Origin of the sequence: Noviherbaspirillum humi (assembly GCF_900188095.1) — a bacterium.
GTDB lineage: Bacteria > Pseudomonadota > Gammaproteobacteria > Burkholderiales > Burkholderiaceae_D > Noviherbaspirillum > Noviherbaspirillum humi.
Window position 1 is genome coordinate 447493 of the sequence record NZ_FZOT01000001.1, and the last position, 111882, is coordinate 559374.

Annotated in this window: 109 protein-coding genes, 1 tRNA gene and 1 riboswitch (1 of these 111 only partly in view); of the genes, 63 read left to right on the forward strand and 47 right to left on the reverse strand. The window is 64.9% G+C overall.

The features are described from left to right. Positions 1 to 178 precede the first annotated feature (178 nt). From CHB88_RS02170 to metF, 4 genes are all read left to right on the forward strand, one after another. Positions 179 to 1069, forward strand: a complete 891-nt coding sequence (locus CHB88_RS02170; protein WP_089397873.1) for a M14 family zinc carboxypeptidase — start codon at positions 179 to 181, stop codon at positions 1067 to 1069. A 46-nt stretch (positions 1070 to 1115) separates the two neighbouring features. Next, a riboswitch (S-adenosyl-L-homocysteine riboswitch) is annotated at positions 1116 to 1201 on the forward strand. Between the two features lie 26 nt (positions 1202 to 1227). Further along, positions 1228 to 2649, forward strand: a complete 1422-nt coding sequence (gene ahcY, locus CHB88_RS02175; RefSeq protein WP_425436044.1) for an adenosylhomocysteinase — start codon at positions 1228 to 1230, stop codon at positions 2647 to 2649. A 116-nt stretch (positions 2650 to 2765) separates the two neighbouring features. Further along, the gene (locus CHB88_RS02180; RefSeq protein WP_089397633.1) at positions 2766 to 3107 is read left to right on the forward strand and encodes a phage holin family protein; all 342 of its coding nucleotides are present in this window, start codon (positions 2766 to 2768) and stop codon (positions 3105 to 3107) included. A gap of 1 nt (position 3108) precedes the next feature. After that, a complete protein-coding gene (gene metF, locus CHB88_RS02185; protein WP_089397634.1) occupies positions 3109 to 3960 on the forward strand; it encodes a methylenetetrahydrofolate reductase [NAD(P)H] in 852 nt (283 codons plus the stop codon). An 11-nt stretch (positions 3961 to 3971) separates the two neighbouring features. Here the strand turns inward: metF and CHB88_RS02190 are convergent, their stop codons facing one another. After that, positions 3972 to 4589: a 5-formyltetrahydrofolate cyclo-ligase gene (locus CHB88_RS02190; RefSeq protein ID WP_281254969.1), complete on the reverse strand. Its 618-nt coding sequence runs from the start codon at positions 4587 to 4589 to the stop codon at positions 3972 to 3974. A gap of 56 nt (positions 4590 to 4645) precedes the next feature. Here CHB88_RS02190 and CHB88_RS02195 point away from each other — a divergent pair, with 56 nt between their 5' ends. From CHB88_RS02195 to CHB88_RS02210, 4 genes are all read left to right on the forward strand, one after another. Beyond that, positions 4646 to 6604, forward strand: coding sequence for a lytic transglycosylase domain-containing protein (locus CHB88_RS02195; protein WP_089397635.1), 1959 nt, complete (start codon positions 4646 to 4648; stop codon positions 6602 to 6604). Between the two features lie 36 nt (positions 6605 to 6640). Further along, the gene (locus CHB88_RS02200; protein ID WP_089397636.1) at positions 6641 to 7573 is read left to right on the forward strand and encodes a complex I NDUFA9 subunit family protein; all 933 of its coding nucleotides are present in this window, start codon (positions 6641 to 6643) and stop codon (positions 7571 to 7573) included. A gap of 112 nt (positions 7574 to 7685) precedes the next feature. Further along, a complete protein-coding gene (locus tag CHB88_RS02205) occupies positions 7686 to 8399 on the forward strand; it encodes a glutathione S-transferase family protein (RefSeq protein WP_089397637.1) in 714 nt (237 codons plus the stop codon). Between the two features lie 31 nt (positions 8400 to 8430). After that, positions 8431 to 9612, forward strand: coding sequence for a multifunctional CCA addition/repair protein (locus tag CHB88_RS02210; protein ID WP_089397638.1), 1182 nt, complete (start codon positions 8431 to 8433; stop codon positions 9610 to 9612). Positions 9613 to 9626: 14 nt separating this feature from the next. On the opposite strand, the gene CHB88_RS02215 is transcribed toward CHB88_RS02210, so the two are convergent. After that, positions 9627 to 10763, reverse strand: a complete 1137-nt coding sequence (locus CHB88_RS02215; RefSeq protein ID WP_245844655.1) for an ABC transporter substrate-binding protein — start codon at positions 10761 to 10763, stop codon at positions 9627 to 9629. Positions 10764 to 10973: 210 nt separating this feature from the next. Between CHB88_RS02215 and CHB88_RS02220 the strand changes: the two genes are divergently transcribed. Next, entirely contained in the window at positions 10974 to 11663 is a 690-nt protein-coding gene (locus CHB88_RS02220) for a GNAT family N-acetyltransferase (protein WP_176442287.1), read from the forward strand. Positions 11664 to 11669: 6 nt separating this feature from the next. Here CHB88_RS02220 and CHB88_RS02225 read toward each other — a convergent pair whose 3' ends face one another. Continuing rightward, positions 11670 to 12161: an Lrp/AsnC family transcriptional regulator gene (locus tag CHB88_RS02225; RefSeq protein WP_089397641.1), complete on the reverse strand. Its 492-nt coding sequence runs from the start codon at positions 12159 to 12161 to the stop codon at positions 11670 to 11672. 134 nt (positions 12162 to 12295) lie between these two features. Between CHB88_RS02225 and hppD the strand changes: the two genes are divergently transcribed. From hppD to CHB88_RS02240, 3 genes are all read left to right on the forward strand, one after another. Beyond that, positions 12296 to 13411: a 4-hydroxyphenylpyruvate dioxygenase gene (gene hppD, locus CHB88_RS02230; protein ID WP_089397642.1), complete on the forward strand. Its 1116-nt coding sequence runs from the start codon at positions 12296 to 12298 to the stop codon at positions 13409 to 13411. 25 nt (positions 13412 to 13436) lie between these two features. After that, positions 13437 to 14327, forward strand: coding sequence for a phenylalanine 4-monooxygenase (gene phhA / locus CHB88_RS02235; RefSeq protein ID WP_089397643.1), 891 nt, complete (start codon positions 13437 to 13439; stop codon positions 14325 to 14327). A gap of 179 nt (positions 14328 to 14506) precedes the next feature. Beyond that, entirely contained in the window at positions 14507 to 18115 is a 3609-nt protein-coding gene (locus CHB88_RS02240; RefSeq protein ID WP_089397644.1) for an indolepyruvate ferredoxin oxidoreductase family protein, read from the forward strand. 106 nt (positions 18116 to 18221) lie between these two features. Here the strand turns inward: CHB88_RS02240 and CHB88_RS02245 are convergent, their stop codons facing one another. After that, positions 18222 to 19403 (reverse strand): chromate transporter, encoded by a 1182-nt coding sequence (locus CHB88_RS02245; protein ID WP_089397645.1) that lies wholly within the window; start codon positions 19401 to 19403, stop codon positions 18222 to 18224. Continuing rightward, entirely contained in the window at positions 19400 to 20389 is a 990-nt protein-coding gene (locus CHB88_RS02250) for a chromate resistance protein ChrB domain-containing protein (protein ID WP_089397646.1), read from the reverse strand. Before CHB88_RS02250 ends, CHB88_RS02245 begins: the two co-directional genes overlap by 4 nt. A 197-nt stretch (positions 20390 to 20586) precedes the next feature. Between CHB88_RS02250 and CHB88_RS02255 the strand changes: the two genes are divergently transcribed. Continuing rightward, entirely contained in the window at positions 20587 to 21384 is a 798-nt protein-coding gene (locus CHB88_RS02255) for a DUF72 domain-containing protein (protein WP_089397647.1), read from the forward strand. On the opposite strand, the gene CHB88_RS02260 is transcribed toward CHB88_RS02255, so the two are convergent. The 4 genes from CHB88_RS02260 to CHB88_RS02275 form a co-directional block, all read right to left on the reverse strand. Beyond that, positions 21360 to 21785 carry a VOC family protein gene (locus CHB88_RS02260; RefSeq protein ID WP_089397648.1) on the reverse strand — a complete coding sequence of 142 codons (426 nt, stop codon included), beginning with the start codon at positions 21783 to 21785 and terminating at the stop codon, positions 21360 to 21362. The genes CHB88_RS02255 and CHB88_RS02260 overlap by 25 nt on opposite strands. Positions 21786 to 21792: 7 nt before the next feature. Next, on the reverse strand, positions 21793 to 22533 hold the full coding sequence (gene queC, locus CHB88_RS02265) for a 7-cyano-7-deazaguanine synthase QueC (protein WP_089397649.1): 741 nt from the start codon (positions 22531 to 22533) through the stop codon (positions 21793 to 21795). 221 nt (positions 22534 to 22754) lie between these two features. Next, positions 22755 to 23519, reverse strand: coding sequence for a DUF3108 domain-containing protein (locus CHB88_RS02270; RefSeq protein WP_089397650.1), 765 nt, complete (start codon positions 23517 to 23519; stop codon positions 22755 to 22757). Between the two features lie 17 nt (positions 23520 to 23536). Further along, positions 23537 to 24673 (reverse strand): DUF3108 domain-containing protein, encoded by a 1137-nt coding sequence (locus CHB88_RS02275; RefSeq protein WP_245844658.1) that lies wholly within the window; start codon positions 24671 to 24673, stop codon positions 23537 to 23539. Between the two features lie 204 nt (positions 24674 to 24877). Between CHB88_RS02275 and CHB88_RS25000 the strand changes: the two genes are divergently transcribed. The 4 genes from CHB88_RS25000 to CHB88_RS02295 all read left to right on the forward strand — a co-directional run bounded on the left by CHB88_RS25000 (position 24878) and on the right by CHB88_RS02295 (position 32444). After that, positions 24878 to 25651, forward strand: coding sequence for a PhaM family polyhydroxyalkanoate granule multifunctional regulatory protein (locus CHB88_RS25000; protein ID WP_176442288.1), 774 nt, complete (start codon positions 24878 to 24880; stop codon positions 25649 to 25651). Positions 25652 to 25984: 333 nt separating this feature from the next. Next, positions 25985 to 28777 (forward strand): type VI secretion system Vgr family protein, encoded by a 2793-nt coding sequence (locus CHB88_RS02285; protein ID WP_089397651.1) that lies wholly within the window; start codon positions 25985 to 25987, stop codon positions 28775 to 28777. Continuing rightward, positions 28774 to 30939: a T6SS effector phospholipase Tle3 domain-containing protein gene (locus CHB88_RS02290; protein WP_089397652.1), complete on the forward strand. Its 2166-nt coding sequence runs from the start codon at positions 28774 to 28776 to the stop codon at positions 30937 to 30939. The genes CHB88_RS02285 and CHB88_RS02290 overlap by 4 nt, the downstream gene beginning before the upstream one ends. After that, positions 30939 to 32444, forward strand: coding sequence for a virulence factor (locus tag CHB88_RS02295; protein WP_245844660.1), 1506 nt, complete (start codon positions 30939 to 30941; stop codon positions 32442 to 32444). Before CHB88_RS02290 ends, CHB88_RS02295 begins: the two co-directional genes overlap by 1 nt. On the opposite strand, the gene CHB88_RS02300 is transcribed toward CHB88_RS02295, so the two are convergent. From CHB88_RS02300 to CHB88_RS02335, 8 genes are read right to left on the reverse strand one after another with little or no spacing between them, the layout of a single operon-like run. Continuing rightward, entirely contained in the window at positions 32441 to 32872 is a 432-nt protein-coding gene (locus tag CHB88_RS02300) for a nuclear transport factor 2 family protein (protein WP_089397654.1), read from the reverse strand. The two genes, CHB88_RS02295 and CHB88_RS02300, sit on opposite strands and share 4 nt — an antisense overlap. Continuing rightward, a complete protein-coding gene (locus tag CHB88_RS02305; protein WP_089397655.1) occupies positions 32869 to 33636 on the reverse strand; it encodes an SDR family NAD(P)-dependent oxidoreductase in 768 nt (255 codons plus the stop codon). The genes CHB88_RS02300 and CHB88_RS02305 overlap by 4 nt, the downstream gene beginning before the upstream one ends. Next, the gene (locus tag CHB88_RS02310; RefSeq protein ID WP_089397656.1) at positions 33633 to 34175 is read right to left on the reverse strand and encodes a DUF3833 domain-containing protein; all 543 of its coding nucleotides are present in this window, start codon (positions 34173 to 34175) and stop codon (positions 33633 to 33635) included. Before CHB88_RS02310 ends, CHB88_RS02305 begins: the two co-directional genes overlap by 4 nt. A 25-nt stretch (positions 34176 to 34200) precedes the next feature. Further along, positions 34201 to 35427 (reverse strand): MFS transporter, encoded by a 1227-nt coding sequence (locus CHB88_RS02315; RefSeq protein ID WP_089397657.1) that lies wholly within the window; start codon positions 35425 to 35427, stop codon positions 34201 to 34203. Then, positions 35424 to 35987 carry a chalcone isomerase family protein gene (locus CHB88_RS02320; RefSeq protein ID WP_245844663.1) on the reverse strand — a complete coding sequence of 188 codons (564 nt, stop codon included), beginning with the start codon at positions 35985 to 35987 and terminating at the stop codon, positions 35424 to 35426. The genes CHB88_RS02315 and CHB88_RS02320 overlap by 4 nt, the downstream gene beginning before the upstream one ends. Further along, entirely contained in the window at positions 35984 to 37198 is a 1215-nt protein-coding gene (locus CHB88_RS02325; RefSeq protein WP_089397659.1) for an SAM-dependent methyltransferase, read from the reverse strand. The genes CHB88_RS02320 and CHB88_RS02325 overlap by 4 nt, the downstream gene beginning before the upstream one ends. A gap of 9 nt (positions 37199 to 37207) precedes the next feature. Beyond that, entirely contained in the window at positions 37208 to 37996 is a 789-nt protein-coding gene (locus CHB88_RS02330; protein ID WP_089397660.1) for a DUF1365 domain-containing protein, read from the reverse strand. A 10-nt stretch (positions 37997 to 38006) separates the two neighbouring features. After that, the gene (locus CHB88_RS02335; RefSeq protein ID WP_089397661.1) at positions 38007 to 39311 is read right to left on the reverse strand and encodes an NAD(P)/FAD-dependent oxidoreductase; all 1305 of its coding nucleotides are present in this window, start codon (positions 39309 to 39311) and stop codon (positions 38007 to 38009) included. A gap of 421 nt (positions 39312 to 39732) precedes the next feature. Between CHB88_RS02335 and CHB88_RS02340 the strand changes: the two genes are divergently transcribed. The 3 genes from CHB88_RS02340 to CHB88_RS02350 all read left to right on the forward strand — a co-directional run bounded on the left by CHB88_RS02340 (position 39733) and on the right by CHB88_RS02350 (position 42179). After that, positions 39733 to 40587, forward strand: coding sequence for a ferritin family protein (locus CHB88_RS02340; protein WP_089397662.1), 855 nt, complete (start codon positions 39733 to 39735; stop codon positions 40585 to 40587). A 90-nt stretch (positions 40588 to 40677) separates the two neighbouring features. Beyond that, positions 40678 to 41157 carry a D-glycero-beta-D-manno-heptose 1-phosphate adenylyltransferase gene (rfaE2, locus tag CHB88_RS02345; RefSeq protein WP_089397876.1) on the forward strand — a complete coding sequence of 160 codons (480 nt, stop codon included), beginning with the start codon at positions 40678 to 40680 and terminating at the stop codon, positions 41155 to 41157. After that, positions 41154 to 42179: an asparaginase gene (locus CHB88_RS02350; protein ID WP_089397663.1), complete on the forward strand. Its 1026-nt coding sequence runs from the start codon at positions 41154 to 41156 to the stop codon at positions 42177 to 42179. Before rfaE2 ends, CHB88_RS02350 begins: the two co-directional genes overlap by 4 nt. Before the next feature lie 15 nt (positions 42180 to 42194). Here the strand turns inward: CHB88_RS02350 and CHB88_RS02355 are convergent, their stop codons facing one another. Continuing rightward, complete coding sequence (locus CHB88_RS02355) at positions 42195 to 42677, reverse strand: copper chaperone PCu(A)C (RefSeq protein ID WP_089397664.1); 483 nt, start codon at positions 42675 to 42677, stop codon at positions 42195 to 42197. 203 nt (positions 42678 to 42880) lie between these two features. On the opposite strand from CHB88_RS02355, the gene CHB88_RS02360 reads away from it, so the two are divergent. Further along, positions 42881 to 43261 (forward strand): DUF411 domain-containing protein, encoded by a 381-nt coding sequence (locus CHB88_RS02360; protein ID WP_342745474.1) that lies wholly within the window; start codon positions 42881 to 42883, stop codon positions 43259 to 43261. 43 nt (positions 43262 to 43304) lie between these two features. Next, entirely contained in the window at positions 43305 to 43508 is a 204-nt protein-coding gene (locus tag CHB88_RS02365) for a heavy-metal-associated domain-containing protein (RefSeq protein ID WP_089397666.1), read from the forward strand. 8 nt (positions 43509 to 43516) lie between these two features. Here the strand turns inward: CHB88_RS02365 and trmL are convergent, their stop codons facing one another. Beyond that, positions 43517 to 43987 carry a tRNA (uridine(34)/cytosine(34)/5-carboxymethylaminomethyluridine(34)-2'-O)-methyltransferase TrmL gene (gene trmL, locus CHB88_RS02370; protein WP_089397667.1) on the reverse strand — a complete coding sequence of 157 codons (471 nt, stop codon included), beginning with the start codon at positions 43985 to 43987 and terminating at the stop codon, positions 43517 to 43519. 10 nt (positions 43988 to 43997) lie between these two features. Continuing rightward, positions 43998 to 44762, reverse strand: coding sequence for a ComFC family protein (locus CHB88_RS02375; RefSeq protein WP_089397877.1), 765 nt, complete (start codon positions 44760 to 44762; stop codon positions 43998 to 44000). Between the two features lie 64 nt (positions 44763 to 44826). Between CHB88_RS02375 and CHB88_RS02380 the strand changes: the two genes are divergently transcribed. The 8 genes from CHB88_RS02380 to CHB88_RS02410 all read left to right on the forward strand — a co-directional run bounded on the left by CHB88_RS02380 (position 44827) and on the right by CHB88_RS02410 (position 51033). Beyond that, positions 44827 to 45774: a methyltransferase domain-containing protein gene (locus tag CHB88_RS02380; protein ID WP_245844665.1), complete on the forward strand. Its 948-nt coding sequence runs from the start codon at positions 44827 to 44829 to the stop codon at positions 45772 to 45774. 179 nt (positions 45775 to 45953) lie between these two features. Then, entirely contained in the window at positions 45954 to 46424 is a 471-nt protein-coding gene (locus tag CHB88_RS02385) for a DUF2244 domain-containing protein (protein ID WP_342745476.1), read from the forward strand. A 7-nt stretch (positions 46425 to 46431) separates the two neighbouring features. Then, positions 46432 to 47592, forward strand: a complete 1161-nt coding sequence (gene coxB, locus CHB88_RS02390) for a cytochrome c oxidase subunit II (protein ID WP_089397668.1) — start codon at positions 46432 to 46434, stop codon at positions 47590 to 47592. 17 nt (positions 47593 to 47609) lie between these two features. Next, complete coding sequence (gene ctaD, locus CHB88_RS02395; RefSeq protein ID WP_089397669.1) at positions 47610 to 49205, forward strand: cytochrome c oxidase subunit I; 1596 nt, start codon at positions 47610 to 47612, stop codon at positions 49203 to 49205. Between the two features lie 31 nt (positions 49206 to 49236). Beyond that, on the forward strand, positions 49237 to 49350 hold the full coding sequence (locus tag CHB88_RS25380) for a cytochrome oxidase small assembly protein (RefSeq protein ID WP_425436045.1): 114 nt from the start codon (positions 49237 to 49239) through the stop codon (positions 49348 to 49350). A 1-nt stretch (position 49351) separates the two neighbouring features. Then, the gene (locus tag CHB88_RS02400; RefSeq protein WP_089397670.1) at positions 49352 to 49912 is read left to right on the forward strand and encodes a cytochrome c oxidase assembly protein; all 561 of its coding nucleotides are present in this window, start codon (positions 49352 to 49354) and stop codon (positions 49910 to 49912) included. Between the two features lie 3 nt (positions 49913 to 49915). Beyond that, positions 49916 to 50131 (forward strand): DUF2970 domain-containing protein, encoded by a 216-nt coding sequence (locus CHB88_RS02405; protein WP_089397671.1) that lies wholly within the window; start codon positions 49916 to 49918, stop codon positions 50129 to 50131. A 44-nt stretch (positions 50132 to 50175) separates the two neighbouring features. Further along, positions 50176 to 51033, forward strand: a complete 858-nt coding sequence (locus CHB88_RS02410) for a cytochrome c oxidase subunit 3 (protein ID WP_089397880.1) — start codon at positions 50176 to 50178, stop codon at positions 51031 to 51033. A 100-nt stretch (positions 51034 to 51133) separates the two neighbouring features. Here the strand turns inward: CHB88_RS02410 and CHB88_RS02415 are convergent, their stop codons facing one another. Further along, entirely contained in the window at positions 51134 to 51334 is a 201-nt protein-coding gene (locus CHB88_RS02415) for a twin transmembrane helix small protein (protein ID WP_089397881.1), read from the reverse strand. 64 nt (positions 51335 to 51398) lie between these two features. On the opposite strand from CHB88_RS02415, the gene CHB88_RS02420 reads away from it, so the two are divergent. From CHB88_RS02420 to CHB88_RS02440, 5 genes are read left to right on the forward strand one after another with little or no spacing between them, the layout of a single operon-like run. After that, positions 51399 to 52136 (forward strand): SURF1 family protein, encoded by a 738-nt coding sequence (locus tag CHB88_RS02420; RefSeq protein WP_089397672.1) that lies wholly within the window; start codon positions 51399 to 51401, stop codon positions 52134 to 52136. Between the two features lie 13 nt (positions 52137 to 52149). Then, on the forward strand, positions 52150 to 52701 hold the full coding sequence (locus CHB88_RS02425; RefSeq protein WP_089397882.1) for an SCO family protein: 552 nt from the start codon (positions 52150 to 52152) through the stop codon (positions 52699 to 52701). Positions 52702 to 52708: 7 nt separating this feature from the next. Beyond that, positions 52709 to 53857 carry a COX15/CtaA family protein gene (locus CHB88_RS02430; protein ID WP_089397673.1) on the forward strand — a complete coding sequence of 383 codons (1149 nt, stop codon included), beginning with the start codon at positions 52709 to 52711 and terminating at the stop codon, positions 53855 to 53857. Continuing rightward, positions 53854 to 54738: a heme o synthase gene (gene cyoE, locus CHB88_RS02435; protein WP_089397674.1), complete on the forward strand. Its 885-nt coding sequence runs from the start codon at positions 53854 to 53856 to the stop codon at positions 54736 to 54738. The genes CHB88_RS02430 and cyoE overlap by 4 nt, the downstream gene beginning before the upstream one ends. 2 nt (positions 54739 to 54740) lie before the next feature. Further along, on the forward strand, positions 54741 to 55376 hold the full coding sequence (locus CHB88_RS02440) for an SCO family protein (protein ID WP_089397675.1): 636 nt from the start codon (positions 54741 to 54743) through the stop codon (positions 55374 to 55376). Positions 55377 to 55480: 104 nt separating this feature from the next. Here the strand turns inward: CHB88_RS02440 and rpoH are convergent, their stop codons facing one another. The 4 genes from rpoH to ftsY all read right to left on the reverse strand — a co-directional run bounded on the left by rpoH (position 55481) and on the right by ftsY (position 59501). Further along, positions 55481 to 56380: an RNA polymerase sigma factor RpoH gene (gene rpoH / locus CHB88_RS02445; protein WP_089397676.1), complete on the reverse strand. Its 900-nt coding sequence runs from the start codon at positions 56378 to 56380 to the stop codon at positions 55481 to 55483. Positions 56381 to 56619: 239 nt separating this feature from the next. Further along, complete coding sequence (ftsX, locus tag CHB88_RS02450) at positions 56620 to 57537, reverse strand: permease-like cell division protein FtsX (RefSeq protein ID WP_089397677.1); 918 nt, start codon at positions 57535 to 57537, stop codon at positions 56620 to 56622. Further along, positions 57534 to 58211 (reverse strand): cell division ATP-binding protein FtsE, encoded by a 678-nt coding sequence (locus CHB88_RS02455; protein WP_089397678.1) that lies wholly within the window; start codon positions 58209 to 58211, stop codon positions 57534 to 57536. The genes ftsX and CHB88_RS02455 overlap by 4 nt, the downstream gene beginning before the upstream one ends. Positions 58212 to 58223: 12 nt before the next feature. Beyond that, entirely contained in the window at positions 58224 to 59501 is a 1278-nt protein-coding gene (gene ftsY, locus CHB88_RS02460) for a signal recognition particle-docking protein FtsY (protein ID WP_089397679.1), read from the reverse strand. Positions 59502 to 59598: 97 nt separating this feature from the next. On the opposite strand from ftsY, the gene CHB88_RS02465 reads away from it, so the two are divergent. From CHB88_RS02465 to CHB88_RS02485, 5 genes are read left to right on the forward strand one after another with little or no spacing between them, the layout of a single operon-like run. Then, the gene (locus CHB88_RS02465; protein WP_089397680.1) at positions 59599 to 60966 is read left to right on the forward strand and encodes a M16 family metallopeptidase; all 1368 of its coding nucleotides are present in this window, start codon (positions 59599 to 59601) and stop codon (positions 60964 to 60966) included. Between the two features lie 34 nt (positions 60967 to 61000). Then, positions 61001 to 62320: a M16 family metallopeptidase gene (locus tag CHB88_RS02470; protein ID WP_089397681.1), complete on the forward strand. Its 1320-nt coding sequence runs from the start codon at positions 61001 to 61003 to the stop codon at positions 62318 to 62320. Continuing rightward, on the forward strand, positions 62317 to 62991 hold the full coding sequence (rsmD, locus tag CHB88_RS02475; protein ID WP_089397682.1) for a 16S rRNA (guanine(966)-N(2))-methyltransferase RsmD: 675 nt from the start codon (positions 62317 to 62319) through the stop codon (positions 62989 to 62991). The genes CHB88_RS02470 and rsmD overlap by 4 nt, the downstream gene beginning before the upstream one ends. 25 nt (positions 62992 to 63016) lie before the next feature. Beyond that, positions 63017 to 63514 (forward strand): pantetheine-phosphate adenylyltransferase, encoded by a 498-nt coding sequence (coaD, locus tag CHB88_RS02480; RefSeq protein ID WP_089397683.1) that lies wholly within the window; start codon positions 63017 to 63019, stop codon positions 63512 to 63514. A gap of 31 nt (positions 63515 to 63545) precedes the next feature. Further along, the gene (locus CHB88_RS02485) at positions 63546 to 63824 is read left to right on the forward strand and encodes a YfhL family 4Fe-4S dicluster ferredoxin (protein ID WP_089397684.1); all 279 of its coding nucleotides are present in this window, start codon (positions 63546 to 63548) and stop codon (positions 63822 to 63824) included. Here CHB88_RS02485 and CHB88_RS02490 read toward each other — a convergent pair whose 3' ends face one another. Together CHB88_RS02490 and CHB88_RS02495 are read right to left on the reverse strand one after the other, a co-directional pair. Continuing rightward, entirely contained in the window at positions 63825 to 64967 is a 1143-nt protein-coding gene (locus tag CHB88_RS02490; RefSeq protein ID WP_089397685.1) for a GGDEF domain-containing protein, read from the reverse strand. Between the two features lie 125 nt (positions 64968 to 65092). Beyond that, positions 65093 to 65947: an MOSC domain-containing protein gene (locus CHB88_RS02495; protein ID WP_089397686.1), complete on the reverse strand. Its 855-nt coding sequence runs from the start codon at positions 65945 to 65947 to the stop codon at positions 65093 to 65095. Between the two features lie 371 nt (positions 65948 to 66318). Between CHB88_RS02495 and ahpC the strand changes: the two genes are divergently transcribed. Both ahpC and ahpF read left to right on the forward strand, forming a co-directional pair. After that, the gene (ahpC, locus tag CHB88_RS02500) at positions 66319 to 66882 is read left to right on the forward strand and encodes an alkyl hydroperoxide reductase subunit C (RefSeq protein ID WP_089397687.1); all 564 of its coding nucleotides are present in this window, start codon (positions 66319 to 66321) and stop codon (positions 66880 to 66882) included. A 185-nt stretch (positions 66883 to 67067) separates the two neighbouring features. After that, positions 67068 to 68642 carry an alkyl hydroperoxide reductase subunit F gene (gene ahpF / locus CHB88_RS02505; RefSeq protein WP_089397688.1) on the forward strand — a complete coding sequence of 525 codons (1575 nt, stop codon included), beginning with the start codon at positions 67068 to 67070 and terminating at the stop codon, positions 68640 to 68642. 72 nt (positions 68643 to 68714) lie between these two features. Here ahpF and CHB88_RS02510 read toward each other — a convergent pair whose 3' ends face one another. Both CHB88_RS02510 and CHB88_RS02515 read right to left on the reverse strand, forming a co-directional pair. Then, positions 68715 to 70976, reverse strand: a complete 2262-nt coding sequence (locus CHB88_RS02510) for a TonB-dependent receptor (RefSeq protein WP_245844669.1) — start codon at positions 70974 to 70976, stop codon at positions 68715 to 68717. 150 nt (positions 70977 to 71126) lie between these two features. Next, positions 71127 to 72107, reverse strand: a complete 981-nt coding sequence (locus CHB88_RS02515) for a tripartite tricarboxylate transporter substrate binding protein (protein WP_089397690.1) — start codon at positions 72105 to 72107, stop codon at positions 71127 to 71129. A 178-nt stretch (positions 72108 to 72285) separates the two neighbouring features. Here CHB88_RS02515 and CHB88_RS02520 point away from each other — a divergent pair, with 178 nt between their 5' ends. The 5 genes from CHB88_RS02520 to CHB88_RS02540 all read left to right on the forward strand — a co-directional run bounded on the left by CHB88_RS02520 (position 72286) and on the right by CHB88_RS02540 (position 76415). Then, entirely contained in the window at positions 72286 to 73059 is a 774-nt protein-coding gene (locus tag CHB88_RS02520) for an SDR family oxidoreductase (protein WP_089397691.1), read from the forward strand. Between the two features lie 22 nt (positions 73060 to 73081). Beyond that, the gene (locus CHB88_RS02525) at positions 73082 to 73942 is read left to right on the forward strand and encodes a MipA/OmpV family protein (protein ID WP_245844672.1); all 861 of its coding nucleotides are present in this window, start codon (positions 73082 to 73084) and stop codon (positions 73940 to 73942) included. Positions 73943 to 74128: 186 nt separating this feature from the next. Continuing rightward, positions 74129 to 74338 (forward strand): hypothetical protein, encoded by a 210-nt coding sequence (locus CHB88_RS02530; protein WP_089397692.1) that lies wholly within the window; start codon positions 74129 to 74131, stop codon positions 74336 to 74338. Between the two features lie 190 nt (positions 74339 to 74528). Beyond that, positions 74529 to 75554 carry a hypothetical protein gene (locus CHB88_RS24135; protein ID WP_143131102.1) on the forward strand — a complete coding sequence of 342 codons (1026 nt, stop codon included), beginning with the start codon at positions 74529 to 74531 and terminating at the stop codon, positions 75552 to 75554. Between the two features lie 129 nt (positions 75555 to 75683). Continuing rightward, on the forward strand, positions 75684 to 76415 hold the full coding sequence (locus CHB88_RS02540) for a hypothetical protein (protein WP_143131103.1): 732 nt from the start codon (positions 75684 to 75686) through the stop codon (positions 76413 to 76415). Positions 76416 to 76546: 131 nt separating this feature from the next. Here CHB88_RS02540 and CHB88_RS25005 read toward each other — a convergent pair whose 3' ends face one another. The 10 genes from CHB88_RS25005 to CHB88_RS02585 form a co-directional block, all read right to left on the reverse strand. Beyond that, a complete protein-coding gene (locus CHB88_RS25005; protein ID WP_176442289.1) occupies positions 76547 to 76702 on the reverse strand; it encodes a hypothetical protein in 156 nt (51 codons plus the stop codon). A 208-nt stretch (positions 76703 to 76910) separates the two neighbouring features. Beyond that, complete coding sequence (ychF, locus tag CHB88_RS02545) at positions 76911 to 78002, reverse strand: redox-regulated ATPase YchF (RefSeq protein WP_089397695.1); 1092 nt, start codon at positions 78000 to 78002, stop codon at positions 76911 to 76913. Between the two features lie 176 nt (positions 78003 to 78178). Beyond that, complete coding sequence (locus CHB88_RS02550) at positions 78179 to 79282, reverse strand: patatin-like phospholipase family protein (protein WP_089397696.1); 1104 nt, start codon at positions 79280 to 79282, stop codon at positions 78179 to 78181. Between the two features lie 16 nt (positions 79283 to 79298). Then, entirely contained in the window at positions 79299 to 79874 is a 576-nt protein-coding gene (gene pth, locus CHB88_RS02555; RefSeq protein ID WP_089397697.1) for an aminoacyl-tRNA hydrolase, read from the reverse strand. A 152-nt stretch (positions 79875 to 80026) separates the two neighbouring features. Further along, the gene (locus CHB88_RS02560) at positions 80027 to 80629 is read right to left on the reverse strand and encodes a 50S ribosomal protein L25/general stress protein Ctc (RefSeq protein WP_089397698.1); all 603 of its coding nucleotides are present in this window, start codon (positions 80627 to 80629) and stop codon (positions 80027 to 80029) included. A gap of 99 nt (positions 80630 to 80728) precedes the next feature. Continuing rightward, positions 80729 to 81679, reverse strand: coding sequence for a ribose-phosphate pyrophosphokinase (locus CHB88_RS02565; protein ID WP_089397699.1), 951 nt, complete (start codon positions 81677 to 81679; stop codon positions 80729 to 80731). 105 nt (positions 81680 to 81784) lie between these two features. Beyond that, a tRNA-Gln gene (locus tag CHB88_RS02570) sits at positions 81785 to 81861 on the reverse strand. A gap of 46 nt (positions 81862 to 81907) precedes the next feature. Then, a complete protein-coding gene (ispE, locus tag CHB88_RS02575; RefSeq protein ID WP_089397700.1) occupies positions 81908 to 82819 on the reverse strand; it encodes a 4-(cytidine 5'-diphospho)-2-C-methyl-D-erythritol kinase in 912 nt (303 codons plus the stop codon). Between the two features lie 16 nt (positions 82820 to 82835). Then, positions 82836 to 83477, reverse strand: a complete 642-nt coding sequence (locus tag CHB88_RS02580) for an outer membrane lipoprotein LolB (protein ID WP_245844675.1) — start codon at positions 83475 to 83477, stop codon at positions 82836 to 82838. After that, positions 83474 to 85285 carry a tetratricopeptide repeat protein gene (locus CHB88_RS02585; RefSeq protein WP_089397701.1) on the reverse strand — a complete coding sequence of 604 codons (1812 nt, stop codon included), beginning with the start codon at positions 85283 to 85285 and terminating at the stop codon, positions 83474 to 83476. Before CHB88_RS02585 ends, CHB88_RS02580 begins: the two co-directional genes overlap by 4 nt. 123 nt (positions 85286 to 85408) lie before the next feature. On the opposite strand from CHB88_RS02585, the gene mutM reads away from it, so the two are divergent. Genes mutM through mutY form a run of 3 tightly spaced genes read left to right on the forward strand, consistent with a single transcriptional unit; the run spans position 85409 to position 89356 of the window. Further along, entirely contained in the window at positions 85409 to 86230 is an 822-nt protein-coding gene (gene mutM / locus CHB88_RS02590) for a bifunctional DNA-formamidopyrimidine glycosylase/DNA-(apurinic or apyrimidinic site) lyase (protein WP_089397702.1), read from the forward strand. Between the two features lie 49 nt (positions 86231 to 86279). Beyond that, on the forward strand, positions 86280 to 88217 hold the full coding sequence (locus tag CHB88_RS02595; protein WP_176442290.1) for a dynamin family protein: 1938 nt from the start codon (positions 86280 to 86282) through the stop codon (positions 88215 to 88217). Then, a complete protein-coding gene (mutY, locus tag CHB88_RS02600; RefSeq protein WP_089397703.1) occupies positions 88217 to 89356 on the forward strand; it encodes an A/G-specific adenine glycosylase in 1140 nt (379 codons plus the stop codon). The genes CHB88_RS02595 and mutY overlap by 1 nt, the downstream gene beginning before the upstream one ends. Here mutY and CHB88_RS02605 read toward each other — a convergent pair. The 8 genes from CHB88_RS02605 to ilvA all read right to left on the reverse strand — a co-directional run bounded on the left by CHB88_RS02605 (position 89353) and on the right by ilvA (position 97290). After that, positions 89353 to 90462 (reverse strand): GGDEF domain-containing protein, encoded by a 1110-nt coding sequence (locus tag CHB88_RS02605; protein WP_245844677.1) that lies wholly within the window; start codon positions 90460 to 90462, stop codon positions 89353 to 89355. The genes mutY and CHB88_RS02605 overlap by 4 nt on opposite strands. A gap of 196 nt (positions 90463 to 90658) precedes the next feature. Then, a complete protein-coding gene (locus tag CHB88_RS02610; RefSeq protein ID WP_089397705.1) occupies positions 90659 to 91285 on the reverse strand; it encodes an LON peptidase substrate-binding domain-containing protein in 627 nt (208 codons plus the stop codon). A gap of 17 nt (positions 91286 to 91302) precedes the next feature. Further along, positions 91303 to 92163 (reverse strand): RNase adapter RapZ, encoded by an 861-nt coding sequence (rapZ, locus tag CHB88_RS02615; protein ID WP_089397886.1) that lies wholly within the window; start codon positions 92161 to 92163, stop codon positions 91303 to 91305. Between the two features lie 69 nt (positions 92164 to 92232). Continuing rightward, on the reverse strand, positions 92233 to 93171 hold the full coding sequence (gene hprK, locus CHB88_RS02620) for an HPr(Ser) kinase/phosphatase (protein ID WP_089397706.1): 939 nt from the start codon (positions 93169 to 93171) through the stop codon (positions 92233 to 92235). A 15-nt stretch (positions 93172 to 93186) separates the two neighbouring features. Beyond that, positions 93187 to 93654 carry a PTS sugar transporter subunit IIA gene (locus tag CHB88_RS02625; protein WP_089397707.1) on the reverse strand — a complete coding sequence of 156 codons (468 nt, stop codon included), beginning with the start codon at positions 93652 to 93654 and terminating at the stop codon, positions 93187 to 93189. A gap of 273 nt (positions 93655 to 93927) precedes the next feature. Then, a complete protein-coding gene (queF, locus tag CHB88_RS02630; protein ID WP_089397708.1) occupies positions 93928 to 94767 on the reverse strand; it encodes an NADPH-dependent 7-cyano-7-deazaguanine reductase QueF in 840 nt (279 codons plus the stop codon). A gap of 140 nt (positions 94768 to 94907) precedes the next feature. Beyond that, positions 94908 to 95636: a queuosine precursor transporter gene (locus CHB88_RS02635; RefSeq protein ID WP_089397709.1), complete on the reverse strand. Its 729-nt coding sequence runs from the start codon at positions 95634 to 95636 to the stop codon at positions 94908 to 94910. 130 nt (positions 95637 to 95766) lie between these two features. Then, positions 95767 to 97290: a threonine ammonia-lyase, biosynthetic gene (gene ilvA / locus CHB88_RS02640; RefSeq protein ID WP_089397710.1), complete on the reverse strand. Its 1524-nt coding sequence runs from the start codon at positions 97288 to 97290 to the stop codon at positions 95767 to 95769. A gap of 105 nt (positions 97291 to 97395) precedes the next feature. On the opposite strand from ilvA, the gene CHB88_RS02645 reads away from it, so the two are divergent. From CHB88_RS02645 to nudB, 13 genes are all read left to right on the forward strand, one after another. Next, positions 97396 to 97884, forward strand: coding sequence for a YqaA family protein (locus tag CHB88_RS02645; RefSeq protein WP_089397711.1), 489 nt, complete (start codon positions 97396 to 97398; stop codon positions 97882 to 97884). An 85-nt stretch (positions 97885 to 97969) separates the two neighbouring features. Next, complete coding sequence (locus CHB88_RS02650; protein WP_089397712.1) at positions 97970 to 101968, forward strand: DUF3683 domain-containing protein; 3999 nt, start codon at positions 97970 to 97972, stop codon at positions 101966 to 101968. Between the two features lie 3 nt (positions 101969 to 101971). Then, positions 101972 to 102400, forward strand: a complete 429-nt coding sequence (locus CHB88_RS02655) for an HIT family protein (protein WP_089397713.1) — start codon at positions 101972 to 101974, stop codon at positions 102398 to 102400. A gap of 85 nt (positions 102401 to 102485) precedes the next feature. Continuing rightward, positions 102486 to 102917, forward strand: coding sequence for a gamma-butyrobetaine hydroxylase family protein (locus tag CHB88_RS02660; RefSeq protein ID WP_089397714.1), 432 nt, complete (start codon positions 102486 to 102488; stop codon positions 102915 to 102917). 124 nt (positions 102918 to 103041) lie between these two features. Continuing rightward, positions 103042 to 103776 carry a bifunctional demethylmenaquinone methyltransferase/2-methoxy-6-polyprenyl-1,4-benzoquinol methylase UbiE gene (gene ubiE, locus CHB88_RS02665; protein ID WP_089397715.1) on the forward strand — a complete coding sequence of 245 codons (735 nt, stop codon included), beginning with the start codon at positions 103042 to 103044 and terminating at the stop codon, positions 103774 to 103776. Positions 103777 to 103840: 64 nt separating this feature from the next. Further along, on the forward strand, positions 103841 to 104779 hold the full coding sequence (locus tag CHB88_RS02670; RefSeq protein ID WP_089397716.1) for a Tim44 domain-containing protein: 939 nt from the start codon (positions 103841 to 103843) through the stop codon (positions 104777 to 104779). 80 nt (positions 104780 to 104859) lie between these two features. After that, complete coding sequence (locus CHB88_RS02675; RefSeq protein WP_089397717.1) at positions 104860 to 105441, forward strand: ubiquinone biosynthesis accessory factor UbiJ; 582 nt, start codon at positions 104860 to 104862, stop codon at positions 105439 to 105441. Further along, positions 105442 to 107016, forward strand: coding sequence for a ubiquinone biosynthesis regulatory protein kinase UbiB (gene ubiB, locus CHB88_RS02680; protein WP_089397718.1), 1575 nt, complete (start codon positions 105442 to 105444; stop codon positions 107014 to 107016). Between the two features lie 97 nt (positions 107017 to 107113). Continuing rightward, on the forward strand, positions 107114 to 108541 hold the full coding sequence (locus CHB88_RS02685; protein WP_089397719.1) for a high affinity choline transporter 1: 1428 nt from the start codon (positions 107114 to 107116) through the stop codon (positions 108539 to 108541). 126 nt (positions 108542 to 108667) lie between these two features. Further along, complete coding sequence (locus CHB88_RS02690; protein ID WP_089397720.1) at positions 108668 to 108946, forward strand: FmdB family zinc ribbon protein; 279 nt, start codon at positions 108668 to 108670, stop codon at positions 108944 to 108946. A gap of 54 nt (positions 108947 to 109000) precedes the next feature. Further along, on the forward strand, positions 109001 to 109645 hold the full coding sequence (locus tag CHB88_RS02695; protein WP_089397721.1) for a DUF502 domain-containing protein: 645 nt from the start codon (positions 109001 to 109003) through the stop codon (positions 109643 to 109645). 70 nt (positions 109646 to 109715) lie between these two features. Next, positions 109716 to 111521, forward strand: a complete 1806-nt coding sequence (gene aspS, locus CHB88_RS02700; RefSeq protein ID WP_089397722.1) for an aspartate--tRNA ligase — start codon at positions 109716 to 109718, stop codon at positions 111519 to 111521. A 145-nt stretch (positions 111522 to 111666) separates the two neighbouring features. After that, positions 111667 to 111882, forward strand: the 5' end (the start) of a protein-coding gene (gene nudB, locus CHB88_RS02705) for a dihydroneopterin triphosphate diphosphatase (RefSeq protein WP_089397723.1). Its footprint extends 351 nt past the window's final position; only the first 216 of its 567 coding nucleotides appear in the window; the start codon lies at positions 111667 to 111669; its stop codon lies off the right edge, out of view.

The window sequence follows — 111882 nt, forward strand, 5'->3', positions numbered from 1 at the left end:
GTTTTTTGTTGTTGGCCTACAAAAGGCTTTTCTTTTTTGCATTGTCCGCAGGCAGCAGGCCGCAGGCCTTCCGTACAATGACCGCCAGCCGGCTGGCATTGCCGCCGGCAATTCCCGTCACTATTCACATCCTGCGGTGCAAACTCTTTCGTCCTGTCGGCCCTGGTTGCCGCTGCTCATGCTTGCCGTCGCCTGCACCGTCCAGGCGGCACCGGCTGCGCCTGCGCAGCCGGCGGTCGCCGAATGGTGCCGCAAGCTGACGCCGCGGCTGCCGACCGTCTCCGAGGCAACCTGCCAGGCGAGCCGCCTCGCGCCCACCGGCTCCCGTTCCGTCCAGGGGGTGCCCATCCTGGCAAGGCGCGTGGCGGCTGCCGGCAAGCCGGGCCGGGACGGCCCGCTGCGGGTGCTGCTGGTCGGCGGCATCCATGGCGATGAATTGACCGCCTCGGCCGTGGTTTTCCAGTGGATGCAATGGCTACAGCAGCCGCCGGCGCCGCAGTTTCAGTGGAATATCGTGCCGGTGCTTAATCCCGACGGCATGCTGGCCGCCAAGCCGCAGCGCATGAACGCCAATGGCGTCGAGCTGAACCGCAACTTCCCCACGCCGAACTGGGACAAGGAAGCGCCGCGCTACTGGTCGCGCGTTACCGGCAGCGACCCGCGCCGCTTTCCCGGCAAGACGCCCCTGTCGGAGCCGGAAAGCCGCTGGCTGAACGAGGAAATCATGCGCTTCAAGCCGCATGTGATCGTGTCGGTGCATGCGCCGTTCGGCGTGCTCGATTTCGACGGTCCGGCCAAGGCGCCGAACCGCTTCGGCCGGCTGCTGTTCAACCGTGTCGGCGTCTATCCCGGCTCTCTCGGCAACTATGGCGGGGTGCACAAGAACGTGCCGGTGGTCACCATCGAACTGGCCAATGCGCAGGCCATGCCGACGCAGGAAGAGGCGCGCCGCATCTGGCTCGACATGCTGGCCTGGATCGAGCGCAATATCCGTCCCCAGGCCGCGCTGCAGAAGGCGCAGAGCGGCTTGCCGGAAGCGCCTGCGCTGGCGCTTGCCGGCCGCAACTGAGCGCCGCCGGCCGCTTGATGCGGCCCGATCTCGGGTATAATTCCGGACTTCCAAGGAGCGTTGCAGCATGCCGTTTTTCAACGGCATGTCAGGCTTGGACCTCGCATCATTCGCAAACCGCGCTCACGTTACTTTTTTTCTAACGAAAGGAGGGCGTGATGAGCGCCGTTATCTCTCAGAACAATTCCCAGCAAGATTTCTTCGTTGCCGATCTCAGTCTCGCCGACTGGGGCCGCAAGGAAATCCGCATCGCCGAAACCGAGATGCCCGGCCTGATGGCCATCCGCGAGGAATTCGCCGCCGCCCAACCGCTCAAGGGCGCGCGCATCACCGGTTCGCTGCACATGACCATCCAGACCGCGGTGCTAATCCAGACGCTGGAAGCCCTCGGCGCCAAGGTGCGCTGGGCCTCGTGCAACATCTACTCCACCCAGGACCATGCCGCCGCCGCCATCGCCGCCAGCGGCACGCCGGTATTCGCCTTCAAGGGCGAGAACCTGGACGAGTACTGGGACTTCACCCACCGCATCTTCGAGTGGCCGAACGGCGAATACTCGAACATGATCCTCGACGACGGCGGCGACGCCACGCTGCTGCTGCACCTCGGCAGCCGCGCCGAGAAGGATGCCAGCGTGCTGAACAATCCGGATTCGGAAGAGGCGGTCTGCCTGTTCAACGCCATCAAGAAGAAGCTGGCGGCGGATCCGGCCTGGTACTCCACCCGTCTGGCGCAGATCAAGGGCGTGACCGAGGAAACCACCACCGGCGTGCATCGCCTGTACCAGATGCACAAGGAAGGCAAGCTGGCCTTCCCGGCGATCAACGTCAACGACTCGGTCACCAAGTCCAAGTTCGACAACCTGTACGGCTGCCGCGAATCGCTGGTGGACGGCATCAAGCGCGCCACCGACGTCATGGTGGCCGGCAAGATCGCCGTGGTGTGCGGCTACGGCGACGTGGGCAAGGGTTCGGCCCAGGCGCTGCGCGCGCTCTCGGCCCAGGTGTGGGTCACCGAGATCGATCCGATCTGCGCGCTGCAGGCGGCCATGGAAGGCTACCGCGTGGTGACCATGGAGTATGCCGCCGAGCATGGCGACATCTTCGTCACCGCCACCGGCAACTACCATGTGATCACCCATGAGCACATGAAGAAGATGAAGGACCAGGCCATCGTCTGCAACATCGGCCACTTCGACAACGAGATCGAAGTCGCCGCGCTGCGCCAGTACGCCTGGGAGAACATCAAGCCGCAGGTCGATCATGTCATTTTCCCGGACGGCAAGCGCATCATCCTGCTGGCCGAAGGGCGCCTGGTGAACCTCGGCTGCGGCACCGGCCATCCTTCCTACGTGATGAGCTCCTCCTTCGCCAACCAGACCATCGCCCAGATCGAGCTGTTCACCAACACCGCCGCCTATCCGGTCGGCGTGTACACGCTGCCCAAGCATCTGGACGAGAAGGTGGCGCGCTTGCAGCTGAAGAAGCTGAACGCGCAGCTGACCGAGCTGACCGCGGAGCAGGCCGCCTACATCGGCGTCTCCCAGGCCGGCCCGTACAAGCCCGACCACTACCGCTACTAAGCAGGAGACCGGGCTGCCGCCGACCGGCGTCAGCCCGATGACCGATTGCGCCGACGCCCGGAAGCCAGCGCTGCCAGGCGCGGGCCGATGGATGATGGATTGCCCGAGGAGGCAGCATGCGCTTGCTCATCACCTGGCTGATCAACGCCTTCGCCCTGTTCGCCCTGCCGTACCTGATGACCTCCATCCGGGTGGAGAGCTTCGCCAGCGCGCTCATCGCGGCGCTGGTGCTGGGACTGGTGAATACGCTGATCCGGCCGATCCTGGTGCTGCTCACCCTGCCGGTGACGGTGCTGACCCTGGGGCTGTTCATCCTGATCATCAACGGCCTGATGTTCTGGCTGGTGGCCAACATGCTGTCCGGCTTCCAGGTCGCCAGCTTCTGGTCCGCGGTCGGCGGCGCGCTGCTCTACAGCCTGATTTCCTGGGCATTGTCGGCGCTGATACTGAAAGACTGACATGACACGCAATACCTACAGCTTCGAATTCTTTCCGCCCAAGACACCCGAGGGCGCGGAAAAGCTGCGCGCCGCCCGCGCGCGCCTCGTGGCGCTGAACCCCCAATATTTTTCGGTGACCTTCGGCGCCGGCGGCTCCACCCAGCAGGGCACGCTGGAAACCGTGCTCGAGATCCAGCGCGAAGGCCATGAGGCTGCGCCGCACCTGTCCTGCATGGGCAGCAGCCCGGACACCATCCGCACCCTGCTCAATGAATACAAGTCGCAGGGCATTCGCCGCGTGGTCGCGCTGCGCGGCGATCTGCCGAGCGGCTACGGCGGCTTCGGCACGACCGGCGACGCCTTCCGCTATGCCAACGAACTGGTGGAGTTCATCCGCAAGGAAACCGGCGACTGGTTCCACATCGAGGTGGCGGCCTATCCGGAAGTGCATCCGCAGGCCAAGTCGCCGCAGGACGATCTCGCCAGCTTCGCGCGCAAGGTGAAGGCCGGCGCCGACGGCGCCATCACCCAATACTTCTACAACGCCGACGCCTATTTCCGCTTCGTCGATGAAGCGAAGAAGCAGGGCGTGGAGGTGCCCATCGTGGCCGGCATCATGCCGATCACGAACTACACCCAGCTGGTGCGCTTCTCCGACATGTGCGGGGCCGAGATCCCGCGCTGGATCAAGCTCAAGCTGGCCAGCTACGGCGACGACACCGACAGCATCCGCGCGTTCGGCCTGGACGTGGTCACGCAGCTGTGCGAGCGCCTGCTGCAGGGCGGCGCGCCCAGCCTGCACTTCTACACGCTGAACCAGGCCAATGCCACGCTGGAGATTTGCCGCCGCCTGAATGGCACGGCGCTGTAATCACGCCGTAATCAGTCAAGCTGCGCCGGGCGCGACTCGGTGAGGATGACGTCCAGCGCCACGTCGTGCGGCGCGGCGTCGAAGCCGGCGCGGCCGCATTCATAGGCAATGCCGGCCGTGAGCGGCCGCGGCGTTTGCGCCAGCGTGCGGTCATAGAAGCCGCCGCCATAGCCGAGCCGGAAGTTGCCCTCATTGAAGCCGACGCAGGGAATCAGCAAGCCTTGCGGCCGGCAGCTTTCATTTCTCGCAGCGGGGATCGAGACGCCGAAGGCATCGCGTTCCGTCGCATCGCCGGGCTTCCAGGGATGAAAGTCGAGCGGCGCATCCGGCGACCTCACCACCGGCAGCGCCAGCCGCACGCCGCGATTTGCCAGTTCGACATAACAATCGCGCAAGTCGGGCTCGCCGCGTATCGGCCAGTACACGCCCAGCATGTCGATGCCATGCAGCTGCTGCCACGCCAATACGCGCCGACTGATGGCCTCGTTCCAGCGCGCTCGAACTTCGGCGGCGATCGCCTGTCTGTGGGCTAGCAACGCGCGACGCAACGCCGCTTTGTCAAAAGCGCCATCCGTTGTATTGATGCTGTTGTCAGGCATGCCGGCCACACGAAAACAAGGAACACGCATGCTATCCTACATTCCAGATTTTCCCCAAGTTTGCACACCAAGAAAGCGGTTGCCTGATGGTTTCTAAGAAGTGGATTGCGAGCGCGCTGATCGCGCTGGCGCCGGTGGTTTTTGCCCCCATGGCTCATGCGCAGAAGGCGGCGGTCAAGCGTGCCGCCGATTTCGCCAGCGATGACGAGGCCTTCCTCGCCCTGCGCGAAGCGGCCCGCCGCAATGACGCCGCGCGGGCGCTGGAGATCGCCACCCGCCTCAACAGCTACCCGGTGCCGTCCTATGTCGAGTACTTCCGCATCCAGCCCCGCATCAACGCCGCCTCCGAGCAGGAGATCCGCGATTTCCTGACCCGCTACGACGGCAGCGCCATCGCCGACCGCCTGCGCAACGACTGGCTGCTGGAGCTGGGCCGCACCCGCAACTGGGCGCTGTTCGACGAGCAGTATCCGCTGTTCGCGCTGAATGACGATCTGCAGGTCCGGTGCTATGCGCTGACCTCGCGCGCCCTGAAGGGCGAGAACGTGGCCGACGAGGCGCGTACTCAGCTGACCGCGCCGCAGAATTATGGCGAAGCCTGCGCCCTGCTGATCAACACCCTGGCGCAGTCCGGCCAGTTCGCCCAGGACGATGTCTGGAACCAGATTCGCCTGATGGCCGAATCGGGTTATGCCGGCACCATCCGCCGCGTTATCGGCTCGGTCGAGGCCAACGAGACGCTCTTGATGCAGGCGCTGGACAAGCCGGTGGTGGTGGCCGCGCGCGGACCGGGCAATGGCCGCGGCGCCCATGAAGCCTTCATGATCGCGCTCGGCAAGGTGGCGAAGAACGACATCGACCAGGCGGTGAAATTCCTGGTCCAGAGCAGCGAGCGCCTGACGCAGAGAGAGCTGCCGATCGCGTGGGCGCAGGTGGCGCTGCCGGCCTCGCTCAAGCTGGCGCCGGAAGCCGCCATCTTCTGGAACCGTACCGACGGCGCGCCGCTGTCCAACGATGCCCACCAGTGGAAGGCGCGCAGCGGCCTGCGCGCCGGCGACTGGAGGCTGGTGAAGAATGCCATCGACGCCATGCCGGCCGGCCTGAAGAACGATCCGACCTGGGTCTACTGGCTGGGCCGCGCCTACAAGGCGGAGGGCCGCAAGGAAGACGCGCAGGCGCAGTTCCGCAGCATTGCCAGCCAGACCAATTTCTACGGCCAGCTGGCGATGGAAGAGCTGGACCAGAAGATCGCCATTCCGCCGCGCGCCCAGCCGGTGACGGCCGACGAAATCGCGCCGATGGCCAGGAACGAAGGCTTCCGCCGGGCGCTGAAGTTCTTCGATCTGAACATGCGCTTCGAGGGCTACCGCGAGTGGAACTGGGAGCTGCGCAAGATGAACGAGCGCCAGCACCTCGCCGCCGCCGAGTATGCGCGCCAGGCCAACGTGCTGGACCGCATGGTCAACACCTCCGACCGCACCCGCAACGAGGTCGACTTCACCCAGCGCTTCCCGTCTCCGCACCGCGAGGTGATGACCCAGTTCACCCAGCGCCTCGGCCTGGACATGGCCTGGGTCTACGGCCTGATCCGGCAGGAGTCGCGCTTCATCCAGAACGCCCGCTCCCATGTCGGCGCCTCCGGCCTGATGCAGATCATGCCGGCCACCGCCCAGTTCGTGGCGCGCAAGATCGGCCTCGGCGACTTCTCGGTGAGCCAGGTGAACGACATCCAGACCAACATCATGCTGGGCACGAACTACCTCAACATGGTGCTGAACGACCTCGACGGCTCGCAGGCGCTGGCGACCGCCGCCTATAACGCCGGCCCGGGCCGGCCGCGCAGCTGGCGCTCGACGCTGTCGCGGGCGGTGGAAGGCGCCATCTTCGCCGAGACCATACCGTTCAACGAAACCCGGGGCTATGTCAAGAACGTGCTGTCGAACGCGACTTACTATGCAGCCCTGTTCGAGAACAAGCCGCAGTCGCTGAAGGCGCGCCTCGGCATGGTGGCGCCGAAAGGCTTCACCGCCAGCGACTTGCCCTGATTCTCTTCCCACGCAAGAACAAGAAAAGGAAAGCGCATGGACACGGCAGACAATGCAAACCCCTCGGTGCTGGTGATCGGCGGCACCGGCTTCATTGGCAGCCATGTCGTGGCCAAGCTGGTGGCGGCGGGCTGCAACGTCACCGTGCCCACCCGGCGCGCCCGCCATGGGCAGCATCTGAAGCTGCTGCCGACGGCGAATATCGTCGAGGCCAACGTGCACGACGACGCCACGCTCAACATGCTGGTGCTGCGCAAGGATGCGGTGGTGAACCTGGTCGGCATCCTGCATGACAAGCCGGTGTCCGGCGCGCCCTACGGCCGCGGCTTCGCCCGCGCCCATGTAGAGCTGCCGCAGCGCATCGTCGCCGCCTGCGCGGCGCACCGCGTGCGGCGCGCCATCCACATCAGCGCGCTCGGCGCCGACCGCGGCGCGCCCTCCATGTATCTGCGCTCCAAGGCCGACGGCGAGGCCGCCATGTTCGCCAATCCGGCGGTCGGCAGCACGGTGCTGCGGCCGTCGGTGGTGTTCGGCGAAGAAGACAACTTCCTCAACACCTTCGCCTGGCTGCAGGCCTTCCTGCCCGTGATGCTGCTCGGCGGCGCCGATGCCAGGTTCCAGCCCATCTATGTGCAGGACGTGGCCTGGGCGGTAGTGAACGCCCTCGGCAACGATCACACCATCGGCAAGATCTACGAACTTGCCGGGCCGAAGGTCTATACCCTGCGGCAACTGGTGCAACTGGCCGGCGTCTGGTCCGGCCACCGGCGTCCGGTGATCGGGCTTCCCGACTCGCTCGCTCGCCTGCAGGCCGGCGTGCTGGAGCACTTGCCGGGCGAGCCGCTAATGAGCCGCGACAACCTCGAGTCGATGAAGGTGGCCAACGTCGCCAGCGGTCCCATTTCTCCCGATCTGCTGATCACGCCGACGCCGCTGGAAGCGGTGGCGCCGGCCTACCTGGCCCGCTGACCGACTTCCCCGCCGGTTTCAAAAACCGGCCGAAAGCCTTATCCTGCAGCATTGCGCGACCGGCCGGCGCCGCCACGGCGTCGGGCGAGGCGCTTCACCAGCGAAACTTTCCATGCAGACCACCGAACTCGATCCCACCCTGTCGCAGGCGCTCGACGCCGCCGAAAAGGGCCGCATGAGACTCGTCATCGGCAACAAGAACTACTCGTCCTGGTCGATGCGGCCCTGGGTTCTGATGAAAGCCTTCGACATTCCGTTCCAGGAAATACGCGTGGCCATCGGCCAGCCGGATTCCGGCACCAGGATTGCCCAGTATTCCGCCGCCGGCCGGGTGCCGGTGCTGCTCGACGGCGAGACCCGGGTCTGGGATTCGCTTGCGATCTGCGAGTACGTGGCGGAGCTGTTTCCGGAATTGGCGCTGTGGCCGCGCAACGTGGCCGACCGCGCCGTGGCGCGCTCCATCTGCGCCGAAATGCACTCCGGCTTCACCGGCCTGCGCTCGGCGATGTGGATGAACATCCGCGCCCGCTTTCCCGGCAAGGGCCGCACCGCCGAAGCCCAGGCCGACATCGGCCGCATCTGCGAGATATGGGAAGACTGCCTGGCCCGCTCCGGTCCGCACGACTTCCTGTTCGGCGACTTCTCCATTGCCGATGCCTACTATGCGCCGGTGGTGATGCGCTTCCGTACCTACGACGTGGCGCTGGCGCCGGCGCTGCAAGCCTATGCCGACCGGGTCGCCGCCCATCCGGCGGTGGCGCAATGGATGCAAGGCGCGCTGGCCGAGTCGGAACGGCTGGAGAAGTACGAAAGCTATCCCGGCTAGCACCACCATCGAATCGGAATCGGACCCCTCCATGCGAAGCTACATCGTCGGCGGCGCGGTGCGCGACGAACTCCTCGGCCTGCCGGTGCAGGACCACGACCATGTGGTGGTCGGCGCCACGCCGGAGGAGATGATGGCCGCCGGCTACACGCCGGTGGGCAAGGACTTTCCGGTGTTCCTGCATCCAAGCACGCATGAAGAGTATGCGCTGGCCCGCACCGAGCGCAAGACCGCGCCCGGCTACAAGGGCTTCGTGTTCCATGCGGATGAAAACGTCACGCTGGAGCAGGACCTGGTGCGGCGCGACCTCACCATCAATGCCATGGCCAAGGCCGAGGATGGCAGCATCATCGATCCCTTCAACGGCCGGCGCGATCTGCAGCAGCGCATCTTCCGCCATGTGTCCGACGCCTTCGCCGAAGACCCGGTGCGCATCCTGCGGCTGGCCCGTTTCGCCGCCCGCTTCACCGATTTCCGCGTCGCGCCGGAGACCCATGCGCTGATGCGGCGCATGGCGGAAGAGGGGGAAGTCGATGCGCTGGTGCCGGAGCGGGTATGGCAGGAGATTTCGCGCGGCCTGATGGAAGCGCGGCCGTCGCGCATGATCGAGGTGCTGCGCGACTGCGGCGCGCTGGCGCGCATCCTGCCCGAGTTGGCTGCCTTGTGGCGCATGCCGGCATCGGCGCCGCAGGCTGCCGCCGGCGCACGGCTGCTGTGCATGCTCGACGACGCGGCGCAAGCCGGCCTCGATCTGCCGCAGCGCTTCGCCGTGCTGACGTATGATCTTTCCGCAGGAGCCGTGTCGCCGCAGGAGGATGCCGCTGCTGCGCTGGTCGATGCGGTATGCAAGCGCATCAAGGTGCCGACCGATTGCCGCGACCTGGCGCGCATCACCGCCCGCGAGCATCGCCATGTCGCGCGCGCCGGGACATTGAGCGCCGAGGACAAGGTAGCGCTGTTCGAGCGCTGCGACGCCTTTCGCAAGCCGCAGCGCTTCATCGACATGCTGCAGGCAGCGGCATGCATTCACGGCGGCGCGCAGGCCGCGTTCCCGCAGCGGGATGATCTGACGTCGGCACTGGAGGCGGCGCGCGGCGTGGATGCCGGCGCGGTGGCGCGCCAGCTTGCCGAGCGGGTGAAAGAGATTCCGGGCGCGGTGCATCGCGCCCGGGTGGCGGCGGTAGAAGCCGTTGCCGCGCAGCGGCAACGGTAGCCGACGGTTCCCGATCAGCGGATGAAGCGGCCGTCCTTGCCGATCATCGTCAGCTCCACGAATTCGCTGCCGGTGTGATCGGCGGCGCCGTAGGTGACCAGCAAGCCGCCGAGGTCGGTGCGCTGCAGGGATTCGAGCGCATTGACGAAGCCTTCCCGGGTGAGATTGCGTCCGGCGCGGCGCAGGCCTTCCACCAGCACCTTGGCGTTCACGTAACCTTCCATCGCGGCGTAGGAAATCGTCACGCCTTCGGCGGTCGCCGCCTTCTTGAATTCCTGGCCGAGCGGCGTGGAAATCAGATGCGGCGCCGGCGTGATCTGCGACACGATGACGCCCGCGCCGGCGGCACCGAGATCCTTGACGAAAGCCTGCGAGGAATTGTTGGACAGGGTCATGATCTGCATCCGCCCGCCCTGGGCGCGGATCGCCTTGATGGCGCCGACGGTATTGGCGGCCGAGCTGACGATGATGACCGCCTGCGGATTGGCCTTGATGAGGCGCGCCGCCGCGGCATCGTAGTCGGGCTTGACGCGGTCGAACGGCGTGACGAGGGTCGGTTCCAGCTTGCGCGCCGCCATGGCCTTGACGAAGCCTTCGCGGCCATCCTCGCCATAGGCATCATTGACGTGCAGCAGGGCGATGCTGTTCAGGCCGATGGTGGAGAAATGCTCCACCGCCTTGCCGACCTCGTCTTGATATTTGGCGCGGATGTTGAACACCCAGCGGTTCACCGGCTGATGGAACACCACGGCGCCGGTGCTGGGCGCAATCAGCGGCACCTTGTTTTCCGCCAGCAGGGGCAGGATGCCCTGGGTATGCGGCGTGCCGCGCGTCTGGAACAGCGCGAAGACGCGCTCCTTCCTGATCAGCGTTTCGGCGTTGGCCAGGGTCAGCGCCGGATCGAACTTGTCGTCGAGCGTGCGCAGCTCGATCTTGCGGCCAAAGACGCCGCCGTTCTTGTTGACCTGATTGAAATACGCCAGCGCGCCTTCGTTCATTTCACGCACCGGCCCCGCCACCGTGCCGGTGACGCCGACGGTCTGGCCGATCAGGATGCTGCTTTCGGTGACTCCGTCCTCGGCCGCTGCCGCCGTGGCGACGCAAGCCAGCATTGCAAAAGCGCCCATGCAGGCGCGCCAAGTCGAGACCATGCTCTTCCTCCGATGTCTTTTTTGTGGGTGTCGCATAACAAAAAGCGGGTGTTTCTTGAACGTCTGTTATTGAGATAGGGAAAAAGGAAGGCATCTACCCCTTGAAGCATCAAACCGCAGTCGGCAATCCCGTACAATCCGGATGCGCCTTTGTGCGTCGCACCATGAGGTGGTTGCAAGGTTTTTAATGAAATGATGGAACGCAAGGCAATGTCTTCAACTAATTCGATTTCCAACCAGACAGAACCGAAGAATGGCACGGAAAAGCCTGTCGTGCGCGTCAAAGTGCTGTCGGAACGCGATCGACGCCGGCTTTTGAACCACTTTCTTGCATTGAATGACAACGATAGACTGTTGCGTTTTGGCAGCGTCCTGACGGATGAGCTGGTCACGCGCTATGCGCAGCGTCTCGATTTCGAGCGCGACACCATCTTCGGCGTCTACGACGACAACCTGCGCCTGCTCGGCGTCGGCCATCTCGCCTTCATCGCCAGAGATGCGCATCCCAATCGCGGCAGCAATACGCTGAAGGAGCGGGTCGCGGAATTCGGCGTTTCGGTGGATGCCAAGGCGCGCGGCATGGGCATCGGCTCGCACCTGTTCCGGCGCGCCGCCATCCATTGCCGCAACGAGGACGTGGATACGCTCTACATGCATTGCCTGTCCACCAACAAGGTCATGATGCACATCGCCAAGAAGGCCGGCATGTCGATCCAGCGCGATTACGGCGAGGCCGATGCCTATCTGCGCCTGGAGCCGGCCAGTCCCGGCACCGTGCTGCGCGAGGCGATGGACGAACAGGTGGCCACCCTGGATTACGGCCTGAAGGCCAACGCCAAGGCGGCGCTGAAGTGGTGGACCCGCCTGTCCGGCGGCAAGATCGACAAGCCGCGTTCCTGACCCTTCCTACACCAGCGGCAGCGCGGTGGTGTCCTTGATCTTCTGCAGCGCGAAGCTGGATTTCACGTCCAGCACCGCCGGATGCCGCAGCAGGGTTTCCATCACGAAGCGGGAGAAATGCTCCATGTCTTCCACGTGCACCCGCAGCAGATAATCCATTTCCCCCGTCATTGCATAACAGGCCACCACTTCCGGCCAGTGCGCCACCGCATGCGAAAAATCGGCACGCGGCGACACGCCGCCCTGGGACGAGGTGTCGCTGTGCTTTTCCAGCCGCACGTTGACATAGGCCAGCAGGCCGAGGCCGATCTTCTCCGCATCCAGCAGCGCCACGTACTGGCGGATGATGCCCGCTTCCTCCAGCCGCTTGATGCGGCGCAGGCAGGGCGAGGGTGACAGGTTGATGCGCTCCGCCACTTCCTGGTTGGTGAGGCGGCCATCGGCCTGGAGGATGGCGAGAATCTTGCGATCGGTCTTGTCGAGCTCGAGTTTTGGCATAAGATTGCTTTATCCTGTTTTCTGCAGCAATTAACATGCGCCGATACGGGGAAGTGAAGCACATATTGCAATCAAATGCCAGGCCGGCTTGACTATACTTCAAGCAGATTCTGAAATTGCGAGAGGAGACGGTCATGGATTTTCAGCCCTGGGACAACCCGATGGGTACCGATGGATTCGAGTTCATCGAATACGCGGCGCCCGACCCGAAGGCGCTCGGCGCGCTCTTCGAGCAGATGGGCTTCATGCCGGTCGCCCGCCACCGCCACAAGGACGTGACGCTCTATCGCCAGGGCGAAATCAATTTCATCATCAACGCCGAGCAGGATTCCTTCGCCCAGCGCTTCGCCCGCAAGCACGGCCCCTCCATCTGCGCCATCGCCTTTCGCGTGCAGGATGCCGCCTTCGCCTACCGGCGCGCGCTGGAACTCGGCGCCTGGGGCTTCGACAACCGCACCGGCCCGATGGAACTCAACATCCCGGCGATCAAGGGCATCGGCGATTCGCTCATCTATTTCGTCGACCGCTGGCGCGGCAAGGAAGGCGCCGCCGGCGGCATCGGCGACATCAGCATCTACGACGTCGACTTCGTGGCATTGCCCGGCGCAGAGCTGAATCCGAAGGGCCATGGCCTGACCTACATCGACCACCTGACGCACAACGTGCACCGCGGCCGCATGAAGGAGTGGGCCGAATTCTACGAGCAGCTGTTCAACTTCCGCGAGATCCGCTACTTCGACATCGAGGGCAAGCTCACCGGCCTGAAGTCCAAGGCCATGACCTCCCCCTGCGGCAAGATCCGCATCCCGATCAACGAATCCTCCGACGACAAGTCGCAGATCGCCGAATACCTCGACCAGTACCATGGCGAGGGCATCCAGCACATCGCGCTCGGCACCGACGACATCTACAACGTGGTGGAGAGCATGAACCGGCGGGGCGTGGCCTTCCAGGACACCATCGACACCTATTACGACCTGGTCGACCGCCGCCTGCCCGGCCATGGGGAGCGGCTGGACGAACTGCGCCGCCTGCGCATCCTGATCGACGGCAACAGCAATGCCTCGCAGCGCGAACTGCTGCTGCAGATCTTCACGCAGACGGTGATCGGACCGATCTTTTTCGAGATCATCCAGCGCAAGGGCGACCAGGGTTTCGGCGAGGGCAATTTCCGCGCGCTGTTCGAATCCATCGAACTGGACCAGATCCGGCGCGGCGTGCTGAAAGAAACCGACGCCGCCCAACACTGATGGCGATGTCCCCAGGGAGCACGACATGAACACCGTGGTCGACAAGGCAGCGTTTCTCCAGACGCTGGCGGAGAAATCGGACAGCGGCAGCCTGCGCGGCGATTACAGCCAGGCCGATGAACGTTACGTGGTGCGCCAGCACTGGCAAGCCTACACGCCGCAACAGCATGCGCTGTGGCGCCGGCTGTACCAGCGCCAGGCGCGGCTGCTGCCGGGGCGGGCGTGCGACCTGTTCATCGAGAGCCTGGCGCGCCTGAACGCCGGCGACGGCATTCCGCGCTTCGAGCAAGCCACCGACGCCCTGCGCAAGGCCACCGGCTGGGAACTGGTGGCGGTGCCGGGCCTCGTGCCGGAGCTGACCTTCTTCGAGCATCTCGCCAATCGCCGCTTCCCGGTTACCGTCTGGCTGCGGGAGCCGCATGAGTTCGATTACATCGTCGAGCCCGACGTCTTCCATGATTTCTTCGGCCATGTGCCGCTGCTGTTCGACCCGGTGTTCGCCGAGCACCTGCAGGAGTACGGCAAGGGCGGGCTGAAGGCGCTGCGCCTGGACGCGCTTTCCTGCCTCGCCCGACTGTACTGGTACACCATCGAGTTCGGCCTGATGCAGACGGAGCAGGGTTTGCGCGTGTATGGCGCCGGCATCCTGTCCTCGGGCGGCGAGATCGAACACTGCCTCACCAGTCCAGCGCCGCGCCGCATTGCGCTGGATGTGGAGCGGGTGATGCGCACCCAATACAAGATCGACTCCTACCAGGAAACCTATTTCGTCATCCGCGATTTTCGCCAGCTGTTCGACGACACCGCGCCGGATTTCACGCCGATGTACGAGCGCATCCGGCGCCAGCCGGCGCTGCCGGCCAATGCGCTGCTGCCGGGCGAAGCCGATCTGCCGCCCAATCCGCCGGCGGACTGAAGCGCATTCATCGACAGGGCTTGCTTTGCCGCATGCGATGCTGCAGCATGCATTGAGCGCACGGCAACCCTGTGCTACTGTTGGCTGTCAAATAATGAGAAGACGACGACCCACAAGGTCAGTCTGTTTGACTGCGAGACCCTCGCATCCAAAGACACGATTTTTGGCTTGGAGACCGAATGAATGCACCGCTAGACCCCATGCAGCAGCACCTGCTGCGGGATAACATTTCCCTCGACGACAAGTTCACCCTGGAGCGCGGCCGCGCCTTCATCACCGGCACCCAGGCCTTCATTCGGCTCGCCATGCTGCAGCGCCAGCGTGATCAGCAGGCCGGCCTCAACACCGCCGGTTTCATCACCGGCTACCGCGGTTCTCCGCTCGGCAATGTCGACATGACCGCGATGAAGGCGAAGAAATATCTGGACGCCCATCACGTCCGCTTTCATCCGGGCATGAACGAAGACCTCGCCGCCACCAGTTGCTGGGGCACGCAGCAGGTCAACCTGTTCAACGGCGCCAAGTACGACGGCGTGTTTTCCATGTGGTACGGCAAGGGTCCCGGCGTGGACCGCTGCGGCGACGTCTTCAAGCATGCCAACATGGCCGGCACCTCGAAGCATGGCGGCGTGCTGGTGCTGGCCGGCGACGACCATGCGGCCAAGTCCTCCACCAACGCCCACCAGAGCGAGCACATCCTCAAGGCCTGCGGCATCCCGGTGCTGTATCCGTCCTCGGTGCAGGAGTACCTCGACTACGGCTTGCACGGCTGGGCCATGAGCCGCTTCACCGGCCTGTGGGTGGCGATGAAGTGCGTCACCGACATCGTGGAGTCCGGCGCTTCGGTGGAAATCGATCCCGACCGGGTGCAGATTCTGCTGCCCGAGCATTTCGAACTGCCGCCGGGCGGCCTCAACATCCGCTGGCCGGATGCGGTGCTGGAGCAGGAAGCGCGCATGAACCACTACAAATGGTATGCGGCGCTGGAGTATGCGCGCGTCAACAAGCTCAACCGCATCGTCTGGGATGCGCCGCATGCGCGCTTCGGCATCATCACCGCCGGCAAGTCCTACCTCGACACCCGCCAGGCGCTGGCCGATCTCGGCATCGACGAGGAAGTGGCGCGCGACATCGGCATCCGCCTGTTCAAGGTGGGCATGAACTGGCCGCTCGAGGCGGAGGGCGTGCGTCAGTTCGCCCAGGGCCTGGAAGAAATCCTGGTGGTGGAGGAGAAGCGCCAGATCCTCGAATACCAGCTCAAGGAAGAGCTCTACAACTGGCGCGACGACGTGCGCCCGCGCGTGGTCGGCAAGTTCGACGATACCGGCGAATGGAACGGCAACCATCGCCAGGGCCATGGCGACTGGCTGCTGCCGGCCACCTACGAGCTCAACCCGGCGCAGATCGCGCGCGCCATCGCCGCCCGCATCAGCAAGTACTTCGCCGGCCATCCGGCCGAGCGGCGCATCCGCGAGCGCGTGGCCTACCTCGAAGCCAAGGAAGCGGTGCTGAAGGTGGCGAGCCCGAAGCCAGACCCGGCCAAGGACCGGCTGCCGCACTTCTGTTCCGGCTGCCCGCACAACACCTCCACCCGCGTGCCGGAAGGCAGCCGCGCGGTGGCCGGCATCGGCTGCCATTACATGGTGCTGTGGATGGACCGCCAGACCTCGACCTTCACCCACATGGGCGCGGAAGGCGCGACCTGGATCGGCCAGGCGCCGTTCACCGAGGAGCAGCACATCTTCGCCAACCTCGGCGACGGCACCTACTTCCACTCCGGCCTGCTGGCCATCCGCGCGGCGGTGGCGGCCAGGGTCAACATGACCTACAAGATCCTATACAACGACGCGGTGGCGATGACCGGCGGCCAGCACGTGGACGGCCCGCTCGACCCGGCCATGATCTCGCGCCAGATCGCCGCCGAGGGCGTGCAGCCCATCGTGGTGGTGACCGACGAGCCGGAGAAATATCCGCACGGCGTGAACTGGGCGCCGGGGGTGACCATTCGCCATCGCGACGAGCTGGATGCGGTGCAGCGCGAGCTGCGCGAGGTGAAGGGGGTGTCGGCCATCATCTACGACCAGACCTGCGCCTCCGAAAAGCGGCGCCGCCGCAAGCGCAACGAGTTCCCCGATCCGCCGAAGCGGGTGGTGATCAACGAAGCGGTGTGCGAAGGCTGCGGCGACTGCAGCGTGCAGTCCAATTGCCTGTCGGTGGAGCCGCTGGAAACCGAACTGGGGCGCAAGCGCCAGATCAACCAGTCGTCCTGCAACAAGGACTACTCCTGCGTGAAGGGCTTCTGCCCCAGCTTCGTCACCGTCGAAGGCGGCCAGATGAAGAAGCTTAATAAGTCGAGCGCCAAGGAAGGCGGCGCCAGGCCCTTGCCGGCGCTGCGGGGCGGCGATCTGCCGCAGCCGCCGCTGCCGTCGACCGATGAACCCTACGGCATCCTCGTCACCGGCATCGGCGGCACCGGCGTCATCACCATCGGCCAGATCCTGGCGATGGCGGCGCACATCGAAGGCAAGGGCTGCTCGGTGCTCGACATGAGCGGGCTGGCGCAGAAGGGCGGCCCGGTGATGTCGCATGTGCGCCTGGCCGATCATCCCGACGACATCCATTCCACCCGCGTCGGCACCGGCGCCGCCGACCTCGTCATCGGTTGCGACGTGATCGTCACCGCCAGCCGCGATGCCCTGTCGCGCATGGGCGAGGGTCGTACCTACGCGGCGGTGAACACCACCGGCTCGCCCACCGCCGCCTTCGTGCGCAATCCGGACTGGCAGTATCCCGGCGCCACCGCCGAGGACGAGATCCGCAAAGCCTGCGGCGACGGCCGGGTCGACATGCTCGATGCCGGCCATGTCGCCACCGCGCTGATGGGCGATGCCATCGCCACCAACATGTTCATGCTCGGCTATGCCTGGCAGAAGGGCTGGGTGCCGCTGTCGGAAGCGGCGGTGATGAAGTCGATCGAGCTCAACGGCGTGTCGGTCGAGTTCAACAAGCAGGCCTTCATCTGGGGCCGCAGCGCCGCCCATGACCTGCCTGCCGTGCTAAGCGCCGCAAAGCAGAATGACGCCACCGCCCAGGTGATCGAATTCAAGCGGCCGCCGCGGCTGGAGGAAGTGATCGCGCGGCGCATGGAACTGCTCACTGCCTACCAGAACCGCGCCTATGCCGAGCAGTACCGCGATTTCGTGGACCAGGTACGCGCTGCCGAAGCCAGGCTGGTGGAGGGCGGCAAGCCCCTGCGCCTGACCGAGGCGGTGGCGCGCAACCTCTACAAGCTCATGGCCTACAAGGATGAGTATGAGGTCGCGCGCCTGCATGCCGATCCGGCTTTCCGCGCCAAGATCGCGGGCATGTTCGAAGGCGACTACCAGCTCAAGTTCCATCTCGCGCCGCCGCTGCTGGCGCGGCGCGATGCCCAGGGCCATCTCGTCAAGCGCCAGTTCGGGCCGTGGATGATGACCGCCTTCCGCCTGCTGTCGCGCTTCAAGGGCTTGCGCGGCACGGCGCTGGATGTGTTCGGCCACACCGAGGAGCGCAGGATGGAGCGGGCGCTGATCCGCCATTACCGCGACACCGTCGCGGCGCTGCTGGGCAAGCTGTCGGTGGATAATCTTCAAAAAGCGGTGGCGCTGGCCAGCCTCCCGGAGGATATCCGCGGCTTCGGCCATGTGAAGGAGCGCAATCTGAATGCGGCTCGCGAGAAGGAAGCGCTGCTGCTGCAGGCGCTCGGTCTGGATGGCGCGCATCTTGGCATCACTCGTCACGCCGCCTGAGGCGGTGCGGTAACGCCAGGGCCCGCCGCAAGGCGGGCCTTTCGTTTTGCGCACGCTGTTCGCGGCGCGATTCCGATGCGGTCCTGGAGAAGGCGCTTTACCTCAATCAAGCATGCAGCAGCGGATGAAGCACGAGGCCAACCAGCGCCGCGACCGCGATGATGACCGGTTCCTGCAGCTTCTTGAAGCGCCATAACAGCGCCGCCGTTGCCAGCGCGATCAGGGCGGTAGGAACGTCGATGATCGAGCGTTTCGCGATGACGATGACGGAGCCGGCGATTGCGCCCACGGCGGCCGCAGTGATGCCGTCGACGAAAGCGGTGACGCCCGGCAGCTTGCCGTATTTCTTGAAGTAAGGCGCTGGCAGGATGGTGAACAGATAGCAGGGAATGAAGGTGGCGAGCGCCGCTACCGTGGCGCCGGGAAGCCCGGCCACCAGATAGCCGATGAAGCCCACGGTAATGACCACCGGACCCGGCGTAATCATGGCGACCGCCACCGCATCGACGAATTGCTTGTCGTTGAGCCACTGGTGCTCGGTCACGACGCCGCCATACAGAAAGGGCACGATGGCCAGGCCGGAGCCGAACACGAAGGCGCCGGCCTTGGCGAAGAACAAGCCGATTTGTGTGAGAAGCGAGACGTCCATGGAGCCGAGGAAGCTGCCAGCCATCGGTGCCTGGGTCAGCGCTGCGGCGTGCAGGCTACGCTTGCCCAACCACTTGGGCGGCGCCCGCAGCAGCCATGCCAGTACGCCGGCCGCCACGAACAGCCAGGCGATTTCGGATTCGGTCGCCACGGTGACGATGGCGAGGAGCAGGTAGATGGCCCAGAGCAGCTTGTCTCGGCCGACGCTCTTTTCGGTCAGCTTTTTCGCGCTCATGGCGATGATGCCGATGACGGCGGCCCCGACGCCATAGAACACCGCCTGCATCCAGGAGATGCCGCCGAACCGGATGTATGCCCAGCCGAGCGCGACCACCATCAGGAAGGATGGCAGCACGAAGGCGATGCCCGCCAGCGTGGCGCCCGGGATGCGGTAGTGGACGTAGCCGAGATAGATGCCCAGCTGTGCTGCCAGCGGCCCCGGCGCGAGCTGGGCCAGCGCCAGGCCTTCCTTGTAGTCGGCTTCGGTAATCCACCGGCGGTCCTCGACCAGGTCGCGCCGCATGTAGCCCACCAGCGCGACGGGTCCGCCGAAGCCGAGGCTGCCGAGCCGCAGCATGTACAGCACCATCTGCCACAGCGTGTAGGTCGGCCGCTCCGTGGCCTGGTCTGACAGGCTCATGCTGGAATGCCTCCTTGGAATGTCGATTGTCCGGATTCGGAAGAAAAGTGCGCGTAAAGGGCGTCCAGGATAGGCGTCACTTCCTGCAACAGGTGATCGTCGCCGGCGGTGCCTTGCCGGATGCCGGCCAACATCGCCTCGAACCCGGCTGCCTCCGGCACGAATCCGTTGCCCGTATCGAGGACGCGCACCAGGGCGCCCAGGCGAACCAGGCCGCGGTCTTCGTCCAGGCCGAAGCTGGCCAGCAGCACCTCGAAGGTCACGCGCGCACCGACATGGGTGAAGGCAGCGCCGTCGAAGTCGAATCCGAGCGCGTCGTTCGGGCAGTCAGCCGGCGACTCGAGCCAGACGAAGCGCGCAGCCGCATCGATGAAGCGGCGGATGAGCCAGGCGCTGGCGACCCGGTCCACCCAGAGGTGGCGTCGCGTTGCCCAGACCCGGCGACGGTAATCCTTGATGGCAAGGCGAGGAATGGCGGCCTGCACCGCCTGCGGTTCGCCTTCCGAAAGCGCCGATTCGACCGTGTTGACAAAATCCTTCCAGGCGGCCTCGGCCTTGGCGCTGGCGTCGCCGGGGAAGTAGTCGATGGCGCGCAGGGTGTCGTAGTCGCGACGCAGCCTGCGAAGCAGGCGATTCAGGTCGGGCGCCGCCGCGTCCGGAATGGATTGCCTGGCTTGTGCCAAAGTCTGTTCGAACCGGGCATAGTCGCCGCTCCGGTCAAAGCGTGCGCGGTAGGCCGCGTGCTCTGCCGCTGATGCGGGTTGAACATTGAGCAGCCAGGCGTCGCCACCTTCGCGCACGGTATCCGAAGCCAGGTCGCCCAGGGATTGCCGCAGCCTTGCAGAGGCCGGCAGGAGATAGACGCCATCGCGCAAGGCGCTGCAGCCAAGCGCTTTCAACGCGCGCCAGATGCGCATGCGGCCGGTGGCGCTGTTTGTCGGCAGGCTGATTACCAGCAGCTGCCAGTCGGGCAGTGACTGATCCATGCGAAAAGGATAGCATGAGGTAACAATATCTACAGAATTTGTAGAACAAGGCGCCCTCTCAAGGGCGGGAGGCGGTTGCGGCGCGTGCCTTGCCGGTGGGCCCGATACCGCAGGATGACTGCATCATCTCAATACCCGCGTCGACTCGCGTGCCAGACTGGTGCATCGATCCGCTTCCCGATGCCAGCATGCACCCCATGACGCTGCCCAGCGCGCAAGCCATTGCACCCATTCTCGTCGGGTGCGCCGGCTGGAGCCTTTCTTCCGCCGTGCAGGAAAGCTTTCCCGCGGAAGGGACGCATCTGCAGCGCTATGCGCGCGTCCTGCCGGCGGTGGAGATCAACACCTCCTTCTACCGGCCTCACCAGCCCAAGACCTATGAGCGGTGGCGCGACAGCGTGCCGGAGCATTTCCGCTTCGCCGTCAAGGTGCCGAAGGCGATCACGCATGAAGCCAGGCTGCATGACATCGACGAGGCCCTGCTGCGCTTCATGGGCGAGGCGGGCGCGCTGGAGCGCAAGCTGGGCTGCCTGCTGGTGCAGCTGCCGCCGGGACTGCGCTTCGACGCGGCGGCTGCAGGGCAATTCTTCGCCAGGCTGCGCCGGCTGAGCGCGGCGGATGTGGTGTGCGAACCGCGTCATCCGACCTGGTTCGGGCCGGCGGCAGCGCAGTTGCTGCGCGAGATGAAAGTGTCTTACGCGGATGCGGACCCGGCGCCGGCCGGACAGCGCCTGCCGGAAGAGAACGGCGACGTGCTCTATCTGCGGCTGCACGGCTCGCCGCGCATGTATTTCTCCGTCTATGAGCCGCAGCGCCTGCGGCAGTATGCCGACCAGGCGCTCGCCGCGGCGCGCGCCGGCAAGCGCGTCTGGTGCATCTTCGACAACACCGCCGAGGACGCGGCGGTGCCGAACGCGCTGGAATTTCTGGATATGACGGGACAGCGATTTGCTTTGCAGGCGTGCGGGGATCAGCCGTCCTCGGGCAGCAGCTGAGGATTCCACACGGCTTCCCACAGGTGCCCGTCCGGGTCCTGGAAGTAGCCGGCATAGCCGCCCCAGAAGGTATCGCCCGCCGGCTTGACGATCGTGGCGCCGCCTTGCTCGGCCTGGCTCATGAGCAGGTCCACCGCTTCCCGCGACGAGAGATTGTGCCCCAGCGTGATCTCGGTCGATGACGGCGCCTGCAACGGCAGGCCGCTGTCGTGGGCGATGCTGGTTCGCGGCCACAGCGCCAGCTTCAAACCCGGCTGCAGATCGAAGAAAGCCACGGCGCCATGGGCGAATTCCTGGCCGACGATGCCATCGGTCTTCAGGCCGAGGCCATCGCGGTAGAAGCGCAGCGCCCGCGCCAGGTCGGCCACGCCGAGTGTGATGACGCTGATCCGTGGGCGCATGGAACGCTCAGGCCTGCCTGCGTTGCAGGTAAGCGTCGTAGCCGCGCGCGCGCAGCACGCAGGCCGGGCAGGTGCCGCAGCCATGGCCCCAGGGATGCAGCGCGCCGCGCTCGCCGAGATAGCAGGTATGGGTGTCGGCGCGGATCAGGTCGACCAGCGCCCGGCCGCCGAGATTCTCCGCCAGGCGCCAGGTATCGCCCTTGTCGATCCACATCAGCGGCGTCTCCAGCTTCAACCGCGTCGCCATGCCGAGGTTGAGCGCCACCTGCAGCGCCTTCATGGTGTCGTCGCGGCAGTCGGGATAGCCGGAGTAGTCGGTCTCGCACATGCCGCCCACCAGCACGTTGAGGCCGCGGCGGTAGGCGACGGTGGCGGCCACCGTCATGAACAGCAGATTGCGCCCCGGGACGAAAGTGTTGGGCAGCCCGTTTTCCTGCATGTTGATCTCGACGTCGCGCGTCAGGGCGGTGTCGGAGATCTTGCCGATCAGCGACAGGTCGATCATGTGGTCTTCGCCGAGCTTGGCGCGCCATGCTTCCGACATGCCGCGCATCCTGTCGAGCAGGGCAGGGCGCACTTCGAGTTCGATCGCATGGCGCTGGCCGTAGTCAAAGCCGATGGTTTCCACATGGCCGTAGCGCGCCAGCGCCCAGGCGAGGCAGGTGGTGGAATCCTGGCCGCCGCTGAACAGCACCAGGGCCTTGTCCGGCTCGGCCGGCAGGAGGATGTCGGGAATGGAAGCGCTCATGAATCGATGTCTTTCGCGGCACCATGCCGCCACGCGCATTTTAGAGCGGTTTTAGCCAAACTGAACCGGCTATCCCGGCCGCTTTGCCCGCGGCACGGCGTTGCGGCTCCTTGCCGTAGCCCCACTACGTCGCGTCGCCGCGCCTTGTTCCGCGGGCAAATCGCCTCGGCCTCGCCTGGTCCAGTCTGGCAAAACCGCTCTAGCTTAGCGCCAAAGAAGCCTCAGGGCTGCTTGCGGTTGACGTGCTGCAGGGTTTGCTCGACGTACTCGTCGCTGACCTCGCTGAAGCGCAGCTTCACCGGATACCATTCCTGGCTCGGCGCCAGCCAGATGTCGAGCCGCTGCGAGCGGGAGTCCGGCGGCGGCTCGCGCACGATGTGCACCGTCTTGAGCTTGCCCATGGCGCTGTCGATGACAGGCTGGTCGATCACGCGGAAGGTCCAGGGCTCGGCGTCGCGGGCGCCGGCGACGAAGGCTTGCCACTCGCTGCCGGGCTTGAACCTGTCCGGCGTCGCGCGGGCAATGCCGATCAGCTGCCAGACCACGCTGCTGCGGTCCTGCTCGCCGCCCCTGATCGGATACTGCTCGCTCGAGGCGCCGAAGCGAATCACCTTCGCCGTCCGGTCGAAGGTGGTGACGGTGGCCTCCTTGCGGAATCGCTTCTCGTTGAACTCCGCCGGCGCCAGGCCGAATTCGTCGATGCCCCCTTCGCTGCGCACTTCCAGTATCTTGCCGAGCAGCTGCGCGCGCGAATCGCTCTCCACCGCGTAGCGGCCATCGCCGGCGCTCCAGCGCACCGTCGCCTCGCCTTCCAGCGTGATGCCGCTCTGGCGCGCCTTCACCAGGTACTTCAATTCGGCCGACGGCGCCGGATTGATCCTGACTCTGACCGGCGCAACGTCGGCCGCCAGCAGGGGCGCCTGCAGGCAGGCACAGGCAGCGAGCAGGATCGCGGAAATCAGGCGGCGGCGCAGGCGTGTAGGCATGATGGTGTGCGGAACGGTTATCGGGAAGCAGCGGTTTCGATCTTGGACAGCGACATGTCGAGAAAATCCCCGCCGGTCTCGGTGTAGCGGATCTTCACCGGGTACCAGTAGTGGCCGGGCGACAGCCAGATGTCGATCCGCTGATCATAGGAGCCCGGCTTCGGATTGCGCACCACATGCCATGCCGAGATGGTACCGAAGTCCGACGCCAGCTGCTCTTCGCCGATGACGCGGATGTGCCAGGGGTCCATGTCGCGCGAGCCGGCCACCATCAGGTCGATCTGCGCCCCGGGCTGGAATTGCGTCGCATCGCCGAGGCCGATGGCCGCCAGCTGCCAGATCACGCTGGCCCGGTCCTGTTCGCCGCCCTGGCGCGGGTAGCTGGCGGTGGACGCGGAAAAGCTGATCGTCTCGCGTTCCCGCTGGAAATGAGTATTGGTCAGCGACCGGCGGAAGCGCTTCTCGCTGTACAGCACCGGCGCCACGCCGGAATCGTCCAGCTCGCCCTCGCTGGCGAATTCGAGGACGGTGAAGAACAGCACGCTGGCATTGCCATGCACGGCGTAGCGGCCATTTGCGGCGTGCCAGGAAATCGTGCCCCGGCCATACACCATCTGTCCTTCGCGCAGCGACTGCACTTCGAAGCGCAGATCGGCGGAAGGCGGCGGCAGCGCCTTGTAGCGCGGTTTCGCGTGCGCGGCAGGCGGCGCGGGGTCGGTGGATGCCGCGGCTTCCGCGACGGCCGGCGGCGCAGGCGGCGCATCGGCGGGATCGTCCTGCACGTCGCGGGATGGCTCTGCCGCCGGCTCGGCCGGCAGGGTCGCCACGGGCTCTTCCGGCGGCGTGGATGCGGGCTCGGCGGCAACCGGTTCAGGCGCAGGGGCGGGCCGCGGCCCGGGCTTGCGGCGCGGCGCGGGAGGCGGCGGAACGGGCGCTGCCTGCGGGCTCGGCACCGGTTCGGCAACCGCCGCCGGCTGCAGCGCGATGCTCACGACCTGCGGCTCGCCGCTGCCCAGCGATGGAAAGCTCAGCCGGCCGGTCCCCCAGTTGATGAACATGCCATGCAGCAGCAGGGACAACAGCAGCAATGCCAGCATGCGCCAGGGCATGCGTCGCTTGGATGCCTGGCGTGGATTGACGGAAAAAATCGACATCCGGCAAGTGTATCAACGGATGCCGGCATCCCGCCCCGGCAAGCATGCCCATGCGGCGCATTGCCGTCCTAATGCGGCATCCCTGCGACGAAAGCCGACGGCATCTGATGGGTTTGGCATGTCATCCTGATCATTCAGCTCGGCCGGTTTATCTGCTACGCTGCATGGACATTGCCAAAAACGCCACCACCAAAGGAGAGCGCCGTGATCACGCCCAATATGCCGAATTTCCCCGGAATGGAAGCGATGTCCGACACCATGGAGTTCATGAAGAACCTGTGGTCCGGCATGGGCATGCCGGGCATGAACCCGGGCGCCACCATGGGCGGCATGAAAATGCCGGGCATGGTGATGCCGACGCTGTCGGTCGAGGAAATCCAGAAGAAGATTTCTGATCTGAAGGCAGTCGAAGCCTGGCTGGAACTGAACATGCACATGCTGCGCGGAACCATACAGGCGCTGGAAGTGCAGGCCGCCACCCTGTCGGCGCTGAAATCCATGGGCGACGCGCTGAATGCCGGCGTCAACAACATGACGGCGCAGGCGCGCGCGGCGGCGGAAGAGTTCGGCGCCGGCGGCACGGCCAAGCCAGCCCAACCGCCGCAGGAAAACGGGAAGGGCGCAGGCAATGGCGCAGCCGCAGCGGAGCACGCGCCGGCGGGCGGCAGCGGTGGCGCCGGCAGCGCTGCCGGAAGCAAGGCCGCGCCCAACGAACGCGATCAGATGGATGCCGCCAGCCTGGCCGCGCCGCTGGTCAATGCCGCCGCCTGGTGGAACATGCTGCAGGACCATTTCAAGCAAGCCGTCGATACCGCCCTGGCCAGCGAGAAGCCGGCTGGCGATGGCGGCGCCAAGCCGTCTTCGGGCGGGCGCGGCGCATCTTCATCCTCATCCTCGTCCTCATCGTCGTCCAAGGCCGCGAAGACGGATGAAGGCGCGGCCAAGCCCGCGTCCCGTAAGCGCAAGCCGGCGAAGTAATTACCCGGGCTCGTCCGCCCGCCAGCCGCTCAGCCGGCTGGCGCCTTCCCTTCCGCTCAGCCGATTGGCACCTTCCCTTCCATCCCGCCAGCACCGTCAAGCCAGCTGCCCATCCCGGTGCGATGGCCGGCATTCGACTATCCCCACCGTCTTCCTCGGCGCCGTGTGACTTTCGGCGCTTGCCTACGCTGCGGTTCTCCACGAGTTTCGAAAGCCCACGCGGGCAAGGTTGTCATTTCCCTATTTATTGACTCCAGGAAGCTATAATCGCAAAGTTGTAAAAAATACAATATCAGCCGGCAGCCTGATCCGCCGACCTTCCGGAGTCTGCTCATGTCCCACCACGAACGGCGCGATCGGCCATCGCGCGCAGCAGCACTCGATAGCCGCCCGGGTTTCGACGCGTCCCCCTTCACCCAGCAGCGGCGACTGATCACGCTGCGCTTCGCCGAAGACAGCGACCTGGAGGCGGACAGCCTGCTGCCGCAGCGCCTGCGCGGCGTGGAGAGCATCTCCGGCGGCTATCTGTACCTGGTTGACGTGCTCAGCGCCAATGCCTTCATCGAGGCGAAGCAGGTGCTGGGGCAGACGGCCGAGCTGGCGATTCTGCTGGCCGATGGGAAGCGCCGCCTGGTCAGCGGCATCGTCACCGCATTCGGCCCGGTGGCGTCGGACGGTGGCTTCACCCGCTATGCGCTGCAGATGGAGCCCTGCCTGGCGCTGCTGGCGCATCGCTTCAATGCCTGCGTCAGGCAGAACATGACGGTGCCCGACGTCATCCGCGACGTGATGCAGCGCCATGTCGGCGGCAATCCGGTATTCGCCCGCGCCTTTCAGGTCGAGTTTCGGCTGACGCAGGACTATCCCGTGCTCTCGTATTGCAACCAGTACGAATTCGACCTGCATTTCCTCGACAGGCTGATGGCCGAGTATGGGCTGTTTCATTTCTTCGAATTCCGCGCAGACAATGACTGTCCGGTGCATGTGATGGTGGTCGCCGACGATCCTTTCGTGTTCGCGCCGGCGATGCAGGCGACCGTGCGCTACGCCGGCGCCCATCCGACGACGGAGGAGGATGTGCTGACCGGCTGGAGCGCCCTGCGCCGCGTGCAGCCGGGGCTGGTGCATCTGACCAGCTATGACTACAAGACCGCCAGCGTCGAGCAGGCCGGCGAGCGCAGCCGCATCGACCAGGGCAAGGCCGGCAATTCGCTGGCGTCGACGCTGGAAGACTTCGATCCGCTCACGCATTACTACGCCAGCGGCGGCGACAGGCTTGAACGCCATGCGCTGCTGCGCCAGCAGGCGCATGACTTCGAGGCCAAGCAGTTCAGCGCCGCTGGCTGCCTGCGCGGCGCCGCCGCCGGCACCTGGTTCGAGCTGCGCGACCATCCGGTGCATGACCAGCAGAATGCGGAGCAGCGCCAGTTTCTGATCCTGTTGCAGGCGGTCGAGGCCAGCAACAATTACCTCGATGAGCTGAACCCCCAGGCGCAACGGCTGATGCAAGCCGGGGTGGATCTGCCGCTCCCGCTGCAACCCTGGTTCAATCCCGGTGCCGGCTTCGATGCGCGAGGCGGTCAGCTGCTGTTCCGCAACCGGATGCGCTGCGCGCGGCGAGGGCAGCCGGTGCGCCCGCGCTTCGGCCATGGCGATCTCGCCAAGCCGACCGCGCCCGGTCCAATGACCGCCATCGTGGTCGGACCCGAGGGCGAGGAAATCCATACCGACGATCTCGGCCGCATCAAGATTCAGTTCGACTGGCAGCTGCCGCAGAACCATCCGCAAGGCGGGGCCGGGCGCGACGAGCGCTCATCGGCCTGGGTGCGCATGGTCCACCCCTCCGCCGGCGCGGCCTGGGGCACGCAATACCTGCCGCGCGTCGGCCAGGAAGTCGCGATCCTGTTCCTGCACGGCGACATCGACCGGCCGGTATGCCTCGGCGCCCTGCATAACGGCATCCAGGCGCCGCCGCATTTTTCCGGCGCCGGCAGCCTGCCCGCCAACAAGGCGCTGTCCGGCACCCGCACCCGGGAACTGCGGGGCAGCCGCGCCAACCAGCTGCGCTTCGACGACAGCAGCGGCCAGATCAGCGCGCAGCTGATGTCCGAGCATGCGGCGACGGAGCTGAACCAGGGCTGGCTCGGCACGCCGCGCCAGGAAGGCAAGTCCGAGCCGCGCGGCGAAGGTTTCGAGCTCATCACCGATGCCGCCGGCGCGGTGCGGGCGGCGCGCGGCCTGCTGCTGACGGCGTGGTCGCGCCTGCAGGATGGCAGGCAGCTGGAGCGGGCGGAGTTCGAACGGCTGCTGGATGAATGCCATGCCCTGTTCGCGCAGCTCGGCGATTACGCCGCTCGGCACAAGGCCCAGCCGGTGGATGGCAAGCCGCAGGAGACGGTGCGGCAGCATCTGCGTGATTGGGAAAACGGTTCCAACGCCAGGCCTGGAGCGAGCGGCGGCGGCCAGCCGCTGATCGGCATGACGGCGCCGGCCGGATTGGGTTTCGCCACGCCGGCCGGCATCGTCAGCTACGCCGGCAGGAATCTCGACAGCGTCGCGCAGCAGCATCTGCAGCTCGCCGCCGGCCAGCGCATCAGCCTCAATGCCGGCGCCGGCATGTCGCTGTTCGCGCAGTCGGAGGGATTGAAGGCGATTGCCCATCAGGGCCGGCTGCAGCTGCAGGCCCAGCATGACGATGTGGAGCTGCAGGCGGAGCAGCATGTGCGCATCAGCGCCAGCCAGGGAAAGATCATCGCGATGGCGCAGCAGGAAGTGGTGTTCATGACCAGCGGCGGCGCCTACATCAAGCTGTCCGGCGCCGATATCGAGTTCGGCTGCCCCGGCACGCTGAAGGCGAAAGCGGCCAGCCATCAGGTGCAGGGGCCGGCCTCCGCCAGCGCCGACCTGCCCAGCTTCGCCCGGGGCGACCTGTCCCGCACGCCGCAGCTGATCCGGCCCGGCGACGGCCGGCCGATCGACGGCGCCCGCTATCGCATCGGCCTGCCGGAGCAGCCAGCCATCGAGGGCCGCACCGATGCGCTCGGCAATGCGGCCAAGGTGGACGCCGACAAGATGAAGAACATGGCGGTTCGCTTCTTCGAGCCGGATGAAGGGAGCAAATCATGAACGACGAACAAGCCGGCGAAGAAGGCTATGTCATCGCCAGCAAGACCATGGTGACGCTGCCGGGCGATGACAATGTGTGCCAGGTGCTGTACCAGATGCCCTTGCCCGGCGTGGTGATCCTGGTGCATGGCGTGAACTCCGACGGCGAGTGGTTCGAGCAGACGGAGCAAGGCCTATGCCGCGGCCTGAACCGAAGATTGGCGCGCTGCGATGAGCATCTGATGTACACCGGTGTGGAAGCGGGGCAGATGAGCCCGGTTGTCTATGGTCCGGAGCTGACCGGCGACGGCTTCGTCAGGGACGACTACAACAGCCGCAACTTCATCACACCTGCGCCGCACTTCTCGCCGGTAATCCGCTTCCGCTGGGGCTACAAGGCCAATGACGCCGAACTCAAGCGCTTCGGCCCCAACGTCCTGCTCAACGAACACCACTACTGGGGCGGCGGCCCCTTCGCCAACGGCTGCAGCGCCTTGCCCGACCTCTGGACCGACGGCATCGACGACCGCCTCTTCCTCTGGCTCACCGTGCAGCACTTCAATCCCGAAAAAGGCCGCGACATCTATGCCTGCCCGCCGCGCGCCTACTATGTCCACGCCGCCCAGCGCCTCGCCAGGCTGATCGAAACCATCCGCAGCAAGCAGGCCGGCGTGCCCATCACCGTGGTCTGCCACAGCCAGGGCAACATGATCGGCCTGGCCGCCGCCTTTCTCGGCCAGCGCCAGGCTGCTATCACCGACCGCCGCGGCCAATCGGCCCCGCCGGTGGCCGACAACTATGTGCTGGTCAACCCGCCCTACAGCCTGCGCGAGCAAGGCATGGGCATGGACAACTGGGCCCAGCGCGAAGTCGTCAATGCCGCCGGCCAGAGCGGCCGCCAGACCGGCCAGGCCAGGACTCAGACCCTGGCCGCCTTCTTCGACATCCTGCGACGGCGCGCCGGCCAGCAACAATCCGACGCAGCCATCGACCGCCGCTGCGCCAACCGGCAGCCGGCCGACGGCAGCGACGGCTACTGCGTCCAGACCGACCGGCAGCGCTACGGCAGCGGCCATGGCCGGGTGACGCTGTACTGCAACCCGCACGACCAGGTGATCTCCGCCGCCACCGTCCAGGGCATCGGCTGGCTCGGCCTGTCGGCGGCGCAGATCAAGGCCACCCGCGCCGACGGCGTGTTCACGCAGCGGGTCTGGGCGCAGCAATATCCGGTCGGCCAGCCAGGCACTTACCACTACTGGCATGACCACTGGCGACACCGCCATTCGCAGGCCAACGCCGACGGCAAGAGCGCCGTCGAGTTCTGGCACCCGCCCTCCAAGCCGGCGCGCTACAACATCGAAGGCGGCGTGCAATCCCGGCCCAATATGATCGCCGCCCTGCTCACCATCACCACCTCGCCGCTGATGTACCTAGTGTCGGCGCTGGCCAGGCAGCCGGTCCACGCCAGTCCGCCCGGGGACTGGCACATCCCCGTCAATGCGCCCGCCTTGCCGCACCTCTTCGAACCGACCGCCCGACGCTTCGACAGGGAAGAGGGCGAGAGCGCCTTCGACCAGGGGCGCGACCCGAATGCCGCCCTGCGCAACAAGCATGGCCAGCGCGCCGCCGACGATCCGTACGCGGCTTATGCAGGCAGCAGCGAGGAAGCGCCGCAGGGCGACGCGCAAACTGAAGCGCAGCTGCGCTACGAAGACCGGGCGCGGCTGCGCATGCTGGCGCGGCGCGAAGGCAAGGCCGATGACAAGGGCAACGTCGTTGGCGAGCAGCCGGATGCGACGCCGAGCGAGGAGTGGGTGGCGTGGCGGCGCGAGCGCATCACCGAGTTTTTGAAGCTGAGCGTGGACCAGAACGCGACCGACCACAGCACCATCGTCTGTAATGCGGCCAATGCGGAGAAGGCGCTGGCGTATGACGTGGCGGTGGGGTACAGCCATTTGTCGCCTGAGGATTGGGAGGAACTGCGCGTGTTGGCAGACTGGCGGCTAGTAAGGAAACTCGAAGCGAAAGGACATCCGCAAGCGTATCTGGGCGAGTACTTCAATAAAGGCACCCTTAGTGACATGCCCTTGCACCAGTATCCGGACTATCAACCTAGCGCTATGCCGCCGGAAATCTGTGATGAGCGCCAGATTGCGCCACAGCAGCCAACGGGAGGTTCCTGATGCGATGGCTATATGAACGCTGGAGCGGTCGCCTGCTCATTGGCATGGTGGCTTTTGTGGTCGTCATGGGCATGCAGTTGCCAGACCTGCAGGCAAGCGGGCAACTTGCTCACATTTTGACTCAAGGAGAAATCATGAAAGCACTGAAATGGCCGCTATTGTTTGGCTTGTTGTCCATCGTCGCTACAATGGCGTGGTCCCATAACGAAGCCCAGGCCGAGGAAAAGCAGGCACAGGAAGTAGCATTGCTACAAGCACGCCAGCATAAGGAGCGGGAGAAGTTGGAAGAGGCAAAAGCTGCGCAGCATGGCTTCGCTGCTCAAGTGGTTGGGTTGCAATGGCTCAATCCGCTTATGCGACGCAGTTATCCGACTGAGTGGAATCTTCTATGGACGCTAGGCTTGGCCAAGCCCAACAAAAATGACGAACTCGTTAAAGAGAATCCTGCAAAGTTCAACACAATACAGCCAGTTTCGGGCATTGCATTCAATATGCAAGGTAAAGCCACGATACCGGGCTTTTTTCACTTGTATGTCGAAGAACTTTTCATTAAGTACAGAGTTCCGTATTTCACCGATGGCCGCTACTTCTACACCGTGCAACCCGACTGGAAGCGGAATTGGCGCGAAGTCGGCAGCATCCATGTGCAAGCTGCGCTGCCTGTCACCCTCGAAGCTGACGAGTCTCGCGACTTCATCCAAAAGGAAATCGCTAGCACTTTCTCCATTGGCAAGCCGGAGATGTCCACCGCCAAAGCCCCACCCGACGTGAACGTGCGCCAGGGCGGTCCGACCATCGGCTTCGCTTCCCTCGACGCCGCGCTCGACTATCTCGAAACCCATCCCGACAAGACCGTCTGGGTCATGAGCTTCGATGCGCCCAGCTTCCCCAAGGATGAACAGCTCAATGAATCCTCCACGCTGCTGATCCTGGCCCATCCTTCCTACAAGACCGAGCGCGAGCCGCTGGCCTTCATTCATCGCGTCTCGCGCCGGCAGGCGGACGAGTTCACCGTCCAGGCCGCCGAGCCGCCGCGCCTGCAGCAGGCATGGCAGGCAGCGATCAACGATGCTGCACAGCGCGGGAAACTGCAGACGACCCAGATCGGCTATGTGATCCATGATGCCGGCATGGGCCTGGAAGAAAACAGCAAGCGCCTCGCCGGCCTGTCGGCGGCGCTGATGCATGCCATGCCGGAGTTCGACTACCTGAAGCAGACCTTCAACACGCCAGCGCTGCTGGGCGACATGGGCGCGGGCACGGCACTGACCAATGTGGCGTTGGGCATCGCCTACGCACATCACCGCAATACGCCGGTGCTGGTGGCCGGCACCGCGCAAGCCGGCAGCGCCACGGCGGTGCTGATCCGGCCGCCGCAGAATCCGACACCCTTCGATCCGGAAAAGACCTGGTTCCGCGCGCGAGGAGAGGGCGTTGCCTATCTGCCGTGGTGGGGAAGGCGTCATGATGCATCACCGACCCGCATGCAGGGCTGGTCGGATTAACTCCTGGCCGCCCGCTTCAGCAGCCGCATCAACCCGCCCAGCAGCGGCAGCTTTTCGTACAGCTCTTCCGCCGCATCCCAGTAATCGCGGTGGAAGGCCAGCCGGCCGTCGGCGGCGAAGCGGAGATGGGTGGCGCCGCGTATGCATTGTTCGGCGCTGGAGAAGCGCTTCATCCGGAACAGGAAGTCCCAGGTGAGGAAAGCCTCATCGCCCTGCGCGATGGCGCTGCGCACGACGAAGCGCGGTGCCTGCACCTGCACGAACATGTGGGAGAAAATGCGGCGGATCTCATCCAGCCCGCGCACGTCGTTGAACGGATCCTTGAAGTACGCGTCGGGCGTGTAGATGTCGCCGAGAAGATCCACGGACTGCGGCGTGATGGTTTCGAAGAAGCGCACGACGCGCTTCAGATCGGCTTCATGCGTCATAGCCCGGTCACCTTGTGTATCAGCCAGAAGTAAGCCCGGTAGGGCAGCAGCCGCGCCAGCCTCAGCCAGTTGGTGAAGCGGCGCGGAAAGTGGATATGGAATCGCCCGGCCTCGATGCCGCGCAGCAGTGCGTCGGCAGCGTCGGCCGGCGTCATCAGGGCCGGCATGGGGAAATCGTTTTTCGCCGTCAGCGGCGTGTCGACAAAGCCGGGATTGATCAGATAAACACTGATGCCGCGCGGCGCGAGATCGAGATAGAGCGATTCGGCAAGGTTGATCAGCGCCGCCTTGGTTGGACCGTACACCAGCGCCCGCGGCAGGCCGCTGTAGCCTGCCACCGAGGACACGATGCCGATGCCGCCCGTGCCCTGCCGCAGCAGCACCGGCAGGATCGCATCGAGGCAATGCAGCACGCCGCCGAGATTGAGGTCCACCAGCCGTTTCGCCGCCGCCAGATCGAAACTGTCGGCGCGCATGTCCACATAGCCGCCGGCCACCACCAGCGTCAGATCGATGCCTTGCCATTCGGCCAGCAGGGCATCGCGCGCTGCCAGCACCGTGGCATGGTCGGTTATGTCCAGCGGCAGCGCCATTGCCTGTGCATCCAGAGCAGCCAGCGCCTGCAGCGCCGGTGCGCTGCGGGCGGAAACCGCCACCCGCGCGCCGGCCTGCATCAGCCGGCGCGCGGTGTCGGCGCCGATGCCGCTGGAGGCGCCAATGATCCACACCCGCCGGCCGCGCCAGCTGCCGATGCGGGGATTCATGGCCGCTTGCGGAACGACAGCGTGACTTCGCCGAGCCGGAAGCCGAACTTGCTCATCACCGCCCGGTTCAGCATCACGCGGTCGTCCATCAGGAACATCCAGTCCTCGAAGTCGACCTGATAAGTCTTGCCATCCACCGGCAGCGCCATGGTGTAGCGCCAGCGCAGCGCATTGCCGGCGACGATACCGGTGGCTTCGCCGACGATGTCGTCCGCCGTGCCGACGAAGCGGTCCGGCGCTACTTTCCTCAGGGTCCACACGCGGCGCTGCTTGCTGCCGTCGGCATAGGTGAAATCCTCGTCCAGGGTGCCGGTGTCGCCTTTCCATGCGCAAGTCATGACCACGGTGAAGCGCTTCACGACTTCGCCGGAACGGTTCTGGAACATGCCCCAGGCATCGATCGTGCCATTGAAATATTGCTGCAGGTCGAGCGCCGGCTTCTCGGCGGCGTAGCGGGATGGCTCTAGGGTGGCGGCGCAGCCGCCCAGCGAGAGAGCGGCAAGCAGGGCGGCGATGGTGAATAGGGTTCGCTTCAGCATGATGCAGGATCCTTTTCCGATCGGTTCACAAATGACGCAGGGGCGCCCGCCACAGCAGCAGCGCCGCCAGCAATTTCAGCAGGCATGGCAGCACCGCATAGGCGACGGCCAGCGGCGCGGTATCGGCGCCCGGCGTGCCGGGCGTGTAGCCCAGCCGTTCCAGCAGGGGCAGGACGATGCCGGCGGCGAGCGCGAGATTCAGCTTGCCGGCCCAGTTCCAGAGGCCGAAGTAAGCGCCCTCCCGGTTGCCGCCGCCGTGCCGGATCACCGCGGCCAGCAATGCCGGTGGCAGCACCAGGTCGGCGCCGAGCGCGATGCCGGACAGCAGGCAGATGGTGCCGAAAGGCAGCGCATCGCCCGGCGCCAGCCGGTAGCTCCAGATGAAGCTCAGCAGCGCCAGCAGCATGGCGCCCAGCCAGGGCCTGGCCTCGCCGTGCCGCCGCGCCAGCGCGCTCCAGGCCGGCATCGAGGCAGCGGCGGCGAGGAAATAAACGAGCAGGAGCCCGTTCGAGCTTTCGCCGAGCCGGAGGCGGTCGCCGGCGAAAAACAGGAACAGCGTGGCCGGAATGGCCGCCGCGATGCCATTGACCATGAATACCGCGAACAGCCAGCGGAATTGGCGGTTGGCGAAAGGCGCCATCAGCGATGCATCGGTGGTGGCGGCCCATGCTGCGGCAGGGCGCTGCGCATGCCGCAGCAGCAGCCAGGCACTGGCAACCAGGGTGAGGGCGAACGCCAGCGACAGCCAGACCGTCGATGCGCTGCCGAGCAGGCCGGCGCCGAGCAGCACGCCGGCCAGGCCGCAACCCTCCCTGGCCGCCGTCACGCGGGAGCGCTGCCCTGGCGCCTGGGTCAGCGCGGCGCCCCAGCTTTGGTGGGCGATGCTGGCCATGCTGAAACCCGCATGGCACAGCAGCAGCGCCGCGGCGAGCCAGGCCAGGGGCAGGGAGTGCGCGATGGCCGGCGGATGGAACAGGGCGACGAACCCCGCGCCCAGCGGCGGCAGCGCCAGCAGCACGAAACGGGCATGGCCCCCCGGCGCACGGTCGAGCCAGCGGCCGAGCAGCGGATCGCTGAAGGCATCCAGCAGGCGCGTCGCCAGCAGCGCCAGGCCGACTGCGCCGAGCGGCATGCCGAAGCGCTGCGCATAGAGCTGGGGAACATGGATGTAGATGGGCAGGGCGACCAGGGCCAGCGGCAGGCCGAAGGCGCCATAGGCAAAGAGATGGAAGCGCGCCGGATGCGCCGTCATTCTGACCGGGCCTCGCCGAGCAACGCGGTGCGCAGCGCCGGCGCGCTGGTCCTCGGATCCAGCCAGATCGCAAAGAAGGCGTCGGCGAAGCGGGCATCGCGAATCTCGCCCAGCGGCTCGCCGTCGCGGTAGAAGCGTGCGCCTTCGCCCGGAAGAAATACGCCTGTCAGGCGGGTGCCGTTCCCGACGTCGGGAAACAATCGCTTCATTGCCTCCAGCCATTGCGCATGCTGGGCCGGCGAGCCGATCTCCAGTTTCCGGATCTGGTCGAGGCTGGCTTCGGCGATGCGTTCGCCCTTGAGCGCACGCGCATAGCGCAGCTCCAGCGCGAATTTCGCGGCGGCCGGCGCCTGTTTGCGGTAACCGGCCGGGCCCAACCACAGCCGTGCGTCGTAAAGCCTGATGCCGAGCCAGCGGAATTCGCCCTGGCCTGACAGGCGGGCATCGGCGATCTCCGCCGCGACATGCGGCGGCGCAGCCTGCGCCGCCGCCAGCAGCGGAAGGCAGCACAGCAGCAGGCAGCAGAACCGATGCCGCAGCAGGCCGGCACTCATGGTCATGCCTTGCGCAGGGTGAACTGCGCCACGTCGATGCTGCCGGCGCGGAAGCCGGCTTCGCAATAAGCGAGGTAAAACTCCCAGGTGCGCAGGAAGCGCTCGTCGAAGCCCTGGGCACGCACCTGCGGCAGCTGGCGGTTGAAGGCATGGCGCCACTCGGCCAGCGTGCGGGCGTAGTCGAGGCCGAAGGCAAACTCGTCCACCGTCTCCAGGCCATGCCGCGCCGCCGCCGCCCGGAACGCCGAAGGCGAGGGCAGCATGCCGCCCGGGAAGATGTATTGCTGGATGAAGTCGGTGCCCTTGCGGTAGCGCTCGAACAGCGGATCGGCGATGACGATGGTCTGGATGCAGGCGCGGCCGCCGCTTTTCAGGTTGCGCGCCACGCAGTCGAAGTAGCTCGGCCAGTAGGCTTCGCCGACGGCCTCGAACATCTCGATGGAAGCGATGGCGTCGAAGCTGCCATGGGTGTCGCGGTAATCCTGCAGCAGCAGGTCGGCGCGTTCATGCACGCCGGCCTTAGCGAGGCGTTCGCGGGCGTACTGCAGCTGCTCGGTGGACAGGGTGAGCCCGGTGACGCGGGCCTGGGCCTGGCGCGCGGCGACTTCGGCGAAGCCGCCCCAGCCACAGCCGATCTCCAGGATGCTGGCGCCCGGCGCGACCTGCAGCTGATCGAGGATGCGGCGGTATTTCGCTTCCTGGGCCTGCTGCAGGTCGCCTACCCGGCCGTTATCGAAAAAGGCGCTGGAGTAGGTCATGCTCGGGTCCAGCCACAGCTGATAGAAATCGTTGCCGATGTCGTAATGGGCGTGGATGTTGCGCCGGCTGCCGGCGCGGCTGTTGCGGTTGAAGAGGTGGCGCAGCCGGTACAGCAGGCTGCCCCACCAGCTGCCGTAGATCATGGCGTCGAGCTCGGCCCGGTTGCGGGTCAGCAGTTCCAGCAGCGCGGGCAGGTTGTCGGTGCTCCACTGGCCATCGATGAAGCCTTCGGCGAAGCCGATGTCCCCGGACTTCAGCGCCGCATCGAACACATCCCAGTCATGGATGCGCAGCGTGACCGGATGCACGCCTTCGCCCAGCACGTCGCTGCTGCCGTCGGGCAGTTCCAGGCGCAGCGCGCCCTCCTTAAGGCGCGCCAGGAGTGCGAGGGCGAAGCCGGCCGTCGCCGGGATGGCTTGCTTGCGGGAGTGGTCGAGCGCAATCGAGCGAGTATTCATCTTGGTGGTCTAGCGGCTGAGTGAATGGGAGGGCGGCAGGGGCTTGCGGAAAAAGGGCACGCGCTTGGCCCACAGGCGCAGGGCCTGCCAGTGAATGCGGGCGACGACGCCGAGCGTCATCAGCGGGAAGCGGAAGAAGGCGTTCAGCACGGCTGCATCGGTCGCCGCCAGCGCATGGCCGCTGATGATGGTCTCGATCAGCGGGCCGTGTTCATCATCGTGGTCGATGCGGGCCAGGACCTGCAGCTGCTGCGCGCCGTCGCGCTCGCGCAGCGCCTGCATGAAGCGGAAGCGGTAGCCGCCAGCGACGGCGCAAAAGGGCGAGACATGGAACACCTTGCGCGAGGCCAGCTCCACGCCGTAGCGCATTGCGCCGCCGGCATCGAGCAGGTAGCAATGGCGTTCGCCGAAGGTGTTGTTGACTTCGCAGACGATGGCGCGCAGCGCGCCGTCGGCGCGGTGGCAGAACCAGAACGACACCGGGTTGAACACATAGCCGAGCACCCGCGGAAAAGTCTGCAGCCAGATCTCTCCATCGGCGTCATGGATGCCCTGCGCCTGCAGCAGGCCGTCGATCCAGGCCAGCAGCGGCTGGCGGCCGTCGCCGTGGTCGGCATCGTGGAAGGACAGCAGCCCGAAGCGGTTGCGCTTGATGTGGCCGCGGCCGAAATCGCGCTGGCCGAGCGCGCGCAGCGGCAGCCGCAGGAAGTAGACGCCGTACTCGAAGGCGTTCACCGCCGGCCGCAGGCGCTTGTGCCGGACCTTCCCGAGGCAGAGCTGAATGCCGCAATCGGACATGGAGCCTGCCTCAGGCGGCGACCGGCGCCGCTGCCACGGCCAGGCCGCGCTCGGCGATGGCTTGCGCCGCCAGCAGTCCGGACTTCAATCCATCCTCGTGGAAGCCGTAGCCGGTCCAGGCGCCGGCGAACCACGTGCTGCGATGGCCCTGGATCAGCATCAGGCGACGCTGCGCTTCCACCGCCGCCGCGTCGAACACCGGATGCGCATAGTCGAATTCGCCCAGCACCGTGCCCGGCGCCGGTTCGCGAATCGGATTCAGGGAAACGATCACCGGCGTCTCGAAGGGCAGCGGCTGCAGCTTGTTGATCAGGTAATGCACGCAGACGCGCGGCTCGCGTCCGTTTTCGCTTTCGTAGTTCCAGGCGGACCAGGCCTTGCGCCGCTGTGGCAGGCAGTTGGCGTCGGTATGCAGCACCGCCCGGTTCGGCTGGTAGCCGATGGCCGACAGCACCTGGCGCTCGGCGCGGCTGGCATCCTGCAGCAGGCGCAGCGCCTGGTCGCTGTGGGTGGCGAGCAGCACATGGTCATAGGTCTGGATGCCATCGGCGGTCTCGATGCGGATGGATGCCGCCGCACCATGGCCCTCGCGGGTGATCGCGCGCACCGGGCAGTTCAGGCGCTTGTCGTGGATGCCGGCCAGGAGCTTGTCGACGTAATGCCGGGCGCCGCCGGTGACGGTGTGCCACTGCGGACGGTCGTTGACCTGCAGCAGGCCGTGGTTGTGGCAGAAGCGCACGAAAGTGGCGAGCGGGAAGGCGAGCATCTGCTCGGTCGGGCAGGACCAGATGCAGCCGGCCATCGGCAGCAGATACCAGTCGCGGAATGCGTCGCCGTAGCGGTGGCGGCGCAGGAAATCGCCGAGCGTGATGTCGCCATCGAGCCTCCCATCGGTGGCCAATTGCGTCGTCTGTCGGTTGAAGCGCAGGATGTCGCGCAGCATCCGCAGGAAGGCCGGCCGCAGCAGGTTGGCGCGCTGGGCGAACACGGTGTCGAGATTGCTGCCGGCCCACTCCAGCCAGCGCGGCGCAGCACCGCCGAGGGGCAGCTTGACGGAGAACGACATGTCGGTGGCAGAGGTGGCGATGCCAAGCTCATCGAACAGCCGTACCAGGTTGGGATAGGTGCGATGGTTGAACACCAGAAAGCCGGTATCCACGCCATGCGTCTTGCCGTCCAGCGTGACATCGACGGTATGCGTATGGCCGCCGAAATAGTCATTGGCTTCCAGCAGCGTCACCGCATGTCCGGCCTGGCTCAGCCGGTACGCGCCGGAAAGTCCGGAAATGCCCGATCCCACGACGGCGATTTTCATGAAGGCTCCCGTTTTTGCCATGCCCGCTGCGGCGAACGCAGCATCAGCTCGATTGGCATAGCGTTGTCTCTATTTTGTACAAGACAAAAAGCTAAATTCGCTCATTGTTTCAGTGAGGTACCTATAATGTCCTTATTTTGACTAGGACAAAACTGAACGGATATTGCATCTGGTATGGCCGGATGTCAATGCCTCAGCGAAACAAATGATGAAAACCACCGATAAGGTGCAGGAGGGGAGGCGGGACTACGGATTTCTTTACCGGGGACGAAACGCGGCGGAAAACTGAAGGTCCAATCTTCGTCCCCCGAAAAACAGGAAGCCAAGGCGGCTCGCTCCGCGCTTGGAATCGGTTGGGACGGTTCCAGCCTTTTCTTGGTAAAATCAAACACTTAACCCACTTATTTTTCTGAAGGCACACATGCTGTACCCGGAACTATTCAAGTCGCTCGAGCAAGTTCGCTGGAGCATGGAAAAGGACATCCCCTGGGATCAGTTCGATCCGTCCAAGCTCACCGACGAGCAAGCCAAGACCATCAAGATGAACGCCATCACCGAATGGGCTGCCTTGCCGGCGACGGAAATGTTCCTGCGGGACAATCGCGGCGACAGCGATTTCTCCGCCTTCATGTCGGTCTGGTTCTTCGAAGAGCAGAAGCATTCGCTGGTGCTGATGGAGTACCTGCGCCGCTTCCGGCCGGATCTCGTGCCGACCGAGGAAGAACTGCACAACGTGCGCTTCGAATTCGACCCGGCGCCGCCGCTGGAAACCCTGATGCTGCATTTCTGCGGCGAGGTCCGGCTGAACCACTGGTACCGCTGCGCCGCCGACTGGCATACCGAGCCGGTCATCAAGCAGATCTACAGGATCATCAGCCAGGACGAGGCGCGCCATGGCGGCGCCTACCTGCGCTACATGAAGAAGGCGCTGAATGAGGCCGGCGACACCGCCCGCGCCGCCTTCGCCAAGATCGGCGTGCTGATGGCGTCCGCCCGTCGCACCGAGAAGCCGCTGCATCCCACCAATTTGCACGTCAACCAGGCGCTGTTCCCGAACGACACCGTGCAGAGCCGCCTGCCCGACCCGAACTGGCTGGAGCGCTGGCTGGACGGCCAGATCAACTTCAATCTCGATTGGGAAAAGAAGGTGGTCGACCGCATCCTGCACAACCTGTCGCTGCTGTTCGACCGCACCTTCGAATCGGTCCAGGACCTGAACCGCTACCGCAAGGAAGTCACCGGCCGCCTCGCCGGCGGCGACCTGCAGTCGGCCTGATTGCCGCCTGAACGCTTCCATGTAACAAGAAAAGCCGCAGCCTAGCGCTGCGGCTTTTTCATGTCGATGTCATCCCGATTCGCCAAGACCATGCTGCCCTTCGAACAGAAAATCACTTCCCGCGCCGACCTGGCGCGCCGCATCGCCGAATTGCCCAAGCCGGTGGTGCTGACCAACGGCGTCTTCGACATCCTGCACCGCGGCCACGTCACCTATCTGGCGCAGGCGCGGCAGCAGGGCGCCTCGCTGGTGGTGGCGGTCAATACCGATGCCTCGGTGAAGCGCCTCGGCAAGGGCGACGACCGGCCCATCAATATCTGCGACGACCGCATGGCGGTGCTGGCGGCGCTGGAAGCGGTCAGCCTGGTGGTGCCGTTCGACGAGGACACGGCGCTGGAAGTGGTGCAGCAGGCGCGGCCGGAGGTGTATGTCAAGGGTGGCGACTATGAAATGACTGCCATCCCGGAAGGGCAGGCGGTGCTGGCCTATGGCGGCAAGGTGGCGGCCATTCCGTTCGAACACGATCGTTCGACCACCAAGCTGCTGGTCAAGGTGCGGGCGGCGAAGTGACCTCGCCGGCCGCATCGGGACAGGCGCTGCTGGCGCAGGTACTGCGCGGCGGCGAAGTCGAGTCCAGCCACAGCGGCGCGGTGGCGGTGGTGGATGCGCGCGGCCGATTGCTGCATCACACCGGCGATCCGCATGGCCTGACCTTCACCCGCTCAACGCTCAAGCCTTTCCAGGCCATGCCCTTCGTCCATGCCGGCGGCCTGGAACGATTCGGCTATACCGAAGCCGAGGCCGCGCTCCTGTGCGCCAGCCACTTCGGCGAGGGCAAGCATGTGCAGGCGGCGCAGCGCATGCTGAGCCAAGCCGGCTGCGGTGAACATCATCTGCAATGCGGCTGCCATGAGCCGCTGCATTTCGGCATCGAGGGAAAGCGTCCGCATGCCGGCGAGGTCTTCAGCCAGCTGCACAACAACTGCAGCGGCAAGCATGCCGGCTTCCTCGCCTGGTGCATGCTGCATGGACAGCCGCTGGACAGTTATCTCGATCCATCCCATCCGCTGCAGGTCGCGGTGCGCGGCAGCGCGGCGCATTTCGCCGGCCTGGCCGAGGCCGACCTGCGCGCAGGCATCGATGGCTGTTCGGCGCCCAACTATGCAATGCCGCTGGCGTCGCTGGCGCTGGCTTACGCGCGGCTGGCGCAGGATGATCCGGACCCGGCCTACGGCGAAGCGCCGCGCCGGCTGTTCGCGGCGATGACGTCGCATCCGGACATGGTTTCAGGCAACGGCCGTAGCGACCTGGCCTTCATGCGCACCGCGCCGGGCGACTGGGTCGCCAAGGCAGGCGCCGAAGGTGTGCAGGCGCTCGGCATACGGTCCGCCGGGTTGGGCATCGCCATCAAGATCGCCGATGGCAATGCGCGCGCCCTGGCGGTGGTGATGGTCGACGTGCTGCGCCAGCTGGGCTTGCTGTCGAAGGTGGAGGGTACGCCGCTGGAAGCGTGGGCGCGGCCGGAGATCCGCAATCTGCGCGGCCTCCCGACCGGCGCAATCATGCCGGCGGTGCAGCTGATGAAGGCGTGAACTGCCCTTGACGGTTCAGTGATGATGCTGGTGGTCGGCGGCGGCCGGCTGGGCGGCTTCCTTGTCGACGACGACCGTGACTTCCACTTTGCCGGCCTTCTCGAAGTTCAGCGTCAGCGGAAACTTGTCGCCCTGCTTGAGCGGCTGCTTCAATTCCATGAGCATCAGGTGCATGCCGTCGCCCGGCTTGAGGGACACCTTGGCGCCCGGCGCAATGTCGACAGCAGCCACTTCGCGCATGCGCATGATGTTGCCGTCCATGTTCATGGCATGGATCTGCACCGAGCCGGCGACCGTCGTCGTCGCGCCGATCAGACGATCGGCTTTCTTGCCTTCATTCTCGATGCTGAAATAGGCGGCGCCGGTCGGCTGGCCCGGCATCGTGGCGCGGACGAAGGGATGACGGATTTGCAGCTCGCCGGCGCGGAAGCCGTGGGCAAGGGCGCTGCCGGCGAGGAGGAGGCCGGCGCAGAGGCTGAAAAGCAGGCGGAAACGCATGATGAGGTCGTGAATGAATTGACGCCGCCCGCGTCCAATGAGGGCGGGTCTGCAGGCGCAAAGAGCTTGCGGCATTATAGCAATCCGATTCGTTCCGATTTTTTGTTTCCCGGGTGGTAAAGATGAAGCGACGCCAATTTCTCCAGGCTATGGCCGCCAGCGGGCTGGCTGCGGCGGTCGAGGCGCATGCCGCGCCGACGGCCATGAACGTATACAAGAACGCCGGCTGCGGCTGCTGCGAAGGCTGGATCAAGCATCTGGAAGCGGCCGGCTTCCGTGTCAGCGCACAGGATGTCCCCGACCTCGCCGCCTACCGCAAGAAATATGGCGTGCCCGAAGAACTCGCCGGCTGCCATACCGGCGTGGTGCAGGGCTATGTGATCGAGGGCCATGTGCCGGCGGCCGAAGTGCAGCGCCTGCTGAAGGAAAAGCCGAAGGCGCGCGGCCTGTCGGTGGCCGGCATGCCGATGGGGTCGCCCGGCATGGAAGGCGGCAGCGACGATACCTACGACGTGCGGCTGATCAAGGCCGACGGCGCTTCTTCCGTCTACCGGCGCTATCGCGGCATGCAAGCTCTGGGATAGCGGCGCGGCGTTCCCAACCGTAGTTTTTCAGCGAGGTGAGTCCATGTATGAATTCAATGTCCAGGGCATGAGCTGCAGCCATTGCGTCAACGCGGTGACGCGTTCCATTCAGGAAGTCGACAGCGCCGCCAAGGTCGATGTCGACCTCGCCCGGCACAAGGTGCGGGTCGAGTCCAGCCGCGAAGCGGACAAGATTCAGGCGGCCATCGTCGACGCCGGCTACACCGTGAGCGGCGCCGCTCACTGACCGCGCAGTCAGGCGCCGCCGGCGTAGCCGTTCTGGCGCCAGGCTTCGAACACGACCACCGCAACGCTGTTGGACAGGTTGATGCTGCGGTTGTCGGGGCGCATCGGAAGACGGATGCGCTGGCCGGGCGGAAAGGATTCGCGCAGCGCCGGATCGAGGCCGCGCGTTTCCGACCCGAATACGAACACATCGCCGGGCCGGAAGCTGAGGCCGGCGAAGGGCGTGGAGCCGTGGGTGGTGAGGGCGAACATGCGCGCCGGCTCCGGCCGTTCGGCGGCGAGGTAGGCGTTCCAGTCACGATGCACCCGCATCGTCGCGAACTCATGGTAGTCGAGCCCGGCGCGGCGCATGCGCGCATCTTCCAGCGGGAAGCCGAGCGGCTCGATCAAGTGCAGCTGGGCGCCGGTGTTGGCGCACAAGCGGATGATGTTGCCGGTGTTCGGCGGGATTTCCGGCTGGACCAGGACGACGTGGAACAAGCAATTCTCCTTACTTCGGCGTGCGCGCGAACACCAGGCAGGTGACGCGCGCCGCGCCGTAACGTTTCAATAACAGCGCGATTTCGTTCAGGGTATCGCCGGTGGTCATGACATCATCGACCACGCCCACATGCTGGCCGCGCACGGCGTCGGCATGGGCCGGCGAGATGAGAAAGGCCTGGCGCACATTGCCGCGCCGTGCCTCCGGCGCCAGCAGGGACTGCGGCCGGGTATCCCGGCTGCGCTCGATCAGCCTCGGCAGCAGCGGCACGCCCAGGCTGCGGGCCAGCGGCCGCGCGATCTCCAGCGCCTGGTTGAAGCCGCGTTCCGCCAGGCGCTGGGGACCGAGCGGCACGGCGGTCATCAGCGTCATGGGCGCCGGCAGGGCAGCGGCATCGGCTGCCTCGCGCAGCATGGCGCCCATCAGCGGCGCCAGCGCCAGCCGGTTGCCGAACTTGAGCTGCAGCACCAGTTGGTCCAGGGGTATCGCATAGTCGGCGGCGGCCACGCTGTGGTCGAAGGCCGGCGGCTGCGCCAGGCAGGCGCCGCAGCGAACGGCGCTCTCCTGACTGGCGCCCGGCAGCGGCAGCGCGCACTGCAGGCAGCGCGCTGCAACAGGCCGGAAGAACTGCGTGCGGCAGCCGTCGCACAGGCTGCGCGGCGCGCGGCAGCCGCACAGGGCGCAGCTGGACGGCAGCAGCAGATCCAGGCAGGACGACAGCAGGCCCGGCAGCAATCGCCGCCGGGACAAAGTCGTGTCGATGCGTTCAGCCATGGGCGGATAATTCCCCATCCGTGTAAACTTGCCGGGATTATCTCATCCCGACCGCAGGCTTTTCGTGTCTTCCGCTTCCCCTCCCGATTCCACCAAGTTCAGCGCCCCGATCGATCTGCGCCGCGTGCGCGAGCTGTTCGCCGACCCGGCCCGGATCGCCGAGTCCGGCTTCCTGCGGCGCGAGATCGCCGGCCGCATGCACGAGCGGCTGCAGCTGGTGAAGATCGCGCCGGCGCAGGTGCTGGATGCCGGCTGCGGCGAAGGCGCAGATCTGGCCCCGCTGCATCAGCATTTCCCGGAAGCGCGCATCATCGGCATCGACGGCGCGCAGGCGATGCTGGCCCAGGCCGCCGCCGATGATGCCGCTGCCCACTCTTCCCTGAACCGCATGCTGGCGCGCTGGCTGCCGGCGTCGATGCGCGGACGCGGCGCCGCGGCGCCCGACCTCGTCTGCGCCGATTTCGGCCGTCTGCCGCTGGCGCCGGTGTCGGTAGATCTGATCTGGTCCAACCTGGCGCTGCACTGGCACCCGCAGCCCGACCAGGTGTTCGCCGAGTGGCGCCGGGTGCTGAAGGTGGACGGCCTGCTGATGTTTTCCTGCTTCGGGCCGGATACGCTGCGCGAACTGCGCAGCGCGATGGCGGCCGGCGGACAGGGCGATGCCCGCGTGCTGCCTTTCGTCGACATGCACGACTTCGGCGACATGCTGGTCAACGCCGGCTTTTCCACGCCGGTAATGGATATGGAAACCCTGACCGTGACCTATGAATCAGTCGACAAGCTGATCGCCGACGTTCGCGCGCTCGGCGGCAATCCGCTTGCCACCCGCATGCGCGGCTTGCTTGGACGGGATGCTTGGCGTCGCAGCGTTGATGCGCTGGAATCCTTGCGCCGCGAGGGCCGCATGCCGCTGACCTTCGAGGTGATCTACGGCCATGCCTTCCGTCCGGCGCCGCGCACCACGGCCAGCGGCGAAGCCATCATCCGCTTCGATCCGCGCCGCAAGCACTGAGGTTCATCGGCTCCCTCCAGACCGACAATAGGCCGCGATGCCGTAAACCCAAGGAAAATCGCGATTCCTTCGTGCGCTTTCCCTGTCAGACAGCAAGTTTTTGTGCTTGATAATGGAAAGCTTTCCAGAATATACTTTTGGGGCTATAAACCAGGACCAGAATTCCACTTTCGAGAGCGATGGCGATGGCGCCGCGAAACTGGGTATTGAGCCGCAACTGTTCCATCTCGCCGCGCCAGCTGGCCCTGGTCTATGCAGCCTTGTGCTGCATGTCTTTCCTCGTTGCGATGTTTTTTGCGATTCGCGGCGCGACCTACGTCCTGGGTTTCGCCATTCTCGAAATGTCGGCAGTGGGATGGGCGTTTTATCTGTATGCCCGGCATGCAACCGATCGCGAACACATTGCCCTCAATGATGATTGCCTTCTGGTTGAACTGGTGCGCACGGAGCGAGTGAGGCAGTTCAAGCTGGATCCCCGCCGGACGCGAGTCCATTTCCCCAATTCCAGGGAGCAATTGATCGGGCTTGAATCACTCGGCATCAAAGTCGAAGTGGGCAGGTTTTTAACAGAATGGAGACGGCGCGAGCTCGCGAGGGAACTGCAGCGGGAGCTGGCGCTAATAAGCAAGAATTCTTACATGGGCTTTTGAGGAAAATATGAACTACGCGAAGCGCCTTCAATCGTTGATCCTGGGTGCGTCGCTCCTGGCGGCCGGGATGCCGTCATGGGCGGTGGTCGACAGCCCGGGCGGCCCGGCAGTGCGCCAAATGAACTTCCAGCAGCCAGTCACCAAGATTGCGGAGGAGGTCTACTCCCTCCACAACCTAATGCTGATCATCTGCCTGGTGATCTTCCTCGCCGTGTTCGGCGTCATGTTCTATTCCATCATCAAGCACCGCCGCTCGCTCGGCCACAAGCCGGCGTCCTTCCATGAAAGTACCGCCGTCGAGATTGCCTGGACCATCGTTCCCTTCCTCATCGTCATCGGCATGGCGCTGCCTGCCACCCGCACCGTGGTCGCGATGAAGGACACCTCCAACGCCGACATCACCATCAAGGCCACCGGCATGCAGTGGAAATGGGGTTATGACTATCTCAAGGGCGAAGGCGAAGGCATTTCCTTCCTGTCCGCCCTGTCCACGCCGCGCGAGCAGGTCAACGATCCTTCCAAGGGGAGGAACGACAACTACCTGATCGAGGTCGACAACCCGGTCGTGGTTCCGGTCAACAAGAAGATCCGCATCGTCACCACCGCCAACGACGTCATCCACGGCTGGACCATTCCCGCCTTCGCGGTGAAGCAGGATGCCATCCCCGGCTTCGTGCGCGACACCTGGTTCCGCGCCGAGAAGATCGGCACCTACCGCGGCCAGTGCGTCGAACTGTGCGGCAAGGAGCATGCGTTCATGCCGATCGTGGTCAACGTGGTCTCGGAAGAAGACTACAAAAAGTGGACCGACGCCAAGAAGAAGGAAATGGCCGCCAAGGCCGACGATCCGAACAAGACCTACACCATCGACGAACTGAAGCAGCGCGGCGAAAAGGTCTACGCCGCCAACTGCGTCGCCTGCCACCAGGCCAACGGCAAGGGCGTGCCGGGCGCCTTCCCGGCCCTGGATGCATCCCAGTTGGTGAACGGCCCGAAGGGTCCGCAGATCGACGTGCTGCTCAACGGCCGCAACGCGATGCCGGCCTGGAAGGGCGTGCTGTCGCCGACCGATATCGCGGCCGTCATCACGTACACAAGAAACAACTGGTCCAACAAGGCCCAGGAAAATATTGTTCAACCGGCCGAAGTGCTGGCTGCGCGCAAGTAATCAGATAGGAGATCGAGATGAGCACCACAGCAGTTGATCACGCACATGATCACTCGCACGACCACGCGCATGACCATCCGCACGGCTGGCAGCGCTGGCTGTTTGCCACCAACCACAAGGACATCGGCTCCCTCTACCTCTGGTTCTCCTTCACCATGCTGCTCTCGGGCGGCGTGCTGGCCCTGCTGATCCGCGCCGAGCTGTTCCAGCCCGGCCTGCAGCTGGTGCAGCCGGAGTTCTTCAACCAGCTGACCACCATGCACGGCCTGATCATGGTGTTCGGCGCGATCATGCCGGCCTTCGTCGGCTTCGCCAACTGGATGATCCCGCTGCAGATCGGCGCCTCAGACATGGCCTTCGCGCGGATGAACAACTTCTCCTTCTGGCTGCTGCCGCCCGCGGCAATCCTGCTGGTGGGTTCGTTCTTCGCGCCGGGCGGCGCCACCGCCGCCGGCTGGACCCTGTACGCGCCGCTGTCCACCCAGATGGGCATCGGCATGGACATGGCCATCTTCGCCGTGCACATCATGGGCGCGTCGTCCATCATGGGCGCCATCAACATCATCGTCACCATCCTCAACATGCGCGCTCCCGGCATGACGCTGATGAAGATGCCGATGTTCTGCTGGACCTGGCTCATCACCGCCTACCTCCTGATCGCCGTCATGCCGGTGCTGGCCGGCGCCATCACCATGACGCTGACCGACCGCCACTTCGGCACCTCCTTCTTCAACGCCGCCGGCGGCGGCGACCCGGTCATGTACCAGCACATCTTCTGGTTCTTCGGCCATCCGGAGGTGTACATCATGATTCTGCCGGCGTTCGGCATCATCTCGCAGATCATCCCGGCCTTCGCCCGCAAGCCGCTGTTCGGCTACGCCTCCATGGTGTACGCCACCGCCTCCATCGCGATCCTGTCGTTCATCGTCTGGGCGCACCACATGTTCACCACCGGCATGCCGGTGACCGGCCAGCTGTTCTTCATGTACGCCACCATGCTGATCGCGGTGCCGACCGGCGTGAAGGTGTTCAACTGGATCGCGACCATGTGGAAGGGCTCCATGACCTTCGAGACGCCGATGCTGTTCTCGGTCGGCTTCATCTTCGTGTTCACCATGGGCGGCTTTACCGGCCTGATCCTGGCGGTGACCCCGATCGACATCCAGATGCAGGACACCTACTACGTCGTGGCCCACTTCCACTACGTGCTGGTGGCCGGCTCGCTGTTCGCCCTGTTCGCCGGCTTCTATTACTGGGGCCCGAAGTGGACCGGCTACATGTACAACGAGACCCGCGGCAAGATTCACTTCTGGGGTTCGATCATCACCTTCAACGTCACCTTCTTCCCGATGCACTTCCTCGGCCTGGCCGGCATGCCGCGCCGCTATGCCGACTATCCAGCGCAGTTCACCGACTTCAACATGGTGGCCTCGATCGGCGCCTTCGGCTTCGGCCTGATGCAGGTGTACTTCCTGCTGGCCGTGGTGCTGCCGTCCATCCGCGGCGGCGAGCAGGCTGCCGCCAAGCCCTGGGATGGCGCTGAAGGCCTGGAGTGGACCGTGCCGAGCCCGGCGCCTTTCCACACCTTCGAAACGCCGCCGACGGTGAAGTAAGACTGAGAGGGGCGGGCGCAAGCCCGCCTCCATGAACATGGCAGACCCGAAGAAACCCAGCAATACCCGCACCGCGCTGATCCTGGCATCGATCGCCATCGCGTTCTTCATCGGCGTCTTCGTCAAGCGCATCTGGTTCAGCTGACATGGACGATCGCCAGCCCTCGCGCAAGCTCAACGCCCAGATGCTGGGCAAGCTGGTCGTGGTGGCCATCATGATGTTCGGCTTCGGTTATGCACTGGTGCCGATGTACAAGAAGATCTGCGAGATCACCGGCATCAACATCCTGACGCCCAAGGATGCGACGGTGAAGGAAGTCGGCAATACCCAGGTCGACACGACTCGCACCATCACTGTCGAGTTCGATGCCAATGCCCATGGCCCGTGGCGCTTCCGCCCGACGGTCAACAGCATCCAGGTGCATCCCGGCGAGATGGCGCAGGTGGTCTACGAGGTGGTGAATACCCAGCCGCGCAGCATCGACGCCCAGGCGATCCCGAGCTACGCGCCGCAGCAGGCGGCAAGCCACTTCAAGAAACTGGAGTGCTTCTGCTTCCAGCAGCAGACGCTGGGGCCGAACCAGGCCAAGCAGATGCCGGTGGTGTTCTACATCGATCCGGCGCTGCCGAAGGAAGTGAAGACAATTACCCTGTCCTACACTTTCTTTGAAATCGGCGTGCCGGCCCGGGAAGGCAAGGCGAGCTGAGCGATGGACGACCCGGAAAAGGCGTCGCGGCGCAAGGCATCGTTCGGCGCCACGGTGAAGGCGGTGTTCTGGTCTTTCTTCGGCGTGCGCAAGCGAAGCGATTATGAGAAGGATGCGCAGCAGCTCAACCCGGTGCACGTCATCATCGCCGGGTTGATCGGGGCGGCCATATTTATCGTGACGCTGCTGGTGATCGTCAACAGCGTCGTGTCAAAGTAATACGTCGTAACGAAGCAATAATTTCACTGTATTGGGAGATGGAGATGAGTTCGCAACACGCAAAAGCGCCGTACTACTTCGTACCGGGCCCGTCCAAGTGGCCGGTTCTCGCCGGCGCATCCCTGCTGCTGACCATGATCGGCGCATCGGGCTGGGTCAACGGCTATGGCTGGGGGCCGATCGCCAACATCATCGGCATCCTGGCGCTGCTGGTGGTGCTCTACAATTGGTTCGGCGAAGCCATCGCCGAATCCGAAGGCGGCCTGTACGGCAAGCGCGTCGACGTGTCCTACCGCTGGAGCATGAGCTGGTTCATCTTCTCGGAAGTGATGTTTTTCGCTGCCTTCTTCGGCGCACTGTTCTATGCCCGCGTCTTGACCCTTCCGTGGCTCGGCGACCTCGATCACAAGATTCTCTGGCCCGACTTCGCGGCTCAGTGGGGCAACACCCCGGCCGGCACCATCCAGCCGTTCACCAAGATGGGCCCGTTCCCCATCCCGACCATCAACACCGCCCTGCTGCTCACTTCCGGCGTGACCCTGACGATCAGCCACCATGCGCTGCGCATGGGCCAGCGCGGGAAAACTGCGTTCTGGCTTGCCGCCACCATTTTGCTCGGCGCGGTGTTCATGGGCTTCCAGGTCTATGAGTACATGCATGCCTATTCCGAACTGAACCTGAAGCTTACCTCCGGCATCTACGGCTCGACCTTCTTCATGCTGACCGGCTTCCACGGCTTCCATGTGACCATGGGCGCCATCATGCTGGCGGTGGTGCTGGTGCGGATCATGAAGGGCCACTTCACCCCTGACCATCACTTCGCCTTCGAAGGCGCCGCCTGGTACTGGCACTTCGTGGACGTCGTCTGGCTCGGCCTCTACGTCGTGGTCTACTGGCTCTAAGCCCGCCTGCCACGAAAAAGCCGCACCTCGGTGCGGCTTTTTTAATTTTTTGGCAACGGGAAAAGCTTCCCGCCCGCGGGGTAAACCGGAGGGCGCCTGCCTAGCGAATGCCCGTCGGCTGAATGTAGCCGAAGTGATGCGCCAGCAGGATCATGCAGAACAGGGCAATCGAAAACCCGACCCGCAGCGCCAGCGCGGTCACGGTGCGGTTGCTGCGGCCCTTGTCCCGCATCAGGAACACCAATGCCGAACCAAGGCTGCCGAGAATGAGGATGAAAGCGATGGCGACGAGGATTTTCATGGCGGTCAAGGCACCGATCCGGACTTCGCGAATCGAAAATGCATGAATAAAGACTGACATTGTAATGCCAATAAGATTCCGCCCCAGCCTGATCCCCGCGCTGGCCACCGTGGTCGTGGTCGCCATCGGCATCGCCCTCGGTCAATGGCAAATGCGGCGCGCCGCCGAGAAGGAGGCGATCGAAGGCCGCATCGCCGCGCGCGCTTCCGCACCCGCTGTTCCACTCGACAGCCTGCCGCCGGATCCGGCGCAAGCTGAATTCCGCCGGGTCGAGGTCAAGGGAAGGTTCGAGCGTGCCTGGCCGATCTATCTGGACAATCGCCCCTATCGCGGCGTGCCCGGGTTTTACGTGCTCATGCCATTGAAGATCGCGGGAAGCGACTTACATATACTGGTGGCGCGCGGATGGATGCGGCGCGACGTCGCCGACCGCAGCCGCATTGCGCCTTATCCGACACCGGAAGGCATGGTCGACCTGCAGGGGACGATACGGCTTTCCGCCGGCCACGTGCTGGAACTGGGCAAGGCACAGGTACCGCAAGCCGGCGCCATCGTGCAGAATGTCGATCCGGCAGCGCTGGCCAGCGCTGCCGGCATGCGCATGCTGCCCTATGTGCTGGAGCAGACCAGCGACACCGGCGACGGCCTGGCGCGCGACTGGCCCCGGCCCTCCGCCGGCGTGGACAAGCACCTAGGCTACGCCTTCCAGTGGTATGCGCTGGCGGCGACGGCTTTCCTGTTTTTCGTGATTACCGGATTGAGACGTGGAAGAAAACAAGCAGAACGGCAAGGCCAAGGCTAACGGCCGCTGGAAGATGTTGGCCATCCTGGCGGTATGCGCGGCGCCGCTGATCGCCTCTTACCTGACTTACTACGTCATCAAGCCGCAGGGGCGGACCAACTATGGCGAGCTCATCGATCCGCGCCAGCATCCGCAGCCGACCATGAAGGCGAAGACCCTGGACGGCAGTCCCGTCGACCTGGCCGCCTACAAAGGCAAGTGGCAAATGCTGCAAGCCGGCCCGGCCCAGTGCGACGACGCCTGCCGCAAGCATCTGCACGACATGCGCCAGCTGCGGCTGGCGCAGGGCAAGGACATGGACCGCATCGAGCGCGTCTGGCTGATCACCGACGAGCAGCCGGTGGAAACCATCCTGATCCGCGAATACGACGGCACCCACATGCTGCGCGCGCCGGCGGAACAGATCAAGGCCTGGCTGCCGGCCGATGCCGGCACCACCTATGCCGACCACGTCTACCTGATCGACCCGCTCGGCAACCTGATGATGCGCTTTCCGAAAGATGCCGACCCGAACAGGATGAAGAAAGACATTGCCAAGCTGCTCAAGGCTTCGCGCATAGGATGACCACGCCATGCTGATCCAGCTCGCCATCATGGGATTGCTCGCCGCCTGCCTGCCGCTGTCGGTGGTGTGGGTATCGAACGATGCCAACAAGTACCGCAAGCTAGCCTGGGTGACGGTATTTCTCACCTTCGACCTCGTCATGTTCGGCGCCTTCACCCGCCTGACTGACTCCGGCCTCGGCTGTCCGGACTGGCCGGGCTGCTACGGCCATGCCAATCCGCTGCAGGCGCATGAACATATCAGTGCTGCCGAGGCCGCCATGCCGACCGGCCCGGTGACAGTGGCGAAAGCCTGGATCGAGATGATCCACCGGTATTTCGCGATGGCGGTCGGCGTGCTGATCATTGCCATGGTCGTCATCGCCTGGCGCAACTGGCGCCGCAATCGACGCACACCAACCGCGGAAGGGTCGGGCGGTCTCGCCATGCCGCTGCTGCTGTTCTTCTTCGTCTGTCTGCAGGGGGCGTTCGGCGCCTGGACGGTGACGCTGAAACTGCAGCCGGTGATCGTCACCCTGCACCTGCTGCTGGGCCTGACCCTGCTCGGGCTGCTGGCCTGGCATGCGGCGCGGCTGAGCCGGCATGCGCCGGTCGGGCAGGCGGCAGCGGGTCTGAAACTGGCGGCAGGCGCAGGCCTGCTGCTGCTGGCGCTGCAGATCGCGCTCGGCGGCTGGGTCAGCACCAATTACGCCGCCCTGGCCTGCGCCGATTTCCCGCTGTGCCAGGGTACCGTGGTGCCGCCCATGGATTACCAGCACGGCTTCACGCTGTGGCGCGAACTCGGCAAGACCGGCGCCGGCGACTATCTGCCGTTCGCCGCGCTCACCGCGATCCACTGGACCCACCGCAATTTCGCCTTCGTCGTGTTCGCCGTCGTCGGCTGGCTGGCGTGGCGCGCCGGCCGGGTGCCGGGGCTGGAGCGGACGGCGCGCTGGCTCGGACTGGCGCTGGCGCTGCAGCTGATCACCGGCCTGTCCACGATATTTTTGAACTGGCCGTTGGCGATCGCTGTCGCTCACAACGGCGGAGCGGCGCTGCTTTTGCTTCTCCTGACCATGTTAAACTTCAAGATTAGACTCGCGGGACGCCCGGTTTCCACCCTGTCATGCCATGCGCAAGCGGCCGCCCGCAGCATCCATCTGCCTGAATCGAATTGAATACGCTCACCATTCCCCCTAGCCGAATCGCCCAGTACTGGGCGCTGACCAAGCCGCGGGTGACGCAGCTTGCGGTTTTCTGCGCCGTGATCGGCATGTTCCTCGCCACGCCTGATTTGCCGAACTGGAAAATCCTGGTGGCGGCCACCGTGGGCATCTGGCTGCTGGCCGGCGCTGCCTTTGCCGTCAATTGCCTGGTAGAGCGGGAGATTGATTCGCGCATGGCGCGCACCGCCCGCCGCCCGATGGCGCGCGGCGAGCTGACCGTGCCGCAGACGCTTGCTTTCTCCGGCGTCATCGGCGGCATGGGCATGTGGGTACTCTACAACTTCGTCAACCCGCTCACCATGTGGCTGACCTTCGCCACCTTCGTCGGCTATGCGGTGATCTACACCATGATCCTGAAACCGGCCACGCCGCAGAACATCGTCATCGGCGGACTGTCCGGCGCCATGCCGCCGGCACTGGGATGGGCTGCGGTGGCGAACGACGTGCCGATGCAGGCCTGGATCCTGGTGCTGATCATCTTCGTATGGACCCCGCCGCACTTCTGGGCGCTGGCCCTGTATCGCCGCGACGACTACGCCAAGTCCGGCCTGCCCATGCTGCCGGTGACCCATGGCCTGAAGTTCACCCAGTTCCAGATCCTGCTCTACACGATCGCTCTCGTCGCCACCACGGTGCTGCCGTTCGCGGTGCGCATGAGCGGCCTGATTTACCTCGCCAGCGCGCTGACGCTCGGCGCCGTCTTCCTGTGGCACGCATGGCGCCTCTACCGGCATTACAGCGACCTGGTGGCGCGCAAGACCTTTGCCTATTCGATCATCTACCTGTCGCTGCTGTTCGTGGCATTGCTGGTTGATCACTACCTGTATTTCTGACCATGGCGCGCGCCTCCTCCGTTCTGCTCGCCGGATTGCTCGGCTTGTCCGCCGTCCTGCTGGGCGCTTGCGACCGTCAGTCCGACAGCGGCGGGATGATCCTGTCGCCGGTGAATTCCAGCTTCAAGAACACCGATGTGACCGGGCTCGGTTATGCCCGCGATTTCCAGCTGACCGACCACACCGGCAAGACTCGAGCGCTGGCTGACTTCAAAGGCAAGGCGGTGGTGGTGTTCTTCGGCTACACCCATTGCCCCGACGTTTGCCCGACCACGATGGCGGAGATGGCCGCGACCATGAAGCAACTCGGCCAGGATGCCGACCGGGTGCAGGTGCTGTTCGTCACCGTCGACCCGGAACGCGACACGCCGGAACTGCTGGCCAAATACGTACCTGCCTTCGATCCACGCTTTCTCGGCCTGACCGGCAGCCCGGAAGCAGTGGACAAGGTGGCCAAGGAGTTCAAGGTGTTCTACCAGAAAGTGCCCGGCAAGACGCCCGGCAGCTACACCATCGACCATACCGCCGGCAGCTATGTCTTCGATCCCCAGGGCCGCATCCGCCTCTTCGTGCGGCATGGGCAGGGCCCCGATGCCTTGGCGCATGACTTGAAGCAGCTGCTGGGCGGTTCTGCCTGACGCTGAGATTCCGGGCGTAGAACGCCGCGCAGGAAAAGAAAAAGCCGCTCCGGGGAGCGGCTTTTTTACGGCCTTGCGGCCAAGCTGTGCATTGATGCCCGATCTCAGGCAAAGGCCGCGAGGGTGCCCTTCATCTTCTTCAGCGCCGCGCTTTCGATCTGTCTGATGCGCTCGGCCGATACGCCGAACTCGTCCGCCAGTTCGTGCAGGGTGGCGCCGGAGCCGTCGTCATTGGCCAGCCAGCGGGCCTCGACGATGCGGCGGGAGCGGTCGTCCAGCTTGCTCAGCGCCGCTTCCAGCCCTTCCGACTGCAGGCGGTCGTACTGCTGCGCCTCCAGCGCCCGGGTCGGCTCGTTGGCGTCGGAAGACAGGTAGGCGATGGGAGCGAACTTGTCGTCCTCGTCGTCGCTCTGCGATTCCAGCGCGATGTCGTGCCCCGCCATGCGGGTTTCCATTTCCACCACTTCCTCGCGCTTCACATTGAGCGAATTGGCCAGATCTTCGACCTGGGCCGGCGACATCGCGTCCAGGCCTTCCTTGTGGCTGCGCAGGTTGAAGAACAGCTTGCGCTGCGCCTTGGTGGTGGCAATCTTCACCAGGCGCCAGTTCTTCAGGATGTACTCATGGATCTCGGCCTTGATCCAGTGCATGGCGTAGGACACCAAGCGTACGCCCTGGTCCGGATCGAAGCGCTTCACCGCCTTCATCAGGCCGATATTGCCTTCCTGAATGAGGTCGGCATGCGGCAAGCCGTAGCCCAGATAGCCGCGGGCAATGGACACCACCAGCCGCAGGTGCGACAGCACCAGCTGCTGAGCCGCAGCCAGGTCGTTCTCGTTGCGCCAGCGCCGTGCCAGGGAGACTTCCTCTTCCTGCGTCAGCATCGGCAGGCGGTTCACCGCCGAGATGTAAGCCTCGATATTGCCAAGGCTGCCCATGATTCCTAGCGACAGGGCATTCTTACCAGCAGGAACCAGCGCAGACTGTGCATTGGATGCTTTCATTGGTTCTCCTTGCTTCCCTGAGTGACCGGCATCATTGCCGATCACGATTTGAATCCTATATTAGCACTCGAGAAACGAGAGTGCTAATTAGGCTTTTGGAACACGAGCATAGGGAAAAAGCTATTGCACCCACAACTGTAATTGCAAGTACAACAATAGAAAACTATAGACGAGAAGACTTGACTCGAAGCAAGTCTTCCCGATTTTCCACTTTGGACCTATGTCGCCATTGACATGCATTAACGCAAGTGCTGCCGGATGGAGAGCATGGCGCCCAGCAAGCCGAGCGCTGCGCTGCCGGCAAGCAGCAGAGCGATCAAGTCGGCGCCGAGGGATGAAAGAGCGAACTGGGAGGAATACAGACGGGCCAACTCGGCGACCGCCGCGTTGAGCGGCAACAGCATCCCGGCCACGATCGCCAGAGAAATGACGCCGGCCACCAAGCCCAGCAGTGCGCCGCAGTAGAAGAACGGGCGGCGCACGAAGGCATCCGTGGCGCCGAACAGCCGGCACACCTCGATTTCCTCGCGTTGGGTCAGGATCTGCAGCCGGACGGTATTGAAAATCACCGCCACCACGACCACGCCCAGCGTGGCGCCGACGAACAGCAAGCCGATTTTCAGCATTGCCATCAGCGCCGCCAGCCGTTTCACCCAGGCGGAATCGACCTGAACGTATTCGACACCGGGCAGCGCCTTGAGTTGCGCCGCGATGGACTCAATTTTCGCCGCCTGGCCGGCATCCTGGCGCGCCGATACCTTGAGGACATAGGCATCCGGCAGCGGGTTTTCGCCCAGCACCGTCAAGGCCTCCGACAGCCCCGATTTGTTCTTCAGGTTGCCCAGCGCCTGCTCGCGCGGGATGAATTCCAGCTTGCCGCCGGCCTGCGCCTGCTGCAACACGCGCCGGATTTGCGGCGCCAGGGCAGCGGCCCGTTCGCGCGGCGTATCCACCGACAGGAACAGACTGATCTCCGGCTCCACCGCGATCTGCTCCGACACCGGGCGCACGCTCTCCAGCACCGTCAGGCCGGCGAAGGGCAAGGACAGGGCGATGGCGATCACCAGCACGTTGAGCAGGAAGCTGCCGGGCATGCGGCGGATCTGGCGAAACGCATCGCCCAGGGCGGCGGCCTGCTGCCGCATCCAGATGCTCATGCGGTGATTTCCTTTCCTGACATGAGGCCGGCCAGCCGGCCGCCGACGATCGAGATGATGCGCGGCGCCGTCGCCAGCACCGATTCGTCGTGGGTGGCGATGATGCAGGTGATGCCGGCGCTCTGGAATGCTTGCAAGGCCGACATCACGCGCGCTGCGCTAGCCTTGTCGAGGTTGGCGGTCGGCTCGTCTGCGAGGATGATGCGCGGCCGGTTGACGATGGCGCGCGCCACCGCCACCCGCTGCTGCTCGCCGCCGGAAAGCGACTGCGGCGCGGCATCGGCCTTGTTGAGCAGGCCGACCCTGTCGAGGGCGGCGCGGGCGCGCTGGTCGGCCTCGGCGCGGGCGGTGCCGGTCACCAGCAGCGGCAGCATCACGTTGGCCAGCACGTCGCGGTCCAGCAGCAGGCGCTGGTCCTGGAAGATCAGGCCCATCTTGCGCCGCAGGTAGGGCAGGCCGGAAGAGTTCAACTGGCCGACATCCTGGCCGTTGACCGTCACCCGGCCGCTGCTCGGTTTCTCGACGCCGGCGATCATCTTCAGCAGGGTCGACTTGCCGGCGCCGGACGGGCCGGACAGATAGACCAGTTCGCCGTCGCCGATGGTGAAGCTGACATTGGCCAGGGCCTGGTTGCCGCCCGGATACTGCTTGGAAACCTGGTGAAATTCGATCATGTCGTCAAACGCTCAGCTCAGCAGGGCATCGACGAATTCTTCGGCGTCGAAGGGCTGCAGGTCCTCGATCTTCTCGCCGACGCCGATGAAGTACACCGGCACCGGCCGGGTCTTGGCGATGGCGGCCAGCACGCCGCCCTTGGCGGTGCCGTCCAGCTTGGTGACGATCAGGCCGGTGAGCTGCAATGCGTCGTCGAAGGCCTTGACCTGGGCCAGCGCGTTTTGGCCGGTATTGCCGTCGATGACCAGCAGCCGCTCATGCGGCGCCGATTCCATGCCCTTGCCGACCACGCGCCTGACCTTCTTCAGCTCTTCCATCAGATGCAGCTGGGTCGGCAGGCGGCCGGCAGTGTCGATCATGACCACGTCGGTGCGGCGGGCGCGAGCCGACTGCACCGCGTCGAAGGCAACTGCCGCCGGGTCGCCCGACTGCTGCGAGATCACGGTGACGTTGTTGCGCTCGCCCCAGATCGCCAGCTGCTCGCGGGCCGCGGCGCGGAAGGTGTCGCCGGCGGCCAGCAGCACCGACTGCTGGTGCGCCTGCAAATGCTTGGCCAGCTTGCCGATGGTGGTGGTCTTGCCGGCGCCGTTGACGCCGGCGATCATCATCACCAGCGGCTGGTGCCGGCCGAGCACCATCGGCTTCTGCAAGGGCTTGAGCAGATCGATCAGCAGCGCGCGCAGCGCGGTCTTGACCTGGCTCGCCTCGGTCAGCTTCTCGTCCTTCACCTTCTTCTTCAATGCCTCCAGCAGGTAATGGGTGGCTTCCACGCCGGCGTCGGACACCAGCAGCGCCGACTCCAGTTCGTCGTAGAGGTCGTCGTCGATGCGGGCGCCGACGAAGAGAGTGGTGAGGTTGGAGGAGGTCTTGGACAGCCCGGCCTTCAGGCGGCTGATCCAGGAAGCGCGCTGCTCCGGCGCGACCGGCGCGGCCGGGACGATTTCGCCCTCGGCTTCATCCTCCGCGTCTTCCGCAGCGGGCAGGGCTTGCGGCGCAACGGGCGCAGCTGCCTCGACCGCAGGCGGTTCGGCAGGCGGCGCATCGCCGCGCAGGCGGCTGAACCACGACGGCTTCTCCTCCGGCTCTGCTGCTGGCGCTGCCGGTTCGGCCGTGGATACCGGTTCTGCCTCGGGTTTGCGGCCCTCAGGCGGCGCATCGCCGCGGATGCGGTCGAACCAGGAGGCCTTTTGCGCTGTCTCGGCAGAAGCTTGCTGCGCCTTTTCCGGCGCGGCGGCCTGATGGGGCTGAGCGGATTCGTCTTTGGGTTTTTTCTTGAAGAAACTAAACATCGGTCGTGGGGTGTGCGATCGGAGCGTGCGGTCGTGGCGCGGAGCGCCGGCAGGGAAACACTTTTATAATCAGGCACATTCTAACAGAGCGCAGACCATGAAATTTTCATTCCCGGCTTTGCTTTCCACGCTGCTGATCGGCTTTCTGCCCCTGCTGACGCAGGCGGAGCCGGCCCTGGAACATACCCTGTCCAACGGCATGAAGGTCATCGTCAAGGAAGACCACCGGGCGCCGACGGTGGCCCACATGATCTGGTACCGCATCGGTTCGACGGACGAGGTCAACGGCACCACCGGCGTCGCGCATGCGCTGGAGCACATGATGTTCAAGGGCACCAAGACCCTGAAGCCGGGCGAGTTCAGCGCCCGCGTCGCCGCCCTCGGCGGGCGTGAAAACGCCTTCACCAGCAAGGATTACACCGCTTATTTCCAGCAGATCGAGAAGTCGCGCCTGGAGAAGGTGATGGCGCTGGAAGCCGACCGCATGGCCAGCCTGGTGTTCGACAAGGAGGAGTTCGCCAAGGAGATCCGGGTGGTGATGGAAGAGCGCCGCTGGCGCACCGAGGACCAACCGATCCCGCTGCTGTACGAAGCGCTCAATGCCGCCGCCTTCAGCGCCCATCCCTATCATCATCCGGTGGTGGGCTGGATGAGCGATCTGCAGAACATGACGGTGGAAGACGCCAAGGTCTGGCACGACCGCTGGTATGCGCCGAACAACGCCATCATGGTGGTCTCCGGCGATGTGAATGCCAGGGCGGTGTTCGCGCTGGCGGAGAAGCATTTCGGCCGCATCCAAGCCAAGAAGCTGCCGCGCACCAAGCCGCAGGAGGAGCCGCCGCAGAAGGGCCTGCGCCGCATCGTGGTCAAGGCGCCGGCGGAGAATCCCTATGTCGCGCTGGCTTTCAAGGCGCCCACCCTGCGTGATGTGGAAAAGGATGTCGATCCGTACGCGCTGGAGGTGCTGTCGGCGGTGCTCGACGGCTATGACAATGCCCGGCTGAATGCGAAACTGGTACGCACCGACCGCGTTGCCAATTCCGCCGGCGCCAGCTACTCGAACGTCGCCCGCGGGCCGGTGCTGTTCGTGCTGGATGGCGTGCCGGCGCAGGGCACCACCACCGACCAGCTGGAAAAGCTGCTGCGCGCTGAAGTCGAGCGCGTCGCGAAGGAGGGCGTGTCGGAAGAAGAACTCAAGCGCGTCAAGGCGCAGTTGGTGGCCGGCCAGGTCTACAAGCGCGACTCCATCTTCGGCCAGGCGATGGAGATCGGCATGATGGAAGCTTCCGGCCTGTCGCACCGCGACATCGATCGCACCATCGACAAGCTCAAGACCGTCACCGCCCAGCAGGTGCAGGACGTGGCGCGGCGCTACTTCAGCGACGACACGCTCACGGTAGCGACCCTGGTGCCGCTGCCGCTGTCTGAAAAGAAGGCGCCGCCGCCGTCCGGCCTGCGCCATTGATGCCGTGCCCGCTCACTTCCACTCCCCGCATGCCATGATGAGAATCCTCTTCGCCGTTGTCCTCGCCTGCCTCAGCTGGAGCGCTGAAGCGGCGCTGCAGATCCAGTCCTGGTCGCTGCCCAACGGCGCCCGCGTGCTGTTCGTCGAGAACCACAGCATCCCGCTGCTCGACCTCAGCGTCGAATTCGATGCCGGCTCGCGCCGCGATCCGAAGGGCAAGTCCGGCACCGCCACCCTGACCAACTCCATGCTGGCGCGCGGCGTGCGCGAAGCCGCCGAGCCGCAGCCGGAACCGGGGATGAACGAGGCCCACATTTCGGACGCCATCGCCGACACCGGCGCCCAGCGCGGCGGCGGTGCAGGCAGCGACCGCGCCGGCGTCAGCCTGCGCACCCTGTCGAGCAAGGCGGAGCGGGATACGGCGGTGCTGATGGTGGCGCGCATCCTGGCGCAGCCGAGCTTTCCGGAAAATTTCCTGGCGCGCGACAAGGCGCGCACCATCGCCGGCATCCGCGAGGACGAGACCAAGCCGGAATCCATCGGCAGCAAGGCCTTCTGGCGCCAGCTGTATGGCGAGCATCCCTACGCCTTCACGCCGACGGTGGAGTCGGTCGAAGCCATCACCCGCGACGACCTGGTGGCTTTCCACCAGGCGCACTATGTCGCCAACCGCGCAGTGGTATCGATGATCGGCGATGTCTCGCGCGCCGAGGCCGATGCGATCGCGCGCCAGCTGACGCAGCGCCTGCCGCAGGGCGCGCCGCTGCCGGACCTGCCGCCGGTGCCGGAGACGCGCGGCCAGGAGCAACGCATTCCGCATCCGGCGTCGCAGGCGCACATCCTCATGGGCGTGCCGGCGCTGGCGCGCGGCGATGCCGATTTCTTCCCGCTCACCGTCGGCAACTATGTGCTCGGCGGCGGCGGCTTCGTGTCGCGCCTGACGCGCGAGGTGCGCGAGAAGCGCGGCCTGTCCTACAGCGTCTACAGCTACTTCAACCCGATGGCGCAGAAGGGACCGTTCCAGTCCGGCCTGCAGACGCAGAAGAGCCAGGCCGATGAAGCGCTGAAGGTGGTGCGCGATACCGTGGCAGCCTTCCTGCGCGACGGCCCGACGCCTCAGGAACTGCAGGCGGCGAAGGACAACCTGACCGGCGGCTTCCCGCTGCGCCTCGATAACAATCGCAAGATTCTCGACAACATTGCCACCATCGGCTTCTATGGCCTGCCGCTGGATTACCTCGATACCTGGACCGCCAATGTGCAGAAAGTGACCATCGCCGACATCAAGGCCGCGTTCAGCAAGCGCATCGATCCGGCGCGCCTGGCCACCGTCATCGTCGGCGCCGGCCAATGAGCAGCCGTGCCGCGCGGCCAGCGACGCCGGCCAGGTCGTCGCCCCGTTCCGCGCCCGCGCAGGGGCCGCACCGGGTGCGCATCATCGGCGGCCAATGGAAGCGCACACCGCTGCCGGTGCTGGACGCCCAAGGCTTGCGGCCGACGCCGGACCGGGTGCGGGAAAGCGTGTTCAACTGGCTTACCCATCTGTTGGACGCGGGTTGGGAGCGCGTCGCCTGCCTGGATGCCTTCGCCGGCACCGGTGCGCTCGGCTTCGAGGCCGCCAGCCGCGGCGCGGGCCGGGTGGTGATGGTGGAACGGTTCGCGCCGGCGGTGCGGCAGCTGGAACAGACCCGGGCCAAGCTGAAGGCCGATGCGGTGCAGGTGCAACGCGGTGATGCGTTCGCCACCATGCAGTCGCTGGCGGCGCAGGCCACCGGGCCGGATGGCCGCTTCGACCTCATCTTCCTCGATCCGCCGTATCACGAGGATTGGCTGGCCCGGATGCTGCCGCTGTGCGAGCGCCTGCTGGCGCCGGGCGGATTGGTGTATGCCGAGGCCGAGTTCGCGCTGGACGGCGAAGACGTGCCAGCGTGGATGGCCCCGTGGGAAGTGGTCCGGTCCGGGAGGGCAGGCATGGTGTTCTACCATCTGTTGCAACGCAAGAATTTGTCCGAAATTGAGGCATAATGCGCGTTCTGTCTTAGGAGGCGCGATGGTTACTGCTGTTTATCCGGGAACGTTCGATCCACTCACCAGGGGCCATGAAGACTTGGTGCGCCGTGCATCCGGCCTGTTCGACAAGCTGGTGGTCGGCGTGGCCGACAGCAAGGCCAAACGGCCTTTCTTCAATCTCGATGAACGGCTGCTGATCGCCAACGAAGTGCTCGGCCATTATCCGAACGTCCAGGTGGAAAGCTTTTCCGGCCTGCTCAAGGATTTCGTGCGGCGCCATGACGCCCGGGTCATCGTGCGCGGCCTGCGCGCCGTGTCCGACTTCGAGTATGAATTCCAGATGGCCGGCATGAACCGCTACCTGCTGCCCGACGTCGAAACCTTGTTCCTCACGCCTTCGGACCAATATCAATTCATATCGGGCACCATCGTGCGCGAGATTGCCTTGCTCGGCGGCGACGTGTCCAAGTTCGTATTTCCCTCGGTCGAAAAATGGCTGAAAACCAAGATCAACACGCAACAATCTTCCGGCAGCTGACCCATTCGGCCGCCGGCGGCATGGAGGCAGCATGGCTCTGATGATCACCGACGAATGCATCAACTGCGACGTCTGCGAGCCGGAATGCCCGAACGACGCCATCCACATGGGCACCGAGATCTACGAGATCGATCCCCACAAGTGCACCGAGTGCGTCGGCCATTTCGACGAGCCGCAATGCCAGCAGATCTGCCCGGTGGAATGCATTCCCTTCAACCCCGCCTGGCGCGAATCGAAGGAAGAACTGCAGGCCAAGTTCGAGCGCCTGCAAGCCGAGGCCGATCCCAAGGCCCCGCCCAAGGCAGCCTGATCAGGCTGCTTCCACCACCCGGTTCCTTCCCCCTTGCTTGGCCTGGTACAGGGCCGCATCCGCGCGCGCGATCAGGCGCTCGGCGGCGCTTTGCGGCGCTTCGGCGCGTACCTGGTTGACCAGCGTCGCCACGCCGATGGAGGCAGTCACGTTCATGCGCGTCTGCCCCGACAGCAGCAGCGGATGATCGGCAATGCTGGTGCGGATGCGCTCGGCGACGCCGCGCGCATCGGCCAGGCCGGCATCGACCAGCACCACCACGAACTCCTCGCCGCCGAAGCGCCCCAGCGCATCGGACAGGCGCAGCTCGGCCTTGATGCGGCCGGCCACTTCGCGCAGCACTTCATCGCCGGCGGCATGGCCATGGCGGTCGTTGATCTGCTTGAAATGGTCGATGTCGATGTACATGCAGGACAGCGCGTATTCCTGGCGCCGGCTGCGGCCGATTTCCTCCAGCAGGCGGCGCTCGATGTAGCGCCGGTTGCTGATGCCGGTGAGCGGATCGGTCAGGCCGATATGCTTCAGCCGCTCCTGGTTCAGCACGTTTTCCAGGCAGATGGCGACGATGGAGGCGCGATGCTCGATGAAGTCGGTTGCCATGGAGCCATGGAAGCGGCTGGCGTCGAAGCTGCCGAGATTCAGGCAGCCGATCAGGCGGCCATGGCGCAGCAGCGGCATGATGGCCACGCTGGCCGGCGCCGGCGCCGGTTCGGGAAACAGCCTGCCATGCAGCTCCGCTTTATAGGCGCCCAGCAGTGGACGGTCGAGTTCGACGCTGATCTCGCCCAGTTCCGATTCATCGTCGATGAATATCAAATGCGGCAGCCGGGCGGCATCGATGTGCAGGTCCGCCAGCATGCGCCGAATGCCATAGTCGGCATCGAGCATGAACAGCGTGACCACGTCCAGCTCGGACGAAGCGGGCAGCAGTTCGAACAGGCTGCGCGCGAGATCGAGAAAGCCGGCGGCCGAGATGAAGGCGATGTCCAGCTGCTGGTGGCGGCGCATGATTTCCTGGTTGCGCCGCGCCTGCTCGATCAGGCTTTCCAGCTGCCGGCGCACATGGCGGCTGTCGTCCGCCGCTTCATTGGCGGATGCGGGCGCGTCGGCGGGGCTGAAAGGTCGCTTTTTCCTGAGGAACACGTCGGGTCACCGGAGCGTGGCGTGGAGATATTTATTGCCTGAAAGAAAATTAATATAGCCTGTTCGCGCGTCCGGCGGCAATACCCGTTTTTGGGGAAGCGAATCTTTTTGCCGCGTACCGGCGTTCAGGCAAACGCCAGTTCCATGCCCACTTCCTGCCCCACCCGCAGGCGTTCGCCTTCGCCCTCCAGCAGGATGGAATTCATGCCGAAGGTGATCGCGCCGTCGACGCGGGCATCGGCGCGATAGGTGCGCAGCACGTCGAGCGGATCGGGCCCGACTTCGCCGCTGGCCTGGTCGACCGACGGAATCGGGCAGCGCGGGCAGGGCTTGACCGGCTTGAGGGCCGCGGCGCCCAGGGTGAAGCGGGCGGCGAAATCCTCCTCGAAGGCCTCGATGCCGCCGATCACGAGGTTCGGCCGGAAGCGGTTCATCGGCAGCGCCTCGCGCCCCTGCGCCGCCAGCCTGGCATTCAGGTCGGCCAGGGAAGCTTCGGAAATCACCAGCACCGGATAACCGTCGGAAAAGAAGGTGGGCGCCTCCATGCCGCCGGTCCATTTCGGGTTGGCGTGGCGCTGCGCCTGCGGATGAAAGCGCGCCAGGCGGCAGGACGCGCCGAGGAATTTCGAGAACCAGGTGGCAGTGACGTCATCGCAGTCGTAAGCCGTGACGCTGTCGTTCCAGAGCTTTACCTGCAGCGTCGGCGCCTCATCCGGATCGGGCAGCCCGAGCGGAATCTCCAGGGCCATCATGCCCGGCGCCCGCAGTTCCAGCGTATCGGCCTTGATGCGCGGCCGGATCAAGGCCATGCGCGGAAATTCGCGCTGGGTCAGGAAGCGGCCTTCGCCGTCTACCACCATCCACTCGCGATCGTAGATGTGTTCATACATCAGACCGGCCTTGGTGAGAATGGCTTCGCGCAGCGAGATGCCGGCGCAGGATTTGATGGGATAGAGCGTCAGTTCGGTCAGCGTGGGCATGTCGTTTCGATATCGGATGAGGGTGGCGGGCCGGTCGCATGCTGCCGGTCCTTGGTGTTCTTTGGGTGTCAGGGGCGTGTCAAACCTGCATTGTCGAACTGGCCTACAATAGCCATCCGCCGCCAAGCCGCGGAACAGGAGTGTAGCGAGTTTATGTGGCTCAGAACAATCCCGGCGTACGGCGGCAGACGCGGAACTTCATGCGGCACTCGCAGACCATGTTGTCTTGCAGCTGTTCTCGCAGGCCGCGCCGCGTTGTCAGAATCGGTAGACATTGAATTAGCCTATAGGGCTAATAAAAACTATTGATTTCACATTTCCATAGACCGCATCTATCATTTATCGACTACTTCAACAACAGCGAGGAAAGCATGTCTCTGATCAACACCCAAGTCAAACCGTTTAACGCTACTGCCTTCCACAACGGCAAATTTGTTCCGGTTTCCGACGCTGACCTGAAGGGCAAATGGTCCATCGTTTTCTTCTACCCGGCCGACTTCACCTTCGTCTGCCCGACTGAACTCGGCGACCTGGCCGACAACTACGCCACCTTCAAGTCCATGGGCGTGGAAATCTACGGCGTGTCGACCGACACCCATTTCACCCATAAGGCCTGGCACGATACGTCCGAGACCATCAGCAAGATCCAGTATCCGATGATCGGCGACCCGACCGGCGCCATCACCCGCAACTTCGGCGTCATGATCGAAGAAGAAGGCCTGGCCCTGCGCGGCACCTTCGTCATCAATCCGGAAGGCCAGATCAAGCTGTGCGAAATTCATGACAACGGTATCGGCCGCGACGCCAAGGAACTGCTGCGCAAGGTCCAGGCAGCCCAGTACGTCGCTTCCCATCCAGGCGAAGTCTGCCCCGCCAAGTGGACCCCGGGCGCCGAAACCCTGGCTCCGTCGCTCGACCTCGTCGGCAAGATCTAAGCAGCATCCGCACTCCCGCGCCATCGCTTGATGGCGCTCTCCACCGGGCGCGGACCAGCGCGCCCGGCCGCAGTACCACTCCCCGATCAGTCTGCTGATCCGGCAGTCTGATCCGACTGATCCGGCGGTGGCACTGCGCCTCCACGAACCGTACCACCCGTACCGCAATCTGAAGCGAGACCATCATGCTAGACGCCAACCTGAAGAACCAGCTCAAGACCTACCTGGAGCGCGTTACCCAGAACATTGAAATCACCGCGTCGCTCGACGAGGGCGACAAGTCGCGCGAGATGCTCGACCTGCTGAAGGAAATCGCCGAGCTGTCGCCGCGCATCAGCCTCGCCGAGAAGCGCGGCGACGGCCAGCGCGCGCCCTCGTTCGCGCTCAACCGCGCCGGCGCCGCCATGGGCGTACGCTTCGGCGGCATCCCGATGGGCCATGAATTCACCTCGCTGGTGCTGGCCCTGCTGCAGGTCGGCGGCCATCCGCCCAAGGCCGAGGCGGACGTGCTGGAGCAAATCCGCAACCTCGACGGCAAGTACGAGTTCGAGACCTACATCTCCCTGTCCTGCCAGAACTGCCCGGAGGTGGTGCAGGCGCTGAACCTGATGGCGGTGATCAATCCGAACATCCGCCATACGATGATCGACGGCGCGCTGTTCCAGGATGAAGTCAACGCGCGCCAGATCATGGCCGTGCCGACCGTCTTCCTCAACGGCGAAACCTTCGGCCAGGGCCGCATGGGCCTGGAAGAGATCCTGGCCAAGCTGGATACCGGCGCCGCCAAGCGCGAAGCCGCCAAGATCGCGCAGAAGGATGTCTTCGACATGCTGGTCGTCGGCGGCGGCCCGGCCGGCGCCTCGGCGGCGATCTATTCGGCGCGCAAGGGCATCCGCACCGGCGTGGTGGCGGAACGCTTCGGCGGCCAGGTGCTGGATACCATGGGCATCGAGAACTTCATCTCGGTGAAGGAAACCGAAGGGCCGAAGCTGGCGGCGGCGCTGGAGCAGCACGTCAAGAGCTACGACGTCGACGTGATGAATCTGCAGCGCGCGGCCAGGCTGATCCCGGGCGACCTGATCGAAGTGCAGCTGGAAAGCGGCGCCAGCCTGAAGGCCAAGACGGTGGTGATCGCCACCGGCGCGCGCTGGCGCGAGATGAACGTGCCGGGCGAGAAGGAGTATCGCAACAAGGGCGTGGCCTATTGCCCGCACTGCGACGGCCCGCTGTTCAAGGGCAAGCGCGTGGCGGTGATCGGCGGCGGCAACTCCGGCGTGGAAGCGGCGATCGATCTCGCCGGCATCGTTGCCCATGTCACGCTGCTCGAATTCGACACCAAGCTGCGCGCCGACGCTGTTCTGCAGCGCAAGCTGTTCTCGCTGCCGAACGTAAAGGTCATCACCCAGGCGCAGACCACCGAGGTGAAGGGCGACGGCAACAAGGTCAACGGCCTGCGCTATACCGACCGTGCCAGCGGCGAATCGCATGACGTCGAGCTGGAAGGCATCTTCGTCCAGATCGGCCTGCTGCCCAACACCGACTGGCTCAAGGGCACGATCGCCTTGTCCAGGCATGGCGAAATCGAGGTCGACGCTCGCGGCCAGACCTCGGTGCCGGGCGTCTTCGCTGCCGGCGACGTCACCACCGTGCCGTACAAGCAGATCGTGATCGCACTGGGCGAAGGTTCCAAGGCGGCGCTCGGCGCCTTCGACCACCTGATCCGCACCTCGGCGCCGGCGGAGGAAAAGGCGGCTGCCTGATTCGCCTGATTCCACCCGACGCAAACGAGAAAGCCGGCGCAAGCCGGCTTTTTCATTGGTCGCGAGGGCGACTTACATCCATGAATAGCGCGTGCCGATCCAGATGGCGCGCGGCGCGCCGTAGCCGCGGAACTGCTCGCCGGCGGCATTCGCCAGGTCGAAGCTGCGGCCTTGTCCGGTGAAGGCATTCAAGCCGAGCAGGCCGAAGCTGGCGTATTCGCGGTCGAAGACATTGTTGATGCGGGCGAATACATCCCAGCCCTTGCGCAGGATGTAGCGGGTGTCGAGATTGAGAATGGCATAGCCGGGCACCTTGCCGCGCGCATCGCTGTTGTTCTCGTCGCCGCGGGCGAAGATGCTGCCGGTGGCCAGCACATTGGCGCCCGCCTGCCAGCGGCTGGTGAACTCGTAGTCCGCGCGCAGCTTCAGGCTGTGCTGCGGTATCCCCGGAATCCGGTTGCCGCTCTGCACCGCGATCGCGCCGTTGGCATCGGCGCCGCTGTTGAACGGGCTGTTGACCGCGAACGAGGAGCGGTAGGTGGCATCGACATAACCGTAGCGCGCGCTCAGGGCGAATGCGCCCCATGTGCGGGTGGCCGTCAGTTCCAGGCCCTGACGCCGCGTGGCGCCGACGTTCTGGAAGTAGCCGGCATTCGCCGCCGCGCCGCCGCTGCTGATGAACTGGATGTCGTCGTCGAGCTCCGTGCGGTACACCGAAGCGCTCCAGCTGAACGCATCGCCGCGCTTGCCGCGCGCGCCGAACTCAACCGTCCGCGCCACCACTTTCTTCAACGGCGGATCGGAGAGGAAGCTGTTCGGCAGCTTGCAGGGATCGTCCGGATTGGCACAGGTGAGTTCGATCGGCGTCGGCGCGCGCATGCCTTCATTGTAGGTGGCATAGGCAGTCAGCTCGCGGTTCGGATTGAAGGTGATGCCCACCGCCGGATTGAAGCGGGCGTAGCGGTGGCTGCCATCGAGTTCAGGCGCCGTGCCGGACTGGTCGCGGATGTCGATGCGGGCGACATTGTAGCGGCCGGAGAGCGTCAGCCCCCAGCGCTCGTAGAGCGACAGGGTATTGGTGAAGAACAGGCCGTAGTAGCGGTTGCGGGTTTTCGCATGGGTTTCCAGGGCAAACTCGCCGCTGCCCACCGCGCCGCGGTCGGTGCCGAAGCCGGCGGCCTGCTCCTGCTGCGTATAGCGGGCGCGGCCGATGTCGGCGCTGCCGCCGACGACGAACTGGTTCTTTCGTCCCGCGAGCTCGCCGCTCAGGGTCAGCTGCAGCCCGAGGCCGAAGCCCTGCTGGTCGATGCGCGAGCGGTTGTTGAAACCCTGTGTCGTATCGACATTGCCGTCGGCGTCGACGCGGCCGAAGTTGTCGTTGACGTTGCTGGAGAGATTGCGGTTCCGGTAGTCGCGGTAGTACAGATTGCCGCCGACCAGCACGTCGTCGTTGAGAAAGTGGCTGCCCTTGGCGGTCATGAAGAACAGCTTGTTGTCGTTCCGGTCGGGGTAGGTATAAGCCTGGCGGATATTGTCTGCAAAGGAGCGCGGCAGGGTCTGGTTCGCATGCAGCGCATTGTTGGCCGACGTCAGGCTGAGATCGAGATCGGTGCTGCGATCCTGGTAGCCGATCTTGCCGAAGAATTGCTGGATGCGGCTGGCATTGTGTTCGGCCCAGCCCTTGTCGTCGACGAGGTTGCCTGTGACGAAGTAGTCGAGCTTGCCGCTGCGCCCGCCCTGTTCGAACTCGATCGCCTTGCGGCCGAAGGAGCCGCCCGACAGCTGCAGTGCGCCGCCCGGATAGGTGGCGCCGCTCTTGGTGTACACCGCCAGCGCGCCGCCCAGGGTATTCAAGCCGAAGGCGGGATTGGAGCCGGGAATCAGCTGGATATTGGCGATTGCCGATTGCGGCAGCAGGTCCCAGTTGAGCGCGTCGCCGAAGGGTTCATTGATGCGCACGCCATCCTGGAACACCGACAGCCCCTGCGGCACGCCCAGCAGGGGCGAAGCGGTGAAGCCGCGGAAGCTCACGTCCGGCTGGTAGGGATTGCCCTGGGCGGCGTTGACCGTCAGGTTGGCGGCGTTCTGCTCTAGATAGTCGGTTACGCTGTTCTGGCGCTGCCGGCCGATGTCGCCGCTGTTGATGACCTGCACATTGGCGGGCACGTCGCGCAGCGCGGTGCCGAGCCCGGGCAGCAGGCTGGTGCCGATCACTTCCACCTGGGGCAGTTCGAGTACTTCGGCGGGGTTATCCTGCGCATGGCCCGGGACAGCGATGGCAAGCGTGCCGGCAACCGCCATGGCCATGCAGCGGCGAGAAAGGCGGTGGTTCACGTTGGATCTCCTGAATCTCTCGCGCAGAAGGTAGCCCATGCGAACCGGCGCGTATAGGGGAAAAATTTCCGACGCGCAGGCTGCTGTTCCAGATGCCGACGTCATGCCCGAAAATGCCCGCGCCGCACACAGGCCACGCTTACTTGGCCATCACTCCGCCTTGGCGCCGGAATCCTTCACCACCTTGGCCCATTTCGCGATTTCGCTCTTCTGGTAGGCGGCCAGCTCTTCCGGCGTCGACGCCACCGGTTCCAGGCCGAGGTCCATCAGCTTCTTCGAGGCGTCGGCCGTCTTGAGGTAGCGCGCCACCTCGGCCTGGATCTTGTCGACGATCGGCTTGGGCGTGTTGGCCGGCGCGAACAGCGCGAACCAGGACACCGCCTCGAAGCCGGGCAGACCGGATTCGGCGATGGTGGGAATCTCCGGCGCGGCGGCGGCGCGCTTCGAACTGGTAACGCCGAGCGCGCGCAGCTTGCCTTCCTTGACCAGCGGCAGGCTGGACGGCATGTTGTCGAACATCATGGTGACGCGGCCGCCGAGCAGGTCGGGAATGGCCACCGCCCGCCCCTTGTAGGGCACATGGGTCATGTCGATGCCGGTCATGCTCTTGAACAGCTCGCCGGAGACATGGATGGAAGTACCCGAGCCGGAGGAGGCGAAGGTCATCTTGCCCTCCTTCTTGCCGAGCTGGATGAACTCCTGCAGGTTCTTCGCCGGCACGTCGTTGTTCACCACCAGGATGTTGGGCGTGGTCGCCAGCAGCGTCACCGGGCTGAAGTCCTTCACCATGTCATAGGGCATCTTGCTGTACAGCGCGCCGTTGATCGAGTGGGTGCCGACGGTGCCGACCACCAGGGTGTAGCCATCCGGCGCCGACTTGGCGACGAAATCGGAGCCGATGTTGCCGCCGGCGCCCGGCTTGTTGTCGATGACGACCGGCTGTCCCCAGGCGGCGGTGAAGCGTTCGCCCAGCATGCGCGCCAGGATGTCGGGCGCGCCGCCCGGCGTGAACGTGACCACGATGCGCAGCGGTTTGCTGGGAAAATTCTTGGCGTCGGCCTGGGCGGCGGCATGGCCGGCGGCGAGCGTGATGGCGGCCAGAGCGGCCGTGCTGAACAGCTTCCTGAACATCTTGTCTCCTCTTTTTGATTGGCTGCAACGGGATTGACGCGGGTCTTGCGCCGGCTCCGTTCACGGTCGGGCGCCTGAATCCCTGCCGACCGTCGGGTTAATATAGCACCAATATCCGGCCGGTCCCCGTGCGCACGAGACCGGCTCCGACAACGAGCAGAACGAGAGGAGATCCATCGTGGGCGTGAAGGAATTGTTCAACATCGAAGGCAAGGTGGCGATGATCACCGGCGGGTCGCGCGGGCTCGGCCTGCAGATGGCGGAAGCGCTGGGCGAGGTGGGCTGCCGCATCGCCATCACCGCGCGCAAGGCCGACGAACTGCGCGACGCCCAGGCCCATCTGAAGTCTCAGGGCATCGAGGCCGAGACCTTCGTCAACGACCTCTCCAAACCCGAGGGCATCCCGGCGCTGGTGGAGGAGGTGGTTGACCGCGTCGGCATGGTCGACATCCTGATCAACAATGCCGGCGCCACCTGGGGCGCGCCTGCGGAGGAGTATCCGGACGAAGCCTGGCACAAGGTGATGAACCTGAACGTGGATTCCACCTTCTTCCTCGCTCGCGAAGTGGCGAAGCGCTGCATGATCCCGCGTCGCGCCGGCAAGATCATCAATGTTGCTTCGGTGGCCGGCCTGCGCGGCAGCGCCACCAATGTCAGCACCATCGCCTATCACACTTCCAAGGGCGCGGTGGTCAACTTCACCCGGGCGCTGGCGTCGGAATGGGGCAAATACAATATCAACGTCAACGGTATCTGCCCGGGCTTCTTCCCATCGAAGATGTCGGCCGGCCTGCTGGAGAAGGTGGCCGAGGGCGTGATCGCCCGCGCGCCCCTGCACCGCATCGGCGGCGACGAGGATTTGAAAGGCGTGGTGGTCTTTCTCGCGTCCGAAGCCTCGCGCCACATCACCGGCCAGAACATCGCCGTCGACGGCGGCATCAGCGCGGTCTGATCCGCATTCAACAAGGAGAACCATGAACGCAGGTCGCACCCGCAGTCCGCGCCGCATGCTCGCGGCCTTTGCCTTCACGGCAGGCGCGCTCGCCGCTTCTTCTGCCAGCCTGGCCGAACAACTGCCCTTGTGGGAGCTCGGCGTGGGCGCCAGCGTTTTCTCGGCGCCGGATTATCGCGGCTCCGACGTATCGCATACTTATGCGCTGCCGTTTCCCTATCTGATCTATCGCGGCGAACATCTCAAGGCCGACCGCAACGGCATCCGTACCCAGCTGCTGGAGAGCGGCCGCTATGAACTCGACATCAGCCTCAACTTCGCGCCGGGCGGGCGCAGCCGCGACAATCCGGCGCGGCAGGGCATGCCGGACCTGAAGCCGATCGCCGAGATCGGGCCGACCATCAATGCGCTGCTGTGGGAGTCGGCCGACCGGGGCATGCGACTGGCCTTGCGGGCGCCGGTGCGTGCCGGTTTCACCGTGCAGAGTCCGCCTAAGTCGATCGGCTGGGTGTTCGCTCCCAACCTGCAGCTGCAAATGAGCGACCCGCTCGGCCAGCGCGGCTGGAAGGTGGGCATGTCGGCCGGTCCCATCTTCAACAGCCGCCGCGTGAACGAGCATTTCTACAGCGTCAGTCCGGAACAGGCCACCGCCGTCAGGCCGGCTTACGCCGCCGCCGGCGGCTATGGCGGCAGCCAGTTCACCACCACCCTGTCGAAGCGCTTTCCGCGCTACTGGGTCGGCGCCTTCCTCCGCTACGATGCGCTGGCCGGCGCGGCGTTCGAGGACAGTCCGCTGGTGCAGCGGCGCAGCGCGGTAACCGCCGGGCTGGCCATGGCCTGGGTGTTCGGCGAGTCGTCGCAGCGGGTGCAGGCCGATTACTGACCTCCGGGGTTTGCATCCATCGAAGTCATGGCATCGAAGCCACGCCGGCTATAGCCTGTCTCTTGCTTGTGTGCGAGAATATTGCTGTCTTGCAATATGAGACTTTCATCAAGGACGGACAGAGCTTTCCCGCCAAGCCATCCTTGCCCTCGCACCTGCCGGATCGGACACGCATTGAAACAGGAAATGGAGCAAATCTGGCGCCTGCGCCGGTTCGCCGAGCTGGCCATCGAGCACTACGAAGCTGCTGCCGAACGGGGCCGCGAGGCGCTCTATCCGCAATGGGCGAAGGACATCCTTGACATCTGTCGCCTGGCGGAGGAACGCCTCGCCGGCGACCAGCCGATTCCGGGAAGTTCCTGGATGAGCGGCATCGGAAACCGATTCGGGCATTGACCGGTCCTTTCCCCACCGCGTCACTCTACATGCTGGCAGGCCCGCCCGCGGTTGAATGGCGTGCCTGCACGCCTCTCTTCTTGCCTCGCAAGTTGCAGTGCTTCCCATGACCTAATTCATACTGATGTTTCAAAAAAATTAACATAGCATTCCTCCGTGGCACGTCTTTTACTTTGTATACGGAGGCAGAATGAGGATCGCAGTTGCAGTCACGATGGTCGCTGGCGCGCTGACATTGGCAAGTTGTGGTGGGGGCGGTGACACGTCATCGCCTGCACCCGTCGCGCAGCAGGCATCAACCATCACCATCAATAATGCTCAGGATGCGGCGTCTCAGGGCTTTTCATCGTCTTCCAGCCTGAACAGCCAGACATCGAGCAGCAGCACGCTGGTGACCGGGGTCCAAGTCGAGACTCAAGATATTCGCCCGGGACTGCTCGATGCTTCGTTCGGATTGCTTTATCAAGGCCTCGATGCTAGCAAAGCAAGCAATCTCGTGACCGGCGCTGTGGTGAATGACAGTTTTACTTGCTCCGGTGGTAGCGGCACAATTTCGGTAAAAAGCAATACTGCCGTGTCCAGCAAAATCAGCAATGGCGATAGCCTTACCATCAGTGCAAGCAATTGCCTCAGCGGTGGCTCAACTCTCAATGGGTCAATCGAATTTCAGTTCGCGAACGTAACTGGCACCATCGGCTCGACGACAGCCTGGAGCGCCACCATGATGCTGCGCTTCTCCGATCTGTCGACAAGCACGAGCGCAGGCAACTCTTCCAGCGTCAACGGCGACATGCGCATGGATTTCAACCAGACGGCCTATAAGAAAGCGACTATCGTGGTGAGCGGTAACCTGATGCAATCCAAGGTTTATCGCTATGGGGTGCTCACTCGGAACGAACAGCTCGCTGCTTATACCTACACCGGTTCGATAGATGGCAATGTCAGCACGTTCAGCTCCAACTTCAGTTTCACCGGCAACGTGGCGAAGCTGGGCAACGGCACCTATGTGATCAAGACGGTCACGCCTTTCCAGGTCACGGTACCGGCACTCAATCCCTCGACAGGTGTGATGACAGTGACCGCGACCGACAACACCAGCGTCAGACTGACGGCCATTGACGCTACCAGCGTCAAGCTCGATGTGGATCGCAATGGCGATGGCGTTTACGACGAAACTATCAATACCACCTGGACGGACATCAACAGCCGCAGTTGAGTTCAGGTGTTCCTCTTGACATCAAAAAGTCGAAAAGACGGACAGCGTCATCCGGTTGGCCGGATGGCGCGCCGTGCGATCTCGTATCACCTGATCGCCATCCTTTGTGGTGCCTTCGCACTGCCTCACGTGAAAGCAGCAACTCCGGCATGGAGCGGCAGCGTCGCCATTGCCGTGCGCGATATGCACTTCACCGAGCATGACTTGGCCGGCCGTCGCATCGTGTCCGAGCACGGTGTCATTCCAGGTGTGACGGCCGAAGCCTGTCATCAAGCTGAAGAGTTCAGCGCCTGCCTCGCGGCCGAGCATTTTGCGTCCACCATCGGTTATGAAGGCCGCACACAGTCGGGCGCGCCGGTGAACACCCGAACCCATGTGGCCCAATCCCGGCTGCAGTTGTTTGCGCTGCGCCGCTGGACCTCCACGGTCGATCTCGCTGGCGGCATCGAATGGCAGCGCTCGGATCGCGACATTCGCGGCAGCGGAATCGCGCTCGGCCTGAATGAACGCTATGCCGGCTTGCGCATGCTGGCCGGCCTGCAGCACCACGCCGAGTTCATGCAAGCCCGCATGGTCACGCGCGGCCTGCTGGTGCTGGCTGAACCGGAGCGCATCAATATCGGTTTTCCGATGCAGCTGTACGACTCGGCGGAGGTCAGGAGCAAGCCGGCGGCAGGCGTGCGGCTTGGCGTGGCCATGGCGCAGCAAGGAGGCGTCAGCATCGGCCTGGAGTTCGACTGGATGCGCGTACGGCGCAGCGCCGACTATCCTTTGCGCCATGCCGGCAATGTGGTCGGCACGGTGGCCCAGCCGGAGCATGTCCAGCGGCTGCTGACGCTGGCGCTGCGTTACGCCTACTAGGCGAGGCAGCTCCTGCTTTCTGCTTTTTTCCTTCGACTCAATGCATTCAATGCACTCAAGCGCCTCTGCGATCAGATGGCACTGCCTGATTGGACGATGGAAAAGGTTAATCGAGCTGGAAAAGAAGAGTCTCAGATCTCGTCGGCGATCAGGCCCTCGGGCAGTTCTTCCAGCGCGGCCGGCGGCGCTTCCCAACACTCGTCCGAAGCGATGTTTTCCTGCTGGGCGTGAACGTTATAACGCTTGAGAACCATTCCTGCATAAGGGTCGTGGGTGGATGCGAACATGCGGACTCCATTAATCGATGGTTACCGCTTTTTGACGCATTGCACAAAACATAATTCCCCTTGTGGCTGATAGTATTTCTTAATTTATTTCTTAATTTTTGCTGCTACGCAAAAAATCCTTCGCGATAAGAAAAGGACGAAAAAAAGCCCCGGCCGATTGGTCGGGGCTTTCATTGTCGAGCCGAGAGGCTTGCGATACGAGTAGCGCTTAGACGTTGAACAGGAAGTTCAGCACATCACCGTCCTTGACCACGTACTCCTTGCCTTCGGCCCGCATCTTGCCCGCTTCCTTCGCACCCTGTTCGCCCTTGTAGGCAATGTAGTCGTCGAAGCCGATGGTCTGCGCGCGGATGAAGCCGCGCTCGAAATCGGTGTGGATCACGCCGGCGGCTTGCGGCGCGGTGGCGCCAATGGGAATGGTCCAGGCGCGCACTTCCTTCACGCCGGCGGTGAAGTAGGTCTGCAGGCCGAGCAGCTTGAAGGCGGCGCGGATCAGCCGGTTCAGGCCCGGCTCTTCCATGCCCATGTCGGCCAGGAAGGCGCCCTTGTCCTCGTCTTCGAGGTCGGCGATCTCGGCTTCGATGGCGGCGCAGATCGCAACGATGGGCGCATTCTGCTCATTGGCGTAGGCGGTGAGCTGGTCGAGCAGCGGATTGTTGGTGAAGCCGTTGTCGGCGACGTTGGCGACATACATGGCGGGCTTGGCGGTGATCAGGCACAGCGGCTTGATCAGCGCCATTTCCTCGGCGTCGAGGCCGAGGGCGCGCACCGGCTTGGCATCGTTCAGCGCCGGCAGCAGGCGCTCCAGCAGCGCCACCAGCTTGATCGCTTCCTTGTCGCCGGCCTTGGCCTTCTTGTTCTCGCGCTGCACCGCCTTTTCGACGGTGGTCATGTCGGCCAGCGCCAGCTCGGTTTGAATCACCGCGATGTCATCCAGCGGACTGACCTTGCCGGCCACGTGGACGACGTTCGGGTCTTCGAAGCAGCGCACCACGTTGACGATGGCATCGGTTTCGCGGATGTGCGCCAGGAACTGGTTGCCCAAACCTTCGCCCTTGGAAGCGCCCGCGACCAGGCCGGCGATGTCCACGAACTCCACCGTCGCCGGCAGGATGCGCTCCGGCTTGACGATCTCGGCCAGCGCGTTCAGGCGCGAGTCCGGCACCTCGACGATGCCGACATTGGGCTCGATCGTGCAGAACGGATAGTTTTCGGCGGCGATGCCTGCCTTGGTCAGGGCGTTGAAGAGCGTGGATTTGCCGACATTGGGCAAGCCGACGATGCCGCATTTGAGACTCATGGGATTCCTTTGACAATTCGATCAGGCTCGCGCCGGCAAGGGCGGCATCGGCCTGCATGGGCTGCGCATGGCATGCGTCAGCGGTGCACGGGGCGGGCGGAGGCAAATTGCCTCCGCTGGCGAAAAACCTCCATTGTAACCTTGGCTGGAGCAGCCATCAAAAACCGCATGCCTGCTCAGGCGGGTGTCAGCGGCTTCACGCGCGACAGATCGGGTTTCTCGACGAAGGCAGCCAGCTCGTCGCGCAGCCGGGCGGACTCGGCGATGGCGCGCTGCCAGTCAGCGGTGCGGGCATCATGGTCCAGGCCGTATTTCACGAAATCGTTCCGGTCCGGCAATTTGCGGTTCGGCAGACGTTCCAGGAAGCGCCGCGTCGGCGAGACCAGGATGACGTTGTCCAGCCAGTGGGCATCGCGCGCGCGGTGCGCGAAGCGCCACGGCATCTGCTTGTCGAACCAGCCGGGTACGATGTGCGGGCCGAAATGCGGATACAGCACCAAGCCGCCGCGCTCGACTTCGCTGATGCGCGAGTAAGGCAGGGCGAGATGGTAGTCGATCAGGCCGCCATCCCAGTAAGTGCCGCTCGGCGCATGCGGAATGCCGCGCACCGGTTCCATGATGAAGGGCAGGGTGCCGGAGGCGAGCAGGGCGCTGTCCAGGTTGTCGGGCGCGAGCCGGGCGAAATGGGTGGCGAAGGCATCGAAGCGCTGCCTCAGCCAGTCCGCCGGTGCGTGGGCGTCGCCGATGACCACCCGTTCCATGTGGCGCGCCAGCCCGGAGCGCGACAGCAGGTTGCCGAGGATGGCGGCGCCGAAGCCGGCCATCGCCGCGCCGCGCGCCTTTGGTGCCGCCAGCCAGCGGCTGCCGCGGGAAGCGAGGATGTGCAGCCGGTGCCGAGGGTGGCTGACGACTTCCTCCTCATGACCGCCGATGAAGTCGGCCAGCATGCGGCGGCAGGTGTCGGTGACGAACTGCGCCGATGGCTTGTGCGGATAGCGCTGTTCGCAGTAGAGGTCGCCAAGTCGCTGTAAGGCGGCCACCGGATCCGCATGGCAGGCGGCGGCCATGCGCCAGGCGCCGATGGAAGCGCCGATCAGCATGCGCTCGCGCGGCGCCTGCGGCAGCCACTCGCCGAACAGCCACTGGTCGATTTTCTGCAGGATCAGGCCTTTGGGTCCGCCGGCGGCCGCGGGAATGACGGCGATGTCGGCCGGCCGCAGGCCATCGCGACGCATACGGGCCAAGGCAGCGCGCCCCGCCTGGATGAGGAGTTCGCTCATGTTTTATGCGCGACGCTCACTTGGCGCTGTGCAGCTGCATCATCGCCGCTTCGAACTTGCCTTCGCAGAGCAGGGGAACGACCTTCAGACTGCGCTCGATGGCGTCGTCGATCAGCGGCTGCTCTTCCTTGCGCGGCCGGTGCAGCACGAAGTCCACCACCGGCTGCTGCAGATTCAGCGAGCGCGGATGGCCGATGCCCAGCCGCAGGCGCCAGTAGTCCTGGGTGCCGAGCGCGGCGGTGATGTCCTTCAAGCCGTTGTGGCCGCCGGAGGACCCGCCTTTCTTCAGCTTGGCGCTGCCGGGCGGCAGGTCGAGTTCGTCGTGCACCACCAGCACTTCGTCCGGCGCGATCTTGTAGAAGCGCGCCAGCGCGCCGACCGACTGCCCGGAGCGATTCATGTAGGTCTGCGGCTCCAACAGCCACACATCCTGGCCGGCAATGCTCGTCTTCGCCGCCAGCGCATTGAAGCGCGACTCGCGCGCCAGAGACCGGCCGGCGAGCGCATCGACCAGCCAGAAGCCGGCGTTGTGGCGGGTAAGTTCATACTCGGGGCCGGGATTGCCGAGGCCGACGATGAGGCGAATGGACATGGGGTGTGGTTGATTGAGTGGCGTGGCGACGGTTCTCCGTCGGACAGCGCACGATTATCCAAGAGCCGGGCGCATGCTTCAACCGGACGAATGCGGAAAAAGAAAAACCCGCCGGCGAAGGCGGGTTTTTGCAAGACTGCCTGACGGCGAGATTACTTCTTCTCTTCGTCGGAAGCGGCAGCGTCGTCGGCGGAAACCTGACCGGCCGGCACGGTGGCGGTGGCGAGGGTCGGGTTGTCGTGGGCGACGGCGGTAACGCCTTTCGGCAGCTGGATGTCGGACAGGTGGATCGAATTGCCGGCTTCGAGCTTCGACAGGTCGACTTCCACGAACTCGGGCAGGTCGCCCGGCAAGCAGGAGATGTCCAGTTCGTTCAGCACGTGGCTGATGACGCCGGCGGACAGTTTCACGGCCGGGGAGACTTCAGCGTTGACGAAGTGCAGCGGCACCTTGACGTGGATCTTCTGGTTGGCATCGACGCGCTGGAAGTCGACGTGCAGCACCAGCTGCTTGTACGCGTGCATCTGGAAGTCGCGCAGCAGAACCTTCTCGACCTTGCCTTCGATTTCCATGTCGAGGATGGACGAGTGGAAGGTTTCCTTCTTCAGCGCGTGAAACAGCGCGTTGTGATCGAGCGCGACGGTGACCGGGGGCAGGCTGCCGCCGTAGATGATGCCGGGGGTTTGGCCAGCATTGCGCAGGCGGCGGCTCGCTCCGGTCCCCTGCTCATTGCGTGGGAATGCAACTACTTTCATTTTCAGCTCCAAAATAAGCCGGACGTCGGTCCGGCATGCTCATCCCCCGCGACCAGGGGATGCGAAAAAGCCGGCTTCGAGAAGCCGGCCATCCAAAACTCAATCGGCGAACAGCGACATCACCGAATCGCCCTTGGTGATGCGCTTGAAGGTCTCGGCCAGCAGGCCGGCGCAGGTCACCTGGCGGATCTTCGGGCAGGCGCGGGCGGCCGGCGACAGCGGGATGGTGTCGGTCACCACCAGCTCGTCCAGCGGCGAGCTGGAGATGCGCTCGATCGCCGGGCCGGACAGCACCGGGTGGGTACAGTAGGCCACCACCTTCTTGGCGCCGCGCTCCTTCAGCACTTCGGCAGCCTTGGTCAGGGTGCCTGCGGTATCGACCATGTCGTCCATGATGACGCAGTTGCGGCCTTCGACTTCACCGATGATGTTCATCACTTCGGAGACGTTGGCCTTGGGACGGCGCTTGTCGATGATGGCGAGGTCGCAGTCGAGGCGCTTGGCCAGCGCGCGGGCGCGCACCACGCCGCCGACGTCCGGCGACACGACCAGCAGGTCGTCGTAGTTCTTGGCGACGAGATCGCCCAGCAGCAGCGGCGAAGCGTAGATGTTGTCGACCGGGATGTCGAAGAAGCCCTGGATCTGGTCGGCATGCAGATCCATGATCAGCACGCGCTCGACGCCGGCTTCCTGCAGCATGTTGGCAACGACCTTGGCGGAAATGGCGACGCGGGCGGAGCGCGGGCGGCGGTCCTGGCGGGCGTAGCCGAAGTAGGGGATGGCGGCGGTGATGCGTCCGGCGGAAGCGCGCTTGAGCGCATCGACCATCAGCATGATTTCCATCAGGTTGTCGTTGGTCGGCGCGCAGGTGGACTGGAGGACGAAGACATCCTTGCCGCGCACATTCTCGTTGATCTCGACCATGACTTCGCCGTCGGAGAATTTCGAGACGACAGCCTTGCCGAGCGGAATGCCGAGTTGCTTGGCAACCCCGGCGGCCAGTTCCGGATTAGCGTTGCCGGTAAAAACCATCAGGTTCTCAAGCGCCATGGGATACCTAGCTACAAAGTGTGGGTTAAAGATCAGAAAAGCCGCCAACGCATGACCCGGAAGTCTGCCTTGGCGGCTTTTCGTTATTTTTGCAATGAAGGTAAATGGCAGAGGAGGAAGGATTCGAACCTTCGAATGCCGGAATCAAAATCCGGTGCCTTGACCAACTTGGCGACTCCCCTACACAACTGGTTGCCCATGCTGCCTGCTGCTGCAACACCGGCGAATTCAGTGTTCGATTTGCAGAAGATGCGAGAGCGGATGCCGCTCGATCGCGCTGGCTTTCCATGCCTTCCAGTTTTCCCGTCCCGCCGTCCGCACTGCTTGCAGTGCCTGGTCGGCTTGCTGTTCATCGTCGAATGCGCAGAAAACGCATGCGCCGGAACCGGTCATCCTGGCATCCCCGAATCGTCCGAGCCAAGTGATGCACTCGTCTATTTGGGGGAACAGCTTGGCTGCCACTTCTTGCAAATCGTTTTTTCCGAAGCGCCTGGAGTTCGTTGCTGCTGAATTCCTTGGCGCGCTAGGAAAGTCCGTTATTCTGATGGGTTTTGAGTCCCTTGTCAATTCCGGCGAACAAAATATTTGTGGCGTCGGCACCGATATGCCCGGCTCGATGACAACATACCAATCCCTCGGCGTGTCCACCGGCGCCAGTTCTTCGCCCACGCCTTCGGCGAACGCATTGCGCCCGAAGATGAAGAAGGGCACATCGGCACCCAGTTGCAGTCCGAGCGCCATGAGCTCCTGGCGCGAGAAGCCGGTCTGCCAGAGATGGTTCAATGCCATGAGCGTGGTGGCCGCGTCGGAGGAGCCGCCGCCCAGGCCGCCGCCCATGGGCAGGCGCTTGTCGATGGCGATGTCGGCGCCAAGCCGTGATGCATCCATGCGTTCGGCGGCGGCGCTCCTGAGCAGGGTGGCGGCGCGCACGATCAGGTCGGACGACTCCGGCACGCCGGGCACGTCGGTGACGCGGCGGATGAGGCCGTCGGCACGGGTTTCGAAATGCAGCAGGTCGCCGTGGTCCAGCAGCTGGAACACCGTCTGCAGCAGGTGGTAGCCGTCGGCGCGACGGCCGACGACATGCAGGAAGAGATTCAGCTTCGCCGGGGCGAGGCAGTTGTCGAGTCGCTGGTTCATCGGATATTGATGCGGGTTATTGCCAGCCATCGATGACGATGCGCAGCGCCACCTCGCCTGCTTCCACGGTGGCGCGCTGTGCGTCGATGCGCCTGGGCCGGGGTGGCTGGCCGTCACTCGCATCGCTCCAGGAGGCATAGAGCAGGCGCCAGCCGTCGGCGGTGGTGACTTCCTGCCGCGCCGGCGTGGCGATGAAGCGCCGGCCCTGCTGATCGGTGGCGAATCCCTGAAGCCAGTCGCGCAGGCCGGAAACCGGCAGCGGCCAGCCCAGCGTCTGCGCCACCAGGCTGTCGACATCCCCGGCGCTGCGGGGCGGCTGGCCCGATTGCTGGAAGGTGGCGCCGTCGGGCGAGGCCTCGATCAGCGCCACCGTCTGGCCGAGCGGCGACAGCAGGGTGACCTGGGTTTGCCGGGGCGCCTGCGACCAGAGGAAGCCGCCGCTCAAGGATTCATCCTTGCCATTGGCCTGGTAGCGCACCGACAGCCTGCCGTTGACCTTCAATGTGTCGAGATAGGGTCTGCCGGCAGCTTGTATCGCCGCTTCGGAATCCGGCGCCGCCTGCGAGGGAAGCAGGCCGGCGCAGCCGGCAAGGGAAAACGACAGGAGCAGCGCCAGGCCGCCCCGGGCAGCCCGGCACGAACCACGGAACGGCATCATAGGCGGACGTTGAACCGCGCCAGTGTGCTCTTGAGGGCGTCGTTCTGCGGATCCTTGGTCTGGGCGTCGCGCCAGAATCGCTGCGCATCTTCGCGCTGGCCCTTGACCCACAATACTTCGCCGAGATGCACCGCGATCTCCGCATCCGGACGCATCGCATAGGCGCGGCGCAGCGAAGCTTCCGCTTCCTTCAGGCGGCCGAGTCGAAATTGCACCCAGCCCATGCTGTCGAGGATGAAGGGATCGTCCGGCGCGAGGCTCAGGGCCTTCTCGATCAGGGACTGCGCTTCCGGCAGACGGATGTTGCGCTCGGCCAGCGAGTAGCCGAGGGCGTTGTAGGCATTCTGGTTATGCGGCGCCAGCTGAATCACCTTGCGCAGCGCCGTTTCCATGGCTTCGTACTGGCTCGCCTTTTCCGCCAGCATGGCGTATTCGTAGAGCAGGTCGGTGCTTTGCGGGAAGCGCGTCAGGCCATCCTTCACGGTCTGCATCGCCGCCGGCGTCTTGTTCGCATCCTTCTCGATCTGCGCCTCGGCGATGATGAGCTGAATCTGTTCCCGTTCCCCGGCCGGCTTGATTTCGCGCAGCACGGCGCGCGCGCCTTCGAGGTCGCCGCGCTTGCCGATGATCTGGGCGCGCCGGATCTGCGCGCCGAGATAGCCTTCGCCGGGCTCCACCTGGGACAGCCAGCGCAGCGCCGCCTCGCTATCCTTGCGTTCCTCGGCGATCTGGGCCAGCAGCATGTAGGCCTGGGTCGGGTCGCGCTCCTCGTCGGGCTGTGCGGAAAGGTTCTGCACATAGCTGGTGAGGTACTTCTCGGCGCTCTTGTTGTCGTTCAGCTGGGCGCTGAGAATGCCGAGGGCAAACAGGGCGGTCAGGTCGTTCGGCTGCTCCTTCAGCAGCAGGCCGAATTCGGAGCGGGCGCGTTCGTACTGCTTCTGCTCGACCAGCATGCGCGCATGCGCCACCCGCACATCACGCGATTTCGGATAGCGCTTCAGGAAGTCGGCCAGCACGCGGTCGGCATCGCCCCTGTCGGCAGTGACCTGGGCCAAGGTCAGCGCGGCCAGTTCCATGTCCGGCTTGATGCGCAATGCCTCGCGCGCCTCGCTGCGCGCGCGTTCGCCGTCGCCCTTGTTGAAGGCGCTCTGCGCCAGGGCAAGGTGCGACTCGGGCAGGTTCTGGTAGGGCGCCAGCACATCCTCCAGCAGGCTGAAGGCCGCATCCTTGTCCTTGGCGCGGGAGAGCAGGCGCTGCAGCTGGAACGCCATCATGCCGCGCGTCGGCTCGCGCGCCTCGCGCATGCGCTGCTCCAGCATGGGCTTGGCTTCGGCCAGGTTGTCGCCGAGCAGTACGAAGCTCAGGTAGTACTGCGCCGCCTCATCGGAATTCGGCGCCAGCGCGCGCCACAGCCTGACCGCATTCAAGGCTTCCGCCGGCTGCTTGGCGCCGAGCGCGATCTCGGCGGCCCGCTTGGCCAGGCGCGGATCGCGCGTTTCCTGCGCCACGGCCACGACGGTGGCGTAAGCCGCCTGCCAGTCGCCGCGCTGGGCCGCGAGTTCAGCCGCCAGCAAACGGTACAGGTTGTCCTTGGATAAGGTCAGGTTGGGCAGCGGGTCTTCGGGCTTTTCCTCCAGCGTTCTGCCGTTTCGGGCCGCTGTCTTCGACGGCGAAGCGGAAGATGTTTCCTGGTCGGCGCTCGCCGTCTGAGCAGCGGTGTCGGCAGCGCTCGCCGCCGGCCGCGGCGACTGGGTGGCGCAGGCAGCCAGAATGGCTGGCAGCGTTACAATGAGGAGTAGGTTTTTCAATCGGTTGTCCTGGCTGTCCTAGCTGATTCCATTCTACGCCCAACCCGGGTGCCTGCGCTGGCAGCCATCCCTTCTTCGTCGACGCCCTTGTTTTTCGCTAAGTTCGCACAATCTGCATGAATCATGCCTGAACTCCCCGAAGTTGAAGTCACCCGTCGCGGCGTGGCGCCCCATCTCGAAGGCCGTACCGTGCGCGCCGTCGTGCTGCGCCATGCCGGCCTGCGCTGGCCATTTCCTCCCGACCTGCCGCAATTGCTGGAGGGGCGCGCCATACGCGGCACCGGCCGGCGCGGCAAGTACCTGCTGATCCGCTTCGACCATGGAACGCTGATCGTGCATCTCGGCATGTCGGGCCATCTCCGCGTGCTGCCGCTGCAGACGCCGGCCGGCAAGCACGACCATGTCGACATCGTGCTGGAGGACCAGGTGCTGCGCATGACCGATCCGCGTCGCTTCGGGGCGGTGCTGTGGCATGACCGCGACGACGGCGAGATCGACAGCCACATGTTGTTGCGGGGGCTCGGCATCGAGCCATTGGAGGGGCAGTTTTCGGGCGAACACCTCCACCGCCTGACGCGCAACCGGAGCGCACCGATCAAGCAAGTGTTGCTCGCTGGCAACATCGTCGTTGGTGTCGGCAATATTTATGCGTCGGAAAGTTTGTTCAAGGCCGGCATCAATCCGAAGACGCCGGCCCGCCGCATCAGCCTCGCCCGCTATCAAAAGCTGGCTGAGGCGATACGCGAGACATTGCACGCCGCCATAGAGAAAGGCGGCAGCACGCTGCGGGATTTCATCGGCGTGGACGGCAACAGCGGCTACTTCCAGCAAAGCTATTTCGTGTACGACCGGACCGGCGAACCATGTCGTATTTGCAATGCCCAGATACGCCAAATACGACAGGGGCAGCGTTCCACCTTCTACTGCGCAAATTGTCAAAAATAAAGCCCGATGCTAGGCTGCACGAACCAGCAAAAACTTTATCGAGGGCAACGTGAGCAACCTGGTCCGCAGCTTCCATGAGTACAGCAACTGGCGCACTGGAGTCGCTTCGGCGCTGTCGCGCTATGAAGCGTGGATGGACAGCGCCGAACTTGGCGATGCAGCCTGCCGGCAGCGTATCGAGGCGATCAGGGCGCGGCTCGCCAACGACAAGCTGACGATTGCCTTCGTCGCCGAATTCTCGCGCGGCAAGTCGGAACTGATCAACGCCATTTTCTTTGCCGACTACGGCCAGCGCATCCTGCCTTCGTCAGCCGGCCGCACCACCATGTGCCCCACCGAACTGATGTATGACGACAGCCTGCCGCCGTCGATCCGGCTGCTGCCGATCGAGACACGGGCCGACGCCCAATCCACCAGCGATCTGAAGGAGCAAAGCCACGCCTGGACCGTGCTGCCGCTCGACATCGCCAGCGCCGACGGCATGCTGGAAGCCTTCAAGCAGGTCAGCCTGACCAAGCGCGTGCCGGTCGAGGAGGCCAGGCGCTATGGCTTGTTCGACGAGAGCGATGCCGATGCCGCGCTTACCGTGGATGCCGCCGGCACCGTCGAGATATCGCAGTGGCGCCATGCAATCGTCAACTTCCCGCATCCCTTGCTGAAGGAAGGCTTGGTCATCATCGACACGCCGGGCCTGAATGCCATCGGCACCGAGCCGGAACTGACGCTCAACCTCATCCCGAACGCCCATGCGGTGCTGTTCGTGCTGGCTGCCGATACCGGCGTCACCAAGAGCGACATCGACATCTGGCGCAGCCACATCGGCAGCGCCCCTGGCCGCATGGTGGTGCTCAACAAGATCGACAGCATGTGGGACGAGCTGCGCAGCCCGGCCGAGGTGGAGGCCCAGATCGAGCAGCAAGCCGAGAACGCCGCCGTCCTGCTCGGCCTCGATCAGAGCCAGGTTTTCCCCGTATCGGCCCAGAAGGGCCTGGTGGCCAAGGTGAATCAGGATGCCGGCCTGCTGGACAGAAGCCGTCTGCCGCAGCTGGAGAGCGCCATGTCGAGCGAGCTGATTCCCTGCAAGCAGGACATCATCCGCTCGCAACTGCTGCGCGACATCGAAGAAATCAATGCCGGCCGCCAGTCGCTCCTGTCTGCGCGCATGCGCAACGTGGTGGAGCAGCTGGTGGAGCTGAAGAGCCTGCGCGGCAAGAACCAGGGCATCATCCTGCACATGATGAAGCGCATCGACCTCGAGAAGAAGGAGTTCGACAGCAGCCTCGTCACCCTGCAGGGCACGCGCGCCGTATTCACCCGCCTGTCGAACGAGGTCTTCACTTCCCTCGGCATGGACAACCTGAAGGGAGGCATCCGCAAGGCGCGGGATGAAATGAGCAGCAGCCGCTTTTCCACCGGCCTGCGCCAGGCGGTGCGCGAATTCTTCGACGAGGTGCATGACAGCCTCTCGGTCTCCGCCCGCAAGGTGGAAGAGATCAGCGAGATGATGAACGCGATGTACCGCAAGTTCTCTGGCGAGCACGGCCTGGCGCTGAGCGCGCCGCCCAGCTTCTCGCTCGACCGCTATGTGGTCGAAATCCGCGCCATCGAACGCATTTACCAGAGCCAGTTCGGCACCGCCGCGCTGCTGACCACGCCGCAGATGGTGCTGATGCAGAAATTCTTCGACTCCATCGCTTCCCGCGTGAAGCAGGCTTTCGCCCGCGCCAACCGCGACGTCGATGCTTGGCTGAAGATGGTGATGGCGCCGCTCGAATCCCAGATCTACGAGCACAAGGTGCAGCTGCGCCAGCGCCGGCAGTCGATCGAGCGCATTCATGAAGCCACCGGCAGCCTGGAGGAAAAACTCGAGGCGCTGGAAGCGATGCAGGCCGATCTCGCCGCCAAGCAGACCACCCTGGCGATGCATGAATCCGGGCTCAGGAATGCCGTCATGGCTGAACTCGCGGCGGCGCGCATGGCAGCCTGATGAAGCGAACGCTGGCAGGCACGCCGCCTGAATCCCAGGCGGCTTCCGCTTTTTCCGATCCCGGTTTCTCCGCCGACGTCATCGCCTGGCAGAAGCGCCATGGCCGGCATGCGCTGCCATGGCAGAACACGCGCAATGCCTACCGGGTGTGGCTGTCGGAAATCATGCTGCAGCAAACCCAGGTCGCGACCGTCATTCCCTACTACCAACGTTTCCTCGATCGCTTCCCCACGGTGGAAGCGCTGGCGGCCGCGCCTCAGGAAGAGGTAATGGCGCTCTGGAGCGGGCTGGGCTATTACTCCCGCGCCCGCAACCTGCACCGCTGCGCCCAGCAGGTGGTGAGCCAGTACGGCGGACGCTTTCCGGGCGATCCGGCGCTGCTGGCGGAACTGCCTGGCATCGGCCGCTCGACCGCCGCCGCCATCGCCGCCTTTTCCTATGGCACCCGCGCCGCCATCCTCGATGGCAACGTCAAGCGGGTCTTCGCCCGCGTCTTCGGCATCGAGGGCGTGGTCACTTCCAAGCCGGTGGAAGATCAGATGTGGCTGCGCGCCGTCGCCCTGCTGCCGGAGGAGGGCATCGAAGCCTATACCCAGGGGCTGATGGACCTCGGCGCCACCATCTGCACGCGCAGCAAGCCGGCCTGCGAGCGCTGCCCGCTGGCGGCGCGCTGCGTGGCGCGCGCCACCGGCCGGACGAATGCGCTGCCGGCGCGGGCGCCGAAGAAAGCCGTGCCGGAAAAGCATGCGGTGATGCTGGTCATCACCCATGGCGGCGACTTGCTGCTGGAGCAGCGGCCGGGCAGCGGCATCTGGGGCGGGTTGCTGTCTCTTCCCCAGGCGGGCGGCATGGAGCCGCAGGCGCTGGCGCCGGAACTGCTGCAGCAGGAAGTCCTGGCCGCCGCAGCCGCCTTCGGCGAGCCGGCGTCGCTGCAGCGCCTGCAGACCTTCACCCACCAGTTCACCCATTTCAAGCTGCATGTGCAGCCTTTCCAGGTGGAGCTCAAGCAGCGCATCGCCATGGCATCCGAGGGCATCCATGTCTGGCTGCCGCTCGCCGGCATCGAGCCGGCGCCGCTGCCGGCGCCGGTCAAGCGTCTGTTGCTCGGGTTGTTTGGCCAGGCCGACCTGTTTTCCTAATCGACCCACTCCACCCGGTTGCGGCCGAGCTGCTTGGCGCGATACAGGCCGGCATCGGCGCGGGCAATCAGGTCGGTCACCTTTTCGCCCGGCCGGTACTGGGCGACGCCGATCGAGAGTGAAATGTGGCGCTGCTCCATGACGCGGGAAAAGTCGAGGAACTGGGCATAGACGCGCAGGCGCTCCGCATGCACCACCGCGCCCTTCAGGTCGGTCTCGGGCAGGATCAGCATGAATTCGTCGCCGCCGAAGCGGCCGAGGATGTCGCTGTCGCGCACGCTGTCGCGGGCAATGCGGGCGAAGTCGCGCAGCACCGTGTCGCCGGCCAGGTGGCCATGGCTGTCGTTGATCTGCTTGAAGTGGTCGACGTCGATCAGGCAGAGCGAGAACGATGCCGAGCGCGCGCCGCAGGTCAGGCGCGCCCGCTCCAGGTCCATCTGCAGCTGGCGCCGGTTGTAGAGGCCGGTGAGGTCATCGCGGATCGAGCGTTCTTCGTAGTGCTCGAGCTGGTGCCGGGTCGCGCGCAGGGTCAGGCGCAGGGTCTGGATCTGCTTGCCGACGGCAATCATCGCCGGCAGGGTCAGCGCAAGAACGAACCATTGCAGCAGCCCGGCGCGGAATTCCATGCCATAGCCTTCGACCTGCGCATGCGCCAGCACGATGCCCAGGTGCGACAGCAGGCACAGCATGGCCAGCAGGGTGATGGTGCTGGTGGTCAGGCGGCATACGCCGAAGGAGAATGCCACCAGCATGAAGGGCACCAGGGCGATGCGGGTCGACGGCTCGAGGTAGGCCACCAGCAGCATGGTCGCCAGCGCCGCGCCGATCTGCGGCAGCACCAGGCTGGGATCGGCCATACGCAGATGGGCGCCGCTGCGGAACACGGCGTAGAACATCAGCACCCAGCCGAGCACCCCGGCGGCAGCGGCGATGAAGCTGGTGCCGCCGATGAAGCCTTGATAGTAGAAGATGAACAGGCTGAGCGCGTACAGCAGCGAGGTCAGGCTGATCGGCGAAATCTCAGGCAGGTGGCTGGCCTGGCCGGCCTTGCGCCGTTCGGGCAATCCTGCCTGAAGGGCATTGCGGGTGTCGTCCATTGTAAGCATGTGCATTCTTGCTGAACCGGGTGAATCGGAGGCCGCGGCAGCGGCCCGGCGGTTTTCCTTATTTATCGTACGAAGCGACCGGGAGGTTCTTGCGGACACACAAGCGAAATGGCCTTGCGGCAATAGATCGGCGCGCAGGTCCGAACTGCTCAAAGGCGGAAACAGTGGAGCGGGACAGGCGGGAAAGGCCGCGGGGTCAGAGAATGTCGTGCTGCTTCAGGTATTTCTGAACGATTGCCAGGCGGTCGAGCGGATCGTCCAGCTCCAGCAGCTTCTGGCGCGCAGCCAGCGGAATCGGCAGGATTTCGCACCAGCGGTTGGCGACCCAGCCGGCGTCGTCGAAATGCAGCGGACGGGTGAAGGGGCTGTCGAAATCGCTGCCCTGCTCGGCCTGTCCGACCGCTTCGATATTGGCGATCACCGTTTCCAGGCTGATGGCGCAGCCGTGAAGATCATCCGTCACCGGTGCCGGCGCTTCCGGCATCAGCATGGCGATGCGGGCTTCCAGCCGCTGATCGGTCAGCACCCGGGTTTCCAGGATGCGAAAGCGCAGGCCGCCGCGGGTCTGCAGCATCATCAGTCCGAGACTGGGCATTTCCCAGGAAGTGATGTGGGCCAGGCAGCCGACAGCTTCCGGCTCGGCGGCGGCGCCGACTTCCTGGCCCGACTTGATCAACACCACGCCGAAGGGCAATTCCTCCCGCATGCATTCCCGCACCATGTCGATGTAGCGGGTCTCGAACACGCGCAGCGGCAGGGCGCCGCCCGGGAACAGGACGGTCTTCAGCGGAAACAGGGGTACCCAGATCGGCTCGGCAGGCATGTGGCTGGGATGCCGAATCAGCCGGCAAGTTCGCGATGACGCCGCAGCACCCGCTCGGTGGCGCCGAAATGCCGCGCCAATTGCTCGACCATGTAGACCGAGCGGTGCTGGCCGCCGGTGCAGCCGATGGCCACCGTCAGGTAGCTGCGGTTGTCGTTCTTGAAGGAGGGCAGCCAGCGTTCGATGAACTGGCGGATGTCGGTGAGCAGGGCGCCGACCTGTTGCTGGGATTCGAGGAAGCCGATCACCGGCGCATCGCGGCCGGTGAGCGGGCGCAGCGCCAGGTCGTAAAAGGGATTGGGCAGCACGCGCACATCGAACACCATGTCGGCATCGAGCGGCACGCCGTACTTGAAGGCGAAGGATTCGAACAGCAGGGTCAGCGGCGCACGGTCGATCTCGACCAGGTCCTTGATCCAGGAGCGCAGCTTGTTGGCCGACAGTCCCGAGGTATCGATCACATGGCCCAGGCCCTCGATCGCGGACAGCATTTCACGCTCGCGCATGATGCACTCGGTCAAGGTCGGCTGGCTCACGGCGCCGCCGGCGAGGCGGTGCGACAGCGGATGGCTGCGCCGGGTTTCGGAGAAGCGGGTGATCAGGGATTCGGTCTTGGACGTCAGGAACAGGACCTTGACGTCATGACCTTCGGCCTTGAGGGCGTCGATGTCGACCGGGAGGCCCGCCAGGGAATCGGCGCTGCGCACGTCCATCGCCACCGCCAGGTTGCCGCCGCCTTCTTCCAGGCGGGTTTCAACCAGTTGCCGCAGCAGGCGCGGCGGCAGGTTGTCGACGCAAAAATAACCGGCATCTTCGAGAGCGTTCAGCCCGACCGATTTTCCGGAACCAGAAATACCTGTAATGAGTACGATGCGCATGCCGGAATCATACCGCATGCCTTTGCCGGGGCGCAGGGGCCATATCCGCCAGGCGCGGGGCACGACACCTTATTCGTTGCCCATCGCCTTCTGCTGGCGCTCCATGAATTCCTTCAGGGTGTCGATGCCGCGCAATTGCAGGATGGTGTTGCGCACCGCCGCTTCCAGCAGGACCGCCAGGTTGCGGCCGGCCTCGACCGGAATCACCACCTTGCGGATCGGCAGGCCCAGCACTTCCTCGGTCTGCGAATGCAGAGGCAGGCGTTCATAGTTTTCTTCCAGCGTGCTGCGGCGGACGAGATGGACGATCAGTTTCAGGCGCATCTTGCGCCGCACCGCCGTCTCGCCGAAGATGGTCCGGATGTCGAGCAGGCCCAGGCCGCGCACTTCCAGCAGATTGCGCAGCAGCGGCGGGCAGCGGCCCTCGATCATGTTGGGCGCGATGCGGGCAAACTCCACCACGTCATCGGCCACCAGGCCGTGATTGCGGGAAATCAGTTCCAGGCCGAGCTCGCTCTTGCCCAGGCCGGATTCGCCGGTGATCAGCACGCCGACGCCGAGCACGTCCATGAACACGCCATGCATGGTGACGCGCTGCGCCAGTTCCTTGGACAGATAGACGCGCAGGTAGTCGATCACCTGCGCCGCCGGCAGCGGCGTGGAAAACAGCGGGATATTCTTTTCATCGCACACCGACAGGATGTAGGGCGGCGTTTCCAGCCCCTGGGCGATGATGAAGGCGGGCGGCTCGCCGCTCACCAGTTCTTCCGTCTGGTAGACGCGGGCGGCCGGCGAAAGGCGGTTGTAATACTCGATTTCCTGATGGCCGAAGACCTGGATGCGGCCGGGGTGGATCAGATTCAGGTGGCCGACCTGGTCGGCTGCCGAGGTGGCGTCGCCGGTGATGCGGCGTTCACCGCCGGGAAAGCCGGCGAACCAGCCGAGTTGAAGCGCTTCCCGCGTATCGTCATAGAGTTGCTGTATTGTCAGCAGCGAGGATAGCGGCATGGTCGGTGGCGGGCCTCAGGCGTGGATGCTGGGTTCCCATGCCAGGATGCGGGCATGGACGGAAGCGGTATCGGGATCGGTGGCCAGGGTGGCGCGGAAGGATTCATCCGAAAACATCTCGGCCACTTCGGACAGGATTTCGAGGTGATGCTGGGTGACATGATCCGGGATCAGCAGGAACACCAGCAGCTTCACCGGCTGCGCATCGGGCGACTCGAACGGAATCGGTTCCTTCAGCCGCACGAAGGCAGCCAGCGGCGCCTTCAATCCCTTGATGCGGCCGTGCGGCACGGCGACGCCATGGCCGAGGCCGGTGGAGCCGAGCCGCTCGCGAGCGAACAGATTGTCCGACACCACGCAGCGGGCGATGCCGCAATTGTTTTCGAAGATCAGGCCTGCCTGCTCGAATGCGCGCTTCTTGCTGGAAACTTCCAGGTCGAGCACGACATTGTCGCGGGAGAGGATTTTGGCTAGGTTGGTCATGTCGCAGTAGTTTTGATGCGCTGCACAATTCAATTGCTGCCTCGAATTATAGGCTTCTTTTCGGCTTGCGCAACGCGAAATCGTCGATGGTGTCATCCCTATGGAACATTCCTATTTATATGGAAAGAATTACATCGATAGCGATTAGCTTAGCTCATGAAAAACAGATGCCAAGCCATTTCGCGGGAATAGTTAAGCGAAGTTCATGCCTGCAATGCAGCACGCCGCAGGCAGGCTGCGGCGCGTGAAGCGAGACGAGGCGGTGGGGATGGGTTACTGGCGGGCGTTGCGCAGGTTGGAAGGCCGCTGGCCGGTGGTGAAATTGCTGCGCCAGGGATTGATGTCGAGGCCGCCCCGCCGGGTATAGCGGGCGTAGACCGACAGTTTCTGCGGCCGGCACTGGCGCAGAATGTCCATGAAAATCCGCTCCACGCACTGTTCATGAAATTCATTGTGGTTGCGAAAGCCGATCAGGTACTTCAGCAACCTTTCCTGATCGATCTGGGGCCCGACATAGCGGATCTGCACGCTGCCCCAGTCCGGCTGGCCGGTGACGAGGCAGTTCGATTTCAGCAGGTGCGACAGCAGGGTTTCCTCGACGATGGCTTCCTCATGGTTGGCGCGCAGCAGGCCGGGATCGGGCGTGTACTGGTCGACCTCGATGTCGAGCCGGTCCAGCAGCAAGCCTTCCAGCTCGCCCATCTGCAGGGTGGAGAAGGCGTCCGGCGTAGTCAGCTTGACCTGCACCGGCGCGCCGAAGCCGGCCGAGAGGTCGGCGCGCAGCAACTCCAGCAGGGCTTCCGGCCCGGCGAGCCGGGTCTGGTTCAGGGAATTCAGGTACAGCTTCAGCGATTTGGATTCGATGATGTTGGGCGAATCCGCCGGCACCGTGAGGGTGGCGATGCCCACCTGCGGCTTGCCGCGCAGGGTGAGCCAGGAGACTTCATAGGCGTTCCAGATGTCGATGCCGAAGAAGGGCAGGGTGCCGGCGATGCCGATTTCCTCCCGCTTCGCCTGGCGGGCGATGGGAAACAGCACCGAGGGCGCGTACTCGGCATGGTATTCGGTGGGCTTGCCCAGCGGCGAATCGCCGGGCTGGTCGGATGTGGTCATGAAAAGCGTCTTCGGTAAAAAAGGAGCGCCGCTTGTGCGGCATCAAGCGGCGGTTGCAAAATTTTCAAGCGGGCCCAGTCCTATGACAGACAAGGGCGGGGCCGGTTCTGCGCCGGCTTTCCGTGCGGACAGCCGGCGCCTCAGACCTTGAGCCGGAACGGATTGAAATCGGTCCGTCGGTCATAGTAGTCCTCGTTCTCGCGGCGCTTGAGGAAGTTAACCACCTTGTAGGTCACCGGCGTCATCACCACCTCCCAGCCGGTCTTCAGCACGTACTGCGCGACGACCACGCTCAGCAGCTGCTGGTTGGACCAGATGCCATAGAAGGCAATGACGTAGAACAGGCCCGAGTCCACCAGCTCGCCGCAGATGGTGGAGCCGATGGTCCGCATCCACAGCCGACGGCCTTCCATCTGCACTTTCATCTTCGCCATCACGTAGCTGTTGACGAAGCTGCCGCACCAGAAGGCGATGATGGAACCGAGCACGATGCGCGGGGTGTTGCCGAACACCGCCTGCAGGTGGGTCTGGTATTCGGCATTGAAAGGGTCGGCCGCCGGCTTCAGCGCCAGCACCACGGTCGACATCACGGCAGCGAACAGCAGAGCGCCGAAGCCGGCCCAGATCACGCGCCGGTCGCGGCCGTAGCCGTAGACCTCGGTCAGGACGTCGCCGAAGATATAGGACACCGGAAAGAACAGCACGCCGGCGCCGAAGGCCACGGTGCCGACGATGGGCAGCGTCACTTCGGCCGCCTTGGCCGCGCCGATCAGGTTGGAACAGAGCAGCACCGTGACGAAGGAAGCCATCACGAAGTCGTAGTACTTGTAGCTGCCGAGCGGGCGCGGCGCGGAGTGGTGTGGGTCCATGGGCGGAAAGATGATGGGCTGGGCGCGGGTGTCTGTTTCCTTGCGTTATCTTCGCATGGCCGTGCGCGGTCTGCAGGCGGCCATGCTTGCGCTGGCGCCGCCGTCCGAGGTCACGGCGCCGGCATCGGCCTCACAGGAACAGCTTGTAGGCCGGGTTTTCGCTCTCGTCCCAGTGGCGGTAGCCGAGGGTGGCGAGGAAGGCGCGGAAATCCTTCATTTCCTTTTTCGGCACCTGCAGGCCGACCAGGATGCGGCCGACGTCGCCGCCCTGGTTCCGGTAGTGGAACAGGCTGATGTTCCAGTTCGGCGCCATGCTGGCCAAGAAGCGCATCAGCGCGCCCGGACGCTCCGGGAATTCGAAGCGGTACAGCAGTTCATCGTGCGCCAGTGGGCTCTTGCCGCCCACCAGGTGGCGGATGTGCAGCTTGGCCAGCTCATCGTGGGTGAGGTCCAGCGTCCTGAAGCCATGCTTCTCGAAGTTCTTCGTGATGCGCGGCGATTCGTCGCGGCTGGCGATCTGGACGCCGACCAGCACATGTGCTTCCTTCTCGTCGCTGATGCGATAAACGAACTCGGTCACGTTGCGCGGACCGACCATTTCACAGAAGCGCTTGAAGCTGCCGCGCTCCTCCGGAATGGTCACGGCGAACACCGCTTCGCGCGCCTCGCCCACTTCGGCGCGCTCGGTGACGAAGCGCAGGCGGTCGAAATTCATGTTGGCGCCGCAGGCGATGGCCACCACGTCCTGGTCGCGGATCGGCTTCTTCGACGCCCTGGCGCGCTCGATGTACTCCTTGGCGCCGGCCACCGCCAGCGCGCCGGCCGGCTCCAGGATGGAGCGGGTGTCCTGGAACACATCCTTGATGGCGGCGCATACCGCATCGGTGTCGACGAGGATGATGTCATCCACGTATTTCTTCGCCAGGCGGAAGGTTTCCTCGCCCACCAGCTTGACCGCGGTGCCGTCCGAGAACAGGCCGACGTCCGGCAGCGTCACCCGGCGGCCGGCCTTCAGGCTGCGCGCCATGGCATCGGAATCGGTGGTCTGCACGCCGATCACCTTCACGTCCGGCCGCACCGCCTTCACATAGGCCGCCACGCCGGCGATCAGGCCGCCGCCGCCGATGGCGACGAAGATGGCATGCAGCGGGCCGGGATGCTGGCGCAGGATTTCCATGCCGATGGTGCCCTGTCCGGCGATCACGTCCGGATCGTCGAAGGGATGGACGAAGGTCAGCTTGAGTTTCTTCTCCAGCTCCAGCGCATGCCCATAGGCGTCGCTGTAGGAGTCGCCGAACAGCACCACCTCGCCGCCGCGCGCCTTCACCGCCTCGATCTTCACCGGTGGCGTGGTGGTCGGCATCACGATCAGCGCCCGGCAGCCGAGCCGCGTCGCGCCCAGCGCCACGCCCTGGGCATGGTTGCCGGCGGAGGCGCAGATCACGCCCCGCTTCAGCTGCGCCGGGGTCAGGTTGGCCATCTTGTTGTAGGCGCCGCGCAGCTTGAAGCTGAACACGCTCTGCACATCCTCGCGCTTGAACCAAATGCGGTTCTCCATGCGCTGCGACAGGGTGGGCGCCAGCTCGAGCGGCGTTTCGACCGCGACTTCATAGACGCGGGCGGTGAGTATCTTCTGGAGGTAGTCAGTTTTCATAAAGCTGAAATTCGTTTGACGCCGGCCGGGCGGCGCTGGGATAACCGCCCATTATAATGTGGACACTCTTTGCCACACAGCGTCCCAGCCCATCCTCCTATCCTCATGATCGAATCGACAGTCAATTGGCTGCTTGCAGTGCTTGCCGTTCCCGATGTCGGTTTGACATCCGTCTTCATCATCAGCCTGCTGTCGGCAACCCTGCTGCCGATGGGCTCCGAGCCGGCGGTATTCGCCGTCATCAAGGCCAATGCCTCGCTGTTCTGGCCGGCGATCCTGACCGCCACCGTCGGCAATACCATCGGCGGCGCCATCGATTACTGGATGGGCTATGGCGCCAAGCAGGCCTTCGCCAAGGAGCGCAAGAGCCGCTGGTTCGGCTGGCTGGAGCGCTTTGGCGCCAAGGCAATGCTGGTGTCTTGGCTGCCGGCCGTCGGCGATCCGCTCTGCACCCTGGCCGGCTGGCTGAAGCTGCCTTTCTGGCCTTGTGTTTTTTACATGGCCATCGGCAAGCTCGGCCGCTATCTCACCATGACCGGCCTGCTGATGTACGTGCCGGACAGCGTCTGGCGCCAGATCGGCGGCTGGTTTTAATCTTTTGCGGCCGCGGGCTGGCTTAGCTTGACCTGTCGCAATAGGCTAAAATGCCTGTTTAGCGTCAGCTCGAAACACCCCCGCAATGAACGCCCCCGCACAAATCCAAGCCCTCCTGTCCGAGTCCCACGCCGGCCCCCAGCCGAACCGCCTGCGCGAGATTCCGTACAACTACACCTCGTTCTCCGACCGTGAAATCGTCATGCGCCTGCTCGGCGAGGATGCCTGGCGCCTGCTCGACGAATTGCGCGGCGCCCGCCAGACCGGCCGTTCGGCGCGCATGCTGTACGAGGTGTTGGGCGACATCTGGGTGGTGCGGCGCAATCCCTATCTGCAGGACGACCTGCTGGACAACCCGAAGCGGCGCCAGGAACTGATCGATGCGCTCAACCACCGGCTGAGCGAGGTCGAGAAGCGCCGCGTCGGCGCCGATGAAACCGACAGCGATCCGGCGGTGCGCCAGCGCAGCGAGAACGTGGGCGTGCTGCTGCAGGCGGCGCGCAAGGCGGTGGCGGACTTCGGCGAGGAATTCCGCGCCATGTATGACCTGCGCAAGCGGGCGATGCGGGTGCTGGGCCGCTATACCGCGAAGGACAACATCCGCTTCGACGGGCTGTCGCGCGTGTCGCACGTCACCGACGCCACCGACTGGCGCGTCGAATACCCGTTCGTGGTGCTGACCCCGGACGCCGAGGAAGAGATGGCCGGCCTGGTCAAGGCTTGCATCGAGCTCGGCCTGACCATCATCCCGCGCGGCGGCGGCACCGGCTACACCGGCGGCGCCGTGCCGCTGACGCCGATGTCGGCGGTGATCAACACCGAGAAGCTGGAGCAGCTCGGCGAAGTCGAGATGCTGACCCTGCCGGGCGTGGACCGTCCCTACGCCACCATCTACTCCGGCGCCGGCGTGGTCACCAAGCGCGTGGCCGATGCCGCCGAAAAGGCCGGCTTCGTGTTCGCGGTCGACCCGACCTCGGCGGAGGCCTCCTGCATCGGCGGCAACATCGCCATGAACGCCGGCGGCAAGAAGGCGGTGCTGTGGGGCACGGCGCTGGACAACCTCGCCAGCTGGCGCATGGTCGACCCGAACGGCGACTGGCTGGAAGTCACCCGCCTGGAGCACAACCTCGGCAAGATCCATGACGCGCCGCTGGTTCAGTTCAAGCTTGAATGGACCCATCCCGCCGAGCGCGGCAAGAGCAACGCGCCGTTCAAGACCGAAATCCTCACCATCGAGGGCCGCCGCTTCCGCAAGGAAGGCCTGGGCAAGGACGTCACCGACAAGTTCCTGTCCGGCCTGCCCGGCGTGCAGAAGGAAGGCTGCGACGGCCTGATCACCTCGGCGCGCTGGATCCTGCACAAGATGCCGAAGTACACCCGTACCGTCTGCCTCGAGTTCTTCGGCCAGGCGCGGGATGCCATCCCCTCGATCGTCGAGATCAAGGATTACCTCGATGCCGAGACGCGCAAGGGCGGCGCCATCCTGGCCGGCCTGGAGCACCTGGACGAGCGCTACCTGCGCGCGGTCGGCTATGCCACCAAGTCCAAGCGCGGCATCCTGCCGAAGATGGCGCTGTTCGGCGACATCGTCGGCGACGACGAGGAGGCGGTCGCCCGCGCCGCCTCGGAAGTGGTGCGCATGGCCAATACCCGGGTGGGCGAGGGCTTCGTCGCCGTCAGCCCGGAGACCCGCAAGAAATTCTGGCTCGACCGCGCCCGCACCGCCGCCATCGCCAAGCACACCAACGCCTTCAAGATCAACGAAGACGTGGTGATCCCGCTCGACCGCATGGGCGAGTACACCGACGGCATCGAGCGCATCAACATCGAGCTGTCGATCAAGAACAAGCTGCAGCTGGTGTCCGAGCTGCGCGCCTTCTTCGCCGCCGGCCACCTGCCGCTGGCCAAGAGCGAGGATGCGGAAAACGGCGACATCCCGCCGTCCGAGCTGCTCGGCGATCGCGTCGAGCAGGCCGAGAACCTGCTGCGCGACGTGCAGCAGCGCTGGACCTACCTGCTGACCCAGCTCGACAAGCCGCTGAAGGATGCGCATGACGAATTGGTCGCCTTCGGCCTGGACCGCCCGGCCGGCACCTTCGAGGACCGCCTCAAGCGCCAGCCGGACGCCGCCGTGTTCCATGTGGTTCAGGACCGCACCGTGCGCGTCTCCTGGAAGCAGGAAATCCGCGCCCAGCTGCGCCAGATCTTCAACGGCGCCGCCTTCCGCCTGATCCTGGAAGAGTGCGGCGCCATCCACAAGAAGGTGCTGCGCGGCCGCGTGTTCGTGGCGCTGCACATGCACGCCGGCGACGGCAACGTCCACACCAACATCCCGGTCAACTCCGACCACTACGAGATGCTGCAGGATGCGCACGCCGCCGTGGCGCGCATCATGACGCTGGCGCGCTCGCTCGACGGCGTGATCTCCGGCGAGCACGGCATCGGCATCACCAAGCTGGAGTTCCTGACCGAGGACGAGATCGGCGAATTCCGCGACTACAAGCGGCGCGTCGATCCGGAAGGCCGCTTCAACAAGGGCAAGCTGCTGGACGATCCCGCCCTCCCGGCCGACCTGCGCAACGCCTACACGCCGTCCTTCGGCCTGATGGGCCATGAATCGCTGATCATGCAGCAGAGCGACATCGGCGCCATCGCCAACAGCGTCAAGGACTGCCTGCGCTGCGGCAAGTGCAAGCCGGTGTGCACCACCCACGTGCCGCGCGCCAACCTGCTCTACTCGCCCCGCAACAAGATCCTTGCCACCTCGCTGCTGGTGGAGGCTTTCCTGTACGAGGAGCAGACCCGGCGCGGCGTCTCCATCCGCCACTGGGAAGAGTTCGAGGACGTGGCCGACCACTGCACCGTCTGCCACCGCTGCGTCAAGCCGTGTCCGGTCGACATCGACTTCGGCGACGTGTCCATGAACATGCGCAACCTGCTGCGCAAGATGGACAAGAAATCCTTCAACCCCGGCACCGCGGCGTCGATGTTCTTCCTCAACGCCACCGACCCGTCCACCATCAACGCCACCCGCGAGATGATGATGGGCTGGGGCTACAAGGCGCAGCGCCTCGGCAACGAGGTGCTGAAGAAATTCGCCAAGAAGCAGACCAAGGCGCCGCCCTCGACCCATGGCAAGCCGCCGGTCAAGGAGCAGGTGATCCACTTCATCAACAAGAAGATGCCGGGCAACCTGCCGAAGAAGACGGCGCGGGCGCTGCTCGACATCGAGGATGACAAGATCGTCCCCATCATCCGCGACCCGAAGAAAACCACGGCCGATACCGAGGCGGTGTTCTACTTCCCGGGCTGCGGCTCCGAGCGCCTGTTCTCCCAGGTCGGCCTCGCCACCCAGGCCATGCTCTGGCATGTGGGCGTGCAGACCGTGCTGCCGCCGGGCTACCTGTGCTGCGGCTATCCGCAGCGCGGCGCCGGCCAGTACGACAAGGCCGAGAAGATGATGACCGACAACCGGGTGCTGTTCCATCGCGTTGCCAACACCCTGAACTACCTCGACATCAAGACGGTGGTGGTGTCCTGCGGCACCTGCTACGACCAGCTCGAAGGCTATGAATTCGAGAAGATCTTCCCCGGCTGCCGCATCATCGACATCCACGACTACCTGCTGGAGAAGGGCGTCAAGCTGGAAGGCGTGACCGGCACCCGCTACATGTACCACGAGCCGTGCCACAACCCGATGAAGATGCAGGATTCGGTGAAGACGGTGAATGCGCTCATCACCACGGCGGACAACCAGAAGATCGAAAAGAACGACCGCTGCTGCGGCGAGTCCGGCACCTTCGCCGTGTCGCGCCCCGACATCGCCACCCAGGTCCGCTTCCGCAAGGAGGAAGAGATGCGCAAGGGCGCCGACAAGGTGCGGGCGGACGGCTTCACCGGCGACGTCAAGATCCTGACCTCCTGCCCGTCCTGCCTGCAGGGCCTGACGCGCTACAACCAGGATTCGGGCACCGACGCCGACTACATCGTGGTCGAGATGGCGCGCCACCTGCTCGGCGAGGACTGGATGCCGGACTACGTCGCCCGCGCCAACAATGGCGGCATCGAGCGGGTGCTGGTGTAAGGCATGACCGGCAGCGCTTCCTGCGAACTGTGCCGCCAGCCCGGCGGCGAGGTGCTGGTGCAGCGCCCGGCCTTCCGGGTGGTGCTGGTGGACGAGCCGGGCTATCCCGGCTTCTGCCGCGTGATCCGGCAGGCGCATGCGGCCGAGATGACCGATCTCTCACCGGCTGAACGCAGCGAACTGATGGACACCGTCTGGCGGGTCGAAGAAGCCCTGCGCGAAGTCATGCAGCCGGCGAAGATCAACCTCGCCAGCTTCGGCAACATGGTGCCCCACGTGCACTGGCACCTGATCCCGCGCTTCGCCGACGACCAGCACTTCCCGGCGCCGACCTGGGCCGCGGCTCGGCGCGCGGCGGACCCGGAGCGCATCGCGGCACGGACGGCGTTGCTGCCGGCGCTGCGCGACGCTATCATCAGGCGCTTTTCCTGAACGCTGCCATAATGGCACGGTCGCCGACACGTGCGGCGGCGCACCGCGCCGCAGGGCGCGGCGCTCATCCACTCCTTCATTCGCCATGGCTGACACCAAGAAAGCAGCACCCATTCCGACCGCGCTGACGGTCCACAAGCAGTCCCGCGTCCTGGAAATCGCCTTCGACGACGGCAGCAATTTCTCGCTGCCGTTCGAACTGATGCGGGTGTATTCGCCTTCGGCCGACGTGCGCGGCCACGGTCCGGGACAGGAAACCCTGCAGACCGGCAAGCGCAGCGTCTCCATCGACGCCATCGAGGCGGTCGGCAACTACGCGGTGCAGCCGCGCTTCTCCGACGGCCACGACACGGGCATCTACTCCTGGGAGTATCTGCACTGGCTGGGCAGCAACCAGGCCCAGTTGTGGGAAGACTATCTGCAGCGCCTGGAGGCGGCCGGCCATACCCGCGAAAGCGGGCGCGACGCGCCGATGGCGGCGAAGGCGGGCGGCCATGGCTGCGGCCACCAGCATTGAAGCACACAGGTTTTGAACGGCGTTCCTCCTGCAGCGCAGCAAGGCGCGGAGGAACTATCGACATCCGGCACTTGTCGCAATGGCATGAAAGCGACATGGTGCGATTGATCCAACAGGCGCGGACATGAGCGATACCACCCACTTCGGTTACCAGACCGTCGCGGAAGAAGAGAAGGTGCACAAGGTGGCCGAGGTCTTTCACTCGGTTGCGCAGAAGTACGACGTCATGAACGACCTGATGTCGGGCGGCCTGCACCGCATCTGGAAGACCTTCACCATCGCCCAGGCGGGCGTGCGGCCCGGCTTCAAGGTGCTCGACATCGCCGGCGGCACGGGCGACCTGGCGAAGGCCTTCGCCCGCCAGGCCGGCTCGACCGGCGAAGTTTGGCTCACCGACATCAATGAATCGATGCTGCGGGTTGGACGCGACCGCCTATTGAACAAGGGGCTGGCCATCCCCACATTACTTTGTGACGCCGAGAAGCTGCCGTTCCCCGGCAATTATTTCGACCGGGTGAGCGTGGCCTTCGGCTTGCGCAACATGACGCACAAGGATGCGGCGCTGAAGGAAATGCAGCGGGTGCTCAAGCCCGGCGGCAAGCTGCTGGTGCTGGAGTTTTCCAAGGTGTGGGAGCCGCTGCAGAAGCCGTACGACACCTATTCCTTCTCGGTGCTGCCATGGCTGGGCAAGCGCATCGCCAACGACGCCGAAAGCTACCGCTATCTGGCCGAGTCGATCCGCATGCATCCTGACCAGGAAACCCTGAAGCGGATGATGCAGGAAGCCGGTCTGGACCGGGTGCAGTACCACAACCTGACTGCCGGCGTGGCGGCGCTGCATACCGGCATCAAGTTTTGAGACCGCCGCCTCGCGGCGCCGATGTTCGTGTAATGACCCAATGGACCCAATGGTCGGAGGACATATGAAGAAGCTTTTCGTGACATGCATGGTGGCGCTGAGCGCGATGGCCATGGTCGCGGCCGATGCCGAGGCTAAGCGCATGGGCGGCGGCGGTTCCATCGGCCGCCAGTCGCAGAGCGCCAGCCGGTCCGCGCCGATGGCCACGCCTAACCAGTCCGTAGCGCCGGCCCAGAGCCAGGCTGCCCGGCCGCAGGCACCCGCGCCGGCTCCGGCGGTAAAGCCGCCCAGCCCGTGGCGCAACATCCTCGGCGGCGCCTTGCTCGGCCTGGGCCTCGGCGCGCTGCTCTCGCATTTCGGCCTCGGCGGCGCCATGGCCAACGTCATCGGCACGCTGCTGATGTTCGGCCTGCTGTTCTTCGGCGTGATGATGCTGATGCGCCTGTTCCGGCGCAAGAACGGCTACGAAGAGCCGCGTCCTTCCTACGCCGGCTACGGCGCCGATGCGCCGGCGGCGCGCACGCCGGAAATCGGCTCGCGCCTGGAGCCGACCCAGGCTACGGCATTCCAGGTCGAAGCCCCGGTGGCGGGTGGCGCTGCTGCGGGCGCCGCGCCCTACGGCGTGCCGGCGGATTTCGATGCCGCCAGCTTCCTGCGCCATGCGAAGACGTATTTCATCCGCCTGCAGGCCGCCTGGGACCGTGGCGACATCAACGACATCCGCGAATTCACCACGCCCGAGATGTTCGCCGAGCTGCGCCTGCAGCTGCAGGAGCGCGGCGCCACGCCCAATCATACCGACGTGGTCTCGCTCGACGCCCAGCTGCTCGGCATGGAAACCGCCGGTGCGGATCACCTGGCGAGCGTGCGCTTCTCCGGCATGATCCGGGAAGCGGAGAACGCCACGGCCGAGCCGTTCACCGAAATCTGGAACCTGACCAAGCCGGTGGCCGGCCAGGGCGGCTGGGTACTGGCCGGCATCCAGCAGGTGGCCTCCGCCTGATCCGTCGCCGTCGATCCAGCCGGCAACTGTTACACTGTGAGCCGCCCGTGAATCGTCACGGGCGGTTTTGTTTTGTGGCCATGACCTTCATCCCCACCCCCATTCCCGCCGTCCTCAACCATCTGCTCGCCCGGGAAAGCTGGGCGCGCGACAAGCTCGCCGTCCATGCTGGCAAGGTCGCCGTGTTCGAAGCCGGCCCGGTCGCCGTCCGCCTGCGCATCGCCGCCGACGGCATGGCGGAGGACGTCGCCGCCGACGTGCCGGCCCATGTCACCCTGCGCGCCAGGCTGGCCGACCTGCCGCTGATCCTGCAGAACCGCGAGCGCGCCGTGTCCTACGTCACCATCGAGGGCGATGCCGATTTCGCCAATGCCATCTCGCATGTCATGCAATCGCTGCGCTGGGAGGCGGAAGCCGACCTCAGCCGCCTGATCGGCGACGTGGCGGCGGTGCGGGTGGTCGGCGCCGCGCGCGGCCTGGCTGGCGGCGTGCGGGCGACGCAGCAGAAGGTGGCCGAGAATCTTGCCGAGTACTTCCTCGAAGAAAAACCGGTGCTGGTGCGGCCGCGCGCGGTGAACGATTTCGCCGATGAGGTGGCGCGCCTGCGCGACGACGTCGAGCGTCTGGAAAAGCGCCTGTCCAAGCTGGAAGGGCAGCGCTAGATGCTGGGCCGTTTCCTGCGACTGTTCAAGATCTTCCGGGTGGCGATGCGCTACGGCCTGGACGATATCGCCATTTCCGGCCTGGTCAAGCCGCGCACCGCCCGCCTGCTCGGCGGCGTGATGTTCTGGCGCGATCTGTCGGTGCCGCGCGGCATTCGCCTGCGCCAGGCGCTGGAAGACCTCGGGCCGATCTTCGTCAAGTTCGGCCAGGTGCTGTCCACCCGGCGCGACCTGATGCCGCCCGACATCGCCGACGAACTGGCGCGCCTGCAGGACAGGGTGCCGCCGTTCGATCCGGACATCGCGATCATGCAGATCAAGCGGGCGCTCGGCGCCCATCCGGACGACCTGTTCGCCAGCTTCGAACGCCAGCCGGTCGCCTCCGCCTCCATCGCCCAGGTGCATTTCGCCACCCTCAAGGATGGCAAGCAGGTGGCGGTGAAGGTGCTGCGGCCCGGCATGAAGAAATCCATCGACGAGGACATCGCCCTGATGCAGGTCGCCGCCGGCTGGATGGAGCGGCTCTGGGCCGACGGCCGCCGGCTGAAGCCGCGCGAGGTGGTGGCGGAGTTCGACAAGTACTTGCACGACGAGCTCGACCTGATGCGGGAAGCCGCCAATGCCAGCCAGCTGCGGCGCAACTTCAACGGCTCCAGCCTGCTGCTGGTGCCGGAGATGTACTGGGATTACTGCTCCACCTCGGTGATCGTGATGGAGCGCATGCACGGCATCCCGATTTCCCAGACCGAGCGTTTGATCGCCGCCGGCGTCGACCTGAAGAAATTGTCCAGCGACGGCGTGGAAATCTTCTTCACCCAGGTGTTCCGCGACGGTTTCTTCCATGCCGACATGCATCCCGGGAACATCCAGGTATCGGTGGCGCCGGAAAGCTTCGGCCGCTACATCGCGCTGGATTTCGGCATCGTCGGCACGCTCACCGACTTCGACAAGGATTACCTGTCGCAGAACTTCCTCGCCTTCTTCCGCCGCGACTACAAGCGGGTGGCAGAGGCGCACATCGAGTCCGGCTGGGCGCCGAAGGAAACCCGGGTGGATGAGCTGGAGGCGGCGGTGCGGGCCTGCTGCGAACCGATCTTCGACCGGCCGCTGAAGGACATCTCCTTCGGCCAGGTGCTGCTGCGCCTGTTCCAGACCTCGCGCCGCTTCAACGTCGAGGTGCAGCCGCAGCTGGTGCTGCTGCAGAAGACGCTGCTCAACATCGAAGGCCTGGGCCGGCAGCTGGATCCCGACCTCGACCTGTGGAAGACTGCCAAGCCGTACCTGGAGCGCTGGATGCAGGAGCAGATCGGCTGGCGCGGCCTGGTACAGCGCTTCAAGGAAGAGGCGCCGCGCTACAACCAGCTGCTGCCGGAATTGCCGCGCCTGCTGCATGACGCGCTGAAGAAGAACGGCGATGCAGCCGAAGATTCCACCAACGAGATGCTGAAGCAGATGCTGATCGAGCTGCGCCGCACTAACACCATGCTGGCCCGCATCCTGTATTTCGGCGGCGGCCTGGTCGGCGGGGTGCTGCTGACCCAGCTGCTGCTGCGCCTGTCCGGCAACGGCGGGTGAGCGGGAGCGTGAAAATCGGCCGTGCAGGCGCATCCTGCCGCTATAATTTGCCGGTTTTCCCGCCATCACCCTCCCACTTCATCGCGCAAGGATCGCCATGAACGCCCTGATCTGGTTCGTCATTCTCTATTGGGTCATCTCGGTCGGCATCGGGCTGTACGCGGCGAAATTCGTCAACAGTTCCAAGGATTTCGCGGTGGCCGGCCGCTCTTTGCCGATGTACGTGGTCACCGCCACTGTGTTCGCCACTTGGTTCGGCTCGGAAACGGTGCTCGGCATCCCCTCCGCCTTCCTCAAGGACGGCCTGCGCGGCGTGGTGGCGGATCCGTTCGGCTCCTCGCTCTGCCTGATCCTGGTCGGCCTGTTCTTCGCCCGCCCGCTGTACCGCATGAACCTGCTGACCATCGGCGACTACTACAAGGCCCGCTTCGGCCGCGGCGTGGAAATGATGATCACGCTGTGCATCGTGGTTTCCTACCTCGGCTGGGTGGCGGCCCAGATCAAGGCGCTCGGCCTGGTGTTCAACGTCGTCTCCGGCGGCGCCATCTCGGCCGAGACCGGCATGATCATCGGCGCCGCCAGCGTGCTCCTCTACACCCTGATGGGCGGCATGTTCTCGGTGGCCATCACCGATTTCCTGCAGATGATCATCATCGTCATCGGCATGCTCTACATCGGCTGGGAAGTGTCCGGCCTGGTGGGCGGCGCCGGCGCGGTGGTGGCGCATGCGGCGGACGCCGGCAAGCTGGCGCTCTGGCCGGCGCCGACGGCGCGCGAGGTGCTGTGGTTCTTCGCCGCCTGGATCACCATGATGCTCGGCTCCATTCCCCAGCAGGACGTGTTCCAGCGGGTGGCTTCCTCCAAGGACGAGCAGACCGCCGGCCGCGCCTCGGTGCTGGGCGGCGTGCTGTACTTCTGCTTCGCCTTCATCCCGATGTTCCTGGCCTATTCCGCCACCCTGATCGATCCCGCCATGGTGAGCGGCCTGATCGACAAGGACCCTCAGCTGATCCTGCCGACCCTGATCATGACCAAGGTGCCGATCATCGCCCAGGTCATGTTCTTCGGCGCGCTGCTGTCGGCGATCAAGAGCTGCGCCAGCGCCACGCTGCTGGCGCCGTCGGTGACCTTCACCGAGAACGTGCTGAAGGAACTGCTGCCGAAGCAGAGCGACAGGCAGTTTCTGCTGTCGATGCGCATCGTGGTGCTGGTGTTCACCGTGATCGTCACCGCCTTCGCCATGAACACTTCCTCCAGCATCTACAAGATGGTGGAGAACGCCTACAAGATCACCCTGGTGGCGGCCTTCGTGCCGCTGGTGTTCGGCCTGTACTGGAAGCGGGCGAGCGGGCAGGGCGCGCTGCTGTCCATCCTCCTCGGCCTTTCCTCCTGGATCCTGCTGGAAGCGCTGGCGCCGGAAGGCTTGTGGCCGCCGCAGCTGGTGGGCGTGCTGATGAGCCTCTCCGGCATGCTGGCCGGCTCGCTGATGCCGCAGCTGCTGGGCCGCCCGGCCCGCGCCGCCTGAACTGCCTGAGCCCGGGTACGGGCGGCAAATCCTTGCCAAGCTCGCAAGCCCGGCATTTCCCTCGAATTTCGCCCGGAATAACTTTATAATTCAGGGTTTTGTACGATTTTTTGCGGAGGGAATTCCATGCCAATCTATGCCTATCGCTGCGAAGCTTGCGGCTTTGCCAAAGATGTTCTGCAAAAAGTGTCCGATGCGCCGCTGACCGACTGCCCGACCTGCGGCAAGTCCAGCTTCAAGAAGCAGCTCACCGCCGCCGGCTTCCAGCTCAAGGGCACCGGCTGGTATGTGACCGATTTCCGCAACGGCTCCGGCAGCACCTCGACGCCGGCGGCCAACAGCGGCAGCAAGCAAGCCACCGGCACCTCGGACGCGGCGCCCGCGAGCAGTTCCGCCGCCGAGTGAGCGCGGCCTGACGCCGCCGGCAGAGCGACCACCCAACCACGACCAGCGACCAGCATGCGCAAATACTTCATCACGGGCCTCCTGATCCTGGTCCCGCTCGCCATCACCCTGTGGGTGCTGAACCTGATCATCAGCACCATGGACCAGTCGCTCCTGCTGCTGCCCGCGCGCTGGCAGCCGGAGGCGGTGCTCGGCTTCCGCTTCCCCGGCCTGGGCACGCTGCTGACGCTGCTGATCATCTTCTTCACCGGCCTGCTGACCCGCAATTTCATCGGCAAGAAGCTGGTGATCGCCTGGGAAATGCTGCTCAACCGCATTCCGGTGGTGCGCTCGATTTACTCCAGCGTCAAGCAGGTCTCCGATACCCTGTTTTCCTCTTCCGGCAACGCCTTCCGCAAGGCCCTGCTGGTGCAGTATCCGCGCGAAGGCTCCTGGACCATCGCCTTTCTCACCGGCACCCCCGGCGGCGACGTCCGCAACCATCTCGTCGGCGACTATGTCAGCGTCTACGTGCCCACTACGCCCAACCCGACCTCCGGCTTCTTCCTGATGGTGCCGCGCGCCGATGCGATCGAGCTCAACATGAGCGTCGACGAAGCGCTGAAATACATCGTGTCCATGGGCGTGGTGACGCCCGAGCATGTGGCTGCGGCGGCTGGCGCCAGGAACAAGCCCCAGCCGGAGCCGACCCGCACTTGAACCCTTTCCGGCGGCGCGTTCCACGTGCCGCCTCAACCAGTTATCCAGCATCCGAACCAGGAATCCGATCATGTCTATGCGAACTCAATATTGCGGCCTCGTCACCGAGGCGCTTCTCGGCCAAACCGTCAGCGTGTGCGGCTGGGTGCACCGCCGGCGCGACCACGGCGGCGTCATCTTCATCGACCTGCGCGACCGCGAAGGCCTGGTGCAGGTGGTGTGCGACCCGGACCGCGCCGAGGTGTTCAAGACCGCCGAAGCTGTGCGCAACGAGTTCTGCCTGCGCATCACCGGCGTGGTCCGCGCCCGTCCCGAAGGCACCACCAACGCCAACCTGAAGTCCGGCAACATCGAAGTGCTGTGCCACGAGCTGCAAGTGCTGAATCCGTCCGTCACCCCGCCGTTCCAGCTGGATGACGACAATCTGTCGGAGACCACCCGCCTGACCCACCGCGTGCTCGACCTGCGCCGGCCGCAGATGCAGAACAACCTGCGCCTGCGCTACCGCGTGACGATGGAAGTGCGCAAGTTTCTGGATGCCAACGGCTTCATCGACATCGAAACGCCAATGCTGACCAAATCCACGCCGGAAGGCGCGCGCGACTACCTGGTGCCGTCGCGCGTCAACCCGGGCAACTTCTTCGCGCTGCCGCAGTCGCCGCAGCTGTTCAAGCAGCTGCTGATGGTGGCCAACTTCGACCGCTACTACCAGATCACCAAGTGCTTCCGCGACGAAGACCTGCGCGCCGACCGCCAGCCGGAATTCACCCAGATCGACTGCGAAACCTCCTTCATGAACGAGCAGGAGATCCGCGACCTGTTCGAGGGCATGATCCGCGGCGTCTTCAAGAACGTGCTCGACGTCGACCTGCCGAACCCGTTCCCGGTGATGGAGTATGCCGAGGCCATGGGCAAGTACGGCTCCGACAAGCCTGACATGCGCGTCAAGCTGGCATTCACCGACCTGACCGAGGTGATGAAGGACGTGGAGTTCAAGGTCTTCTCCGGCGCCGCCAACATGGAAGGCGGCCGCGTGGTCGGCCTGCGCGTGCCGGGCGGCGGCGCCATGCCGCGCTCCGAGATCGATGCCTACACCCAGTTCGTCGCCATCTACGGCGCCAAGGGCCTGGCCTACATCAAGGTCAACGAGAAGGCCAAGGGCCGCGACGGCCTGCAATCGCCGATCGTCAAGAACATCCACGACGCCGCGCTGGCCCAGATCATCGAGCGCACCGGCGCCCAGGACGGCGACCTGATCTTCTTCGGCGCCGACAAGGCCAAGGTGGTCAACGATGCCATCGGCGCGCTGCGCGTGAAGATCGGCCACAGCGACTTCGGCAAGAAGAACGGCCTGTTCGACGACGTCTGGAAGCCGCTCTGGGTGATCGACTTCCCGATGTTCGAGTACGACGAGGACGACCAGCGCTACGTCGCCGCCCACCATCCCTTCACCTCGCCCAAGGATGGCCACGAAGATTTCCTGCAGACCGATCCGGGCAAGGCGCTGGCCAAGGCCTACGACATGGTGCTCAACGGCTGGGAACTGGGCGGCGGGTCGGTCCGTATCCACCGCGCCGAGGTGCAGAGCAAGGTGTTCCGCGCGCTGAAGATCGGCGCCGAGGAAGCGCAGCTGAAGTTCGGCTTCCTGCTGGATGCGCTGCAGTACGGCGCGCCGCCGCACGGCGGCCTGGCCTTCGGCCTCGACCGCATCGTCACCATGATGGCCGGCGCCGAATCGATCCGCGACGTCATCGCCTTCCCCAAAACCCAGCGCGCTCAGGACCTGCTGACCCACGCGCCGTCGGAAGTCGACGAGAAGCAGCTGCGCGAACTGCACATCCGCCTGCGCAACGTGGAGCCGGCAGTCAAGGGCTGATCGCGCTGCATCGCTTCGGCATGAAAAAGGGCGCCTGCGGGCGCCCTTTTTCGTCTTGCGCTTTGCCGTGGCCCCGGGCAGATTCTTCCGCTTCGGCCATAATAGGCAATCACTGAATTGCCGCGCTTCACGTGCCTACCGATCCATGCAGAATCCGCCGCGCTACAAGATCCCCGAATCCGTCCTGGTGGTGATCCACAGCCCTGATCTCGAGGTGCTGCTGATCGAGCGCGCAGACCGCCCCGGCTACTGGCAATCGGTGACCGGCTCGCGCGATGCGCCGGACGAACCGCTGGCCGACACCGCGCGGCGCGAGGTGTGGGAGGAGACCGGCATCGCGCTGGTGGATGCGGTGCCCGGC

Bases quoted from the DNA above. Each gene is read 5' to 3' on its own strand.
- CHB88_RS02305 (WP_089397655.1), bottom strand. From the start codon at position 33,636: ATGAATCCCCGCATCGGCAGCTGGCGCGGCCGGCGGGTGTGGATCATT.
- CHB88_RS02605 (WP_245844677.1), bottom strand. From the start codon at position 90,462: ATGCTTACAATGGACGACACCCGCAATGCCCTTCAGGCAGGATTGCCC.
- CHB88_RS02415 (WP_089397881.1), bottom strand. From the start codon at position 51,334: ATGAAAATCCTCGTCGCCATCGCTTTCATCCTCATTCTCGGCAGCCTT.
- CHB88_RS02255 (WP_089397647.1), top strand. From the start codon at position 20,587: ATGACGCTGCCCAGCGCGCAAGCCATTGCACCCATTCTCGTCGGGTGC.
- CHB88_RS02610 (WP_089397705.1), bottom strand. From the start codon at position 91,285: ATGCCTGCCGAGCCGATCTGGGTACCCCTGTTTCCGCTGAAGACCGTC.
- CHB88_RS02325 (WP_089397659.1), bottom strand. From the start codon at position 37,198: ATGAATACTCGCTCGATTGCGCTCGACCACTCCCGCAAGCAAGCCATC.
- CHB88_RS02580 (WP_245844675.1), bottom strand. From the start codon at position 83,477: ATGATGCCGTTCCGTGGTTCGTGCCGGGCTGCCCGGGGCGGCCTGGCG.
- CHB88_RS02470 (WP_089397681.1), top strand. From the start codon at position 61,001: ATGATGAGAATCCTCTTCGCCGTTGTCCTCGCCTGCCTCAGCTGGAGC.
- CHB88_RS02385 (WP_342745476.1), top strand. From the start codon at position 45,954: ATGGCGATGGCGCCGCGAAACTGGGTATTGAGCCGCAACTGTTCCATC.
- CHB88_RS02360 (WP_342745474.1), top strand. From the start codon at position 42,881: ATGAACGTATACAAGAACGCCGGCTGCGGCTGCTGCGAAGGCTGGATC.
- CHB88_RS02195 (WP_089397635.1), top strand. From the start codon at position 4,646: ATGGTTTCTAAGAAGTGGATTGCGAGCGCGCTGATCGCGCTGGCGCCG.
- pth (WP_089397697.1), bottom strand. From the start codon at position 79,874: ATGTCCATTCGCCTCATCGTCGGCCTCGGCAATCCCGGCCCCGAGTAT.
- coxB (WP_089397668.1), top strand. From the start codon at position 46,432: ATGAACTACGCGAAGCGCCTTCAATCGTTGATCCTGGGTGCGTCGCTC.
- CHB88_RS02170 (WP_089397873.1), top strand. From the start codon at position 179: ATGCTTGCCGTCGCCTGCACCGTCCAGGCGGCACCGGCTGCGCCTGCG.
- CHB88_RS02525 (WP_245844672.1), top strand. From the start codon at position 73,082: ATGAACGCAGGTCGCACCCGCAGTCCGCGCCGCATGCTCGCGGCCTTT.
- CHB88_RS02215 (WP_245844655.1), bottom strand. From the start codon at position 10,763: ATGGTCTCGACTTGGCGCGCCTGCATGGGCGCTTTTGCAATGCTGGCT.
- CHB88_RS02670 (WP_089397716.1), top strand. From the start codon at position 103,841: ATGAAGAAGCTTTTCGTGACATGCATGGTGGCGCTGAGCGCGATGGCC.
- CHB88_RS02560 (WP_089397698.1), bottom strand. From the start codon at position 80,629: ATGAAAGTAGTTGCATTCCCACGCAATGAGCAGGGGACCGGAGCGAGC.
- hppD (WP_089397642.1), top strand. From the start codon at position 12,296: ATGGATTTTCAGCCCTGGGACAACCCGATGGGTACCGATGGATTCGAG.
- queC (WP_089397649.1), bottom strand. From the start codon at position 22,533: ATGAGCGCTTCCATTCCCGACATCCTCCTGCCGGCCGAGCCGGACAAG.
- ychF (WP_089397695.1), bottom strand. From the start codon at position 78,002: ATGAGTCTCAAATGCGGCATCGTCGGCTTGCCCAATGTCGGCAAATCC.
- CHB88_RS02495 (WP_089397686.1), bottom strand. From the start codon at position 65,947: ATGCCCACGCTGACCGAACTGACGCTCTATCCCATCAAATCCTGCGCC.
- metF (WP_089397634.1), top strand. From the start codon at position 3,109: ATGACACGCAATACCTACAGCTTCGAATTCTTTCCGCCCAAGACACCC.
- CHB88_RS02260 (WP_089397648.1), bottom strand. From the start codon at position 21,785: ATGCGCCCACGGATCAGCGTCATCACACTCGGCGTGGCCGACCTGGCG.
- CHB88_RS02455 (WP_089397678.1), bottom strand. From the start codon at position 58,211: ATGATCGAATTTCACCAGGTTTCCAAGCAGTATCCGGGCGGCAACCAG.
- aspS (WP_089397722.1), top strand. From the start codon at position 109,716: ATGTCTATGCGAACTCAATATTGCGGCCTCGTCACCGAGGCGCTTCTC.
- ahpF (WP_089397688.1), top strand. From the start codon at position 67,068: ATGCTAGACGCCAACCTGAAGAACCAGCTCAAGACCTACCTGGAGCGC.
- CHB88_RS02485 (WP_089397684.1), top strand. From the start codon at position 63,546: ATGGCTCTGATGATCACCGACGAATGCATCAACTGCGACGTCTGCGAG.
- CHB88_RS02300 (WP_089397654.1), bottom strand. From the start codon at position 32,872: ATGACGCATGAAGCCGATCTGAAGCGCGTCGTGCGCTTCTTCGAAACC.
- ahcY (WP_425436044.1), top strand. From the start codon at position 1,228: ATGAGCGCCGTTATCTCTCAGAACAATTCCCAGCAAGATTTCTTCGTT.
- CHB88_RS24135 (WP_143131102.1), top strand. From the start codon at position 74,529: ATGAGGATCGCAGTTGCAGTCACGATGGTCGCTGGCGCGCTGACATTG.
- phhA (WP_089397643.1), top strand. From the start codon at position 13,437: ATGAACACCGTGGTCGACAAGGCAGCGTTTCTCCAGACGCTGGCGGAG.
- CHB88_RS02320 (WP_245844663.1), bottom strand. From the start codon at position 35,987: ATGACCATGAGTGCCGGCCTGCTGCGGCATCGGTTCTGCTGCCTGCTG.
- hprK (WP_089397706.1), bottom strand. From the start codon at position 93,171: ATGCCGCTATCCTCGCTGCTGACAATACAGCAACTCTATGACGATACG.
- CHB88_RS02465 (WP_089397680.1), top strand. From the start codon at position 59,599: ATGAAATTTTCATTCCCGGCTTTGCTTTCCACGCTGCTGATCGGCTTT.
- CHB88_RS02250 (WP_089397646.1), bottom strand. From the start codon at position 20,389: ATGGATCAGTCACTGCCCGACTGGCAGCTGCTGGTAATCAGCCTGCCG.
- rfaE2 (WP_089397876.1), top strand. From the start codon at position 40,678: ATGCTGCCCTTCGAACAGAAAATCACTTCCCGCGCCGACCTGGCGCGC.
- CHB88_RS02625 (WP_089397707.1), bottom strand. From the start codon at position 93,654: ATGACCAACCTAGCCAAAATCCTCTCCCGCGACAATGTCGTGCTCGAC.
- CHB88_RS02530 (WP_089397692.1), top strand. From the start codon at position 74,129: ATGGAGCAAATCTGGCGCCTGCGCCGGTTCGCCGAGCTGGCCATCGAG.
- CHB88_RS02355 (WP_089397664.1), bottom strand. From the start codon at position 42,677: ATGCGTTTCCGCCTGCTTTTCAGCCTCTGCGCCGGCCTCCTCCTCGCC.
- CHB88_RS02425 (WP_089397882.1), top strand. From the start codon at position 52,150: ATGTTGGCCATCCTGGCGGTATGCGCGGCGCCGCTGATCGCCTCTTAC.
- CHB88_RS02440 (WP_089397675.1), top strand. From the start codon at position 54,741: ATGGCGCGCGCCTCCTCCGTTCTGCTCGCCGGATTGCTCGGCTTGTCC.
- CHB88_RS02645 (WP_089397711.1), top strand. From the start codon at position 97,396: ATGATCGAATCGACAGTCAATTGGCTGCTTGCAGTGCTTGCCGTTCCC.
- CHB88_RS02210 (WP_089397638.1), top strand. From the start codon at position 8,431: ATGCGAAGCTACATCGTCGGCGGCGCGGTGCGCGACGAACTCCTCGGC.
- CHB88_RS02180 (WP_089397633.1), top strand. From the start codon at position 2,766: ATGCGCTTGCTCATCACCTGGCTGATCAACGCCTTCGCCCTGTTCGCC.
- coaD (WP_089397683.1), top strand. From the start codon at position 63,017: ATGGTTACTGCTGTTTATCCGGGAACGTTCGATCCACTCACCAGGGGC.
- CHB88_RS02430 (WP_089397673.1), top strand. From the start codon at position 52,709: ATGCTGATCCAGCTCGCCATCATGGGATTGCTCGCCGCCTGCCTGCCG.
- CHB88_RS02550 (WP_089397696.1), bottom strand. From the start codon at position 79,282: ATGAGCGAACTCCTCATCCAGGCGGGGCGCGCTGCCTTGGCCCGTATG.
- CHB88_RS02655 (WP_089397713.1), top strand. From the start codon at position 101,972: ATGACCGGCAGCGCTTCCTGCGAACTGTGCCGCCAGCCCGGCGGCGAG.
- ftsX (WP_089397677.1), bottom strand. From the start codon at position 57,537: ATGAGCATCTGGATGCGGCAGCAGGCCGCCGCCCTGGGCGATGCGTTT.
- mutM (WP_089397702.1), top strand. From the start codon at position 85,409: ATGCCTGAACTCCCCGAAGTTGAAGTCACCCGTCGCGGCGTGGCGCCC.
- rapZ (WP_089397886.1), bottom strand. From the start codon at position 92,163: ATGCGCATCGTACTCATTACAGGTATTTCTGGTTCCGGAAAATCGGTC.
- CHB88_RS25380 (WP_425436045.1), top strand. From the start codon at position 49,237: ATGAACATGGCAGACCCGAAGAAACCCAGCAATACCCGCACCGCGCTG.
- CHB88_RS02220 (WP_176442287.1), top strand. From the start codon at position 10,974: ATGTCTTCAACTAATTCGATTTCCAACCAGACAGAACCGAAGAATGGC.
- CHB88_RS02410 (WP_089397880.1), top strand. From the start codon at position 50,176: ATGAGTTCGCAACACGCAAAAGCGCCGTACTACTTCGTACCGGGCCCG.
- CHB88_RS02205 (WP_089397637.1), top strand. From the start codon at position 7,686: ATGCAGACCACCGAACTCGATCCCACCCTGTCGCAGGCGCTCGACGCC.
- CHB88_RS02515 (WP_089397690.1), bottom strand. From the start codon at position 72,107: ATGTTCAGGAAGCTGTTCAGCACGGCCGCTCTGGCCGCCATCACGCTC.
- CHB88_RS02285 (WP_089397651.1), top strand. From the start codon at position 25,985: ATGTCCCACCACGAACGGCGCGATCGGCCATCGCGCGCAGCAGCACTC.
- CHB88_RS02245 (WP_089397645.1), bottom strand. From the start codon at position 19,403: ATGAGCCTGTCAGACCAGGCCACGGAGCGGCCGACCTACACGCTGTGG.
- CHB88_RS02225 (WP_089397641.1), bottom strand. From the start codon at position 12,161: ATGCCAAAACTCGAGCTCGACAAGACCGATCGCAAGATTCTCGCCATC.
- ispE (WP_089397700.1), bottom strand. From the start codon at position 82,819: ATGAACCAGCGACTCGACAACTGCCTCGCCCCGGCGAAGCTGAATCTC.
- CHB88_RS02375 (WP_089397877.1), bottom strand. From the start codon at position 44,762: ATGGCTGAACGCATCGACACGACTTTGTCCCGGCGGCGATTGCTGCCG.
- CHB88_RS02690 (WP_089397720.1), top strand. From the start codon at position 108,668: ATGCCAATCTATGCCTATCGCTGCGAAGCTTGCGGCTTTGCCAAAGAT.
- ctaD (WP_089397669.1), top strand. From the start codon at position 47,610: ATGAGCACCACAGCAGTTGATCACGCACATGATCACTCGCACGACCAC.
- ftsY (WP_089397679.1), bottom strand. From the start codon at position 59,501: ATGTTTAGTTTCTTCAAGAAAAAACCCAAAGACGAATCCGCTCAGCCC.
- CHB88_RS02315 (WP_089397657.1), bottom strand. From the start codon at position 35,427: ATGACGGCGCATCCGGCGCGCTTCCATCTCTTTGCCTATGGCGCCTTC.
- CHB88_RS02405 (WP_089397671.1), top strand. From the start codon at position 49,916: ATGGACGACCCGGAAAAGGCGTCGCGGCGCAAGGCATCGTTCGGCGCC.
- CHB88_RS02240 (WP_089397644.1), top strand. From the start codon at position 14,507: ATGAATGCACCGCTAGACCCCATGCAGCAGCACCTGCTGCGGGATAAC.
- CHB88_RS02270 (WP_089397650.1), bottom strand. From the start codon at position 23,519: ATGCCTACACGCCTGCGCCGCCGCCTGATTTCCGCGATCCTGCTCGCT.
- CHB88_RS02695 (WP_089397721.1), top strand. From the start codon at position 109,001: ATGCGCAAATACTTCATCACGGGCCTCCTGATCCTGGTCCCGCTCGCC.
- CHB88_RS02660 (WP_089397714.1), top strand. From the start codon at position 102,486: ATGGCTGACACCAAGAAAGCAGCACCCATTCCGACCGCGCTGACGGTC.
- CHB88_RS02635 (WP_089397709.1), bottom strand. From the start codon at position 95,636: ATGGACCCACACCACTCCGCGCCGCGCCCGCTCGGCAGCTACAAGTAC.
- CHB88_RS02650 (WP_089397712.1), top strand. From the start codon at position 97,970: ATGAACGCCCCCGCACAAATCCAAGCCCTCCTGTCCGAGTCCCACGCC.
- ubiB (WP_089397718.1), top strand. From the start codon at position 105,442: ATGCTGGGCCGTTTCCTGCGACTGTTCAAGATCTTCCGGGTGGCGATG.
- CHB88_RS02290 (WP_089397652.1), top strand. From the start codon at position 28,774: ATGAACGACGAACAAGCCGGCGAAGAAGGCTATGTCATCGCCAGCAAG.
- mutY (WP_089397703.1), top strand. From the start codon at position 88,217: ATGAAGCGAACGCTGGCAGGCACGCCGCCTGAATCCCAGGCGGCTTCC.
- CHB88_RS02340 (WP_089397662.1), top strand. From the start codon at position 39,733: ATGCTGTACCCGGAACTATTCAAGTCGCTCGAGCAAGTTCGCTGGAGC.
- CHB88_RS02200 (WP_089397636.1), top strand. From the start codon at position 6,641: ATGGACACGGCAGACAATGCAAACCCCTCGGTGCTGGTGATCGGCGGC.
- queF (WP_089397708.1), bottom strand. From the start codon at position 94,767: ATGACCACATCCGACCAGCCCGGCGATTCGCCGCTGGGCAAGCCCACC.
- rsmD (WP_089397682.1), top strand. From the start codon at position 62,317: ATGAGCAGCCGTGCCGCGCGGCCAGCGACGCCGGCCAGGTCGTCGCCC.
- ilvA (WP_089397710.1), bottom strand. From the start codon at position 97,290: ATGAAAACTGACTACCTCCAGAAGATACTCACCGCCCGCGTCTATGAA.
- rpoH (WP_089397676.1), bottom strand. From the start codon at position 56,380: ATGAAAGCATCCAATGCACAGTCTGCGCTGGTTCCTGCTGGTAAGAAT.
- CHB88_RS02365 (WP_089397666.1), top strand. From the start codon at position 43,305: ATGTATGAATTCAATGTCCAGGGCATGAGCTGCAGCCATTGCGTCAAC.
- CHB88_RS02675 (WP_089397717.1), top strand. From the start codon at position 104,860: ATGACCTTCATCCCCACCCCCATTCCCGCCGTCCTCAACCATCTGCTC.
- ahpC (WP_089397687.1), top strand. From the start codon at position 66,319: ATGTCTCTGATCAACACCCAAGTCAAACCGTTTAACGCTACTGCCTTC.
- ubiE (WP_089397715.1), top strand. From the start codon at position 103,042: ATGAGCGATACCACCCACTTCGGTTACCAGACCGTCGCGGAAGAAGAG.
- CHB88_RS02190 (WP_281254969.1), bottom strand. From the start codon at position 4,589: ATGCGTGTTCCTTGTTTTCGTGTGGCCGGCATGCCTGACAACAGCATC.
- CHB88_RS02420 (WP_089397672.1), top strand. From the start codon at position 51,399: ATGCCAATAAGATTCCGCCCCAGCCTGATCCCCGCGCTGGCCACCGTG.
- CHB88_RS02275 (WP_245844658.1), bottom strand. From the start codon at position 24,673: ATGTCGATTTTTTCCGTCAATCCACGCCAGGCATCCAAGCGACGCATG.
- CHB88_RS02310 (WP_089397656.1), bottom strand. From the start codon at position 34,175: ATGCTGAAGCGAACCCTATTCACCATCGCCGCCCTGCTTGCCGCTCTC.
- CHB88_RS02400 (WP_089397670.1), top strand. From the start codon at position 49,352: ATGGACGATCGCCAGCCCTCGCGCAAGCTCAACGCCCAGATGCTGGGC.
- CHB88_RS02565 (WP_089397699.1), bottom strand. From the start codon at position 81,679: ATGGCGCTTGAGAACCTGATGGTTTTTACCGGCAACGCTAATCCGGAA.
- CHB88_RS25005 (WP_176442289.1), bottom strand. From the start codon at position 76,702: ATGTTCGCATCCACCCACGACCCTTATGCAGGAATGGTTCTCAAGCGT.
- CHB88_RS02330 (WP_089397660.1), bottom strand. From the start codon at position 37,996: ATGTCCGATTGCGGCATTCAGCTCTGCCTCGGGAAGGTCCGGCACAAG.
- CHB88_RS02335 (WP_089397661.1), bottom strand. From the start codon at position 39,311: ATGAAAATCGCCGTCGTGGGATCGGGCATTTCCGGACTTTCCGGCGCG.
- CHB88_RS02685 (WP_089397719.1), top strand. From the start codon at position 107,114: ATGAACGCCCTGATCTGGTTCGTCATTCTCTATTGGGTCATCTCGGTC.
- CHB88_RS02295 (WP_245844660.1), top strand. From the start codon at position 30,939: ATGCGATGGCTATATGAACGCTGGAGCGGTCGCCTGCTCATTGGCATG.